The following is a 115,343-nucleotide window of genomic DNA, read 5'->3' on the forward strand; positions in this document are numbered from 1 at the left end:
GGATTATTTGGAAATTAAATATGTGTTGCTGGCTGGTTTAGAGAATAGATAAGGATTGTATCATCGAGTTTTATGAGAGGAAAAATATTAAATTTTCCTCTCAGTGCTATTCAGGTCTTGATGGGAGGTAGGGACGGTATGGTTTTAACTTGCCAGAGTAGGGCAATGGGAACAATACAAAAGAAAGCACCACGCCAACCAATCATTGAACTCAAAAAAACTGCCTAATGGTGCTGCAATTGTGGTGGCTAAGGCATTGCCGCCGTTTAAAAGTCCCAATGCTTTTGGTACATCATTGAAAGGCACCAGTCGTATCACAATGGCTGTGGACATTGACCAAAAACCACCAATCACAATGCCTAGAATTGCCCGTCCCAACATAAATAAAATGGAGCTGTGGGCAAAAGTGATAATGATTCCAGATAGTATCATCAGAAACGTTAGTCCCAACATCACGGAACGGCGATCCCATTTACGAGTTAATTTGCTAATGGTCAAACTGGTCATGACGGCAAAAATCCCTGAAATTGCAATCGCTTGTCCGACCTGCCCCTCAGTCATCTTGAGGTCAAATGCAATCGGTGTCAGCAAACTCACGGGCATAAACTCAGAGGCGATTAGAACCGCGCAACATAGCGACATCACGATCACTGCACTCCATGTAGGCGTACTCGGCCTTAGATCGGTTGTAGATTGTTTCTCAATAGAAAAAGACATACATATCCTGCTTTAAAAAGCATTTAGAATTTGGAGCTAGAAAGCAGGACACACTAGCAAATCATCAGGTTATGAGTTAGGTGTCTTTATTGAATAGAGTCATGAATTATCTGCATGAATAGATCAAGAAAGTTGTCATTGATAGGAAATAAATTTAATATATGGAATTGCATATATGTGTTAAAACATATATAAAGATGTAAATAGATCGAATCTAGTATTTATACAATACGTCTATTTATTAAAAGATTGACCATTCATATAAAAGTGGCGATCAAAAAATTTAGTGGTTTATCTTATATATATGCTTATCTATATATGCAAATAAATGGGAGTGAATATGGATCAGGTAACTTTCTTTAAATGCTTGTCAGATGAAACCCGTCTTAACATTGTGACTTTAGTTGCTGAAAATAAAGAGCTGTGTGTATGTGACCTCACGGAAAAATTACAGTTAAGCCAACCCAAGATTTCAAGGCATCTTGCCTTGTTGCGTGCTTCAGGATTGTTGCAGGATAGGCGACAAAGCCAATGGGTGTATTACAGCATCAATTCACAGTTGCCAGCGTGGTGCCATGACATTTTAACGATCTTGGTTGCTCATCCACCAAAAAACCTCTCTACATTAGCAGCATGTCATACCCCAAATTATTGTGAGTAATCCATCATGAAATTTCTTTTTTTATGCACTGGAAACAGTTGTCGTAGCATTTTGTCTGAAGTGCTGTTTAACAGTCGCGCACCTGAAAGCTGGCAAGCGTACAGTGCAGGTAGCAAACCCTCTGGACAGGTACATCCATTGACCATTGAAACTTTGCAGAATCTCGGGCTTTCGACCAATGGCTTGTGGAGCAAAACCATTGCTGACTGTGAACAATATCAGCCTGATGTGGTGATCACTGTTTGTGATTCAGCAGCGCAGGAAGCTTGTCCGCTTTATTTAGGTGGAGCGATCAAGGCACATTGGGGATTGGCTGACCCATCGCATTTAGATTTACCGAAAGAGCAAAAGTTACAGGCATTTCAGCTAACAGTAAACCACATCAATCGCCGTTTAGATGTTTTATTTGCATTAGATACGGCAAATATGACCCGTCCTGAATTGATTGCTGCAATCAATCAAATCTCAAACATCGAATGAGAATGTCATGGTTCAGCAAAGACTGTCATTTTTAGATCGTAACCTGACGCTATGGATTTTTATTGCGATGGGGGTGGGGATTGCGATCGGTGTGTTTTTACCTCAAGCTTCCATTACTTTAGACAAAATGAGTGTGGATTCTGTCAATATTCCAATTGCGATTGGCTTGATTCTGATGATGTATCCACCTCTAGCCAAGGTGGACTATGCCGCTCTGCCACAAGTGTTTAAAGATAAGAAAACCTTAACTTTATCGCTGGTACAGAACTGGCTGATTGCACCTGTATTGATGTTTGTGCTGGCAATCGTATTTTTGCATGATTATCCAGAATATATGACAGGGCTTATCCTGATCGGTTTGGCCCGCTGTATTGCTATGGTGCTGGTCTGGAATGGCTTGGCCTGTGGTGATAACCAATATGTAGCTGCGCTGGTGGCATTTAACAGTATTTTCCAGATTCTATTCTTTAGCAGTTACGCATGGTTGTTCCTTACATTCTTGCCACCTTTTTTTGGAATTACAGGGCAAGTCATCCATGTTGATTTTTGGACCATTACCCATGCAGTATTGGTGTACTTGGGGATTCCATTTTTCCTTGGTTTTATGACTCGATTCAGTCTCGTGAAAGCTAAAGGTTTGGATTGGTATCAAAATGTCTTTTTACCCAAGATCAGCCCACTCAGTTTGCTTGCACTTCTATTTACCATTGTGGCAATGTTCAGCCTAAAAGGTGGTGATGTCGTGAGTTTACCGCTAGATGTGATCCGTATTGCCATTCCATTGACTATTTATTTTGTACTGATGTTTTTCATCAGTTTCTTTATGAGCAGGGCAATGGGAAATAATTATCCACGTACAACCGCAATTTCATTTACCGCAGCAGGCAATAATTTTGAATTGGCTTTGGCGGTTGCAATTGCGACTTTTGGCTTGGCTTCACCTGTTGCATTTACAACAGTCATTGGGCCTTTGGTGGAAGTACCAGTATTAATTTCATTGGTAACGGTTTCACTGTGGTTGAAAAAGCAGTATTTTTAAAAATGACATGTCTGCTGATTTAGCAAGCAGCATTTTTTATTCGTAGATGCCATTCTTATAACAGATCGGTTTGTTTGAACTGGTCTGTTATATTTTTTTAAATGGATTTTGTGTCTATTCTTGTTTTGTATATTCATCCAGAATCTAGCTTAGATAAGATTTGGGAGCTGAATATGAGTTTTTTAAAAAAGAAAAATAATGCCGCTTTTGTATTCTTTATCATCACACTTTACGCATTTCTAGGCTTTGGAATCGGCTTTATCATTTGGGAATATGTTTTATAAGACAGGGCATGATCTAGCTAGGCTGATCGCTATGGATTGATTAGTGATATAGGCAAGCTAATCGTCAAATCTTAATCGTACAGAACTGATCGTTATCGTTGAGTTAGTGCAATAGGCCATAACTCTCCATGATTTTTGAATATTGTTCCCGATTAAAGCCCAGATTCCTTAAACCACCACTTCCCAGACCACAGTCATAACTGCTCATGATATTGGTCGGAGTTTTTTTGGTGGCATTGGGTGAACAAACATGATTTAAGCCAAATGCATGACCCATTTCATGTGGTGTAGCGGCCTGAGTTTGATAATTTAGTCGCTCCCAGTCAATCAGGATAAAAGGTCGTCCCTGATTGCGAAAACCCCAACTGGTAATATCATTGTATTTCAGCTTCTCAGTGTAGGAATCATAAATAATAAACAGCACTTCCTTAGACTTCCTACGAGGGAAACACTGCTTTACTGCCGCAGGAATACGATCTGTCGCAATGGGTTGAGGCTGGTTGAGGAGATTGGCCAAATCGCAGTGACGCTTACTGAAATTTTGATAGGAATAGTAGCGATAAGGCTTGAACCTAAAGATTTTATTATTATTTTCATCAACAAAATATTGATTCAGGATTTGAATCTCTTTCATCATCTGTGCTGTATGATCAAATTCTCTCGCCTTTGGGTTGTTTGTTGTAAAAACAAAGCTTACATGCACAACAGGTAGGTTTAGATTTTCTTCTGGGCGTGGGGGAGCAGAGTATCTTTCAAGCTCAGTATAGTTTTTATTTGAAGTGCTACAGGAAATACAGAGTAAGGCGGCAAGAGAAAAAGGAATAATATTCTTATTCAACATGATGTATCCTCTGATTTTATCTCATTGTTCTTTTTTATTTTGCTCAATGGGATTGATCATAGCAGAGTTTTGGACTTTCTTTTATGTCAGATACCAATGAACTACATCGACAAATTCTGCAAGTGATTGCCCTGATTCCTGATGGAAAGGTGGCAAGTTATGGACAAATTGCCAAACTCGCAGGATTGCCTAAACATGCACGTTTAGTGGGTTATGTTTTAAAGCATTTAGATAAGGAAAGTCAGATTCCGTGGTATCGGGTGATTAACTCGCAGGGAAAGATCAGTGTCACCCGTATGGATGAGAAAGGAAATAATGTCCAACAGGATTTACTGGAAGCAGAGGGTGTTTACTTGCTGAATGGTAAAGTCAGTCTAAAAAAATTTGGTTGGCAGCCTTAATATTGAGTCATCTATAATGATTAACACACAAATGAAAATTGAGTTTGTACAGCATGATTTTGAAAATGAAATAGATCATGTGATCTATTCCTTAGCTGTTAATGATTGTTATTATGATAGTGAGCAGATTGTTTTTAAAAATTGTTTATCTGAACCTATTTTGCAAGAAATGATGGAGCTGAAACTCTTAACTCGACATAAAAAACAAGATTTTTTAGGTATTTTTCTGATTTGTCATCAGGAAAGTAGAAATCAGTTAATTAGCGATCACCTATATTTTTCTTTTGATTTTGCTTATAAAGAAAATAATCTTATTATTTATAATGATAAAGAAGAATCACAAGAACTTTATAGCGATCAGGAATATTCTGATTTAGATTGTTTTTTTAAAAGAAAAGAGTTGATTTTTAAATATTTAAACCACGAATGTGGTGAAAAATATTGGTTTAATTTAAATCTATTTGAGAAAACGTGTTGGTTACATATTGCTTTCTTGCTTACTAGATTAGAAAATGATGAGTCTGAAAAAGTCAAAGAAATTATATTGGATGGGTTTTACATTCAATCTAGGTTGGATTTATATTGTTATATCGGTGAAGAAGTCTGTGGTGTGTTGGGTTATATGGGAGCTAACTTTTCAGCAATGAGGGATTGTTTAGATGGAAGTTTTAGACCAATTCAATATCCTTTACGCATCGTATGGAAAAATTTTGATTATTCAAAAGAAAAATTTGACCAAAATGATGATATTCAATATGTAATTGATCTATTATCTCAATATGCTGATTTGCAAGTTTGTTAATTGTACAACTTAACGAACAATCAGCACTGGAATATGGCTTTCACCCAATACCTTTTGCGCCACACTTCCCAGAATAAATTTTTTAAAACCTGTTCTACCATGTGAACCCATAATAATCAAATCCGCACCCAGATTTTGAGCAGCATTGATGATCTCTTGAGGTACAGAAAAACCCTCCAGAATCTGTGTAGCAACCGTTAAGCCCAGCTCTTCAAATTTCTGCTCGGCTTTTGCCAGATTTTCTTCCACATAACCACGAACACGCTCAATTAAATCATTGCTTTGACCAAATCGAACATAGGTATCGGCTAAATATGGGTCCAATGCCATCACCTCAACCACAGTAATTTCACTGTTGAGCGCTTTGGCAAGTTGAGCTGCTTGCTGAATGACATTGACCGAAATTTCTGAGTCATCAATCGCAACGAGGATTTTTTGATAAGTCATGTTTATTACTCCTTATTATTCCATTTTAAGATTCAGCAGGTTTATAAATATTTGTATAAAATAAGATCTATATTTTTATGGTAACCCTATTCTTGAAAGAATAAAACCTAGTATTTTTATAGGGATAGAGAATTTACTTATCTGTATTTAGGAAAAATGGCTAAAATAAAATTATGTGAAATTTCTATGAATATGAGAAGTACAGGATATCAATAAGTTATCTTCATCATTTATAAGTTTTCTTGAAGAAAACTCTTTAGATAATCAATATTATCTGTTTGTAACAGTTCACGTATTTTTAAAAATTGCCTTTCATCTAAATCATAAAGTTTGAGTGCAAGCAGTTTTTCTATATCTTGTGGAGAAAAGCGGTACTTCATTACTTTGGCGGGAACACCAGCAACAATCGCATAGGGTGGTACATCCTGGGTAACCACAGCACCTGTTGCGACCACTGCTCCTTCACCAAGTTTTACTCCCTGCATAATCATGGCGCGACTGCCAATCCAGCAACCATCTTCAATGATGGTATCTCCAGCAGGCAAAAAACTACGTGTATCAAAGGGAAAGGTTGAAATCCAGTCTGGTCGGTGCAACTGATTACCGCCCATCATGATCACACATTCGGCCCCAAAGCAGACAAAGTTGCCAATATAAAGCTGGTCAATCGGTTTATCAGGTGTGGAGGCTTTGTCATGTAGATAACGCACCACACAACGCTCAAAACCCTGATCCCAATAGGCTGAATAATAAGAATAATTACCCTTGATATGAATATTGGGATTCTTCACTGTTTTAGAAATAAATTCGAATTCACACCAGTGTTTGACAGGAGAATTAATTGTGTTGGGCATAGAGCATTAGAAAAATGAAAGGGCTGGATGCTGATCATTAAAATTTTAGGCCTAGATTCAAAAATAATGAAAGCAGGGACAAAATTTACCTGATTCAGGTTTGAATAGGGTTATGAAAAAAACGATAAAGTTTAGCATTAATATTCCGTAAAAGTGTTAACTCTTTTACAGACTGCTTCCTCTGCATTAAAACATACTTGGCTGGTGATTTTATTTCATAAAAATATTTATTTGAATTTATCTCCATAGAGGAAATAACGATATGAGCCAGTTAGACATTACCAGCCAGAAAAAGCCGAAATATGAATATCAGCATATTCAGGTAAAACCTGTCACAGGAAGAATCGGTGCGGAAATTTCGGGTGTGGCACTCAGCGCAGCGTTAGATCAGGACGTTGTAAGCGAAATCAATCAGGCATTGCTGGATTATAAAGTGGTGTTTTTTCGTGGGCAGCAGCATCTGGACGATTTAGGGCAGGAAGCCTTTGCCCGATTGTTGGGGGAACCACTTAACCATCCAAGTGTGCCAATCAAGGGCGGTACTGAACACACCCTGGCGATTGATTCTCGTGATGGGCGTGCCTCCTCATGGCATACCGACATTACCTTTCTGCCAAACTACCCGAAATACACCATTTTAAAAAACGTGGTCGCACCTGATGTTGGTGGGGATACCGTTTGGGCAAATACCACCGCAGCTTATGAAGACCTGACACCAGAACTGAAAACGCTGGCGGAAAGCCTGCGTGCAGTTCATACCAATGTTTATGATTATGCCAATAAGGCAGCTTCTGCCGCAGAGTCGGAGGGACGTAAACTGTTTACCACTGCCGTTGAAATTGAAACTGAGCACCCATTGGTGCGTGTACATCCTGAAACGGGTGAAAAAACCTTAGTGCTGGGGCATTTCTTTAAACAGTTTAGTGGCCTGAACAATGAAAATTCACGTCTACTGTTTACTTTATTCCAGAACCATATTGTACGCTGGGAAAATGTCGTGCGCTGGCGCTGGGCAGTGGGTGATGTGGCAATTTGGGATAACCGCGCCACACAACACCGCGCAATTGATGACTATGGCAGTGAGCTGAGAATTGCTTCCCGCGTTACCTTGGAGGGTGATATTCCTGTTGGAGTGGATGGTTGTCCAAGTAAAATCATTAAAAATGTGGTCAATCAGGATATTAGTGAACTAAGAAAAGATGAGGGACGGATTTATAAAAAAGTCTCTTGAGCATAAGCCAGTCTTGCCTTGGGGAATCCATAAAAACGGATAAAATTAGTGAAAAATAATCGTTTGTTTGTATAAGCAATGGGCCTAGTATTTTGTAGATATTAGGTCTTTTTTGAATAAATATGCTTGCCATTGGTCATGTCTCCAACACTAGACAAAGGTTGGAATTGATTCTGGAGCAGGATGATGTCTTTAAGGCATTTGCTTCTGATACCCAACAATTACTATTGCAGCAGGTCTCTTTTCGCCGTTTCCGATCTGGACAGTTGATTTTGAGTCATCAGCAGACAGTGGCGGATATCTATGTCTTGCTAAATGGTTCTTTACAGGTGGGCTGGTTACAGAATAATGGACAGCTTAAGGTAGTGAATTATACAGCTAATTATTCAGCTTTTAATCTGGTGTCATTTTTGCAGAAAAAACCTATTAATTATGATTTTTTTGCAGTGGGACAGGTCGATATTGCGGTCTTGTCGGGACAGGTTTTTTTAGAACAGTTACAACAGCAGCCACAGGCAATGTGGCAGATTCTACAACTGCTCAGCCAGCGTATGTATAGCCTGTTTGAGCAGTCCAGATATACCCATACCGCCAATTCCACCCAGCATATTGCCTATTATCTTGAGCAGCTTGCCAGACAATATGGTAAGGAAAGTAACAATCGCTGTTCCATTCGCCTACGGATGACGCAACAGGATTTTGCTGAGTTATTTGGTATTTCACGACAGACCTTGGCAAAAAAACTACAACCATTTTTAAGGCAGGGCATCCTGGAATGGAATTATAGCCAGATCCATATTCTGGATATTCAGCAACTCAGACAGTTATGCAGGTTGGAATAAGATTTTATAATTAAAGCGATATTTGTAAAATATAAAAAACAAAACCCCTCAGATTGAGGGGTTAAGATCATGTAGGAATATTACAGGTATTCCACACTGATAATTTCGTATTCAACTTCACCCTGCGGTGTCTGAATTTTTGCCTCATCACCCTCGTTTTTGCCTAACAGGCCACGGGCGATTGGGGAGTTAACGGAGATTTTATTAATTTTAAAATCTGCTTCGTCATCACCTACGATCTTGTAGGTTTTACGCTCTTCCGTGTCCAGGTTCCCGATGGTAACCGTCACACCAAAAACCACACGGCCTGTTTGCTCAAGTTCCTTAACATCAATCACCTGACAAGCACCAAGCTTTCCTTCGATGTCCTGGATACGCCCTTCACAGAAACCCTGCTGTTCACGGGCTGCATGGTATTCAGCATTTTCCTTGAGGTCACCGTGTTCACGGGCCTCAGCAATCGCCTGTGTGATGCGAGGGCGGTCCACTGTTTTTAACTGTTGTAATTCTTTCTCTAAGGCAGCCTTGCCTTCAGGAGTCATTGGATAACGTTGCATTTTAGTCCCCTCTAAATTGGTTGGGAAAATACAGGATTAAAAAAAGAAAAAGCCCGCCACCGATAAGGTGGCGGGGCTTATCGGTACAGAATTAACCTACAGTTTGTAAATCTTGCAAGCGGTAAACATCCATTGGCAATTTCACGGCAAATGCTTGGCAAACTGCCTCTGCGCCATTGATGGTCGTGGTGTAGTACACTTTGCCTTGTAGGGCAGCACGACGAATCATTGCAGAATCATATTGAGCCTGTTTGCCTTCAGTGGTGTTGACAATAAGATGAATTTCACCATTTTTCAAGCGGTCAACAATATGTGGACGGCCTTCGGTGACTTTATTCACAGATTCACATTCCAAACCTGCTTCTTTAAGCACGCGATAGGTACCACCTGTTGCAACCAGTTTAAAGCCATACTGGATTAACTGCTTGGCAATGTTTGCAATGTATTTCTTGTCCGATTCACGAACTGACAGGAATGCATGCTTCACTTCACCTTCAGTCGGCAAGCCTGGTAAACGTTCATTTGAGCCAAGTACAGCTTTATAGAAAGCTTCACCAAATGTTGTACCAACACCCATCACTTCACCTGTAGACTTCATCTCAGGCCCAAGCATTGGGTCAACACCCTGGAATTTAGCAAACGGGAACACCGCTTCTTTCACTGCAAAGTGAGTTGGAATGATTTCCTTGGTGAAACCTTGTGACTCAAGCGATTGGCCCGCCATACAGCGTGCCGCTACTTTCGCCAAAGACTCACCAATACATTTCGATACGAATGGAACAGTACGGGATGCACGTGGGTTCACTTCAAGGATGTAAATATCATCACCCTTTACGGCAAACTGAACGTTCATCAAACCGACAACGCCAAGCTCTTTTGCCATGGCAACAGTCTGACGGCGCATTTCGTCCTGAACTTCCTGTGAAAGCGAGTACGGTGGAATCGAACATGCTGAGTCACCAGAGTGAATCCCCGCCTGTTCAATGTGCTGCATAATCCCGCCGATCACAACATCTTTACCGTCAGATACGCAGTCCACATCAACTTCAGTTGCATCATCAAGGAAACGGTCAAGCAGGACAGGGGCTTCATTCGATGCCTGAACTGCTTCACGAAGATAACGTTTTAACTCATCTTCGTTATACACGATTTCCATTGCACGGCCACCCAATACATAAGATGGACGAACAACCAGTGGATAGCCCACTTTAGCCGCTTCTGAAATACCTTCTTCAGCAGATTTGACAATGCTGTTGTTTGGTTGGCGAAGCTGTAGACGTTGAATCATTTGCTGGAAACGTTCACGGTCTTCTGCACGGTCAATCGCATCAGGTGAAGTTCCAATAATTGGTGTACCTGCTTCTTCCAAGGCACGCGCCAATTTCAAAGGAGTTTGACCACCGTACTGTACGATTACACCTTTCGGCTTCTCGGTACGTACGATTTCAAGTACATCTTCAAGTGTTACAGGCTCGAAGTACAAACGGTCAGATGTGTCGTAGTCAGTTGAAACCGTTTCAGGGTTACAGTTGACCATGATGGTTTCATAACCATCTTCACGCATTGCAAGGGCAGCGTGTACACAGCAGTAGTCAAACTCAATCCCTTGACCAATACGGTTAGGACCACCACCAATCACCATGATCTTGTCACGGCTGGATGGATTGGCTTCACATTCCTCATCGTAAGTTGAGTACATATATGCTGTACCAGATTCAAACTCGGCAGCACAGGTATCAACACGTTTGTAAACTGGATATACACCCAGATTCCAGCGATGCTTACGGAATTGCTTTTGTGAAATGCCCATCAAATCGGCAATACGCAGGTCAGATAAACCTTTGCGTTTAAACGCACGAATATTATCGACATTTAAATCGCCAAAACCTAAAGTTTTGATTTGATTTTCAGTTTTTACGATGTCTTCGATCTGGATCAGGAACCAGCGGTCAATCTTGGTTGCTTCAAATACGTCATCTAAAGAGAAACCGTGGCGGAATGCATCAGCCACATACCAGATACGCTCTGGACCTGGCACTTTAAGTTCTTTTAAGATAACGTCTTTGGCATTGGCTGTACCCGCTTCAACTTTTTCATCAAAGCCACTTACGCCGACTTCTAGACCACGAAGTGCTTTTTGAACCGATTCCTGGAAGTTACGACCAATTGCCATGACTTCACCCACAGATTTCATCTGAGTGGTCAATACAGGCTCAGCTTGTGGGAATTTCTCGAAGTTAAAACGAGGGATTTTTGTTACAACATAGTCGATTGATGGTTCAAATGACGCTGGGGTAATACCGCCAGTGATGTCATTTTTCAATTCATCCAGCGTATAACCGACTGCAAGTTTCGCAGCAATTTTGGCAATTGGGAAACCCGTTGCTTTAGAGGCAAGCGCAGATGAACGAGAAACACGCGGGTTCATCTCGATCACGACCATACGGCCATCTTTCGGGTTGATACCGAACTGAACGTTTGAACCACCTGTTTCCACACCGATTTCACGAAGAACCGCAACCGATGCATTACGCATGATCTGGTATTCTTTGTCGGTCAATGTTTGTGCAGGCGCAACCGTGATAGAGTCACCTGTGTGTACACCCATTGGGTCGAAGTTTTCAATCGCACAGACGATGATACAGTTGTCGTTTTTGTCACGAACAACTTCCATCTCGTATTCTTTCCAGCCAATTAAAGATTCATCAATCAATAATTGTTTGGTTGGCGAAAGATCAAAACCACGTTCACAGATTTCAATAAATTCTTCTTTATTGTATGCGATACCGCCACCAGAACCACCCATGGTGAATGATGGACGGATGATCACTGGAAAACCGAAACGTGACTGGATTTCCAGCGCATGTTCCATGCTTTCAGCAACATCAGCACGTGGACATTCCAGACCGATCTTACGCATGGCGATATCAAACAGTTTACGATCTTCTGCTTTTTCAATGGCTTCTTTAGATGCGCCAATCAATTCAACATTGTATTTTTCTAAAATACCGTTGGCATCGAGTGCAAGTGCGCAGTTTAATGCTGTTTGACCGCCCATGGTTGGCAGAACCGCATCTGGACGCTCTTTTTCAATGATCTGTGCAACCGTCTGCCAGGTGATTGGCTCGATATAGGTTGCATCCGCCATTGAAGGGTCAGTCATGATGGTCGCTGGATTCGAGTTGACCAAAATAACACGGTAGCCTTCTTCACGAAGCGCTTTACATGCTTGCGCACCTGAGTAGTCAAACTCACACGCCTGACCAATGACAATCGGACCTGCACCAATAATTAAGATGCTTTTAATATCCGTACGTTTAGGCATTATTCGCTCCTTAATTACTTCTTAGCTGCTTCAATCAGTTCGATGAAATGATCGAACAATGGTGCACAGTCATGTGGACCAGGGCTGGCTTCAGGGTGACCCTGGAAGCTGAATGCTGGTTTGTCAGTACGATGAATACCTTGGTTTGTACCATCAAACAGTGAACGGTGTGTCACCTTTAAGTTTGTAGGTAAAGTGCTTTCATCGACAGCAAAGCCGTGGTTTTGTGAGGTGATCATCACTGTACCATTCTCAAGGTTTTGTACAGGATGGTTCGCACCATGATGTCCATGATTCATTTTCATGGTCTTTGCGCCAGAAGCGAGTGCCAAAATCTGGTGACCCAAACAAATGCCAAATACTGGCAGGTTTGTGGTTTCAACAAGGGTTTTCACCGCTTCAATTGCATAGTCACATGCCGCTGGATCACCAGGACCATTTGACAGGAATACGCCATCTGGATTCAAGGCAAGTACTTTTTCAGCAGGGGTTTGTGCAGGAACAACAGTCAATTTACAACCACGGTCTGTCAGCATACGTAAGATGTTGGTTTTGACACCATAATCGTATGCCACAACATGATATTTTAATTCAGGTTGGGTAAAGCCCTGACCTAAAGCCCAGGAACCCTCGGTCCATTCAAAACCTTCAGGATCACAGCATTCTTTTGCGAGGTCCAGGCCATTTAAGCCGCCGAATGCACGCGCTTTTGCAATGGCTTCTTCTTCTGTAATATTTTCGCCAGCAAGGATACAGCCATTTTGCGCGCCCTTGTCACGTAAGATACGGGTCAATTTACGTGTATCAATATCAGCGATGGCAACAACATTGTGTTGCTCCAGATATTCGCTCAGCGATTGTTCAGAACGGAAGTTGCTGTGTAATAAAGGGAGATCACGAATAATCAAACCATTCGCCCATACCTTATGGATGCGACCTGATTCAACGTCTTCACTATTACAGCCAGTATTTCCAATATGAGGATAAGTCAGCGTCACAAGTTGTTGTGCGTAACTTGGATCAGTCAAAATTTCCTGATAACCAGTCATGGCGGTATTAAAAACGACTTCACCAGTCGTACTACCCGATGCACCGATAGACGTTCCTTTAAAGACCGTTCCATCTGCGAGGGCTAAAATGGCGGGGGTGCTCAAACCAAAGCTCCTGAACTAAAACCACAAAAATAGGGCTGTAAAAAAGCGAGTAGACATAAAAAAAGGCAGGCTGTCTTAAAAAAACATGCCCTCCTTCTGGTCTGCTCGCTTGTAACTTAACAGCGCATTATACGCATGAGTAGGTGAAAAGTCTATGTGTTTTGTCTATTAAAGTCAGGAATTGGTGTTTTTCTTTTATAAGTTTAAATGGACAGGTGTCTATTGCAAAATCAGTCATTCTTATAAATATATCATGAGATATTATGCAAATTGTCTAACAATTTTTTAGGGCTTTAGGTAGAAAGGGCTTTATCTTATATATAGCCAAAAAAGCAACAATCAATATAGAGGGGAATCAAAATGGCTGAAAATCAAACTGCAACAACTGTAACTGAAGAAGTGAAAGGAACAGTCGTGGCAAAAACTGCGAAAGCTAAAGAAGTTGTAGCAGAAAAAACGGCTGAGGTAAAAGAGGCTGTTGCTGAGAAAACGGCAAAGGCGAAAGAAGTCGTTGCTGAAAAAACCGCTGAAGTGAAAGAAGTGGTTGCAGAGCAGACAGCAAAAGCGAAAGAGGTGATTGCTGAGACTCAGGAACAGGCGAAAGAAGTCATTGCTGAAACTCAGGAAAAAATTGAAGCTGAAGCAAAAGAACTCAATGATGCTGTTCAAAATCAGTTTGCACAAATCAAGCAAGACATTTTACAGCGTATTGAAGTGATCAAGGCCCAGTTTAACTTGTCTCAAGAAGACCTGGTTGAATTCAAGAATGCCTTGAAAACTGAGTTAAATGCTTTGGTTGAAGACTTAAGCAAAGTCAGCAAAGAACTGAAAGATGACATTAGCCAGATTTCAGTAAAACACAAAGACACTTTGACTGAGAGCTTTAAACGTACCAAAGAACAAGCAGTTGAAGCTTGGAACAAGGTGCGTGCAAGCTAAGTCATCGCTTGCCAATAAAAAAGCGAGAATTGAGTTCTCGCTTTTTTGTTTTTAGACTTATTAAAAAAAGTTAAAACTGATGCAGCCAATCCCGTTTGTTATGGAAATCGGCCTGAGGGCTGCTATGCTGCATTGCAAAGTAATGTATGCCTTGAGTGGTATTTAACACTGCGGTTAAACCAAGATACAGGTCAGCCCATTTCAATTTATTTTGCTGCATAAACTGGGATAAATCCAGACTGACATTTAAGCCATAGTGGGTACGCTGTAAATGGTTCAACTCAATATCATAGGCAGCTACGGGCGGCATATTTTCTGGAAAGCGATATTCTTCAAATTGATAGGCCTGCCATGCCTGAGAGGGGGAGAGATTGATTTCACGATAGAAATCCTCATCTTTCACACCAATAAAAATCTCAAAGCAGGTCTGTTCCCATAAAAAGTCACGGCGGGGGTGTGCCGAAACCTGATCGGGATAAATCAGAAACTGATTTGGGTCACGCACCCAGAAACCAACATTCACAGTTGCTGGTGTTTGCTGCTCAATCGCCCCAACCACCGTAATGGCGTTAAAGCGATCAAAAGCCGACAATTCATAACTTGCCATTGCTTACTTATTACTGAGGTGAGCAAAACGAACGAGGTTGGAAAGATGCTGGTTTTGTTTGGCTGCCTTTTTATAAAGCAAAACAATTTTACCAATTTTCTGTACCGATTCCGCACCAGTCGCCTCAACAAGGGCATCAATCACTGCCGCACGCGCATCACGGTCTTCACCCGCAACTTTCACCTTAATCAGTTCATGGTCATTTAGCGCACGATTCGTTTCTTCAATGACGTTTTCTGTAAGACCTTGGCTACCAACCATTACAACTGGGTTAAGTGCATGACCAATTTGACGTAAACGCTTACGTTCATGGATAGATAAAGCCGCCATTAAAAATACCTGATTTGAAAAACGACCTAGTATAGCCTGCATCCCAAACCTAAGATAGATTCAGTAGGCAGACTGATCATAAATATTCAAGAAACTGTTGAAATAACCAATGATGTTGATCGAAAAAAATCTGTAAAAGTTCGTGTGATTACGCTACATCCGTACTGTAATGAGAGTAATTTTCACGTACAATGACCAATCAGAAGTGTTTTGAAATTTAGTGAGTTATGGCGACACGCATTACCAATCAAAAATTGTCTAAAAGCAGTCGTGCGTGGATGAGAGAGCATCTGGATGATCCTTTTGTTAAAAAGGCGCAGAAAGAGGGGTATCGCGCACGCGCAGCATATAAGTTACTCGAAATCCAAGAAAAATATAAACTGATTAAACCTGGCATGACAGTTGTCGATTTGGGCGCGGCGCCTGGTAGCTGGTCACAGATCGCAGGTAAGCTGGTCGGTGCCAATGGTTTGGTGATTGCATCCGATATCCTGCCAATGGATGCGCTTCCCGATGTGACCTTTTTACAGGGTGATTTTAGGGAAGAGGAAGTCTTCGAAAAATTGTTAAATATTTTAAATGGTCGTCAGGTAGACATTGTAATTTCTGATATGGCCCCCAATACATCAGGTAATAGGGCTGTCGACCAGCCACGCCAAATTTATTTGTGTGAGTTGGCACTGGATTTTGCTCAGAAAGTTTTAGGACCAAATGGACAGTTCGTGGTTAAGGTGTTTCAGGGTTCAGGATTTGATGAGTTTAGAAAACAGGTGGTTGATGGTTTTGATGTATTAAAAACAGCCAAACCTGCGGCGTCACGCGCTCGGTCAAAAGAGGTTTTTTTGATTGGACAGGGTCGTAAAAAGGCATTGCAATAAAAAGTGTACTTGCCAAGATGTTAAAAATTGTGCATTTTGTACCTTTTAAGTTTTTTGCAACGCAAATTCATTGCTGTTTTTGTGAAGGTCAGCCAAGATTAGGTATGATCAAATTAGATTGATATGGGAATAAAGCCTTGAGCGATTACTTCAAGAATGCCGTATTGTGGCTCATCATACTCGGTGTTCTGATTTTGATTTTTAGCAACGTCAGTGACCGCAATAAGCCTGCAGCGATGAAATATTCAGATTTCGTTGCAGCGGTGAATGCTGGGCAAATTAAACAGGTCACCATTGATGGCTTGAATATTAGTGGTGAGAAAACCAATGGTTCTTCATTTGAGACGGTTCGCCCACAAGTAGAAGACACTGAGTTGCTACCAAGCTTGAACAAACAAAATGTAGTGGTTGAGGGCACAGCGCCACAACGCCAGGGCATTTTGATGCAACTTCTCATTGCGAGTTTCCCTGTATTGCTGATCATCCTGTTGTTCATGTTCTTCATGCGTAATATGGGCGGTGGTGCTGGTGGTAAAAACGGTCCGATGAGCTTTGGCAAGTCAAAGGCAAAAATGCTTTCTGAAGACCAGATCAAGGTCACATTTACTGATGTTGCTGGCTGTGACGAAGCAAAACAGGAAGTGGTTGAAATTGTAGATTTCCTGAAAGACCCTGCTAAATTTAAACGTCTTGGTGCGACCATTCCTCGTGGTGTATTGATGGTGGGTCCTCCAGGTACAGGTAAAACATTATTGGCAAAAGCCATTGCGGGTGAAGCCAAGGTTCCTTTCTTCAGTATCTCTGGTTCTGACTTTGTTGAGATGTTTGTTGGTGTGGGTGCATCACGTGTCCGTGATATGTTCGAACAGGCAAAACGTCATGCGCCATGTATCATCTTTATTGATGAGATTGATGCGGTGGGTCGTCACCGTGGTTCAGGTACAGGGGGTGGTCATGATGAGCGTGAACAAACCCTGAACCAGATGCTTGTTGAGATGGACGGTTTTGAGGGTAATGAGGGAGTGATTGTCATTGCTGCAACCAACCGTGTTGATGTGCTTGATAAAGCCTTGCTTCGTCCAGGTCGTTTTGACCGTCAGGTGATGGTTGGTTTGCCAGACATCCGTGGTCGTGAGCAAATCCTGAATGTTCACTTGAAGAAACTTCCTTCAGTGACTGGTGTCGATGTTAAGGTCCTTGCTCGTGGTACGCCTGGTTTCTCTGGTGCGCAACTTGCGAACCTAGTCAATGAAGCTGCTTTGTTTGCTGCCCGTCGTAATAAAAATACGGTTGACATGCATGACTTTGAAGATGCAAAAGACAAGATTTACATGGGTCCTGAGCGTAAGTCAATGGTGATCCGTGAAGAAGAGCGTCGTGCAACGGCTTACCATGAAGCTGGACATGCGATTGTTGCTGAAATCCTACCAGGTACAGATCCTGTGCATAAGGTAACGATCATGCCGCGTGGTTGGGCATTGGGCGTGACTTGGCAGCTTCCTGAACAAGACCAGACCAGCCATTATAAAGACAAGATGTTGAATGAACTTTCAATCCTGTTTGGTGGTCGTATTGCGGAAGAAATTTTCATCAACCGCATGTCAACTGGTGCATCCAATGACTTTGAACGTGCAACCAAAATGGCACGTGCAATGGTCACCAAATATGGTATGTCAGATGCACTTGGTGTCATGGTGTATGAGGACGAAAACCAGAGTGGTTTCTTCGGTAATGTCGGTAGCCGTACTATTTCAGAAGCGACTCAACAAAAAGTAGACGAAGAAGTACGTCGTATTTTGGATGAGCAATATACCGTTGCACGTAATATCTTGGAAAATAATAAAGATATCGCTCATGCAATGGTGAAAGCACTGATGGATTGGGAAACGATTGATCGTGATCAAATCCGTGACATTATGGAAGGTCGTGAACCACAACCACCTAAGGTCTATATTCCTGAAAATCCAGTGGCTGCATTTGAACCACCGAAAGATGGTCCATCTACACCACCACCATTACCAGCAATGGGCTAATGGTTAAAATCAAGGAGAGTCGCTAAAAGCGGCTCTTTTTTTGTCCTTATTTTAGCCAAGCTGAAAATAAATCAACAATGTTCTCAGGAGAGTCTTGTTAAACTAAAGTGATTCGTAAAGTGTTAAGAGTTTTTTGATAATGCAGTTGATGCCATTACCACAGTGCCAGTTACACTGTGGTCGTTTTACACTGGATTTATCCCAACCCCAGATTATGGGTATTCTCAATGTCACCCCTGATTCATTTAGTGATGGCGGTCAGCATCATCATAAGGAGCAGGCGGTTGAACGTGCCTTACAGATGATGGGAGAGGGCGCAAGTATCATTGATATTGGTGGAGAATCCACACGCCCCAATGCGTCACCTGTTGAGCTTGAGGAGGAAATTCAGCGTGTGATTCCTGTGGTTGAAGCATTGGCAAAATATGATGTGGTCATTTCAATAGATACCAGCCAGCCAGAAGTGATTCGTGCTGCTGTAAAAGCGGGCGCACATATCTGGAATGATGTTCGTGCCTTAACCCGTCCGCAAGCATTGGAAACGGCTGCTGAGTTGAATATTCCTGTGATCCTGATGCATATGCGTGGTGAACCAACCAATATGAACCAGCTTGATCAATATACAAATGTCACAGAAGATGTGATGTATGAGTTACAGCAACGCTTGGATCAGGCACTCGAAATGGGAATCAAAAAGCACAATATTATCCTTGATCCTGGTTTTGGTTTTGCTAAAAATGCTCAACAGAATTTTCAATTATTGAATGAATTCTGGAAGCTGAACCAGATGGGCTATCCAATCTTGTCAGGTTTGTCACGTAAGCGTTTTATTGGTGAAGCCTTAAATGGTGTACCTGCACAAGAACGTGCGGTGGGCAGTGTTGTAGGACATCTAATGAGTATTCAGCAGGGTGCCAGTATTGTCCGTGCGCACGATGTCAAAGCGACCAGTGATGCCATTAACGTCTGGAAAATGATGTTAAATCAATAATAGTTTAGGGTATTGATAGAACCTTAAGGTTCTATTGGCTTGCTCCATAAGATTAAATAGAATGAGTGATATTGAAAAATGGAAAATAAAACAATTACATATAAAAGCTTGTGGGTGTTTGCACTCATTCTCAGTCTAGGATTTATTGTTTCGGCTGCGGTGATTGGCTATGCCGTGAAGCAGTTTAATAACAGCAGTAATTCAATTACCGTCAAGGGATTGGCAGAAAAACCAATTCAGGCAGATTCGGCCCGTTGGGAAATTAACCTGCAAACCAGCCATACTTCAGACAGTATTCCACAGGCCTACCAGTTACTTGATCAGCAAATGAAAACCTTGCAGGATTTCTTTGTTGAGCATGGGTTTAAAGCCGCTGATATGCAATTGGGCAATAAGAGTTCCCAGTCTTATTATGAAGAGGTGGAGACGGATGAGGGGCGAACCCGACGTGAGTTTAAAGGCTATATTGCAATGCAGTCTTTGGTGATCAACAGTCGTGATATTCAAAAGATTGAAAAGGCAGCCAAAGATGCGTATTTGCTGGATGAAAAGGGCATTGCAATTGCCCAAAAACCTGATTATCTGGTGTCTAATTTAGAAGAAATTAAAATGTCATTGATTGCCAATGCCACCAAGAATGCCTATAGCCGTGCCAATGAATTTGCCAAGGTGGGAGGTGCGAAAGTGGGGAGCATGCGTTCAGCCAGTCAGGGTGCATTTTATATTTTGCCTGAAAGTGGTTCGGATGAAGATAGTGATTATGGTGGAGCCTATGATAAAGCCACCATTAATAAAATTGCCCGTGTGGTGGTCACCATTAATTATGCGATTGAATAGTGAGGATTATTTTTTAATCACTATAAAATATTAAAAGAAATTATGAAGATCAAGATACATTCAAATACGGTGTATCTTTCTTTTTTTGCATACAATGATTTTGATCTAGCCATACATTTGAAAAGATAAATAAAATTGGGGAAATTGAAAATGCATCATCTTGCAAAAATATTTGCTTTAACCGTACTTGGCAGTATGATTGCCGCCTGTCAATCAGTTGAACCACAACATCGCCAAATTGCAATGGAAGCGCATGATCAGGCCATGTCTGCAAGTATGAAAGCGATGGCGACACCACGTCCTGTATTGGCAATTGCAGCCATGCCCGCACCTGCAATGGAACGCCAGCGTTTAGAGCAAAACACTGAAAAATATCAGAAAAATGATGTGAATCCTGTACATCGGGTTGCAGATCAGGCAGTTTCAACCTTTAGCATTGATGTTGATACAGGCAGTTATAGCAATACTCGCCGTTTCCTGAATGATGGACGTTTACCGCCAGTCGATGCGGTTCGTACTGAAGAAATGATTAATTATTTTGATTATCAATATCCACAGCCCAACAATATTCATCCTTTTTCAGTCACCACTGAAACGGTAGATTCACCGTGGAAAGAAAATGCCAAGTTAATCAAAATTGGTATTCAAGCCAAAGACTTGGCAACCAAACAGTTACCACCAGCCAATCTGGTTTTCCTTGTTGATGTCTCAGGAAGTATGGATGCCCCAGATAAATTGCCCTTGGTTAAGCAAACTCTACGTTTATTGACTGAGCAACTACGTCCGCAAGATAAGGTAACGATTATTACCTATGCTAGTGGTGAAAAACTGGTTTTGGAACCTACTTCGGGCGATCAAAAAGACAAGATTTTGCGTGTGATTGATGCCTTGCAGGCGAGTGGTGCAACCGCAGGCGAGCAGGCAATTCAACTGGCCTATCAACAGGCTGAAAAAGCCATGCTGAAAAATGGCATCAATCGGATTTTGCTGGCAACGGATGGTGACTTTAATGTCGGGATCACCGATTTTAGTACCCTAAAAGGCATGGTGGCGGAAAAGCGCAAAAGTGGTATTTCGCTCACGACATTGGGCTTTGGAACAGGCAACTATAATGAACAGTTGATGGAGCAGCTTGCCGATGCAGGCGATGGTAATTACAGTTATATCGACAATAAGAATGAAGCCAAAAAAGTGGTGCAGCGTCAGCTTTCATCCACACTTGCGACAGTGGCGCAGGATGTCAAGATTCAGGTCGAGTTTAATCCAGTGACTGTAAAAGAATACCGTTTGGTTGGCTATGAAAATCGGATGTTGAAACAGGAAGATTTTAATAACGACAAGGTTGATGCAGGTGATATTGGGGCGGGGCATAATGTCACTGCCATTTATGAGATCATTCCAGTCGGGCAGCAAGGCTGGCTCAATGATTCACGCTACCAAACCCCGACAAAAACCAATGCAGGAAATACCTCGGAATATGCTTTTGTCAATGTGCGTTATAAATTACCGAATCAGGATAAAAGTATTTTATTGAATCAGCCTGTGCCAGTAGGTCGTAAATCTTTATCCCAAGCCAGTAATGATACCCGTTTTGCGATTGCGGTGGCTTCCTATGCCCAGCAGTTAAAAGGTGGAGAATATAATGGTGCAATGGGCTGGGATCAGATTATTCAACTGGCTCAGCAGTCAGCCAAACCTGATCCTTATTTAATGCGAGAGGAATTTATTGAGCTGGCAAAAATCGCAAAAAATCTCAGTGCTAAAAAGGACTAGAGATTAAATTGATGAAAAGCGGTCGGAAAAACCGCTTTTTTAATGCCTAAATCTCGTGATTTGCAGCAGATTATGCTATAAGCATGGCGTTTTATTGACATCTTATTGTGTATGTTTGAAGATTTACTCCTCCCCATGTTTGATGATGAATATTATCCCGATATTCTGGTTGCCGAAGTCAAACAGCATATTCAGCAGTTCTCAAAAAAAGTAGCTGATTCAGGCATATCTGAATCGGATATTTATCGTTTCGCCCATCAAACCCTGATTGAAATTAACGAAATGAAACCGCAGTTTGATGATCTAGATTCAAGCCTGGACGATACGGCTGCAGATTATATTGCTGAAGCCATGATGATGATTGTGCAGGAGGCGGGATATTTGGAGATTGAAATGGAAGAGTTGATTGCCAATCGGGAGTGGTAAGCTGCACTCCCAAACTAAAATTCCTCTTTAAAAAATGATTATTGCGCTGTTTCACTCCAAAGTTTGGGTAAAACAATTTGCCCTGAAATCCCTGCCTCAATTTTAGGCTGTCTGATTTTTTGATAATAGATACTTTCACTATTGATCAATAAACCCAAAGTATCATTTTTATGCAATTTTGCATTGACACTTGGAAGTTCAATATTTTGACCTTCTCCATCTTGCTGTGATGAACCTTGTATCACCTGATCATAAAGGCGTTTTTTTGCTGGATTCAATGGCGTAGTCTGTTCATTTAGAATCTGGTATTTGCCCGTCCTGGCTGATTTTACTGCAACGGAAATAAACAGGGTTGGAGCGATTTGCCCAGACTTTGACTCAATGTTGAGTGTCAACTGTAGTGAACCCGTCATATAAGTGGTTTGGGTTGCGCTATGAATGGGAATAAACACTGCCTGTTTCGGTGTTGCTGCAATCCACGTTTTGGCAATGCTGTAGTGTGTGCTAGGTGTTAAATCACTCAGATGATTTACAGGGCTATGGTCAATACATAATTCAGGCAATGTTATAGGTGCTTGATCTTTAAGTTTCTGGTTAAACCACGCCATAATCGTATCTTGCAAATTATAGTGTTGTTTATTGCCACAACTGACTGACTTGCCAATATACCAAAATGGTGTATTGCCCAACGGTGAATGTTGGGCAAAAGGCTGTAAATGACCACCTTGAACACCGATTAAATGTACCTCATGCTGGGCATGCTGAATACATTGTGCAGCCTTGACTCCTTCATTAAATGGAAACAATACATCCCGAAATCCCTGAATAATCAGGGCATCTGCTTTTGGTGCCTGGGCATGTTCACAAAACCAGCTGGCCTGATGGGTTTTAAGGAAGTTATAGGTAGAATCCTTTAATTGACCTTGCTGGGTATCGACATAGGCCTGTTTCAATTCAGGATCAAACTTGTTCCAGTTCCACCAGTCACCAATCAGGTTGAGGAATGTAATCCAGTCACTTTTGGGAATCCCATTCGGGGCAAGGCTATTCACAATGTCATACCATGTTGTGATCGGTACAATCGCCTGTAGACGGGGATCTAAAGCGGAAACCAAATACTGTATGCCGCCTGCATAGGACTCACCAATCATACCTGCACGGACACCGTTCTGATTTTTTGCCAATTGAGGAAGATGTTGTTCAGCCCAGTTCATGATGCTGATCACGTCCTGAGCTTCCTTTTCAGGATCGGCAAGGCGAATTTTACCCTGACTATTGCCATGCCCACGCTGGTCATAACTAATCACCCAATAACCATTTTGCCAGGCTGTTTTTGCCACTTGTCCAGTCGGTAGCAGAAAACCATACAGGCTCAGGCTAGGGCGTTTCATACGGGACAAGCCAAAACCATGCGTATGCAATAACAAAGGCGCAGTTTGCCCGACCTTTAAATGTGGCTGATAAACAGTAAAAGCCAGTATCGTGCCATCGGGAGCGATGGTTTTTGCCTGATAATAGCGCTGTTTTAATTCACTGGTCTTGACTTGGGTAGAGATAGGTTGAACGGCGGCATGCATACAACCCTGTAATGCCAGAACTAAGCCAAACCATAGCCATAAAAGGTAGGTACGCATCGATTTTTTCATCCTTGATCAAATCTTTGGGAGCTCACAATGTGAGTGGCTATAGTTTACTGTGGCTCGTCAATGGATACCATCCACTGATAGATCATTTTGGCTGACCTATCAGTTTTAATCGTTACAACACACGGGCTTTGTTGCGATAGGCATATAAAGACAGGCCTAAGCATAGGAAAATTAAACCTATAATCAAGTGTGAGCTAAGGGGCTCATGGTTAAAAAATACACCCCAAAAGGTGGCCAATACAGGTGTAAGGATCGTGATCAGCATCACCGTGGTTGGATTCAACTTCTGGATGAGGTGAAAATAAAAAATCATTGCGAGTATGGAAGAAAAAAACGCACTATAAAGTATAGCCAGACTTGCCTGTAAACTCGGCAATTGCGTTGGCATCTCATTCAGAAAAAAGGGCAGCAGGCATACATAGCCCAACCATGACACCAGAGTTGAACCTGTGGTCTGAATGATTGGATGGATGTCAGCACCAACTTTCGCCACAGCAAACATTGAAATGACATAAAGAAATACGGCCAGCATCACATAGCCAACGCCCAGCATATCCATCTGAATATGATCAGCGCCAATTCCCATCGTGAGCGCTAAACCGAATATGGCAAGACTCAGTCCATACCATTGACGTTTTAAAAAATGTTCGCGCTTTAAAATAAACACCGCAATCAAGCCTGACCATAATGGGGCGGTGCCAAAAATAATCGAGATCATGCCAGATGAAATTCGGGTTGCGCCGATATAGCAAAAGGTCATTGAACCAAACAACCCCAATGCTCCTGCGGCATAACTCATCAGGGATTTTTTATTGATGATGAGTTTTAGTCGAAAATAAAACAGACAGATCAAGGCCAGAGGAATGGCAATGCTGAATCGTAGAAACAAGCCCCACGCCCAATGAATTTCATGCACTGTCCAGACGGCTGCCAATGGGGTCAATGACCAGATCAGCACCACAGCAATGAATTGACCGACTGTAGCAAGGCGAGGGTTGGCAGGGACTACAGTCGGTTGCACCTGTGTGGTCTGTATAAAATTCTTTTGCTGAAACTGTGACATGAGAAATCTCCTGTTATTGTTGCAATCGCAACAATGTGTTTTTTTAGATTTAAAAAAATAGGGCAATAAAAAAGGTCGCTACTGAGGCGACCTTGCTGTTCAAATGATGCTTTTAAATTGTCATCGGCTGAATATTTGCAAAGTCCCCCGCATTAAAATGCAGACACGTCGCCATGCCGCACTGGCGGGAATGCTGTGCGGAATCATAATCAGGCGTGTAGAGGAAACTTGCTTTGCCAACATGAGCATGATTTAAAAATAAACGATAGATTTTTATAACATAAGCTTGGGTTGAAAAATAGTTATAATCTCAAATCATGATAAAAATATCAGTGAATAAAATAAAGAATTTGTGATTGCTTAAAATGAGAATCTTTCCATAATGATGTCATCCAGTTTTTATAAGAAGTTTTCTATTGTCTCCTCTAGAAATAATAGCCGTCATTATTAGTGTGATTGGGGTTGCCTTAACCATTCAACGCAATATGTGGTGCTGGTGGTTTAACTTTCTGGCTTTCATTTTATATGCCTATCTTTTCTTTACTTTTAAGCTGTATGGCGAAACCATTCTGCAATTTTTCTTTATGGTGATTAATTTCTATGGTTTCTATTATTGGCTAAAAGGCAAGCGTCAGGATCATGAGATTCGGATTGAACCGATCGCTAGCAAAATGGTTTTGCTACAAATGTGTCTGGCTGCAATCGGTGGCTTGTTGTTTGGCTTGATCCTAAAGCATTTTACTGATGCCGCCGTACCAATGCTGGATTCACAACTGGCTGCATTTAGCCTGCTGGCGACCTACTGGACCAGCCGTAAGCATATTGCGACCTGGGTGTTGTGGGTGTTTGTGGATATTGTCTATGTGGGTATGTTTATCTACAAGGAACTGTTCCTGACCGCAGGTTTATATGCTGCATTTGTGTTGCTGGCAGCCTATGGCTGGTGGCAATGGCAACAGGTTAAACGCAAGCAACTGGCTCATCCATAAAATAGGGGCAGGTGATCTGCCCTTATTTATTCACCTGAGTTTGACTTAAATATTTCTTTAACTTATGAAAGACAATAAGATGATAATTTTATGAAAAGGCTGAAGAATTAAAAATATGAAGAATAGATTTTTAATTATTGGTTTAGTTAAGTTTGGTTGCTGTTTTTTTTGTACAAAAAATCCTATAAAAATCATGTTATTGCATATCATTAAAAAATATAGCGTTACAAAATGAGTGAATAATTCCTTAAGTTATTAATTTTTTTATATAAAAATTAAAGGTGCATTTAAAAGGATTTTTATGGGGCCAAAGCGTATGCAACAACTGGAGAATCATATTATTGGGATGATTTATGATGCTGCCTTGGATCATCAGCTTTGGACACAGGTTTTACAGTCCATTGTTGAATATACACAGAGTAATACTGCTATTTTTACTGCGGTTGATCAGCTGAATCCCAGTTTTGATTTTGTCTATACCTACAACATTCCTGAATCAGCTTTAGAAGCCTATCAGGATGAATGTATCAATGTGATTGATATGAAACTGCATGTCCCTTTATGGCAGCAGGCTGGCATTGGCGGGGTGGTGCATGCAGATTTGAGTCATTATGCAGATATGCCTGAATATTCAGATGAATATATTTTTCATGACCGATGTTTAAGAACTGCTGGGATTAGCCGTTTTGGTGCTGTTCTGCTTGAACAGGGGAAATATCAATGGTCGGTATTTGCAGTACACCGTACCCCAAAAGCACCGCCCTACACTGTGGAGGAACTGCAACTGTTGGCCCGATTAGGCAAGCATTTGCGTCGTGCCCTACAAATTCATCGGCAGTTAAGTATTGTAAGGCAGGAAAACAGTGAACTGTATCAGTTGATTGATGGGCTAAGGACAGGCGTAATCATTTTAGATGAACAGATGAATATTGCCTACAGTAATCTTCAGGCCAAACATATTTTAGAACATTCTGCCTTATTGAGCATTGATCAATATAACCATTTATATGCTCCTGCCCAGTTTCATGCACAGTTGCACCGTTTGATTCAAAGTGCACTGTTTAAGGACAATACCGTTAATGCAGAAGATGTTGGCGGTGTTCTGGGAATTTATGGGCAACAGGGAGAACATCCGATTATGCTGACAGTCACGCCATTATCTGACCAGTCACATATCTTCCAGATTGATCAGCGACAACGGGTTGCGCTGTTTATTACAGAAGTTCATGAAAAGTGCCAGTTGGCGGAACAGTTTGTGCAGCAGTTGTATGGGCTGTCACATCGTGAAGTACAAATCTGTGTGCTATTTTTTAAGGGGTTGAAGACTGAGGAAATCTCAACACATCTAGGTCTGACTTATCACTCAGTACGGACTTATTTTAAAACGATTTATGCGAAAACGCAGTGTAATTCACAAGCTGAATTATTAAAATTGCTGGCAGGGTTTACACTGGATTTTGAGCATATCGTTTAGTTTGGGCCCTTTCATCGGTTTGAATGAAAGGGCATGTGTTGGATTATTTTATTCGTTTGAAAATTGCGGGTTCTTCATTTTCATATTGAACTGCAAGTGAGTCATTTTGCTTAATGGTGAATGTGTAGCTGTCTAGATCATATTGTCCAGGAACCAGCTCTGGATGATAGGAATCAACTAAACCAGCACAGCCTGTGGTGTCATAATAAATCTCAGAAACTTTCAGCGTGTTATTGGTGGCACTGTATTTACCATATTCTAAGCCATTGAATGCACAATCTTCTTCTGTAGTGTGCAGTAGGAAATAGCTATTATCGCTAAAGAACGTAAAGATGTGGTTCGGCATCTGCCATGAACCGACCAAACTGTTTTCCTGATTTGGAACTTTAGTCAGGGTATAACGGGCATTGTTGTCACTCGGTTCCCGTATCAGCAAGCTGTCTTTTTGCTCACCATAGGAAAGATAAATATCGGTGTCGGAACCAGCAAAGCCCCATTCACCATTTTTATCAAGACTTGCAGTTGCTTTTATATGTGAAGTAATTGGGTCGATATTAAAATTACCAATCTCAATGCCAGCTTGTCCATATGCATCTTTAGCAGAGGCCTGTCCCATCACATAGTTGCCATTTGCATCCACATAAACCAGGGTTTTTTCTTTGGCCTTGGTTGAGGATAGTTGCCATACGCCTGCAATATCACTATAAAATGCCTTTCTTAAATTGACCTTGGCTGTTTCAGAATCCACTAGGGTTGTTCCTGATTCTGCTATCGTCTTTTTAACATTGCTGTCCTGTACAAACGCTGTTGAAGCTTGATCAAAATTGATGGGTGTCCCCGCTAAAACATTTTTGGTTTGATCACTGACCTGAATACCTGCTAATGCTGTATTACTGTCCAGAGACTGAATAAATGCAACCAGATTTTCCTTAACATTGGTTTTTTCAGATAGATCTACAGGAGTGAGGACTGCTTTGGCACTCACCTCATCCCCCAGTTGGACATTGCCTAAACTAAAACGAATGTTTTCTCCAGTTTTGTAATTAAATTCGCCCTTGTCATTGGTATCACCCTGTGTGCCGCCACTGGTTTGATAGTGAACACCTGAAACAATCTCGCCATTTCTAAATACCCCGACCTTTGACTCATTTGGTTGGGTAGGGGGATTAGGATTGTCTGGCGTTGCAGAGTCATGATCATTGTCAGAACCGCCACATGCTGTTAAAAGACTCGCTAAGGTAATGACTAAAAAAGTTTTTTTCATAGCATTTTTCTCTCTATGTTGCTTTATATTCAGCATAGAGAGATTTTATTTAACTGCATATCCGCAAATGTGGAGTATCGTAAGACTCAGGATTCGTTCTTAACTTTGAATATCAGGATGGCCTGTGTTTCCAATAAGGCCAATTTTCCTCAGGACTAAACTGATAATTGCCATCCAGCCAGTATGTCCGTTTTGGCGCTGACTTTTCCTTAAGTCCCATGATATGCATCAGGTTGTCATCAAGTTCTGCCGTGTTCAGTGTCCTGGTTTTATCCACACCAGTTGAGGGGATATGGTCATACCACATGATCACGGGAACCTGATAACCCGCCTTGGTATTTGGGCTGTGGCCTGCATAATCGATTTCATGCCCGACTTCATTGCCATGATCCGATACCACCATGAATGACCTGAAGTCTGGTACATGATCGGCCTGTAACTCATCCAGAAATTTGGCCAACAAGGAATCTTCATATAACACGGCGTTGTCATAATCATTGCGTAGCGAACGAATCCACGGGTCAATATCCCTGTTTTTAAGGTCAGTTTCCACCGCATCATTACTGGTGCTGGTAAAGCGGTTAAATGCTGCTGGATAACGTTCCTGATAGTTGGGATGGGCACCGATCAAATGCAGGATAATCAATTTTTTCGGTTCAGGGTCAGCTAGTGCCTGCTGATAATCAGGGAGCAGGTTTTCATCCAGAGAACTGCTGCTACGTCCTGAACGCCTGTTTTTATAAATGGCTTTATCCGTATAGGAACCAAAAAGGGAGGAGAGATAAACATCGTCCTGATTGCTGATCCAGTAAATTTTATAGCCTGCCGCTCGGGCATAGGCCAGCACACTTTCAGGGGAATATTTATCATGTTCCGATGCAGGGCTTTCCGTCAATAAAACTCGTAAGGCATTGATGGTGGATGGAGCAGGTGAAAAGGCGTTACAAAACACTTTAAGCTGATTCAATCGTTTACTGAGTTCTGGTGTGGTATCTCGTGGATAGCCACATACACCATAATTCAGGCTGGTGATACTTTCTGAAAGTACCAGAACATGGGTTTGTTTGCCTTTTGCCTGCTCAGTTAAGACCAGATTCTGTTTTGCGCTGAGATCCCATTGCTGATGTACAGCTTTATGTTGCTTGATCCTGTTTTTAAAATTCTGAATTTTGGCATGATAGTCTTGCCAAAATACCACAGGGTGAACTTTGCGCGAGGGCTTCATTAAATAGCTGGTGATCGTTAATAATATTAAAAAAATGATAAAAAAACGATAAAAACGTTGATTCCAGACTTGCAAAAGGTCATTTGCACTTAAATATTTAAATACTGCATAGCTATAGCTCACTGTAAGAAAAGCTAAGCCTGATAAGACCAGAATAAGAGAGGCGAGATGTAATTCAAAAAATTCCAGAATTTCCTGCTGATTGGTATTGGCAACCGCCTCGATAATAAAATAGGCCTCATTGTCACTGTTAAATAGAAACCATGTGCTGGAACGTAACAGTGCATCAAGCCAGAAAATAAACCACCATATGATGGTGAGAACATGCCAATATTTTTTCTGTTTAATGATGGCGAGAATAAGAAAAATTGTTCCAGGCAAGGATAGGAAGCCCAGTCGTAAACCATCGGTTAAATTTCCAGCAGAAATCAACAGACCGCCCGTGATTAACGCAGGCAGCACAATAAGCAGCAAAATATTAAAATTTTTTAAGCTGGCTTTCATATGGTTCTAATACAGTGGGAGAGAGTAATAAGCGTGCTAATATCGGTTTAAGTGGAGGATGTGTCAATTCAAAATTGGGAAGTATTTGATTGCACAGCAAATTAAATTGTTTAGCAAAGCTTTAATTTCTCATGCAAATGAACATTGAAATTATTTCCCTTAAATCTCCAAAATCCATTATTTCTCCGCAATTTCCGCTTTTTGCAATGATATGTTAATAGAGATGGTGTTTGCTGGAAAGCTCGGTAATGATCATATGCTGAAAGTCACCATATTGGTTTATGTTTTTGAAAAATTGACTGTTTCAACCATGGAATGAACAGCCGTGCTATCTAAGTTTTTTATTGAGCGACCCATTTTTGCAGGTGTACTTGCCATTATCGTCATGGCTTTAGGGATACTCGCGATTCTCAACTTACCTGTGGAACGCTATCCTGATATTGCACCGCCTAAAATTACTGTCTCAACAAATTATAGTGGGGCAGATGCCAAAACTGTTGAGCAGAGTGTTACTCAGGTATTGGAGCAGCAAATCCAGGGGCTTGACCATTTACTGTATTTTAGTTCAACCAGTGATGCCTCAGGCCGTAGCCGTATTACCATCAGTTTTGAAAATGGCACCAATCCAGATACCGCACAGGTTCAGGTACAAAATAAAATCAGTGGTGTGATTCGGCGTTTGCCCGATGCGGTACAGCGTCAGGGTGTCAATGTCAGTAAGTCACTTGGTGATACCTTTATGGTGGTGGGGTTATATGACAGTACAGGAAAATCAACTAACATCACCTTATCCGATTATCTTTCAACCCATGTACTGGATAATTTAAATCGTATTGATGGGGTGGGTGAAACCGATGTGTTTGGTTCACAGTATGCCATGCGAATTTGGCTGGACCCCAATAAACTGATCCAGTACCACCTGATCCCCAATGATATTGTTGCAGCGATTAGTACCCAAAATACGCAGGTTGCCGCGGGTGCAATTGGTGACTTGCCTGTGGTGGATGGTCAATATCTCAATGCCAAAGTGACTTCAGGTTCCCGATTAAAAACCATTCAGGACTTTGAGCAAATCGTGGTTAAATCCAATGTCTCAGGCAGTTTTGTTTTACTCAAGGACATTGCCCGTATTGAACTTGGTGCAGAAAATTACCAGTCTTTTAACACCATTAATGGTTATCCAGCGGCAGGTTTGGGAATTTCACTTTCTTCGGGTGCCAATGCCATCCAGACCTCTAAACTGATTCACCAGACGCTGGATGAGTTATCCAGCAAATTGCCTGCTGGCTATAAAATCGTTTATCCACGTGACAACACACCTTTTGTTCAGGAATCCATCAAGGAAGTAATCAAGACATTGGTTGAGGCCATTGGTTTGGTGATTCTGGTGATGTTCCTGTTCCTGCAAAGCTGGCGTGCCACGCTGATTCCAAGTATTACTGTACCGATTGTGATTCTCGGTACTTTTGCTGTGCTGGAGTTGCTTGGGTTTAGTATCAATACTTTAACCTTATTTGCTTTGGTCCTTGCCATTGGTCTGTTGGTGGATGATGCCATTGTGGTGGTGGAAAACGTGGAAAGATTGATGCATGAGCAGCATCTCTCTCCCAAACAGGCTGCCACTGAATCAATGCAGGAAATTAGTGGCGCACTGATTGGGATTACGCTGGTGCTGACTGCGGTCTTTATTCCAATGTCTTTCTTTGCAGGATCAATTGGTGTGATCTATCGCCAGTTCTCCATTACCCTGGTTGCTGCCATGATATTGTCACTGTTGGTGGCTTTGGTACTGACGCCTGCATTGTGTGCCTTGATTCTAAAACCGAACCATCAACCTAAAAAATGGGCTGTTCACTTCAATAACGGGATTGAACGCTTAAAAACCAAATACCTGAATTTAGTCCAGACCACATTGCGCTATAAAGCCCCTGTTCTGGTGATATTTATTGCATTGATTGCGGTATTTGCCCTGTTCTATAAAGGCTTGCAAAGCAGTTTCCTGCCGAAAGAGGATCAAGGAATCTTAAGTGTGCAATTTAGGCTGGTGGATAGCGCACCACTGTCCAAAAGTCAGGAAGTGGGTGAGTCGATTCGACAATATTTTCTCCAGAATGAACAACACAATGTCAAGCTGGTACTGATTCGTTATGGACGCAATAACTCAGGTACAGGGCAGAACTTAGGACAGGGTTTTATTGCACTGAATCATTGGGATGAACGTACAGGACAGAAAAACTCTGCCGAAGCCATTCGTAAACGGGCGCTTAAATATTTTAGCCAATTTCCCAATGCCCAGATTAACGTGACCTTACCCGCTTCGGTAAATGGTCTGGGTTCAACCGATGGACTTGATTTCTGGATTCAGGACTTGAATGGTCAGGGCGACCAATTCCTTGATCAAAGCTTTAAGCAGCTACAGCAGCTCGGTCAGAAATTTTCGAGCTTTGAGAATCTTGATAAGCAGTCAACCGACAGTAAAGCGACCCTGAATGTGAAGATTGACTATAAACAGGCGTTGGCAAATGGCCTAAACCTGAATGATATCAATAGCACCTTGTCAACGGCATGGGGTGGAACCTATGTAAATGACTTTATTGATCGGGGACGGATTAAGCAGGTGATTCTACAGGGTGATGCACCGTTTCGTTCCAAACCAGAAGATTTATATCAATGGTCAGTCCGCAACAGTCAAAACCAGATGGTGCCATTCAGCTCATTCTCAAATACGTCCTGGGCAGGGAATCCAAGTATTGTGCAGCGTTATATGGGCTATAGCGCCCTGCAACTACAGGCCAATGTGGGCAGTGGCCAATCCTCTGGACAGGCCATGAAGGATATTGAGCAGTTGGTGGGCCAGCAACAGGGACTGGGATTATTGTGGACAGGACTTTCCTATCAGGAAAAGCAGTCAACCAATCAGGCAATCTGGCTATATTTAATCTCCATTGCATTTATTTTCCTATGTTTGGCCGCCCTATATGAGAGCTTGCGTATCCCAATGGCGGTGATGACTGCAATTCCCTTGGGGATTGGAGGCAGTATTATCTTTGCGCATAGTTTTGGTTTGCCGAATGATGTGTATTTCCAGATTGCCTTGCTGACCACCATTGGTTTGTCCTGTAAAAATGCGATTCTGATTGTTGAGTTTGCGGCAATGGCACAGGCTCAGGGGAAAAATGCCATTCAGGCCGCATTGCAGGGTGCAGGCTTGCGTTTACGCCCGATTCTGATGACATCCTTTGCTTTTGGCGCGGGGGTGATTCCCTTGGTTTTTGCTTTTGGTGCGGGTGCGGTCAGTCGTCAGGAAATCGGGATCAGTGTTTTGGGTGGAGTGGTCTTTGGAACGGTCTTGGTGCTGATCTTTATTCCATTTATGTTTGTACTGGTTGCCAATATGTTTAGGCCTAAACATAGACTGGAAACCATTGAATAAGACAGTCTTTAAAATTCAATGCAAATGAATGATCAGGTTTATGGGCCAAGTCCATAGACCTGAATTGTTCATTTTTGTTAGCTCATTTGAGAATGAAAAAAATTATTTGTAGTATTGCCGTGCCGTATAAACGGCTCAATGAGGATTAATTGCCTAAATGGACACGCAGAGTTGTCGTTTTTCAAGAATTAAACATTTTTATATTGACCAAGTTCTGAATGAAGCGCTGATCCGCCAGTAAAATAATAGGCTGATTGACTCTTCATGACAGATCATTGGTGAAGAGGTGGATATGAGCTCCAACAATTTCTTATATTTATTAAATGATGCACTAAAGAATAATCAGATTGAACTTGCACTTGATTCGGTAAAAACATTCCGTGCCGTTGACATTGCGGATGTGTTGACCCAGTTACCTGTAGAACAGGGGCAATTGCTGTTAACACATTTGCCCAAACGGGCCTATGTGTTTTCTTATCTTCCCCCCATTGAACAGGTCAATCTGGCGAAAGTCATGCCAAGAAATATTCTGGCTGAAATTATTGGCGAGATGTCATCGGATAAACGGGCTGATGTATTTAAATGTCTGGACCAAGAACAGCAAAATGCGCTGCTGCCTGCATTAGCTCAGGCAGAAAGGGAGGATATTCGCCAACTTTCCTCCTATGTTGAGGGAACCGCTGGAGCGATCATGAGTTCCGAGTATGCGACCTTAAAACCCAACATGATGGTAAAAGATGCGATTAAGATGTTGCGTCTGGAAGCGCCTGATACCGAGACAATTTACTTTGCCTATGTGTTGGATCAGGCACGAAAGATTTTGGGTGTTCTATCCTTAAAGCAACTGATACTTGCGCCTGAGGAGCAGAACATTAATGAGCTGATGGAAACTGATATTCTGAAAGCCTATGTCGATACAGATCAGGATGAGGTCGCGAAAACTATTGCCCGTTATGACCTATTGGCCCTGCCGATCATTGACCATCAGGACATGATGGTGGGAATAGTCACTTATGATGATGCAATGGATGTTGCCAGTGAGGAGGCGACGGAGGACTTCCTGAAAGTGGGGGCGGTGAATGCCTCATCTAAACTCAGTATCAAGTCGGCACCGATTTTGCTGCTCTATCAGAAACGGGTGTTTTGGCTGGTTTTCTTGGTTTTTGGCAGTTTGCTTTCGGGTATTGGGATTGCCCATTATGAAGATGTGATTTCGCAAAATCTGGTGCTGGTGTTCTTCTTGCCATTGCTGGTCGGAAGTGGGGGAAATGCGGGTTCCCAGTCTTCAACCCTCATGGTACGTGCCTTGGCTACGGGGGATGTGCAGTTTAGGGACTGGTTTCATTTATTGGGACGGGAAAGTCTGGTGGCTTTGTGCCTTGGTGGGACTATGGCCGTTGCAGTGTCGTTGTTGGGCTATTTCCGTGGTGACGAAATGATCGCCTTGGTCTTGGCAATCAGTATGATGGGTATTGTGTTGATGGGGTGTCTGATTGGGATGAGCTTGCCCTTTATCTTGAATAAGGCAGGACTTGATCCAGCAAGTGCTTCGGCACCTTTGGTCACTTCAATCTGTGATGCCACAGGTGTAATCGTGTATTTGTTTATTGCTTCAATGATTTTATTCTGAACTGTTATAATAATTGTACCGACAAAGCCTAAAAAGTACTTTATTCTCAGGCATAAACAACGTTTTTAGGTTGAGTGAATGACTGATCCAACACAAAAAAAATTAACCCAGCAGCAGGCGATTGCGGTGGAACGTGATCTGGCAAAATTTGCCAATACCATGGATAGTTTGGTCAGGATTCCATTTACTAGGCAGGGCGTGGGAGCCGATGCTGCGCTCAGTACCATTCCCTTTGCGGGTGATGTTGCAGGTTTTGTCCTGACGCTCTACGCTTTTAAAAAGGCAAGGGAAGTGGGTGTTCCACAACATAAACTGAATGGTGTGGTCAGACTGGCGATTATGGATATGCTGGTGGGTTTTGTACCGATTGTTGGTACCCTGTTTGATGTGTTTATTCGTCCGAGCCGCAAGACACTGGACATTGTGCATGAGCATATCCGTGAGGAATATCAGGTATACAGTGACATCCATGTGGTGCATCCATTCCTGCATGAATCCCTTGAGCAAAAGCAGAAAACCTCTGCATTTTGGCGTAATCCAATTGTTAGCTGGATTTGGTTAAGAATTCCTGACTTGCTGGGTATTGCGGTACTTATTCTATTGGTGATTGCCATGTGGGCTGGTTTTAGCTATTTATGGGATCTGTATCAGTCTTTCAAGGCTGGTTAAATTAAGTAAGTAAAAATAAAGCCTCCATTTTGGAGGCTTTATCGTTTATCTGGTCTGGGTTATTGAACATTTAATTGCTGTAAGGCGGCAACACGTTGTTCAATGGTTGGGTGGGTTTGAAATAAAGCAGCTAAGCTAAAGCCTTGTTCCTTACCTTCCGCAATCGCAAATGCCTTCATTTCTTTCGGCATTTGGTCTGGCATTTCAGACTCCGCCTGTAAACGAAGCAGGGCAGAAATCATCGCCTGTTTACCAGCCAAACGTGCTCCAGCCTCGTCTGCACGGTATTCACGTTGACGGGAGAACCACATCACAATGGCAGAGGCCAGAATACCGAACACAATGTCAAGTACAATGGTAATGGCAAAATAGGCCAGGCCTGGGGCTTCACCATCTTCACGACCAAACACGTTACGGTCAATAAAGTCACCTGCGACACGTGCAAAGAACATTACGAAAGCGTTGACCACACCTTGAATCAAGGCCAGTGTCACCATGTCACCATTGGCAACGTGTCCGATTTCATGGGCCAGCACAGCACGAAGTTCATCTTTGTTCATACGCTCAAGTAGACCTGTGGAAACGGCAACCAGCGCATCGTTTTTATTCCAACCTGTTGCAAACGCATTGGATTGGTAAGACGGGAAAATACCAACCTCAGGCATGTTGATTCCTGCACGTTGGGCTAACTGAGCAACTTCCTGCAATAACCATGCTTCCGCCTGGTTACGAGGTGCATTTGGGTCGATTAATTCAGTCCCAGTGGTTTTTTTAGCCATCCACTTTGACATGAACAGGGAAATAAAAGAACCCACCATACCAAAGACAAAACAGATGACCATCAGGTTGCCTAGATTTAAGCCACCCGCACCACGGTAACTACCGACACCGAAGAGTGACAAAATAATGCCAGCTACAACCAGTACCGCGAGGTTGGTTAGCAAGAACAAACCAATCCGCATCATTGAGAAAACCCTCTTATAAAGAAAAAGTGATCTGATTTATAAATTATAAACCATACCGATAATATGCAGGGTGAACCCCAAAAATTCAAGATTTATATACAAAATTAATCAACAAGTTGTCGGTGCACTTCTTGAACTTCTGCTTCACATTTATAAATATATTTGCGATTTAATTGCTTAGGAAAAACGATATCTTGACGCAGTTTGGCCTTATAATATTTTTTAAATATCGTTATATTTTCTTGCTTTTCACTTATACAATCATCAAAAGTGGAGTATGAAATTCCTAAATCGTGTGTATTAGTATCTAAAAGAGCTTCACCACTCCAAAGAGTTTCTATAACAATTGGAGAAAATCCAATTTCTTTTGTTATTTTAAATGGTTTTAATGGGGGCGGCCCAATTTTACCTGCACCTTCCCATTCAATATATATTTGTTTATAGCGAGTTACTGCATCCAAAGAATTGGACTCAAGTGCTTTAATCTTTTCATCTGTGGCTTTAATTTCTTTTAGTGTATATTTTTTCCCACAATATGGAGCTATGTATGGTTCGTTAGTTGGACAATTTTTTAATATAGATGAGAAATGACCATTAGAACCATTACGATAATAATATATATTGGGACTATATTTATAATATTCTCTTTTTTTTGGGTCTGAGTGATCTCTAATCAAAATAGAAATAAAATTATCAGGGTATACGATTGTATTTTTTAATTCGAAATTATTTGATTCTCTTTCCCTATTACTTAGGATGGTACTGCCTTTTTCATCTTTATAAGTATAGATAGTTTGAGCAAAACAAATGCTTTGCAGATGCATCCAGCAAGCAAAAGAAAAGATTGTATACTTTATATGCATTGTATATGTGCTAGAGTTCATGCTGTTAATTGTTGGTTAAAATTGTTGCGGAAGCGATAGCATTTTCAGTTGAGTAAGTTCCTGGAGCATCACTAAAACTATTTCCATCTTTGATAATTCTGCGAACATAATTAGGATTTTTTGGCATAGGTGTTGGTTCAGGAGCAACATTTGCTGAAGAGGTATAATTTGCTGACTGAGCAATAATTTGTTCATTGTTGTTATTAGTTGAGATGCTGCCTAGGCCAGAAGCATATAAATTTTGGTAACGGCTGGTGACACGTCGAACGTAATCCTGAGTTTCACGGAACGGGGGAATACCACCATATTTGTCCACATTGCCTTCACCTGCATTATAGGCGGCAATCGCAAGACGGGTATCGCCGTTAAAACGTTTTAATAGCCAGCTTAGATATTTTACCCCACCAAAAATATTCTGCTGTGGGTCGTATGCATTACTGACATTAAAGCGACGGGCCGTTGCAGGCATGAGTTGCATCAGACCCTGTGCCCCTACAGGTGAGCGTGCACTAATGTTAAAGCCCGATTCGGTGTGCATGATGGCCTTAACCAAACCTTCGGAAACCCCATGTTGCTGGGCAGCCTGCCGAATCAGCTGGTCAAATGCATTTTTATTACGGCTATAGCTTGGTAGAACAGAGGCTTCGCTTGAACCCCAGTTACTATAGCTGTGAATATTACTGTCTGGGTAGTAGGTTGCTTTAATCACTTTTAAACGGCTATATTCGGCTTTTTTAACATTCGTCAATAAAGTTGTGCCATTATTTTGTTTTAAATTATAAATAGTCTGCCCAGCATGCGTAGTTGATACTGTGCTATGAAAAAAACCGATTGACCCCAAACAAAGAGCAAAAAAATAAGTTGTTTTGTCCATCGTTATAATATTCACAAAAGATGAGCTTAAGTTCTTCACAGCAGTTTAACAAAAAAAAGCATAAAAAGTACTTTGGCTACAATTTTTTTATTTTTCACTGTCTGACAAAAATCAAGTCATTTTGTGCGAATGTTCAGCAAAAAAAATTAAAAAATTTTTTTTAAAATCGAAGTATTGACTTATATAACCTATTGATTTTATTTTGATAAAAACATTGGTTAAAAAATGATCAATTTAATCGAACGCCTTATTTTAAGATAAAAACAGTTTGTCAATAGCGTAGAAATCCACAATTTTATCCACAGGTTTTGTGGAAAACTGTGGAAAAGTTTGAAATATAAGCAATCCAGACAATTTTTACTTATTTTGGTCAGAATTTTACCAGTATGAAACTCTAATATGACGATTCAAAGAAATTGAAAAATTCTTTAGGTGCGCATTTTTTCGGAATCAGATAAAATCTTGCGGTATTTTTGTTTATGGGTAAATCACGTCTATGTACGCGCCAGTCGAGTCCAACCAAGGATTTAATTTCAAGCCTGAACTTCCGACCAGTTCGGCATATTATCGCCTGTTGAAAAAGCTGCGTCGTCAAGTTGGACATGCGATTCGTGATTACAACATGATCGAGGATGGCGACAAGGTCATGGTCTGTGTTTCGGGCGGTAAGGACAGCTACACCTTGCTGGATATCCTGTTGCAGTTCAAGCGTATTGCACCCATCAATTTTGATATTGTTGCGGTGAACCTGGACCAGAAACAGCCTGGCTTCCCAGAAGACGTTTTGCCACGTTATATGGAAGAGAACAACATTCCCTACTACATCCTTGAAAAAGACACCTATACCATCACCAAGCGTTTAACGCCTGAGGGCAAGACCTATTGCGCCGTGTGTTCACGCCTGCGCCGTGGTTCCCTCTATGGCTTTGCCCAGGAGATTGGTGCGACCAAGGTCGCGTTGGGACACCATCGTGATGACATCATGGCCACGTTTTTCCTGAACCTGTTCCATGGCGGTAGTCTAAAGGCAATGCCACCGAAATTACTGTCTTCAGATAAAAAGAATATCCTGATTCGTCCTTTGGCCTATGTCGAGGAAAAAGACATTATCAAGTATGCAGAATTGCGTAAGTTTCCCATCATTCCTTGTAACCTGTGTGGTTCACAGGAAAACTTACAGCGTGCCATCATCAATGACATGCTGCGTGAGTGGGATAGACAATATCCGAAACGCCTGCACAGCATCTTTGGCGCATTGCAGAACGTTTCTCCATCGCAGTTGGCTGACCGTGAGCTATTCGACTTTGAGGCGTTGGATGGGCAACGTGAGTTTGACATGAAAGATCCTGAAGAAATGAAGAAGCGTCTTGATGTGGTGAACCTCAGCTTTGCCGCGGAATAATTCCTCCATTCATAAATAAGACAAATAATGCCACCGCAATATATGATGAATATCTGTATTGCGGTTTTTATGTTTTTATTGGAAATGGATTTGCACTCAAACAATTCAAATTTTGACCAATAAGCGATAAAGGTAGCAATAAGCATCTAAAAAATTCAGTTCGAGGTACAAAAAAGCATAGCCTAAACTAAAAATTACATGCTATAACAGGGCACAAGCAAATTGCTTCATGTGATGTCGTCTGGATAGATGGCACAAGAAATTGAACAAATACATTTGAGGAAGAATCATGGCTGCATTTTTAACTGATGATTGGTTTGCAACTGTTGAAAAACTTACTGCTGAGGCGGGTGATTTAAACTTACCACCAGCACTTGCGAATTTAGCGATTAACTTGGTTGTTACAGATGCGGCTGGTAATACAGAGTTGGCTTTAGATGCGGGTAAAATCCAAAAGGGTTTATCTCCAAACGCTAAAACCACTTTGAACATGGATGCGGAAACTTTACGTAAAGTATTCCTTGAGTTTGATATGGCTGCTGCGATGCAGGCATTCATGACAGGTAAAATCAAGGTTCAAGGCGATATGTCTCAGCTTATGGCTTTACAGACGGCTAAACCAAGCCAGGAACAAAAAGACCTATTCAAGAAAGTGCTTGAGCAAACTGCTTAATTGTTTTCTGAACAAAAAAAGCTTACCCAAAGGTAAGCTTTTTTTATGCCTGTCTGGATTCAGACATCGATGCGGTTACTGGTTTTGATGTGCTCTAGATAGGTGCGGATACGGGTGACGTATTGAACCGCTTGCTTATAGCGACCATTTCTAGCTTGATTGCGCTGTAAATAGTCATATAGGTTCACCCACTGATTTGGGTCCTTGCCCTGAGCCTTGATCCGTTTCTGAATCTGGTTCACTGCACCAGGTCCCATGTTGTATGCCACCAGCGCATACCAGTTACGGTCTGGGTAGGCTACATTGGCATATTGATCCAGCATCAGGTCATAATACTTCGCACCACCCTGAATACTCTGTATTGGATCAGATCGGTTACTGACACCCATTGCCTGCGCTGTACTGTTGGTCAGCATCATTAAGCCGCGGACACCCGTGGGAGACACCGAGCTAGGCTTTAGGTAAGACTCCTGATAGCCAATTGCTGCCAACAGGTGCCAATCCAGATTGTATTTTGCGGCACTTTGCTTAAAGCTCGCCTTATAAATCGGTAAACGTTGATTCAGGTCTTTCTGAATAGTTGACCAGGATTCAGGTTTGACCACATTCCGATTATAGAAAGAAGCGAGTTGTTGAGTGGTGCCTGATTGCTTGCTCTGACAGACAAAACCACTGGCTGTCAGGGTAAGGGGATCATCAGCCTGTTTAAACACCCAGTTAAGCTGGGGATTTAGTCCGTTACGACTCAAACTTGCTTGATCACCACAGCTTGCCGAGAAAGAAACCAGTTGTTTGCTCTCAATTGCCGCCAGTGCTGCCGTGGTCATGGCCAGGTTTGCCTTACCTTGGGCAACCCATTTCAATGCGGTTGCATTGTCTGGAACAGTTTTAAAGTCAAGTTTTACGTTGAGGCTTTGTGCATAGTTGCGGGCTAAATCATAGCCGAAACCATGCAGGAACTGACCGTCTTTAAAAACAGTGGTTGGATTTTCAACTGCAACCACTGTTAAAACATTGGTTGTCACAACCGTGTTGTATTGATGTGATTTTTCTGCATTCAAGCTATTGAATGGCATAATGACGATGCCTAAAGCAAGGGCCTGGAATGGTAGCTTGGAAGATAAAGAGTTAAGGCTAGGCCTAGACCCAGAACTTGAATTACTGTGCATGTTGTCTCCGCTACAGGTAATTTATGCCCTAAAAATTGAGGCAAAACTTCACCACAACTTCTAAAAGTTGATAAATTAAATCGGGGTGGGCAAGTCATGAACGTCATTCAAAATGACATTGGGTTAATGGAAAAATGATGAAATGTTTCACATCATTTACAAAGTGTATAAAAAGTAAACAAAAAACTAACTTAGGGGCGCATCTTAAGCGTCAAAAAGGAGCTTGTCAAATTTTGATCAGTAAAAATATGAGAAATACATCACAAACACATGATTTGAAAAAGAATAAAATTTATACACTTTAGTCGTGTTGAAATAAGGAATACAATGCAAAAACTTGTAAATGGATTGTTGTTGTAGCGTTTTTAAATATGAAATCGAACTTGATCACACGTAATGGACATGACTTGCTGGTTGCTGAATTAAAAAAACTATGGCATGACGAACGTCCAGAAATCACCAAAAAGGTAAACTGGGCCGCAAGTTTGGGAGACCGTTCAGAAAATGCAGATTTAAGATTATAACCCTATGATTTGTAATATTTTATTTTTAAAATAACAAAAACATAACCTTAGAGATAGTACATATACTATAAAAAGATTTAACGATTAAAACGAACAACTAGAACTACTCAATCCAAACATTAGGGTGATCCTTATGAGACCTGAGTCTTTTGAAATAAAATTATTGAGCAACTTACATGGCGAAGATCTTCAAATAGTTAAAGATTATTGGTTACAAACTTACACAACGACTGGTGATCTGAAATTTGCAATTAGTGCTAAAACAATTACAGAACAATATAAATTTACAAATACAAAAGAATTATCAAATTTTATTGAATTACATAGCTGCCTAGAACTTATAGATACCAATTTTGAATGTAGAAAATGTCACTCAAGAGTAGGTTTTAAGAATAGGAGTGTTTATAAAGAGTTTTTTAAGAAAGGTTATTTATGTGTAAATTGTGAGTTAAAAAAGAATAATAAAAAAGCTAAGGATTTTATTGATGAATATAAAAATATATTGCAGAAAAAAACCTTTTCTGAATTCGATTTTAGCTATCTTGAAATGATATACATTTTTCTATTCCTATCTCTTGACACAATGGGAGAAGAAAGATTTATCAATAAGAAAGTGTGGGATAGTTTTTATGAAGAAGAAAGAGGTGGGGCAAATATTGTGCTTCAATCCTTGTTTGATAAAAGAGCCATAATTGATAAGTACAAAGATTTAAATAATTTAAAAGAGCAAATAAGTTTATTTTTGCAAGAAAATAGCTCTACTCTTAGTGACGAACAATATGATTCATTAGTAAGAGTTCTTCAAATTAAAGTGCAAGATGGCATTTATTTGGCTATAGATGAGGATGTTAGTAATTACGAGTTGAAAATATTTTTTGGCGGTTTTATTGATATGTTTAAATTAGACATGGTTGATATCCAGCAAATAGAAAATTTTGTTAAAAATATTAGATTACAAGAAATATATAATTTAATTCCAGAGGTCTTCTCGAAATTTCCAGTTCCCTATGAGAAAAATTTAAATTTAGAAACTAATTTAATCCAACTTTCAGAATACTTTGATCTAGAACATTCATATAGCCTTTTGTTTTATCAGGCAAAACTGCTAGCAGGAGAATTGTTTATAGAAAAAATTAAAGATGAAATTGATCATGAAAAGCATAAGAACAAATACTCGAACAAAATTGCTTCTTATATTAAATATTTAGTCGATTCGAAAAAGAAGCCAAACTATCCCAAAAAACTACCTGATAATTGGCAATTTTCCAAAATTGAGCAATTTATAAGCTTAAATTTCTTTGATAATCAACATAATTGGGCTGGGATGAATACAAAGGAAATCATTTCTACATGGTTGAGTAAAGTATCAATAAAATCAGAGTGATCAAATGTTCCATGTTTTCTGTAGTAGAGGTAGGATATTACGAAGAGGTTTGGAGAATCTAAATGAATGTAGAGCGACGTGTATATACAGATGAAGAAGCTGTAGAGCTCCGTACAGCCTATATGTTAGCAAAAAGTATCTTGGGTCATTCTTACCCTCAAAATGTCATAGAGGCTGCAGAAAAGCGATCTGAGGAAGACTTCGAGAGAATCGTTAGTGGAGAGGTTACACGAGCAGAGGTGGAAGCTGAGTTATTACTTCAATGGAACAGAAAAATGGCACTTCAACAGCGAATTAGTGAACTAGAAGAAGAACTCAAAGTTGGTCAAGAAATTCTTAATAACTGGAAAAATATAGAAGATCCATTGTTTGAGCGGCATAAAAGCTGTGTAGAGGGTATATCATCTAGACTTGTAAATATTCAGAGAAAATTAATAGAAGAAAGGTAATCATTGGGAAAAACTTTGAAGTTTTACTAAAAACAAGATTATAAAAATATGAATTTTTATGTAAATTTCAGTTGTCTTTATTGTGTATTTTGTAAACTATAGTAATATAACTTAAAAGTGAATGTGTGCGAAATAAATCATTAAGAGATTGATATGACTTTAGCTACTCAATTAAAAAATGCAGATGATATCAAAAACATTCTTAAAAATATTCCTATAGATTTTGAATTAGAAGATGGACGAAAGGTTAACTCCTTACTTGTGTACTTACCTTGTCATACTGATAATCAATCATCTCATGAAGAGTTTTTTGAATGTGTAAGAGAAGGTATTCTTTATAATTATGTTTTTAGTTGTACAGAGATTGAAAAAAAACTTGGTGTTGATAGTAATGAGGCAAAAAAGGAAGCATTATTTCAAAAAGCATTAAGAAAAATTAGTCAGCAGACTGCAAAAGGTGAGCTGGGTGAAATGATACTTTTCACAATATTAGATGTTTATTTATATGCTCCGAAATTACTAAGTAAAGTTGCAATGAAAACAAATGCAAGAATGCCTGTTTATGGTGCAGATGCTGTTCATGGACAATTTATTGATGGAGAATTAAGATTATATCTAGGAGAATCTAAATTACACGCAAGTTATAGTAGTGCTTCAACAGATGCCGTAAATTCTATTTTAAATGCAAGAGGTGATTATCAAACAGAGTTAGATCTAATCGATAGTCATCTAGATTTTCCTAATTTAAGTGAGGATCTAGTAGATAAAATTCTTAAAATTCTGAACCCTTATGAAGCAACAAATATAATAGATAAAATTCATTCACCATGTTTTATTGGTTTTACAAAACCTGAAATATTGTTAAGCATAGAAAGTGAATATCATAAAAAATATTTAGAAGTTGCTGATTCATATATAAAAAGCTTTTATTCCAAAGCGGAGAAAAAAGGCTTAGATATTAACTCACTTACTCTTTTGTTATTACCTTTTAAGTGTGTCCAAGAGTTAACTAAGGAGTTTATTAGTTATTTGGGGATTAGCGAATGACAAGTATTATAGATAAATTAAATAAGAATATAATACATAATGAGAAATTTTTAATTGATAGAAATATAATTTTTGAAAAATATATTTCTTATCTTACTGGTGGGGATTTTGATATAGATAGAAATCTTGTAAAAAAAATATCTACAGTAATTCAATATTTTTATAAATCTGAAGATGTAAGCGTAAAAAGAGAAGGGGCAATATTATTGGCTATACTTTTAGATATAGCTGCAAGTAATAATCCAGATTTGGCAATTATAGCAAAAAAAATATTTTTTGATGTTGGTGATTTCCCAAATATTAAGTTGTTAAATAAAAAATATTCAAACTTTGAAATGAATTTTGGTTTTTATACAAATGCAAAATTTGATTTTAAAGAAAACTTGAACAGTGTTCCTGAGTTAGACTATGCATTAACTGACTTTCAAAGAGTTTTATGGAAAGACTTAATGGAGGAGGAAGATGTAATAACAATAGCACCTACTTCAGCAGGAAAAACACATATTATTCTTACATATTTAGTTAATAAAATTATTGAATCTTCAGGAGCATTTGCTGTAATAGTAGTTCCAACTAGAGCATTAATAGCTGAAGTTTCAAATAAAGTCTTTGAAATTTCTAAATCTTTTAACCAAGAGAAAGAAATAGAAATATGCACTATACCAAAAGATACTAATTTTAAAGATAAAACTATATTTGTTATGACTCAAGAGAGGCTTTATGAAGTTCTACAAAGTGGTGATTTGACCTTTAACTACTTATTTATTGATGAAGCTCATAATATTTCTGATCCCAGTAGAGGGGTTTTACTTCATCTTACTGTAGAAAAACTATTGGAAAATAGTTTTCCTCAAATTATATTAAGTATGCCGTCGGATAGCTATAAAGATACTTTTAAATCTATTTTTAAGGAAATTGATTTTAAGAGTAAAATTACTCAACATTCACCGGTTGCTAAAATATTAATGTCAGTTAAATTAATAGGTAGAAATATTGAGATATCTAGATATAATCATGATTATAGTATTAAAATACCCAAAAAATTTACGGGTACTAGCTTGTCAGATATTGTTTTTAGATTAGGGCAGGGACAAAGTAATATAATTTATAGAAATAGAACAGATTATTGTGAAGATATAGCTGATGATATAGCAGCTCTTATGATTGATTTTGTTGCATCTCCTGAACTTGAAGAGGCTGCTGATTATATCGAAAAATTTGTACATGAAGATTTTAGCTTAGCATCAAATTTGAGAAAAGGGGTTGCATTTCATTATGGTCCTCTTCCAAGTTCTGTAAGAGTGATGATTGAAAGGCTAGCTAAAGAAGATTTAATAAAATATATAGCTTGTACAAGTACTTTAGCTGAAGGCGTTAATTTGCCAGCAAAAAATCTTTTCTTAAAGAATCCATTACACCAAAATATTGGTAGGGAATCTGAAAGATTGGAAGATGTAAAAATTAATAATATAACTGGTCGTGCTGGAAGAATGATTGAACATTTTTCTGGAAATATTTTTTTAATTGAACCTGAAGAATGGAAGTTTCAAGATTATTTTGAGGAAGATAGAGAAGAAAGTTATAAAATACCAACTTATTACCGAACTTTAAATGAAAGTTTTCAGGATGTAATAATCGCTATCTCTGGTGGCTATTCACATTCAAATGAAGATCAATATAGTTTATATACAATTGCCAATAAACTTATTAAGGACTACACAAATGATAATTTGTCCTCAACTCTAAATTCAAATGATCTTAAATTATCAAAATCAGAATTGGATAATCTCATTTATTCAATTAAGGAAGCCAGTGATAATCTTAATGTTGCTCCTTATCTTTTACAGGCTAATCCAACAATTGGTTATATTCAACAAAATAAACTATATGACTTTTTGAAAGGGCTGGAAAGTTTAGATGAGTGGTTATTACCCCATCCAAAATCTCCTAACCTATATGAAAAGTTAGTATCTATTATTTATAAGTTAGAGGAACTTGGTGTATATGTAATAAATGATGGTTATCATGTTGAATTTATTGTTACTATTGCATATAAATGGATATCTGGAAAAAGCTTAAAAGAAATAATATCAGAGCAAATTAGATGGGGTAATGATAATTTAGATGAAAAGCCAAGTATTAATACTTCAGTAAGAAATGTAATTAAAGTTATTAATAATAATATTAGATTTAGATTGGCTAATGCACTAAGTTGTTATCATTTATTGTTATCTAATCAATTGGAATTGAGAGAAATTGATAAACAAAGTATTAAAATTCATACTTATCTTGAGATAGGTGCTTGTGATGAAAGGATGATGAGTTTAATTAAAATTGGCTTGTCAAGAGAAGCAGCGAAAGAAGTTGATGATAAACTAGAAGCGAATGTTGCAGTAAATAATATTTATGATTTAATTGAACTATTAGATAGTGGGAAGTTAAATAATGTTCATCCTATAACAAAAAAAGAAATCAAATATATATCTAGTTGATATCATCTGCAATTTCTAGTGCAGCATTTAAGACATTAGATGCTGTGCTTTCATCAATATAATTATTTCTAGTTGAGATTTCTGTTTTGTAATTTATAAATGCATTACCAAAATCTAGATTAACTTTTTTACCATCTTTATTTATACCTTTAACTTTTAAAACTGAACATGTTTCACTATCTGAAAGATAGTTTACAATTTCAATTAAACTTTCTTGGGTTAATATACTTTCAGGATCTTCACTGCATTCTAAATCTAAAGAAAGTTGGATATTATTTTCTATGTAAGGCGCTGCCCCTAAATTTTTAATTAGCTGAGGTGCATCTTCTGTTAAATCTACTAAGGATGAAGAGTTAATTTTGAAATGAAGACTGTTAAAATTGGTTAATTCAAGTAGTTGGGAAAATTCTTTTTCTTTAGGAATCAATGATAAATTTAATTTCGTCAACCTATCTGAATTGAATTGTTCCAAAGCAAATTTGGCAACACTTTTTAAACTACCGATTGGCCCAGTTGTGAAGCCAAATATTATTTTTTTATCAGGCACTACACAAAAATAGTACGGATCTCCGATCATTCCTTGATTTAATGAAAGACTAGAAATTGTTCCATCACGTGTAGCTTTGGCTTGCCATGTATTTCGCTCTTTCACTACCGTTAAAAAAAATTTTTTGCTATCACTCGATACTGTTTTTACTAAATGTTTAGTATGTTTAATAGTAAAAATTCTTGAGTTCAGGTCACTTTTGTAACTAACTAAATAGTTAGCAATAAAATTCTTAAAGAAGGAGTGAGAGGTATCAATGGAAAAAAAACGCACAGTTACATTTTTTTTAATTTTATTCACTTGCTCTACCACCATAAATTAAGATTTTAAACTTCTATTCGTTACTTAAGAGTATTCCTACTGTTTTGTTTTAACAACAAAATTTTGAGTTCTTAAGCAGAAGGCTCATAATATTACACCAATTCTAAAACATTTGTATATTCCACTTGTTTTAACTTAAACATGAAATAACTTATATTTTATAGATGAAAAATGTTTTTGTAAGTAATTGATTAATAATTAATGTTAATAATGTACCAGTTTTTTGGCCCTGTAGGTGTGAGTACGCGAACCTCGTCATCTACAGACTTACCTAAACAGGCTTTAGCAATAGGTGATTGGAGAGAAATATAGTCTTTACGACCATAAATTTCTTCATCTCCAACAATACGAAACTTAATAGTTTCACCTTCGTCATTTTCTAACTCAACCCATGCTCCAAAGTATGCTTTCCCATCTTGTTCAGAGCTATATTCAACCTTATGCGCGACTTCAAATAGTTTGGTTAGGTATCTGATTCTTCTGTCTATTTCTCTTAATTTTCTTTTGTTGTAGTGGTATTATAACCCCACCTTAAAACATACTATTTCTAGTATTCTGTATTGACAATAGATCAAATAATGATAAGTTTAAATTGAGAAAACCTCATACTTCATACTAAATAGTATATGGCTTACGTTAAGAAAATTTATGTAAATTACAAAGATTGTTCTACTCAAACCACCTTAGTCTTGCCTTGCCTCTTGACTGAGAAAGGAATCATCATTTCTCATTTGCGCTATTTGGCTTGGTTTAATTCAAAAAGTGAATCATGGAAAGAAAGATCTTGTTATGCACTTAAACTTTTATTGAAGTATATAAATTCAGTTCCACAAATTGAGAATGCTACTAAATTACTGAAAGCTTTCACCGAGGCATTAATCACAGGCACAATTGACCCAACAACCCGTACAGATTCTCTTAATCTTTATTGGCGACCACGCACAGTCAGAGATACCAATAATCTATTATTTCATATTACCCATTACACTGATTTTCTGACTTCACAGGATGAACATTCAACAATTCGTATAAATCCATTTCGCAAAGCCACAAGTTATGAAGAGCGTCTAAATTGGTGCGCTTATTATCATAAACAAGCAAATGTCTTTCTAAATCATTTAACTAAAAGAGATTTATCACAGCAGCAAGTTCGTTTGGTTGGATCGTTCAATGAAGACCTGATTGATTTTGAATATGCAGTTCGTTTCCCTGAAGATCAAATTGAAAGATTGATTTACTTAGGGTTCGAAAAAAATGGTAAATATGACTATAAATCGCAAGCGATTACGATGTTGATGAATTACGGTGGGCTTAGGAAAAGTGAAATTTTTCATATTTACACTTCAGATATCACATTAAACCCAAACCGTCCTCAAGAAGCTCTTGTTCGTGTTTATCATCCTGAATTAGGTCTAGCTCCAGACCCTCATTTCAAAAATAGACGTGAATTTCTTTTATCCAAAACATCATTGAAGCCTAGAAATAACTATCCATTTACCGAACGTTTATATGCAGGATGGAAGTCCCCATTACTTACATCTAAACAAGGTTACTTTGAGGTTGTATTTAACCCTCCTGAAAAAGCTAAAGATTTCTTATTAATTTGGGCAAACTATCTCAAATATCAGCGTGTAGAGCCGCTGAAAAGTAATCCACATCCTTTTGCATTTACAAATAATTTAGGTCAGCCTGAAACTATAAAAAACTTTCAACGCCTGCATAAACGTGCAGTAGAGCGTATCGGGCTAATTTGCAAAAAATCTCTTGGTACGACTGAGCATGGTCATCGTCATGCATATGGATTTCGTGCGCGTCAGGCTGGTTTAAATCAAGTCGAAATTCAAAAAGCTATGCATCATAAAAGCCCAACATCATGTCTTGTTTATATCAAACCAACAATTGAAGAAGTCCAAGAAAAGTTGAGAGCGATTAAATGATTAAACCTCAAGCAATCAGACGAATTGAAAGTAAACGATTTAATAAAGAGTTTTCGACTTTTCCTAGCTTAGATTCTTTAAAACAATTTTGTAAAAATGAAGGTATTACAAACTCAGTACTCTATAAACAGAAATATAGAGAATATGGGCTACCTGCTCATCCCGAAAGAATTTATGACGAATGGATTAGCTATAAAGATTTTTTTGAAATAGCTGATTTTATTTCATATGTCGAACTAAAAAATTTGATTGAAAACAAAAATCTTAAAAATGCGAAAGAGTACAAAGCTTTTATTTTAAAATTAAATGATCTAAGTCTTCCACTTGATCCACAAACTGCATATCCAAATGAATGGGAAAACTGGTATAAATTTTTAGGTAAAACAGAACCATTTAAGCCAGATTTTATTTCTTCTGACTATGTCACTTGGGCAATAAAAATTAAAGAATTTATGACTAAAGCTCGTGGTGGAGGTACTAAAGAAACTCAGCTTTGTCGTTTCGTTCGTCTTTATATTGAACAATTTGATAAAAGCAAAACACCACATGCTTTTCTTATACAGGAAAAATTCGATGTAAAACCCTTTCGAGATATTCTTGAAAATATAGAATCTGAACCTATGAGGAGGAAACTCGTTGTTTATGTCAATGAATTCTTAGATTACATTATTGACAATGATTTAACGATTGAAGATGAAGAAACAGGCGAAATAGTACGAGTCGATAATGCTAGAAATCCGTTCAGCCTTTTACTCAATCAACAAAATATATCATCTAGCTCAATCCGCTCTGAAACAACAAAGCCATGCTTACAATACCATTTTGTTAAAAAAGCTCAAGAATGGATTATTCCAACCAATGCAAAAAACTTTCAAGATTTAGAGCACCTTCATAAATTCGATGCAGATTGGGTAAAAGTAAGCTTTGATCAATTAGATTTACATGATTTAGATTGTGTATACCGTGTAATTGATAATCAAGCATATTTATGGTGCCCAACTGACTGGATTCATACTTATACACTCACTAAAGTTCCCTTAAGAGGACGACAAATCGCCTATAATGATTCTGGTGAAGCCGATGAGTATATTGCAGATTTAGATCAACAAAACAAAATCATTTGGCTAAAAAATAATTCCCCACTTTCACGATTAACCAAAGAACAATCGTTCATCAAAAGAATGCCTGATGGTCAAACAGGTATGTTTACCACTACAAATAAAACAAATAACAATGGGCAAGGCTACACAATTCCGTGGATACCCGAAGACTTAGCATATTGGCTTATTAGGCTAAGGAAATGGCAACAAAAATATAATTCTATCTCATACCCCAGTGCTTGGATTAATTGCCAAAGAACAAATTTAAATGAGGTACAAAGAAAAGCCAAAGGATTGAATTGTTTTCTTTTTAGGCGCTTTAATGATTTTGAACCAGCAAATGTCGGAAATGCTTTAACCCCAAGATTAGCGGCTGCTCTTTATAATATACAGCCCTCAAATCTTTGCTTAGCTACACTTGAAGGAAATAGAGCAATTTTAGGTGCATATAAGTCTAAATATACACCTCATAGCATGCGTGTTAGCCTCATTACAGCCTATGTTCTTGAAATGGGTATGCCTATTGAAATCGTGATGAAGATCGTTGGCCATAGCTCCGTGATCATGTCGATTTATTATTGCAAAGTTTCCAATCATGATATTAGAACTCGATTAGAAGAAGGTGAAAAAATAGCCTTAAAATCTGAAGTTGAATCAATTCAAAGGACAATTGAGCAAAATAAAATTGAAAGTGTTAAAAACCAATTAATTGGTAATAATTTGGAGTTACTGCAAGCTTTATCTAATGAGGTTCCTGCAGGAAATTTTATTTTTAGAGATTACGGTATTTGCCCTTTTGCAGCTTCAAGATGTGAGGATGGTGGTGAGTTAATAAAAAGTAGTTCATTCTATACCCCTACACCCCAAGGTTATTTAGGAACTCAGAATTGTATCCGTTGTAGACATTTTATAACTGGGCCTGCCTTTATTGGTGGTTTATTGGCAATTACAAATGAGATCTTACTCCAATCCAATGATCAATCTGAAATATGTTCGAAACTACAAATTAAAATCAATCAGATTAATCAAGATATTGATAATATTGAAAAAGAAGAATATATAGCCAATTTGAAGAAAGAAAAATTTGAAGGCACAGCAAACAGATCCAAGCTTGAGACTGAACTTCGAAATTTCGAATCTGAATATGAAACAGCCGCTAAAAAATTGGATATGCTTTTATGCGATATCCAATCGGCTTATAGTCATATTACGAAATGCCACAAGCTCATCAACAACAATCCCCTTATAGAGAGCGATGAAAAACTTTCCTTAATTACAGCCCCTAATGCTGAATTGATATTAGAAATGGAAGAAGTGAGCCATTATCAACAATTACAAGAAGTCTGTGAAAATGCAGCCATTTATAAATCTTGTAATGCAGATCAAGCTATTTATCCAAGAACTCAGCTCATTGATAAAATGGCAATGTTTAATGAAATTATGCCCGCTTTATTCATGTTATCTAAAGAACAGCAACTTTCAGCAGGCAATCAAATTTTCAAGTTATTGATGAGTCGTCTCAAATCTTGGGATAAAGTGCAAAGTGTTATAGATGGAAAGCTTAAACTAATAGAACTTTCTGAAACTGAACAAATTTCAAAATCAGAGATTGAACTCATTCTACATAATTCACCAAATTTAATTGAGGTAAGTCGTGAATCCTGAAGAGTTATTACATAAGTTAAAACATGGATCATCACTTAAAATCCAACAGTCACTCGATGCAATCTATGAAGTATGTATGGAGCAACAGGAACGTGGAATTCAGGATTTTTCTGTAAGTACGATTGCTAATTTAGGATTTAACAGAGGTGTTCCTAAAGCGCAAAGCATCAGAAATAAGACAGGTGAAAAATATAGAGCACTGATTCAATGTTTTGCAGATTCATCCCAGACGACTAAATTAACAAAACCATCTCCAACAGACAATGCGTGGATTGAAGAAATTCAAAACCCCAAACATCAGTTGCTTGTCCGTATTATGGCATCTGAGTTAAAGGAAGCTCAACAAATGATCCGTGAAATCATTCCACCTAAACAAAGGATTGATATTTATGATCATAAGAATATGATACCCGATGAATCTTTTAAGCTTTCTGATCAAGAAGTACGGGCATTACAATATTTATTGTCTACAGATTTCCAAAAAAAATGGAATTTAAAGCCTACACATTATGGTGAGCTTGTAGATGAGTCAAATAAGCCTGTTTTTAAAGTGTCAACATTGGATGCCTTACGCAAGGCTTTGGAGTATTTGTCTTGAATCGTAAATTATTAACGGTTGAAGGTTATCAACGTTTACAAGATGAGTTAAATGATTTAGTTCGTAAAGAACGTCCTGAAATTACTAAAATTGTGTCTTGGGCAGCCAGTCTAGGCGATCGATCGGAAAACGCTGATTACATCTATAATAAAAGAAAGTTACGTGAAATTGATCGTAGAATTAGATACTTAACCAAGCTTTTTGAGGTGGCACATAAAGTTGAATATAGCCCTGAACAAGATGGAAAAGCGTATTTTGGTGCTTGGGTTGAATTAGAGAATGACGACGGTGAAACCATTAAATTTCGCATAGTGGGTGACGAGGAGATTTATGGTAATAAAGACTATATTTCCCTCCAATCACCTATGGCTAAAGCTTGCTTAGGTAAGTCTGTAGATGATGAAGTCCAAGTACAAACACCTACTGGTAAGAAAATTTGGTATATTACAAACATTGTTTATAAAAAAGTCACTTAATAGTTTGTTTTTTCAAAATAAATCTAGTATAAAAAAACATACTTATAACATTTAAATAATTTGCTATGTCTGATTCAGATAGAAGTGCTGTTGACACACTAAAGGGTTATTTTTATCAATTTGATCAATCCATTCTTAAATTATTGAGTCTTGAATCACCTGAGGATAGCGTGGCTATAGAATGTCTTGAGGATATAGATATAAAAACAGCTACTGAGGTCTCAGCTATACAGTGTAAATATTATGCTAAGACAGAATACAATCATTCAGTGATTAAAGATGCTGTAAAGCACATGCTTAATCATTATAAAAAAGTAACTAAAGGAGAAAAACAAAAAATAAATTATCAAATCAATGGACATTATAAATCTGGTCATGAGAAGTTGCCTAATGAGTTAGACATAGATTTCCTAAAAAAACATTTTTTAACTTATACTGTAGAAAAAGTTAAACATGAACATCATATTGAACTTGGATTATCAGATACTGAGCTTGAAGATTTTTTATCATGCTTAAATATTAATATTAACTCCCCAGAATATACAATACAATACAATCAATTAATAGATTCACTGTGCACACACTTTAATTCAACAAGATATTCAGCAGAATCATTTTATTACAATAATTCCTTGCGAATTATTAAAGATTTATCAATTAATTCAATTAAGAAAGATAGGATGATTACTAAAAAAACATTCTTAGAAAAAGTAAATAATTCCAATATTCTTTTTAATGAATGGTTTATAAAAATAAAGGGAAAGAAATCACATTTTAAAAACCTTAAACAAGAATACTTTACATTCTTGAATATTGAACCATTTGAAAGATTCTTTTTAATAGAAATAGATCAAAGTACTTATTTTCGAAATGAACTCAAAGAATTAATTTTTATCATTTCTAAAAAGTGGTCAAAAATTTCAAAATATGGAACAATTTCTTTTTGTCCGTACATCTTAATTCATGGAATAGATTATTCTGAATTAATCGAGATTAAAACAGAGTTATTCAGAGAAAGATATAAATTTATTGATGGTCATGATTTCCAAGGAGCTGAATTTAATCCAACTTCAATTGTACAAGCAGCAACTTACCAAAATCAAATTAAGATTAAAATATTAAATATGTTGACAAATTTGGAACTGACCCTTAATTCTATTCCTACTAAAACTAAGAAAGTTTATCAATTTTTTATCACGTCTCCTTACTTTGAATGCTCAAACCCTTCAATTGGAATACACAACATTCAAATTGAACATATTACAGATATTAAGGAAATCATATGATTGTTTCGAATCCAGATGAAAAAATAAATGCTCAAGTCATAGCTGTATTCCCCGATAAAGTAAAAATCGTTGTCGAAGATTTAGAGAATTTTAAAATTGCTGAAGAGTCATTAAAAGTTGGTTCATATTTAAAAATTGCAGATAATGAAAATGCAGTTTTAATAGCTGTAATTGAAAATTTTCAAATTTCTGTAGGCGAAGGTGTACAAAACTATATCATTGAAGCATTTCCTTTAGGGGTGCTTAGAAATGGAAAATTTGAACGTGGAGGTGATTCATTAGCTATTCCTCCAAAAGAAGTAGTTCCAGCAACTATAGAAGACATAAAAAAGATATATGAGGATACAGTTAATTCAGCAGAAAGCTTTACTTTTTCAAATCTTTCTTCAAATACAGAGGTCGCTGTACCAATTAATGGGAACAAGTTTTTTAATAAACATATTGCTATAGTTGGTTCAACTGGTTCAGGAAAATCTCATACTCTAGCAAAAATTATCCAAAAGGCGACCTCTGAGAAAAATGAGAATTTTCATTTAAATAATTCTCACGTTATCGTCTTTGATATTCATTCTGAATATAAAATGGCTTTTCCTAATGCAAGTTACATTGATATTTCGAATTTAACTCTTCCATATTGGATGTTAAATAGTGAAGAATTAGAAGAATTTTTCCTAGATACAGAAGCTAATGATCATAATCAACGTAATATTTTCAAAGAATCTATAATATTAGATAGAAAACAAAAGTTTACTGGTGAAGAGCAAGATAAACAAAGAATTCATCTTGATTCTCCAATACCATTTGATATTAATGAGGTTTTAAATTTTGCTAAATTTAAAAATACTGAACAAATTGATACTGGCGATACTTATGCTTCAGGTGAGAAAAAAGGACAACCTAAACTTAATCAAGGTAGTCTGTATGGCAAATTAACAAATTTTATTAATCGACTCGAAAATAAAATTAATGATAAAAGACTAGATTTTTTCCTTGGGGATAAATCTAAAAATATTACATTTGAAGAAACCTTACAATCTCTTTTAGGTTTCACCCCAAATAAAGAATCAAATATCACTGTTATTGACCTTAGTGGTGTTCCTTTTGAAGTATTGAGTATAACAGTATCTCTAATATCAAGATTAGTCTTTGAATATGGTTATATATACAAAAAATTACGTTGCTTAGATAATCCTGATGAAAAAATTAATAATGATGCACCTATTCTACTAGTATATGAGGAGGCACATAAATATGTGCCTAATAGTGATTTATCAAAATATAGATCTTCAAAAATGTCAATTGAAAGAATCGCCAAAGAAGGACGAAAATATGGTGTCACTCTGCTGTTAGCGAGTCAGCGACCTTCTGAAATTTCTGAAACTATTTTTGCACAATGCAATAACTTCATAGCGATGAGACTTACTAATCCTGTCGATCAAGCCTATGTCAGAAAACTATTACCAGACTCTTTAGGTTCATTAATTGATAAAATGACTTCATTTAAACAAGGTGAGGCTCTCTTAGTTGGTGAATCTATAATTCTTCCATCTATTGTTCAGATCGAACCATGCTCTATTGCTCCATCATCAAATGATATCCCGTATTGGGAACTATGGAAAAATAAATGGAAAGATATAGATTTATCTAAAATAAAAGCTGAATGGCACAAATAATTTAGATTATCTTGACTAAGAGTGAATAAATTATTTTCTCTTAGTCAATTAAAAATAATTTTTTAATTTCAAAGCAAAACTGTATTAATCTGCTCGTCCAAACTACGTCCAAATTCATCTTGCTTTTTCGCCATCAAGAAGAGACGGTTACCATTGCTGTCTTTAGCCCATTGCTTACCAATAGCATTTTTCACACGAGCATCATCAGCCGTATCTAAATGCCCACCTTTGTATTCCAAAACAAAAATCGAACCATCCACTAATTCGGCAACGAAGTCAGGATAAAAATAATCTTTCTCTGTTGGTAACCAAAATGAAGTATGTGGCTGTTTAGGAATATTACGCACCCAATATTTAACTTTAGGGTGTAGATCTAATAGCTGGGCGCATTGAAATTCTTCTGAAATCTTGCCTGAATCGGTCTTTTCTCTTAAATCATCGATTGCAACATAAAAATGCTTTTTAAATTTATAGCTTCCACGATAAGGCATTCGGACTGGATAAACACCTCGTTTAAACTCAAAATTATTTTCAAGTTTAGAGTCATGGCTGACTTGTAACTGACTGAATAAATCACCTTGGAATGCTTTTTTACGTGCAAGCTCAAATAAACGATCTAATTCATTGGACACAGCTAAAGCCAACTGGAACTGTGCACGATGCAATTGAGTCAAAGTAAAATTACGCACATTCAATAAATAGCTGATCAGCTTAGTCAAATAAGCTCGCAATTGAATTTGCGTAACACCCTGTCGTCTTGTTTTACGATCAAGCCAATTGAGCAAATCATTTTCAGTAATTGGTGTTGGCATATCTGCAAATTGGATTTGCTGACTGTTTAGATGTTCGTAACTTAATTGTTGATCTTGAAGATTAAGGTCAATCTCAAAGCTATTTACAGTTTCTTTGATATTAAAACCGTCCAATTGAACAGGATAATCCAGCAAGTCCCATTCAACAGAATCTTCAATCGTTTCTTTATCTGCAACTTGCCACACACCATCAACAAATAAACCGAGCTGTGGAATTAAGGCAAATGTCGCATCCCAGTTTTCAGGTGCTTGATAGGCTTGTCGTTCAGCACGAGCATCTTTAAATACTTCTTGCACATGCGTTTTTTGTTTAGGCGTAGCTTGCTCAATAATGGCTTGTTCAATTCGATCAAATTCTTCGTCTGACGTACCTTTATTGATAATTAAAGCCGTACCTTGACTGGTTTCTCTCGCTTGAACTGCTGCTTTCACGTCATTGGGTAAATCGTCTTGTTTCAATGCAAATGGCACAGAAATCAGCACTTCAGGTGTTTTGGGCTTTGTTATTTCCCCACCCGTTTGTTCTAAATCAAATTGCTGCTGTGGATTTGCTACAATTGCGGTGTCAGCTTCCCATTTGTTAAAGCCCATATTTGCAACCATACGGTCTTTTAGGGTGGCTGTGGCTTGTGCAATAGAACTAGAAATCACATGGGCATAGGCTTTGTTGAGTTCGTCATTTTGGCGTAATTTAGCATAAGGCATCCGCAATACACGACCCAGCAATTGTTCAACATCTGTTGCCGAATTAATGTTTTGTAGACTCGCCAAAACATAGGCAAATGAACAATCCCAACCCTCTTTTAACGCTTCAACGGTTATCACAATCTTGATTTTACAATCAGGACTAAACAAATTCTGATCATCCAATTCTTTGGTCTGACCTGTCGAAATTGCGATCCAATCTTCGGAGATATTTTCATAGTCATTTAGCAAATGTTGCTTTACCACTTCAACATTGGCTTCACCATTTTTATCTTGTGCCTGTATGAGCAAAATCGGTCGAATGTACTCATGTTCTTTCTGTGCAAGCAACTCCAATTTTTCACGCTGGATCAGTGCATCTCGAACACAATCTTGCCAACTATGCGGGTGCTCTGTCAGTACCACAGGCAATTTAATCATTTCAGCTGCTTTTAATTCCGCTGCGGAAACGGAATACAGTACATTATTGTCTTTTGGGGTTGCTGTCAGCTCTACTAAACAACTTGGATTCAAGCGTTGTAGCGTTGGAAAAAAGGTTTTGCCGCCTCTGTTTTTATGTGCCTCATCCACAATAATAATCGGTCGATGCAAATGAAAAAAATTGACCAGTGAATGTTTTACACGACCAATGTCTTTTTCAGTCAAAAACTTTTGGTATTGCAATGTGTCTGCTGTGACCCTATCCATATTTTCAATTTTTGCAGGGTTCAGTTTGGTAAAATGTTCACTTAATGATTCATCAAACGCATAGGCATTGCGCTGGAAAGTTTTTTCTTTATCAATGTTAAAAATTTGAATCGTAGTCACAATCACAATGCACGATTGACCCACATCATGTTTGTTTAGTGTTTGCAGGCTTTCAATATCACAAACTTTTAATCGGTCGCCATAATGACTTTGCAAGGCTTGGCGATACGGATGTTGCACATTCGAGAGTGCAGCCAAAGTTTGCTGACGGATCATGTCTGTTGGCACAAGCCATAACACAATTGGGCTATCTGTATTCACATAGTTCTGTGCTGCAATAGGGATACTATGCGCTGCAAGCAAGGTTTTACCGCCACCAGTTGGCACACGCAAACAAACACTTGGAATACCATCTAATCGGTCGCTATAAGCAATATGCTCACCAACACACCGCTTAAAAGCTCTTTCTGCCCCAAATGATGCAGCTAAGGTAAAAAATTGCTCTAAAGCTTGTAAAGACTGATGTTGATAATTTTTTAATTGAAGTGACATGAATAATCCTTACTTAGCCTTATTGCCATAGAGTGAATATGGAATTTGTTTAAACTCGATATTCAATGCTTCCAATCGAGCAGGACTTAAACGGGAGGCTTCGCCAATCACGATTCGTTTACCATCATGGGCATGACATTCATTCAAATGATTCAATACAGATGACGTAAGGACATTTCCACCATTTGGTCGTCGATCACCTAAAATACCGTTATACAGCAAATAGTAGGCTGTACCTTCATGAATACCTAAGAATGGATTATCAAAATTTTCAGTTTGGTTTAATGCAAATTTTGTTTCTAACCACCATACATAACTAGCAAGGTCTTTAAACTTCACATCGGCATTTAAGAAACCGTTATCATCGAAAACAGGGCTACCTAAAGTATAGAAGCTAAAACCACCACCACCTTGCCAATTAACAGCTTTGGAAATACCACCTTGTTCACCGTCAATGACTTTTTCAAGACGTGGGATCACATGGGTTTTTGCATGCTCACCCATTTCGATACCGATATAATGTCTTCCCATCTTGTGGGCTACAGCTACAGTTGTTGCCGAACCAAGGAAAGAGTCAAGAACAATATCACCTTGATTTGATGCAATATGAATAACTTTTTCCATCAATCGTTCTGGTTTAGGGCTAGAAAAAGTTTCATCCTTTCCAAATAAAAATTGGCTCTCTTTTTTTGCTTCATCAGTATGACCATGGTCATCATGATTCCACCAAGTCCATGGAACTACACCCTTAACCTCAGATAAATAACGAATAATATTTGGCTGAGAATCACTATTTTTACCAAAATATATTCGTCCCTCTTCTAATAATCTATCGAATGTAGCTCTTGAAACCCCCCAACAACGCCCTTCAGGAGGTGTAAATGTCTTTCCAGATGGACTTACAACTTCATAAAATTGTTCAGGTGTAGCATGACCAGCTTGAGCCGTCATTGGAATACCACGCCATCTACCTTTTGGATCATTATTTGGATTTTTATATACTTTTGCTTGTGTTTCATTCATTGGAACGAGATTTCGAACTTGCTTAAAGCTCATTATATTTTTTGCATAGACAAGCAAATGATCATGTGCGTCACCGATTGCTTCGCGATTTTCTCTAGAATATCTTTTCTGCCAAACTATATTTGCTACAAAATTTTTACGACCAAAAATCTCATCACATAAAACTTTTAAATAATGAGCTTCATTATCATCAAGTGTAATCCAAATCGAACCATCTTCAGTCAAAAGCTCTTTTAATAGTTGTAAGCGTGGATACATCATCGAAAGCCATTGGGCATGCTCTAACTTATCGTCATAATGCTCAAAAGCGGTTTGTGTATTGTATGGTGGATCAATAAAAATACATTTCACCCGACCACCATAAAGTGGTAACAAGGCTTTCAATGCCTGTAAATTATCACCTTGAATAATCAGGTTTTCTTTTGCTTGTTCGACATCACCATATGATTTTTCGAATTTTAAAAGGTGATATGGAACTTGGGTTGCTGTTTCTTCAGCTTGGTTTCGATTGACCCAATCAAGTAAAGGCATGACATCACTGAATGTAAGATAAAAATTGACTTTATTTTATCAAAAACTAGCCTTTAAATGTTGATTAGATTTTTTACTGCTAAAAATTAAAAATCAGGTTTTATCGTTACTTTATCACTATTTAACCACTTATGTATTAACTCATCACCACTAAAAGTAGTCCAAGAGAGTCCATCATTTATTATACTTTTACAAACAAAGTACTCTAAGCAAGTATAACTCCAATTAAATCCAATATTTCGTGTATGAGATGGAACTTTATTATTTAACTTACAATGTTCTAAGTAAGATGTGATCCTCGCGATAAACATCTTATTCACAGAATAATATCTATCTTTTCTTTCTCCATGCTCTAAGCTATACAAATTTGAAGCAACTTTATCCGCATGATAACTTAACATACTATTTACAACTAAGAGATTATACTTTTCAACTAACTCAATAATTACGTGATCCAATTCAATAGATTTTTCAATTGGGATGGGTTTATATTTTTGTATATTTAAAATTAACTCATATGCATCAATTTTCTTTTGCTCGATAACAAACTCTCTAATTTCTTTAACATCTAAATAATCCAGTTCATAATAGTCTAATTCTATACTTAATTCTTCCAACATTTGGTTAAAACTTCCACTAATTAGATCTAAATTTAAAAAGGTGTTCCCATCAAAAAAAATATACTTGTATTTTTTATATCTACTGACTAGTTCAGCACGTATTAAATGTGAGTTTTTATAAAAAAATTTATTTGTATCATTAAATACCCCAATAATTTCATCTGTTTTTTTACTATTAAAAATGACTCTTTTTTTATACAATGACTTAATTAAGAAGTTCTGATTAGCTCTTTCAGTAATAAACATATCTTTCCAAATTTCTTTATCCAATTTACCATACTGATTTACTTGGCATTTAAGAGCAATTAGATACAAATAAATTTTTTCTAAATAAGTTAAATTAAATGAATTTTTCATAAATAAAAATGAATAGTCATCTTTTATAACTGATTCAATTTTTTCTATAATTACTTCAGCTTGGTTATTTATATCTTTACTTAAACAATTTTGGCAACTTAATTCATCTTGAAAAAGCTTTTTTAACTCCATACGTGATCTAGCCTTAATTTTTTGATTACAACTAAGACAATTTGAATTTTCAATAGTAGATGTAACAAAACTAAATTTAGCAATGATAGCTTCTAAGTTAGAAATATTATTGAATCCATGTTTTTTTACAAGATTTTTTAATGAATATTCAAAATCATGTGTTTCCCAACTTAATGCCCAATAATCCTTAATAAGTAAATCATAAGTTTTTGATTCATCATCTATAACGTGTATTAAGATATTTTGTTTAGTCATTGTGGAAAATTTTATCAATAATTTCTTAAAGTATTCTATTTTTCAACTAGTTAAACTCTAGATCCATTATTGAATTGTAACTGAAGTATAATAGTACAACTAAATAGTATACATACTATTTATAAGTTTTTGTTTTTTATTAACAATTAATATTTTAGTATGAAATATAGGGTTATTTTTCCGAATCTGCATTCTCCGACCGATCGCCTAAACTTGCTGCCCAGGATACAATTTTTGTAATCTCAGGGCGTTCCTTACGAACCAAGTCATTAAGTTCATCTTGTAAACGTTGATATCCTTCAGCAGTTAATAATTTGCGGTTCATGATAAATATTCCAAAGCCTTACGCAATGCATCTAGAGTTGCTACCTTAAATACAGGCAGGTTCTTTTCATCTACTAAAGCTCCGTATTCAGTAGTTTTCAAGTTCCACTTTTTTGGAAGTCAGATGATAGTAAATATTGCAAAGCTCGTACTTCTTGATCTGTTAATTTAAATGATTGGTCTGATATCATATGCTTATGGTCATAAATATCAATTCTTTGTTTTGGGGGAATAATTTCTCGGAGCATCTGTTGTGCTTCTTTTAGCTCTGAGGCCATGATCCTAATCAATAATTGATGCTTAGGATTGTCAATTTCGGAAATCCAATCAGTTTCTTGTTTAGAAAATTTTTTAAGCTTCTTCTTGCTGGATGTAGAATCAGCAAATGCTTGGATCAAAGCTCGGTATTTTTCACCTGTTTTATTGCGAATACTTTGTGCTTGGGGAACTCCACGTTTGCATCCTAATTTTGCAATTGTAGAAATAGAAAAGTCATATATTCCTCGTTCTTGTTGTTCCATGCAAATATCATAAATAGCTGTCAATGATTGCTGTATTTTGCTTGAAGCATCGCTTTTTAAATGTTCAAGTAGTTTTTCAGGACTCATATTTTTAGCCCTCAATAAGATTCTTTGAATTCGTCATGATAAGTTCAATATCTGACTTCGAAATTTGTTCAGTGTCTGCTAATTCTGTGAATTTGATACGGCAGTCTATTACCTGTTGGACTTTATCCCAAGTTTTTAATCTGTTCATTAATAATTTGAAAATTTGATTTCCTGCCATGAGTTGCTGTTCTTTAGTGAGAGTGAAAAGGCTAGGCATAATTTCATTAAACATAGCCATTCTATCAATCAATTGCGTTCTAGGATAAATTGCCTGATCAGCATTACATGATTTATAGATTACTGCATTCTCACAGACTTCCTGAAGTTGTTGATAATGATTGACCTCCTCCATTTCAATAATGAGTTCTGCATCTCGCATCGTAATGAGAGTTAGCACATTTGTACTTGTATCTGAGGGGGTACTATTTATTAAGTTATGACAACGAGTTATATGCCCATATGTTGCTTGGATATCACATAGCAACATATCTAATTTCTTCGCTGTTAACTCATATTCTGATTCAAAATTACGTAATTCAGTTTCGAGTTTAGGACGTTGTGTTTTACCTAAGAACTCTTGTTGTTTTAGATTTGCTATATATTCTTCTTGCTCTAATTTATTAATTTCATGATTTAGTAGAGTAATTTTCTTTTGTAATTGGCTACATGCATCTGATTGAGTATTTGCTTGTAGTAAAATTTCATTTGCAATCGCTAGAAGTCCACCTAAAAATGCTGGTCCAGTAATAAAATGTCTGCATCTAATACAATTTTGAATACCCAAATAACCTTGAGGAGTAGGGGTATAGAATGAGCTACTTTGAATTAATTCTCCACCATCTTGGCATCTTGATGCTGCAAAAGGGCAAATACCATAGTCTCTAAAAATATAATTCCCAGCAGGTATATCATTATTTAATGCTTGTAATAGTTCAGCGTTACTACCAACTAGTTGATTTTTGATATCTTCAATTTTGTTCTGTTCAATTGTATGTTGAATTGCTTCAGCTTCATTCTTTAATATAATTTTTTCACTTTCTTCTAGCTTCGTCCTTATGTCCTGTTGAGAAACTTTGCAGTAATAAATGGACATAATTACTGAACTATGCCCAACAATTTTCATAACTATCTCGATAGGCATGCCCATCTCTATGACATATGCTGTTATGAGGCTTACACGCATACTATGTGGGGTATATTTTGATTTATATGCACCTATTGTTGCTGGATTACCTTCAAGATTTGATAAGTTAAGATTAGTAGGTTGTATATAGTAAAGAGCGGTTGCTAATCGAGGTGTTAATGCATTAGACACCGCTGCCGGTTCAAAATCCCCAAATCTTCTAAATAAAAAACAATTTATACCTTTAGATTTTCTTTGTAACTCATTTAAGTTAGTTCTTTGGCAATCTAACCAAGTGCTAGGAGCCTTAATAGCATTATACTTTTGCTGCCATTTTCTTAATTTTATTAACCAATATGCAAGATCTTCTGGAATCCAGGGAACGGTATAACCTAATCCATTATTATTGGTTTTATTGGTAGTAGTGAACATACCCAATTGCCCATCTGGCATACGTTTAATAAAGGATTGCTCTTTGGTCAAGCCTGCAAATAACGACGGATTTTCTATCCAGATAATTTGATTATGTTCATCAATATCAGCAATGTACTTATCGGCTTCACCAGAGTCGTTATAAGCAATTTGTCTACCCCTCAATGGCACCTTTGTTAAAGCATATGTATGTATCCAATCAATTGGACACCACAAATAGTATTGATCATCTATTTTTTTGTAGATGCAATCCTTATCATTAGGGTCAATCAAATTGGAATTAATCTTAACCCAGTCAACATCAAATTTTTGTAAGTGAGTAAGATCTCTGAAATTCTTTGCTGTTACGGGAATAATCCAATTTTGCACTTTTTTAACAAAATGATACTGTAAGCAAGGTTTGGTTGTTTCAGAGCGTAAAGAGGAAGATGAAATATTCTGTTGAGCTAATAATAGAGTAAAGGGATTACGCGCATTATCAACGCGTACAATTTCTCCTGTATCTTCATCTTCAATAGTCAAGTCATTATTAATGATATAATCAAGAAACTCGTTTACCGCAATCACAAGTTTTCTTCTCATATGATCAGATTCGAAATTTTCAAGAATATTTCGAAAGGGTTTAACGTCGAATTTTTCCTGAACTAGAAAAATATGTGGAGATTTACTTTTATCAAATCTTTCTATGTATAGACGTACAAATCGACATAAATGACTTTCTTTTGTACCACCACCTCGAGCTACTTTCATAAATTCAATTATTTTAGTAGCCCAGTCATGATATTCATAAGAAATAAATTCGGGTTTAAAGGGCTCCTCTTTTCCTAAGAATTTAAACCAATTCTCCCATTCATCTCCGTAGCTACCTTGTGGATCAAGTGGTATTGATGAATCATTTTGTTTGTTAACAAAGTCTTTATATTCTTTTGCATTCTTTAGGTTTTGTGCATGAATAATTCTCTTTAAATCTAGATAAGTAATAATTTCTGGAATATCAAAAAAGTCCTTATAGCTTATCCATTCATCATAAATACGTTCAGGATGTGCTGGTAAATTATGCTGACGATAGCTTTTCTTATAAATAACAGAATTTGTAATCCCTAATTGCTTACAAGTTTTTTTCAAGTCTTCAAAATTTGGAAAAGGTGAATAAGAGGTTGCAAGTCCTGGCTCACTAATATTTCTTAGATTGAAGTGTTTTATCATTTTATGCCTCTTAATTTTTCTTTAACTTCTTCTAGCGTTGGTTTGATATAGACCAAACAGGAGATAGGACTTTTATGATGCATTGCTTTTTGAATTGCTACTTGATCTAGACCCGCTGTTCTAGCCCTGAAGCCATAAGCATGCCTATGGCCATGCTCACTTGTACCAAGTTCTTTTTTACATTCTAGGCCGATTCGTTCTACTGCATTTTTATGAAGTCTTTGGAAGTTTTTAATTGTTTCTGGTGCTCCTAAGCTATTAGTAAATGCAAAAGGGTGGGGATTGCTTTTTGGCGGCTCAACACGTTGATATTTTAAGTAGTTTATCCAAACTGCTAGAAATTCTCGTGCTTTTTCGGGTGGGTTAAAAAGTACTTCAAAGTAGCCATCTTTAGAAGTTAATAACGGTGTCTTCCAGCCGGAGTATAATCGTTCAGAAAATGAGTAAGTATTTCTTGGCTTATATAATGTTTTGGAAAGAAGATACTCTTGCCTATTTCTATAATTAGGATCAGGTGAACTTCCTATAATTGGATGATAAACACGAACCAAAGCTTCTTTCGAATGATTCGGGTGTAAAGTAATATCTGAAATGAAAAGGTGAAAAACCTCGCTTTTTCTTAACCCTCCATAATTCATAAGCATTGTAATAGCTTGTGATTTATAGTCGAATAGCCCATTTTTCTCAAAACCTAAATAGAGAAGCTTTTCGATTTGGTTTTCAGGGAAACGGATTGCATATTCCGTATCATATTGATTTTCTTGTAATGAACCAACTAAACGTACTTGTTGTTGGGTAATATTTACTTTGTCTTTATTTGTTAAATGGTTTAGGAATACATTTGCTTGTTTGTGGTAATAGGCACACCAATTAAGGCGTTCCTCATAGCTGGTTGCTTTACGAAAAGGGTTAACTCTTGGAGAGTTATATTCATCTTGTAGAGCTAAGAAGTCAGTATAGTGTGTGATGTGAAATAATAAGTTATTAGTGTCAGTGATAGTTCTAGGTCGCCAATAAAGATCGAGAGGATCAGTAAGGGTTTTATAATTGATTGTCCCTGTAGCTAGAGATTCTGTAAATGATTTGAGTAGTATCGTAGCACTTTCAATATTCGGAACGGCATTGATATATTTCAGCAAAAGCTGCAAAGCGAAACTTGAGCGTTCTTTCCAAGCCTCACTTTTTGAGTTGAACCAAGCCAAATACCTTAAGTGAGAAATCACCACACCTTTTTCAGTAAGAATCGATGGTAAAGTTAATACTCGTTTTGTAGTACAGTCAGTGTAATTTACATAAATCTTTCGAACGTAAGGCATATAATTTTTAGTACATATTATTGGGTGTTTAATTATTAGGCTAACAATATTTGATCAATTGTCAATTTGATTGGGTTGTAAATAGTATGTTTAGTCATGGGGTTATAATATCAATATAATAAACAATTACTTAGAAAAATAGATCGTCGTGTTCGCTATTTGGGTAAGCGTTTAGAGGAGTTGAAAATTGTTGACTTTGTGCCTGAGCAGGAGGGAAAAGTCTATTTTGGTGCCTGGGTTGAAATCGAGAATGATGATGGTGAACAGAAAACCTTGCGTATCGTGGGGGTGGATGAAATCTACGACCATCATCCTCAGCATATCTCAATTGAATCTCCTATGGCGCGGGCACTGTTGAGCAAACAGGTGGATGATGAGGTTGAGGTACATACCCCATTAGGTAAAAAAGTCTGGTATATCAACTCAATTCGATATGAAAAACCTGAAAGTGCTTAAAATAACAGGGTTTTGCTTTTATTTTGAGCACTTGGTGTAGGCTTTTAAATAAAATATTTGCCAAGTTGAGCTTTTATTTATATGATAGCCGCCATTGGAAGCGTGGCAGAGCGGTTTAATGCACCGGTCTTGAAAACCGACGAGGGTGTGAGTCCTCCGTGAGTTCGAATCTCACCGCTTCCGCCAAATTTTGAAATAAGCCCTTGTTTTTACAGGGGCTTATTTTTTGTCTGTAGATTTACCCCTCAACTTACCCCCACATAAAAATTTTACTGATTATAGAATTCAAGCCATTCAGAATTTTTAGGAATTATTGAAGTCAAAATTGATATAGCAGAGAAATTAAATAATCTTCCCAGTGATTGATATGACGTTTTTATGCAGTGAATGTTTGTTTTATGCTTAAAACTGACAGTATTCGTCTAGGTCATTTTTTTGTGTTGAAAGACATAAAAATATTTGCTTTTATTGTGATAGCGTTCTCCTAAATTTTTATTTGATTCCATATCTAATAATAAATAATGTGCTTGTAGTCTCTGATTTGAAAATAAATGTTGCTGAATTTATTATTTTTAATAAAAATAACTATTATTTTACATTTTTCTGTTAAAAGTTGGTTTTTTGTAGTATTCTGGTTGAAAAATCGTCAATATAATTTTTTATTTTTTTAGTGGGTTGTTGGATATGATAGGTCGGTTCAAGAAAAGTGCTATCTCACAAATTTCGTTTACCTCTTTTCTTGGTTTATTTATCTTTTCTTGTAGCTCTATTGCTTTTGCTCAGCCTAAGGCAGGTAGCAGTATCACCAATATTGCGAGTGGTGATTTTTATGATGAACAGGGCAACCTACAAACAATTAATTCCAACCCTGTTATCCTGACAGTTCAGCCCATTTACTCATTGAGTCTACAAAGTAATCAGCAAAATATTGGTACAATTGGCAGTAAACTCAATTTCCCTCATGTACTAACCAATACAGGAAATATCGCAGATAACTATAAGGTTGCTCTGACACAACTCACAAATGATCAATTTGATCTGGAAAATATCGCAGTTTATGTGGATCGGGATCAAAATGGTGAACCTGATGACAATAATAATTTACTCAATAATGCAATCTTGCACTTAGAGGCAGACGAGTCAGTTGCTTTGGTGGTGGTCGGAAGTATTCCTAAAAATGTTGTCGCAGGTAATGTGGCAAACTTTAGTTTAACTTCAACCAGTCAACTTGATCCAGGTAATGTGTCTGCCACTGTCTCAGATATTGCAAAAGTGGTTGATGATGCGGTCATTCAGGTCACAAAATCTCAAAATATCAGTACAGGTAAAACAGGCACAGAAGTTACCTATACATTTACCTATAGCAATACAGGGACTGCATCAGGTCAGTTGCTGGTGCATGATACCTTGCCGAGTAATGTTGCATATCAGGCGGGAACTGCGATTTGGAGTAATGGCACGGCTACACTGACAGATATAGATAATGACAATGAAGCAGGAAGTACTGCTGAATCAGTCATGAACTATAAATATGTAAATGGTGAGGTGGAGTTTAAACTGACAGGGATTGCCGCATTAAGCAAGGGCACGGTGAGCTTTAAGGTGAAAGTTAATCCGAATGCAGTGGAAAAGATCAATAACACTGCGAACTATAAACAGTATAAAAACAATACAACTACTTTATTGAAAGACACCAACACCAACACCGTTATTTTTAATGTAGAGCAAACCTTAGGGGTGATACTGAATAACTCTTCTGCTGGAAATACTGATGGAGGCACGAATGACTTGCTCACCAAAGCAAACACATTTACTGGTGCCGCCAAAGAAGTTCAGTTTGAAAATTATGTCTGGAATACGGGGCAGGCAACAGATAGCTATAATCTTACAATTGATAAAAGTGTAAATGTGCCAAGTTGTGCGATAACACGTTTATATCACTCTGATGGAAAAACTTTGCTCACCGATAGTAATGCTGACGGTGTAGTAGATACAGGTTCGATGGCAGCAGGCGCATCGAAAAAAATTGTGCTTGGTGTTTATTTTCCTGCCAATTGTGTCACTACAGAGACTTTGAATTTTGACATCACAGCAATTTCTACCACAGATACAGCAATTAAGAATGCGACTCGTGATCAACTAACCAATACTAATTCTGTCGGTTCTAGTGACTTGTACAATAATGATGGTTCAGGAACTGGCATAGGAATTGTCACAGCAGCTGGTGGACAGGCATTATTCAAGCAAGTTGCAATTAAGGGCGGAAATGCAGTATTTCCCTTAATGGTTAAGAATTATAATAGTGTCGCCAATAATTATAATTTATATGCTTCAGCCAATGAGATTGATGTGAATAACATCAGCACCAATTTGCCTCCACAATGGATCGTAAAATTTTATGATACCAATGATAGTTGCCAGACATTAACAAGTGAAATTAGCAATACAGGGGTTGTTGCTGCTGGTGCAATCAAACAATATTGTGCGGTAGTCACTGTTCCACCTAATACCAACTTGACCAATTTGCCAATTTGGTTTGCGATAAAATCCCCAATGAATGCTCAGGCAGATAGCATTAAAGATCAAGTCGATCTTATTCAACGACAAATGACATTGGCAAATGATCAACAGGGACGAGTGAATGTTGGTGGAACAGTTGTTTATCTACATACTTTGAAAAACATGGGTACGATTGTTGAGGGGAGTACCACGGGTCAGGTTAGCCTAAGTGTTGTATCGCAGAAACCAGCCGATAATTTTATTTATACCTTGTACTATGATGCCAATAACAATGGTGTGATTGATGCAACTGATCCACTCATTAATGACTTATCTACGGTTACGGGTGGTTTAGCGCCGCAAGCTTCAATTCAACTTCTCTTAAAAGTTCAGGCACCGACAACCGCAACCAATGGTATGTCCAGTGCAGCCAATATTATTGTAAAAACAAACAATGTTATTCAGGGTTTGGCTTTGGCTGATTTACAAAACACTGACTTGACCACGGTAGATCCAACCCAGTTACGTTTGACCAAAGAGCAGACCAAGGATGAAAATTGTGCCTTAACTTTGGCTACGGTAACCAATGCAACTTACGGAAGTACACCGCTTCAGATAAAACCAAATCAATGTGTGACTTACCGTTTAACCATTAAAAATGAGGGAATAACCTCGGCCAGTAATGTCGTGATCAATGACGTTGTACCTGTTTACAGTCAATTGCGTGTTGGTTTACCACCGTCAATTAGTCAGGGTTCAGTTGCAGTCAATGCGGGGCAGATTTCAGGAAATGTTGGCACCCTTGCGCCACAGGATCAGGCTGCCATGTACTTTTCTATTCGGGTAAGCCCATAAACAGAGCGGATATTAGAGCATGAAGATGATCAATACATTAAATAATAACCGCCCAAAACTGTTTAATTGGGTCCTGACCTTGCTGTGCGTGTTGATGGTCCAGCAATCGGCTTGGGCTGCAACCAACTCGATCATCAGTAATATGGCAGTTGGTGAATATAGTGAAGAGGGTTCAACTGTTGTACAAATGACACGTTCAAATCTTGTTCAAACCACGATTTTGCCTGTGTATTCATTAAATTTGGTGGCAGCCAATAACAAAACAGTAGTGGCAGGACAGACTGTTTATTTTAACCATATCTTAACCAATACCAGTAACGATACAGATCAATATACTTTTGCTGTAAGCAATAATCTTACTGGCGATGATTTTGATTTTGTGAATAGTAGCCTGACGGTTTATCTGGATGCCAATAATGATGGTGTCCCAGATGGATCAGCGATTACAGGTTATACATTGGGTGCAGGTCAGTCAGTTGGACTAATTGTTGCAGCAAGCATACCGAATACGATTACCACAGGAAAAGTTGCAAACTTGACTTTAGCTGTAACATCAATAAATGGTGCAACTGGAACAAACACTAATGTTGACAAGGCAACTGTAACTGATCAGTCCACGTTGATGGTACGTAAAAAATTCTCCCAAACTACTGCTGCAAATGGAGACATTGTCACAATACGTTTGGATTATCAAAATCCAAGTAATGTTGCTACAGGTAATATCACTTTAACGGATACTCTGGATTCAACCTTAACGTATCAATCCAATAGTGGTGAAAACTGGAATGGCACAACCGTCGACCCTGCAACAGGAGCAAATGATCCTACTGGTATTAATTATTATGTAAGTTCTAATGTTGTGACTGCTGTATTGACCAGTATTCCTGCAAATTCGATTGGTTATATTGAATTTAAGGTAAAAATTAATAAAAGTATTGCAGGAAAGATTGAGAATTTTGTCAATGTGACAGGAACAACGACCGACAAAACAAATACAGCAGTTGTAAATGTTGCTCCAGTCTATGCTGTCAAAATGAATGGCAGTGCAAGCAATGTCAATGATAATACTAATACCATTACTGCCAGTGCGGTATCACAGGGCGGTGAACTTAAATTTACCAACTATGTCTGGAATACAGGGAATACCACAGACCGTTTTAACCTCACTTTAACTGGCAGTACATTTCCAGCAGGCAGTCAAATTGAGTTGTATCGTGCGGATGGTGTGACTCCGTTATTGGACAGTAATGGTGATGGCATTCCTGATACAGGATTATTGGCTGCCAATACCAGTGTTCCTGTTGTGGTCAAAGTTCGTTTCCCAAGTAGTTATGCGGTAACCACAAATACAGTTTTTGAAGTTACACCACAAGCACAGTCTGTGAGTGACGGTAGTAAAACCAGTACAATTAAAGATCAGGGTACTTTGACCCTTACTCTTGTTTCACAACTAGTAGATTTAACCAATGCGGATAATACGGGGCAGGGTAATGGTGTGGTTGATAATAATGGTGCTGCTTGGAAAACCTTAACAGTAAAATCCAGTAATAACCCTGTGACTGGTGGGCAGGCAATTTTTCCATTAAGGGTGAAACATACAGGCGTTGGAACAGAGTATTTGCTCAATGCAAATGCCAGCAGTGATTTTTCCAGCCTAACTTTACCCGCAGGTGTAAACCGTGTGCGTTTTTATACATCCACAAATGGTACAAACTGTAGTGGGTTGGGTAATGAAATTGGTAAGACGATTTATTTAAATGATGGAGAAACCCAACTGGTCTGTGCGGTTGTTGAGGTCGATAAAGTTAATAATGACGTCACCGTACCGATTTATTTCCGTGTCATCTCAACCAGCTTTGTCGCTACAGGTAACCCTGCTCAGGACATTATTAAAGATGCCATAACCATTCAAAGTGTAAACTCCAAGCCTCAATTGGAATTTATGCCAGATTTATATGGTCAGGTCGCACCATTAGGCACTGTGGTATATAGCCATCTATTGGTCAATCATAGCGATACAGCTTTTTCTGGCAGTTATGATTTTGTTCTAAGCAATGATCAGTCTGAATTTAATGCCAAACTTTATTATGACGCCAATAATAATGGACAGTTTGATGGTGGTGATACCTTAATTAATCATTTATCAGATTTACCGAGTGGTGGATTGGCATCACGGTCACAAGTCAGGTTGTTTGTTCAGGTGAATAATACTGCTTCAAATAATGTTACCCAATCCAACACAACCATTGTGAATTTAAAAGACTCAGCGAATCAAGTTGTAGCATCTGTTAAGGATGTGACCACCGTGAATAAATCACAGTTAAGTTTAACCAAATTGCAGGCACGTGATTTCAATTGTGATGGTACTGCTGACGAGGCTTATAGTTTAAATAAGCTAAATATTGGCAAACAGGGCAATGGTCAGGGACAGTGTGTCCTCTACAAAGTAACCTTAAATAATTCAGGTCCCACAATCAATAATGTATTTACCTTTAGGGATATGACACCTGCTTATACGGTGTTATCGAAAGTTCCAACCTGTACATCATGTAGTGGCACGACAGCCCCTGCTTTAAATAATGCAGGTGAGCTGACAGGAACATTAAACAGTGTGGTTGGTGGTCAAAGTTACGAATTCAGTTTCGGGGTGCGCTATGTGGGGCAGTAATTCAATGGAAAAATTCAAGATGATGAAACTGGCTAATCATGCTGTTCTAAAACTTTTGATTTTGTTTTTTTCACTGGTCAGTAGCATCAGTATTGCTCAGGCTGCTTATCAGCGTAGTTTTATTAACCTGAGTTTTGAAATTCCTAAAATTGCAAATACTGGTAATGCCTGTCGTGTATATATTGACAGTACTAAGGTTCCTGGTTGGTTAACCACACATCCCTATTACCAAGAAGAGGCTGTAGATTCTTGTACGTATGTCCCAAGTGGAAATGGACAGGTTATGGAACTGTGGTCAGGACCTCGGGGTATTGGGGGGGGAGGCACAGGCAACATGGTTGCTAAAGAAGGAACGCAGTTCGCTGAATTAAATGCCCAATATATTTCAGAAATATCCCAAAATATTTGTTTGGTCAATGGCGAGCAAGTCAATTGGAGATTTAGCCATAATGGACGAAATACCAATCCTGATACCATGAATTTTCGTGCAGGTACGCAACCAGTAGTATCAGTCGCAACTGGTACAACAGGGACGGGTAATATAACGTCATGTAGTGCTGGTACATGTAATCCTGTGCAAAGTAATACTGTACCTGTGGGAAGTACAACTCGATGGGCCGATTATAGCGGAAGCTTTATTTATACTGGTGCAACAGGGCAAACGACCATTGGTTTTCAGTCTACTTCAGGCTCAGGAACTTCAGGGAATTTTTTGGATGGCATTCAGATTGAGGTTAAGCCGATTATTGAATTTACATCTGCTAATTATTCTGTACCCGAAAATGGCGGTGGTGTTCAGCCTGTTCAGGTCATTGTGGTTGGAACTGTGCCACCAGCAGGCATTCCACTGACCTTTACAGTTACTGATGGTACAGCACAGCTAGGTACAGACTATAAAATTAATGGTGGGGTGGCCAATACTTTTACCATTACAATACCCGCTGGTAACTATGGAAGTGGCACACCTTATATCCTGAATGTCCCTGTAGAAATTATCAATGATACAGTCCCTGAACCTGATGAAACTTTTACCGTCACAATTAATCAAAGCAATGCATACCATGTCATGTCTTCAAGTGGTTGTGGTGCATCAGGTAATGGCACGGCAACCTATACAATTATTGATGATGATGCCCCTCAGGATGTGGATGTAAAAATTGAAAAAACTCAGCGTAAAGGAACGGGTGGATCATTTCAATCACAACCTCTAATGGTAAAAACTAATGATATAGTTCAGTATCAGTTAGTGATTACCAATAAAGGAGAACGTGCAATTAGTTCTACAGGGGTGGCTAATTTTCAGGATATCGTTCCAAATAATTTTAATTCAGTTTCTATTGCTGTAGCGGCCACTAAAGGTGGAACAGCAACTGCTTCAGATAAATGTACAGCAAGTTTATCTGGAAACACCTTGTCAGGTACTTTTAGTGGTCCTAAAGGAGCGACTTGTAGCGTTACTATCTCTGCAACAGCAGTGTCAGGCGTTGCCACAAACACGGCAACAGTGAATGCTACTGCAAATAATGATATTTTTCCTAGTGACAACACCAGTAGTGTACAAACAACCATTGCAAGAGCATTGATTTATATAACCAAGTCAAGTATTGGTGGAACAGGTTCATTTGATTTTTCTTTAACAGGTACAAATAAAACCAGTGCGACCGTGATAACGCAAACACCAATTGATCAATATCAGGTTGACGGTGGAACAATATTTTCTGGTCAGCCTTTTGCAGTCACCTCGTCATCAGGGAGTGTAAACATTTCAGAAACAAATGTGGCTGGCTGGTCATTACTGGGTGCAACTTGCCGTGTTCGAAATACTGATGGCACGTCTGGCGCACTTGTTGGCACTGCACCAACATCAGGAACGGGTACAAAAACTTATGCCTTTACCTCCACTGAAATTAACAATAACCCAAATATAAACTGCAATTTTTCCAATATTAAAGTGCCAATTGTCAAAATTGCAAAAGAGTCACGTGGTGGTACAGGCACATTTGCTTTCGTCAACAGTAATTTATCCAGTACATCGACAAATGTGGCAACAACCCCCTCAAGTTCTTCTACCAATATTGGTAAAGGTACCTCTGCTGCTTTAACGGTGAATGACACCTTTTCAAATGTGACGATTAGTGAGCCAACTCTTTTGACGGGTTATGTATTAAAGGATGCGAAATGTACTGATGCCAATAGTTTTATTACAGGAAATATTGGTGAGTTTGGTGATTTAAGCGGGTCAACGCTGACCATTTCATCTGGTCGACTAATTACTGGTGGAGCAGATATTACCTGTACATTTGTTAATAGTACGCCAAGTTTAACAATTAAAAAAATTAGCCGTGGTGGGGTTGGAAAATTTGATTTTACTGCCAGTGCAAATAGCGGAATCTTAAACCATTCCATTACGACAACAGTTGCAGAAACTGAAACATCAGGCATAACCCAATATTTTTCTCCGAGTCTGTCATTAACAAATGTCGTCTTAACTGAATCGGGTATGCCGACAGGATATCGGTTGACCGATGCTGTATGTACGGGTATAGGAGCAAGTTCAGTCACTGTTAATAAAACAAATGGGACAGTCACCTTAGCCAGAACGGGAATTGCAGCAGGGGCAGATATTGTTTGTACCTTAACGAATACACTTACTACGCTCACTTTAATCAAAAAATGGGAAAATGCCTTAGCTGGTGATAGTGCAACCGTGAACAGTGTTGGCTTTACCACAAATGCAACAACAGGACTCTCAGTTGCGGACGCCACGGGAGCAAACTCTACAGCAGGTACACCAATTATTGTTCCGCTGGCCATGCTTGGAACAACAGGAAGTATCATTGAGGCATTTAGCAAAGGCGATGAAAATGAGTATGTGGGAAATCTCGTCTGTACTGGCAACACTACGCCTTTAAATGGCAATAAATTAACGATTAATACAAACGATGCAGCAATTATTTGTACCTTAACCAATAGCCGTAAAGATTTAGTTTTAATATCAGGCAAAGTCTTTAATGATAATGGCGGCAACGTCAGCAATATTGTGGCAAATGCCTATAATGGAATCATTGATGCAAATGAGCAGGGCATTGCTGGCAGTTCGCTTAAACTTGCCAATTGTTCAGGTGTTGACCTCAATGTTGTATCAATAAGCAATGACAATGGGGATTATCGTTTTAAAGTTGAGAAAAGTGTTCTAAGTAACCCATTCTGCATTGTGCAAACCAATTTACCAGAATACACCTCAGTTAGCGGGGTAAGTCCAACAGGAACGTACAGTCGCAATACAGATACGATTACGGTGCCAAAAACCACAGCCACAAGTTATCCAAACAATAATTTTGGTGATGCCAATCTCAATGTGGTTTTAACAGAAGATGGACAACATACTATTACGGTAGGTGAAGTCACCGATTATCCACATCGCTTGACTACACAAGCACCTGTACAACTAACTCAACTTATCCGAAGTTCTTCAAACTCAAATAATGATCAGCCTTGGCAGGCACTGGTTTACCGAGACAGCAACTGTAATGGTGCTGTTGATGCTGGTGAGACAGTATTTGATCCAACGCCATCTGGTACTGTTTTATTACAACCCAATACCGATATCTGTCTTGTGCAACGAGTACTTTCACCCACCAATATTTTTGCTGGTGCCCAGCATATTGGAACGTTACAGGCAAGCTATCAGGTCAGTTCACTTAACATTTCCAGGCAGACCCAACAACGTCAAGACGTGACACTTATTGGCAGTGCAGGGTTGACATTGACAAAAAAAGTACGCGCAGTGACCAGTTGTTCGTCAACTCCATCTGATTCTTTAGGCTTTTTAGTAAATAACCAAGCCACAAAACAACAAAATTTAGAGTATGAGATCACCTATAAAAACAATAGTGTGAAGAACCTACAGAATGTCAAGGTGAAAGATAGTTTACCAACTGGTACTAATTTTGGTGATGTGAGCTGCAGGGTAACACCGAGTGGAAATACTTGTAATGCAACACATTCTGGAGAAGTTCTTGAATGGTCGCTAACAGGTTTGCTAAAACCATCAGCAACAGGAACTCTAAGGTTCTGTGTGATTCAATAAGCAGAAAGTCTGATTAAAAATTAGGTCGAAAAATATGCAGAGATATTGTGGTGAAAAAGATGGTATGGAAGTTGCTTTAGTTTGAAGTAATAGAATATTTTTTTGTAAAAGTATGAAATAATTCAAACAAATTTATTGATTATTGATATACTTTTGTAAAAATGAGTAACGGTTTTTTGAATGGTAAAAAAGCTTACTGTTCAAAAAATAAAAAAGAAGACTAGGAATAATTGAATGGCGTATTTAAACAATATGTACAAGAAATGTTTGCTTGGTACTGCGGTTCTTGTTTTGGCTGGAAGTGTATTCGCCGAGGCTAAAACGACAAAAGAGCCCGTTTCAGTAGAACTCAAAACTTTCCTGATCAGTGCAGGCACTGATGGGAAATCAACTTCAAAGCTGGTGACTAAGGTAAAACCAAATGATGTGATTGAGTATCGGGCAACCTATACCAATAACACCGCTGGGAAAATCAAGAATCTGGCCGCGACTTTACCGATACCTGTAGAAACTCAATTTCTGGCGAAGTCTCAGCCAGAGAATGCTGAAGCAAGTACCGACGGTACACATTTTGCCCCAATGCCTTTAAAACGCAAAGAGGGTAATCAAATGGTGAATGTACCACTGAAAGATTATCGTGCATTGCGTTGGACCATTGCAGAACTTCCAGCTGGAAAGTCTGTGACGGTTTCTGCTCAAACACGCGTAAATAGTGAAAAAACAAGTAATTAATTGGCATTTTACGTATAAGGGGTAAAATAATGTCAAATCGTCTACAACTTACACAGCTAGCAGCTTCCATTGCATTGGTCGCTGGTAGTGCTGCTTTCGTTTCATCTGCACATGCCGCTGCACCAGCCGCTGGTACAAATATCAGTAACATTGCATCTGCAAGCTATACTGATAGCACAGGAAACACTAAAACTGTATCTTCAAATATTGTGACCACCACAGTATTGCCAGTTGCAAGTTTCACGTTGATTGCTGACCGAACAGCAAATGCCAATGCGAACAACCAGGTTTCTTTATCACACACCTTAACCAACACGGGTAACGGTAGTGATACGTTCACGGTAAATGTGGCGGATGTTACCTCTGGTGACCAATATGACTTCAGTAATTTAAAAGTTTATCTTGATGCCAATAAGGATGGTGTTCCTGATAGCCAGACTCCTGTAACAAGTGTTACCTTGGCAGCAGGTGAGTCGGTGAACTTAATTGTTCAGGCAACCACTCCAACAACTCGTGCAGGTGGTGTTGCACTTTCTGCTGGTGATTTGGGTAAATTAACCATCACTGCACAAAGTACTTTAGACAATACACTCACAGCAACAAATACAGACACCGTTAAAATTACCAACGGTGCAGTGATTAGTGTGATTAAATCTGCCAGCGTAACGGCAATTGATGCGACCCAAGCTAGTCCAACCGCTCGTGAAGTTGAATATAAGTTGGTTTACCAAAACACAGGTAACACAACAGCAACTGATGTTACAGTTACGGACTTGTTACCTGCTGGTTTAACTTATGTTGCTAATTCTGCAAAACTTGCTGGCGTGACACAAACTGATGGTGTTGATGCTGATGGTTATAAGTTTGTTGAAACCACTCCAGGATCAGGTAAAGGTACTGTAACCTTAACGATTCCAACTCTAGCACCGAACACTACAGGTACATTAACCTTTAAGGTTCGCGTAGATCAAAATACACCAGCGGGCGTGATCACGAACATTGCAAATGTTGACCCAGATGGTCCATCAGGCCCAGAAGGAAATACGCCATCTAACCCGAATGACGTAAATATCTTAAGCATCAAAAAAGGCACAATCAATGATAGCCAAACTGATGCCTACGCAGATGCGGAGAAAACCTCTGCAACCGCAAAAGATAACCAAATTGTCATTGCTTCAATCAAGCAGGGTGAAGTTGCTGAATTTAGCACTTCAGGTCAAGGTGGCGAGCCAATCGTTATCCATAACACGGGTAATGTGAGTGAAGAGTTTAATATTGCGATTGATAAAGGCACATTACCAGCAGGTAGTATTGTTACCTTGTATCAAGCTGACGGTGTAACGCCATTTGTTTCAACAGGTTCTATCCCAAGTGGTGGTACATACAACCTTGTTGCAAAGGTAACGCTACCAGCAAACTATTCAACATCAACGGCTATTAAGGCGACTTTGACCACAAGTCCTAAGTCTGATGCAACTAAGACAGATACGTTAGATTTGGTGATTAGCCAAGTAACGCCTGCAACAGTTGACTTACATAATGGTGATGCTTCAGATACTACTGGTTCAGTGGCTGGCGCATCTGGTAAGGATACTGGCTTAGATATTGATGTTCGTAGTACCAAACCAAATCAGGCTGTGAATTTCCCACTTCAAATTGATAATGCTGGTGTAACAGGCGATAACTTCAATCTAGGTATTGATCCTGCACATGCATTACCAACAGGTTGGGATGTTAAATTCTATGTGGCTGATGGTAGTGGTAACCCAACAGGCGCACCATTAACCAATACTGGTAATATTAATGGTGGCAGTAACATTAAACTTGTTGCTGTGGTAACGCCTCCTGCGAATGCACCAGCAGGTGACCAACAAGTTTACTTCAAGGTATCTTCACCAGCGACAAACCTAAGTGATGTGATGGTGGACAAGGTTACTGTTCAGGCGGATCGTAAGTTAAGCCTGCAAAATGACCGCATTGGTCAAGTTGCACCAGGTGGTACAGTTGTTTATAAACACACCTTAACCAACACAGGTAACATTGCTGAAGGTGCAACACCAGGTAGCTTACCATTTACCTTGACCAATGACCAATCTGGTAATGGTTGGGTAACCAGCTTGTTTATCGATGTGAATAACGACGGTAACATTGATGCAGGTGATACCCTAGTTACAGGTAGTGATTTGGCAGCGGTAACAGGCGCGATTGCACGTAACGCTTCTGTGAACTTACTCATCAAGGTTCAAGCGCCAAGCAATGCAACCCCTGGAACACCAAGTTCAGTTATCTTCACCATTAACCCAACAACTGTGACTGGTATTGCACACGCAAGTATCTCTAATACTGACTTAACCACAGTGACTGAAGGTCAGGTACGTTTGGTTAAGGATCAGGCTTTGGTTGATTGTACAACAGGCACAGGCGCAACTTATACACAGAACACTGTGAGTGCCAAACCAGGCGAATGTGTGAAATACCGTATTGTTGCGACCAATGAAGGTAATGCAACCGTAACGAATGTGGTGATTAGCGATAATACGCCGTCATACACTACCTTGAAAGCAATCTCAGGTGTGTCTCCACTTGCAACAAGCGCAACATTACAAAACACAGCAAGTTATGTTGATGGCTATACAGGTACTGTTTCAGCAGAACAGTCGCCTTTAGCACCAAATGCAAGTGCAACATTAGAGTTTGTGATTAAAGTGAATCCACTTACACCATAAGCTTTATTCATTCACTTGAAATGAAAACAAATAACTAGAGATGTGAACATTTGCCTAGGCAGGTGTTCATCTCAAATAATTTTTTAAATTTTTTAGACTATTTAGTTGAAGGGTAAGCGCTGTGCTACAACAGAAGCAATCTAACGCATTCCATAACATGACATTCATGTTATCAACGTTGACAGTATCAATATTGTCAGCGCAGTATGGTTATGCAGCGAATATGCCTGAAGTGGGTAGCTCTATCCAAAATATTGCCTATGCAACTTATGTTGCACCCGATGGTAAATCCCAACAATCAGTTTCAAATACCGTCGAAATCAATATTTCTGCTCTTTACGCAATTGCTTTAACTACTCCACCAGTTCAGGAAATTGAACCAAGTACACGTGTTATTTGGGCAAATACCTTAGTCAACAATAGTAATGCTCCTGTCAATGTACAGCTAGAAGCGTTAACAATAAATGAACTAAGCAATGTTAAAATTTATGTAGATACCAATAAAAACGGTCAATTCGACACCGATGATCAACAACTGACAACCACTGTTGCCTTGGCGGTAGGCCAGAGCGTTCATTTGTGGGTCGTTGCAACAGCGAGTGCGACCCTGACCGAGAGTCAGCAGTTAAATTTACCGTTAAAAGCAACACTTGTTGAAGACAACAGTGTAATAGCAACGGCTACAGATAGTGCCATCAGCTATGGACCACAACTGGTTGCAACCAAAGAGGTTGCCCAGAAAACTTTTGAGCCATCAGCCAATGCCAGCTATGACCTTAACTATACCTTGGCCATAACCAATCAGGGTAAAAAAGCGGCAAGACCAGTGGATGTGATGATCGATGGTCAGGCACAGAAAATGGTGCTTTTAGTTGATGATCTGCCTGCCAATACAACATTTAAGTCTGCACAGTTAAAAAATACGCAGGCCAAGGTTTTGTATAAGCAAACAGGCAATAACTATACAACGACCTTGCCAGGTGACTTAAGCAAGGTTGATCAATTGGTGGTTGGCTTTCCACAAATAGACGCCAATACAACTGAACAAGTCGATCTTACGGTTACAATGAACCGTAACATTGCCAAAACAACGGTTAAAAATACCTATAAAGTTTCGTATGCAACCACAAATAGCCAAAAAGAGGTATTGTCTAATCCTGCTTTAACCGTGGTAGGTGGTCTCGCAGCGATTAATAATAAATCTGGTGATTTCCAAAATGTCTTGACTACAGGCAGCGTGAATAAACCACTTTATCTTGAAGCGCAAAATGCCAGCTGTAATGCGGACCGTTATACTGCGGACAAGGTAAAGATTAAAATTAAATCAGTCAAAACAGGTGATCTTGAAGAGGTCATTGGTGTAGAAACTGGCCCGAATACAGGCGTATTCCATTACACGCTACCAACCGCATTTGCAGATGTAGGTGTTGCTTATGATTCATTATTACAAACAGTCAAACGCGATCAAGTACAAGTTAGCCTGACGGACTGTCTGGATGCGCAGGGTAATTCAACCCAGACATTTACCGATATTAGTACTCAGGTACTTATGGATCCATATGGAACAGTGTTTGATGCCAAGACAGGTTTACCTGTGGCAGGGGCAACCATAACCTTATTAGACCAGAATGGCCAGCCAATTGCGGACAATGTTGCATACAAACTTGATGAGCAGACTGGAGAACTGGTTACAATTCCAGCCAAGCAGGTCACCAATAGCGAGGGTGAATTTATTTATCCCCTTGTTAAAGCAGGAACCTACAGTTTTGTTGTGGATACAACCACAATTCCTGGAAATACACGTTATAGCTTTGTCAGTGATAAATCGGTTTATCCAAGTTTCCCTGCGGATAAGGCTGTTGATCTGGAATGGTCTTATGCTGGCAAATTTACCTTAAATAATGGTGATCCAGCACTAAATATCGATATTCCAATTGATCCTGATTTGGCTGTGCCAACCTCGCCGTTATTTGTACAAAAAGTTGCGACCAATAAAAATTCGGAAATTGGTGAGTTTGAAGAATATACCGTGACGGTTGCCAATCGTGGCACGGTGGATTCCAAAGATGTTTCGATTACCGATACCCTGCCTAGAGGCTTTATCTATGTTCAGGGTTCTATGCGTGTCGATGGCACCAAGGTTGCTGATCCATTGGGTGGAAAAGGTCCTTATTTGAAACTGGGTTTAGGTACACTAACGCCAAGTAAGGAAGTTAAGGTTCAGTATCGCGTCTATATTGGTCCAAATGCCTTGAATGGTGATGGCATTAACCGTGTTCGGGCAAAAGATGGTCAGGGAGTCGAATCAAACGAAGCATCTGCAAAAGTAGAAGTAACGCCTGGCGCAATGATCTCTGATGGTTTTATTGTCGGTAAGATTTTTACTGACTGTAACCGTAACGGGGTACAGGATGCAGGTGAAGTCGGTGTGCCAGGTGTGCGTATTTACCTTGAAGATGGTAGCTATGTGGTGACTGACAGTGAAGGTAAATATGATTTTTATGGGATCAGTGCCAAAACCCACGTCTTAAAGGTTGATCGTACCAGTTTGCCAGTTGATTCTGAGTTGGTGTTAATTGGCAATCGTCAGGCAGGTGATCCGAATAGCCGTTTTGTGGATTTAAAACGTGGTGAACTACATCGTGCCGATTTTGCAATTGCCAATGGTACAGGACAATGTTCGCAAGCCTTATTGCAGCAGATAGCAGAACGTAAAAAACGCATTGAACAGGACAACACCAATTTAGAACAGGTGTTACGTTCAGACCTTACAATTGATCCAGTTTTTTCCAAAATTACCGATGTTAAAGGTCAGCCAGCAAGTGGTTGTATCTCGGCACAGGGAATCAGGGCCAATTGTAACCTTGATTTTTCCAAGGAACAGGTTAAGGAACTGAAAGAGGTTACTTTTGAACCAGAAAAATCTGGCGTTGCTTCTTCAGTTGCCTTGCCACTGAATGAAACATTGGCAGCAACTGAGAGTGTGCCAGCCGAATCCACTCAAGCTGCGAAAATGCTTAGTCTGGAAACAGTGCTGGAAAATGCTGCCAATAATCAGCTAGAAATTATCAACTTAAAAGATGGGCAGCTTCTTGGTTATGCCCAAACAGCGGTTCAGGTTAAGGGTGCTGCTGGCACACAACTACAACTGTGGGTAAATGGCACACAGGTTTCTGAGAAACGAATTGGTAAGCGCGCAATATTGCCTGACCTACAGGTTGCAGGTCTGGATTTTATCGGTGTCGATCTTGCTGTGGGTAAAAACAGTATTGAAGTTCGTCAAGTCGACATGATGGGCAATGTTCGGGATAGCAAACAGGTCAATGTGATTGTCCCTGACCAAATGGATAAGCTGTTACTTGAGTCAGCCAAAGTACAACCGCAAGCCAACGGCCGTGATTATTTTAACGTGACCATGAAAATTGTTGACCGTAATGGCACATTGGTTTCTAGCCGTACGCCTGTTACGCTCGACAGCTCGATTGGTAAAATTGAGTTGACTGACCTGGACCCAAAACAACCTGGTATTCAGGTCTTTGTTGAGGGCGGTACGCTTGTTGTACCAATACAGGCGCCAATCGAGGCAGGGGAAGGAACGCTGTCGGTTGAAAGTGGTATTTTCCATAGCAGTACACCAATACGTTTCTTACCTGATCTACGTCCGATTATCGCAGTTGGTTTGGTGGAAGGATCAATTAACTTTAAGAAATTTGATCCGAAACAGTTAAGTAATGTCCGTTCGCAGGATGGATTTGAGGAAGAACTGCAAGAGATTTCATCATCGGACAATGGCAAAAGCAATGTGACAGGGCGTGCAGCCATGTTCCTGAAAGGTAAAGTCAAGGGTGAATATCTACTGACTCTTGCCTATGATTCTGACAAGGATAAAAATCAGCGTCTGTTCCGTGATATTCGTCCAGATGAATATTATCCAGTTTATGGTGACTCGGCAGCGAAAGGTTTTGATGCACAAACAACCAGTAAGCTCTACGTGCGTGTGGATAAAGGCCGTTCTTATGCCATGTACGGTGATTATGTTACACGTACCGAAAATGATGAGGGCCTGGCTTTAGGTCAATATAGCCGTTCATTAACAGGTGTTCGTGGAGCTGTCGAAACAGACCGCTATAAAGTAACGGCCTTTGCTGCGCAGACCAATACGCAACAGGTGACCAATGAACAACGTGCCATGGGGATTTCGGGTCCTTATAGCATGGGCAATGTCAATACCGATGATGTGCTTGCCAATAGTGAAAAAGTTGAGGTGGTTACCCGTGACCGCAATAATCCAGGCCTGATCATTTCGCGTAGCACTTTGGCACGTTTTACTGATTATGAAGTGGATACCTTTAGCAACAGCATTTACTTAAAAGATCCTGTACCAAGTGTCGATGCTGACCTGAATCCAGTCTATCTGCGTATTACAGTGGAATCTGATCAGGGTGGGGATGAATACACGGTTGGTGGTGTTACAGGCTCGGTGAAGCTGCTTGATCAGGTGAAAGTGGGTGGGGCGTATGTAAAAAGCAATAATCCACTGACGCAGGACCAGTTGGCCAGTGTCAATACCGTGGTGAAATTTGCCGACAAGGGTAAATTGATTGCTGAGTTTGCCCGTTCTGAAAATATTAATGACGGTTTAAACTCTTTAACACAGATTAACACCACACCAGATGCAACAGGTAAATTGTCGGGGAATGCGGCTCGCGTTGAACTGAACTATGCCTATAAGAATATGGAGCTGAAAACCTACCATAATCAGGCAGATACAGGATTCTATAACACTGCGGCACCAATCACTGCTGGACGTAAGGAAAGTGGTATAAAAGGGCGTGCGCAACTGGGTAAGATCGGTTTGGCAAAACTGGAGGCTATCCGTACTGAAGATTTGCAAAGTGGTGTCAATCAAGGTGTTTCTGCCAGTATTGAACGTGCGATCAGCCGTATTGTGGCAGTTGAGCTGGGCCTGAAATATTATGATGAGTCTGAGAATCCAGCACTGTTGGGGGCTTCACAAACAGCGCCGTATCATGGTTTAACCGCACGTACAAAAATCACCACACAGCTTCCTTGGCAGGGTTCAAATGTCTTTGCTGAATATGAGCAGGATGTTTCCGAAGCTGAGCGCCGTATTTTTGCCTTGGGTGCGAATTACCAGATTAATTCAAAACTACGTGCCTATGGTCGCCATGAGTTGGTGTCCAGTATTCAGGGACTGTATGACCTAAATAACAATCAGCGTCGTAATGTCACAGTGTTTGGTCTGGATAGCAAATATAACAATAATGGCACAGCGTTTAGTGAATATCGTGTTCGTGATGGTATCAGCGCTCGTGAAGCTGAAGCTGCAATCGGTTTACGTAACCGTTGGGAACTGGAAAAAGGCTTCTATGCAACCACCAGTTTTGAACAGGTGAAGTCATTGTCAAAAGCAGATACCGATAACCAAAATTCAGATAACACTGCTGCATCTTTAGGTGTGGAATATCTGGCCAATCCAAACTGGAAAGCTGTTGCGAGAATTGAAGCACGTTGGGCTGACCAGTCTGACACCATCCTGAATAATCTGGGGATTGCCTACAAATATTCTGATGACGTGACTTTATTGGCGAAAAATGTAGTTAGCCTGACTGACAGTAAGAATGAAAACAGTGGTGATCGCCTGGTTGATCGTTTCCAGGTGGGTGCTGCCTACCGTGACACTGAGCACAATCGTTTTGATGCGCTGACCAAGGTGGAATACCGCTATGACAGTAACAAGTCAGATTTAAATAATCCATACCTAAAGCATGTCTATATTTTCTCAAATCACTTGAATTATCATCCAGGTCGCGATATTACCCTTTCAGGCCAATATGCGGTTAAAAATGTGGACACCACGTTCTCTGGTTTGGAGTCAAGTGGTATGACACATATGCTCAGTGGTCGGGCAATGTATGACATCAATGAACGTTGGGATGCGGGTGTTCATACAGGTGTGTTATGGTCGAATATGAGTTCGGGCCGCCGTATTTTGGTTGGGGGTGAGGTGGGCTATTTGCTGGCTGCAAACCTCTGGTTATCAGGTGGTTATAACTTCTCTGGCTATAAAGATGATGATCTGGTGGATAGTGACACAACTATTCAGGGCGCATATGTACGCTTTAGATTCAAGTTTGATGAGAACCTGTTTTCTCGCAACAATTCTACCGTGAACGCTTCAAGAGAACCATAAAGATGAAATATGTCACACCTGCCTTGCGTCAATTTTATCGTGGTGCTGCAACTGTTGCGGTTTGCTGGAGCGTAATGGTTTGGGCAGAAAATCCTGATCAGTTGGCTGCACCTGTTATGGCACAAGATTCTCCAGATACTACAGCCCAGTCAGGTATTTATAATCCAAAAGATCAACAGGTTGCTGCCTTGCAGACACGTCTCGTTCCTTTTTTGAATGAACAGGGAATTGAACGTTATCATGCTGCCAAAGCAGCCGCATGGTTGACTTATGCAGCCCATGAGGGAAGTGAAAAAAGTGCAACGGTTGCGCGAAAGGAGGCCCTTGCTCAGGCGGAAATGATTATAGCGGCATTGGAGCAGGGTCAGGCTAAGCAGTTAAGTTTAACCACACCGATTCTGTCTACCTCAAGTGTAATGCGTCGGGATTTATGGGCAAATGCTGAATTATTGAAACAGCATGCAGGTTTTTCCTGTGCCCAGTCTCAGATTGCACAGGCAGAGGTGATGCTAGTCTGGGCAGCCGCTGAACATTGTGAGTTGGGCTGGCGACATTCACGGGAACTGTTTTTATCAGCACAGCGCTTAATTGATCAGGCAAATAGTCGGGCGTTTAGTTGCAGTGCAGATGTTCCTCAACAGCTTCCGAAAATTAGTTATCCATCTTTACAGGAACTGAATGGCAGTGAGCAGGGATGTCATGGTGTTGCAGGGCCTTGGCCGATTTGGTCGCCGCAACAAAAAACAGTAATCTCTGAAAATAGGCAGGTTGCTGATCAACCTGTGCCGAACGTTGTGCATTTTGCTTTGGATCAGGCGGTTTTATCGCAAGATTCCATCAATGTACTCAATCAGATTGTAAACTTCCTAACAGCACATCCAGCTTACACCTTGACACTGTATGGATTTACCGATCAGCAGGCAAATGAACAATATAATTTAAAACTGTCCTTGCGTCGTGCGCAGGCAGTATCTCAATATCTAACTCAGCAAGGTGTTGCCCTAAATCGTATTGCGACAGAGGCAAAAGGTAAGACCCAGCTGATTGAAAATGAAAACCCGAAAATGGGGCGTGCCCTAAGTCGTCGGGTGGAATTGGTTTATGTTGATCCTGAGGGTAAGGAAATTCAAACCATTCGACAAAATCAGGATATTCAGCTAGAGCGCTAAAGTTTTTAAGCTTGCGGTAATAGTTGCTATTGCTAATAATTCTTCTAACTAATTTGGTATAAATATTGCTGACTTAAAACGATTTAAGTTGGCTGAATAACAATTTTGTTTGGGTCAAAAAAGTATTCATGATGATCGCTTTTGATTAAGGTATTCTGTATAACTGTATTATTCGCTATATTTGTGGAAATATAGCGAAGCTTGAAGATAAAGCAGTCTGGATTAGCTATGCTAGCTGATGTAATGAGGAATGTTTTAGTGGAAAAAATTTGAATTTATAAAATTCTCCAAGTTTTTGGAAAATGGACAGATCGAATCGTCTTTAGAAAATATGGCTAGCGTATTGTAATAAATGGTAATGTTTACTCCTGAAGAGTTGGAAGTACTGAAACTGTCATGCAAAGTGGCAGCAAGTTGTCTTATTTTTAGTTTGGTTCCTGCGACCTTGATTGCATGGATATTGGCGAGAAAGGAATTCTGGGGTAAATCCCTGTTTGAAACTTTGGTGTTTCTGCCTTTGGTTTTACCACCTGTAGTGCCTGGTTATTTGCTGCTACAGGTATTTGGCAATCGGGGTATTTTAGGTCAATATCTTGCGCCGTTGGGGTTGGAATTTGCCTTTAACTGGAAAGGCGCGGTATTGGCATCCGCAGTGATGGGATTTACTTTATTGGTGCAATCCGTACGTCTAGCGATTGAACTGGTTGATCAACGTCTGGAAATGGCAGCCAAAACGTTGGGTGCATCTTCCTTTGGGGCGTTTATACAGGTGACATTGCCGCTTGCAAGTAGTGGGATTTTAGTTGGCAGTATTTTATGTTTTTGCCGTAGCTTAGGCGAGTTTGGTGCAACCATCACTTTTGTTGGCAATATTGCTGGTGAAACCCGTACTTTGCCGTTGGCCATGTATAGCTTGATGCAGCAGCCTGATACCGAAACGGCAGTATGGCGATTGATTATCCTGTCTTTATCGGTAGCATTTTTTGCCTTATGGTTTGCACAGTGGTTCAATCGCTACCAGAAAAATAAGCGTGGGTATTCAGCATGATTGATTGTTATATACAGCTACAACAAGGGCAATTCTCTTTGGATCAACGCTTTCAATCTGATCAATCGGTGATTGGTTTATTTGGGGCTTCTGGTTCGGGGAAAACCACCATATTACACAGCATAGCAGGTTTAATCCGACCACAATCGGGGTGGATTAAAATCCAGAACCAGACTTGGTTCGATCAAGGTCAGAACATTTATCTCAGTACGCAACAGCGTCGCGTAGGTTTGGTCTTTCAGGACGCTCAGCTATTCCCACATAAAAATGTCAAACAGAATTTACTGTTTGGTTTTAAGCATATTGCACCGCAGCAACGAAAATTTGAGCTGGACTATATAATTGAATTGCTCAAGCTGGAGCATCTGGTTGAGCGGATGCCGATTAAGCTCTCTGGAGGCGAAAAACAGCGAGTGGCTTTAGGTCGAGCGTTGCTGTACTCGCCACAATTGCTGCTTCTCGATGAGCCACTATCTGCACTAGATACGGCGCATAAAGCCGAGATCATTCCTTTTTTTCAACGCGTCAAACAAGATATTAAAATTCCGATGCTCTATGTCAGTCATGATCAATCTGAAATAAAACAACTGAGTGACACAATCTGGTACTTATAATTGCTTAAGTTGTGTATACATGTTTAACCACTCATATAGAGGATTAAACCACAAAAGGCCGAAGCAAAAATCACATACACCACATTGAGCTGAAATTTGAATAGTGCAATAAATGCAGCCAAAGTAATAAATGCCGCTTCATAATTAAAAGGGTGATGAAAGCCGTTTGGCCAGAGCACATGATAACTAAAGAACAAGGCAAGATTGAGAATGACACCGACCACAGCAGCAGTAATGGCGGCAAGTGGCGCAGTAAATTTCAACTCATTATGAGTGGATTCAATAATTGGCGCACCCACCAGTATAAACACAAAGGAAAACAGGAATGTAAACCAAGTGACAATAACTGCCCCAATTGTCCCAGCTAAAAATAAATGATCAGCACCCAATAATGCATGGTTATATGCGCCCAGAAAGCCAACAAAAGCCACCACCATGATTAGTGGGCCTGGGGTACTTTCACCCAGTGCCAGACCATCAATCATCTGGGTTGGACCCAGCCATGCATAATGATTGACCGCACCTTGATAGACATAGGGTAAAACCGCATACGCACCGCCAAAAGTCAGCAAGGCAGCTTTGGTAAAGAACCATGCCATTTGGGTATAGGCATGTTGCCATCCCAGTCCCAGAGTCAAAACCAGCATTGGAGCAAACCAAAGCAATGCTGCAATGCTCAGGATTTTGGCGAGTCTGGCCCAATGGAAAATTGTATGTGCAGGCGTGGGGGTATCATCATCAATCAGGGCTGCCCCATAACTTTTATGATCATTTTGATGGGAAGCCTGAGCGTTAAATAAATCTGGTTTTTGCTTACTCAGCACATAGCCAGCAATCGCAGCCGCTAAAATGATTAAGGGAAAAGGGGTGTTGAACACAAAGATGGCAATAAACGCAGCCACAGCAATCAACCAAAGATAAGCATTTTTTAGTGAGCGGCTGCCAATGCGATAAGTTGCATGGAATACAATTGCGGTTACGGCAGGTTTAATTCCGTAAAACAGGCCTGCAATAATCGGTAGATCACCAAACTGCACATAAATCCATGACAGGGCAATCAGGATAAACAGGGAGGGTAAAACAAACAGGGTCCCTGCAACGAGACCGCCTGTGGTTCGATGCATTAACCAGCCAATATAGGTGGCGAGTTGTTGTGCTTCAGGACCAGGCAACAACATGCAATAGTTGAGTGCGTGCAAAAATCTTTTTTCAGAAATCCAGCGTTTATTTTCCACAAGTTCCTGATGCATTACCGCTATTTGGCCAGCAGGTCCGCCAAAGCTGATAAACCCCAATTTAAGCCAGAAGCGAAAAGCATCCCAGAAAGAGACAGATTGAATCGGAGGTGTGGTATCTGATGGTTGCATGGAAATTTCCAAAGAATTTATTTTTATAGCGAATGATGAATAGCTGGACTGATTTAACCTCGATATTTTAAGGAGTGAATCATTCAAAATGATGAAATGGCAGAGTTGTTAAAGATATTTTCATCACTTTGAATGTTCTTGTTAAACCATAAGTTCTTTCAAAAAGGCCCACGGAAAAATGCCTTTGTCATGTCCATCATCAAAGCAGATTTGAATGCCGTAGCCTTGTGAGTAAATCGCTGAAATGGCAACATTTTCAGGATACTGAATCTCTTTCTGGCATAAACGAGTGGAACGGCAAAATCCACATGGGCAATGTTTCCTGAGTTGGGTATGGCTAAAATCCTTATGCTCACCATCTTCCCAACTTAGCAATAAACGTTGCTGCTCTACATTGACCTTGATCTCAGTCGGTTCAAGCTGCATTAAGTTTCTCCTAAATCAGAGCTAGTCCGATACGAATAGATTTACGCACTTCTGGGTCAGGGTCTTCTGCATGGGCAAGTAAAATATCCTGTGCCTGTTCGCCACCAATTTCACCCAATGCAATGGCGACTTCCTTACGCAAGTTGCTAATGTCATGCTGGAAATTTTCCTGTAATTTTGCAAGGGCAGATTTGGCTTTCAGTAAGCCCAGACTACGCGTCACTGCAATACGCACTTGCCAATAGCTGTCATCCAGTTGTTGCAACAGGATATTTTCCAGTTCGACTGCTTTCAGCTTACCAATAGTCAATGCTGCTTCGACACGCAATTGCCATTCTTCGGCTATGAGTGAACTCTGCAAAGCTGCCAGTATTTCAGGGCTGAGATTTTGGCTTGCACCTAAGCCACCTGTAGCAATGCGCCGAATTTCGGCATCATGATCATTTTTAGCAATTTCAGCCAAAGCCACCAAACCTTGTTGTTTTTGCAGCCAGCTTAAGGTACTGACCGCTTCCTTACGCACCAAAGGGTTGGCATGCTGAACATGCTGTAAAATATCATCAAATAACTGTTCAGCACGTAATTCCCTGATGGCTCGCAAGATCGAGGCAATGACAAAATCATCCTGATGTTGTAAATAAGCCGCTAAATGCTCAGCAGATTCAGGCTTTTTAATCTCACTGAGACTTTGTGCCGCAGCTAAACGCACATTTTCATGCGCATCTGTGAGTGCTTGCGCTAAAGTGTGTAACGAAGTGGCATCTTCCCAACCCTCTAAACGGGCGGCGGCAAGTTCACGGACTTTGGATGCAGGGTCTTGCAGTACTGAATAATGCAGCCAAGCCAATAATTCAGGCTGTTCTTCATCAGCAATATTCATAATCGCCACAAAGCGAATATTTTCATCGTCCTGATTGAGCTGCAATAAATAGTCCGCATAATCTTCATCAAGATCAGGCAGTGTTGGATAATTTATACTCATTTTTAATCTTCCTAAACGGCTACTTTCTGATTCAGACCCAACGGATTCAGTCGGCTCAGTTCAGCTTGTGTGGCGTGTTTTAATACTTGAATACAATGTTTTTTAATCTGGGTAAATTCAGGCGAAGTGACTAAATCAACATGACGAGGACGGGCAAAATCCAGTTTGATTTCTTCAATAATTCGTCCAGGTCGATGGCTCATGATCAAGACCCGATCTGCCAAAAATAAGGCTTCATCAATATCATGGGTGATAAATAGCACCGAAGTTTGAATGTTCTGCCAAATCTCCAGTAACAGTTCCTGCATCTTTAATCGGGTTTGAGCATCCAATGCACCAAATGGCTCATCCATCAGCAACACACGAGGTTGATTGATTAACACTCTGGCAATCTCGACTCGTTGTTGCATACCGCCTGAAAGTTCGGCAGGGTATTTATGTTCAAAACCTTTGAGCCCGACCAGTTCAATCATGTTTTTGGCTTGTTGTAAGCGTTCTGCTTTGGCAACGCCTTTCATTTTTAAACCAAAGCAGACATTTTCCAGCACGCTTTTCCAAGGGAATAGGGTGTGTTGCTGAAATACCAAACCACGATCAGGAGATGGTTCAGCAATCGGTTGTTGGTCTAGCAACATGGTGCCTGAGCTAATTGGTAAATGTCCCGCCAATGCACCGAGCAAGGTGGATTTACCGCAACCCGATGGCCCCAACAAACATACAAATTCACCTGCCTGAATATCAAAGGACACATGGTCAAGCGCCTGAAAGCGTTGTTTATCTTGTCCTAAATGCAGGTTAATATTTTTTAAATGGATATGTCCGACTGAACCATTTTCAGAGATTGTGCTCATGTTATGCTTTCCTTAACTGATACCACGGAGTGAGTTTCTTGCCGAGATAGCGCAGTAAGGCACTGCTGAGCATCCCTAAAGCCCCGATCAATAACATACCCACGATAATGTCAGCGTAGTTTTGTAGGGTAAAAGATTCCCACGTGAAATAGCCGATGCCCAATTGTCCTGAAATCATTTCCGCTGTGACCAGACAGAACCAACAAGTGCCCATACCAATCGCTAGGCCTGTGGTGATACTCGGCAATGAACCTGGAATAATCACTTCACGTAAAATGGCAAATTGACCTGCACCGAGACTTTTTGCCGATGCAATCAAACGTCGATCAACTGCTTCCACACCATGAATGGTATTGAGCAAAATCGGAAATAACGCCCCTAAAAAGGTAATAAAAATCATCGATGCTTCGGAAGAGGGAAACATTAAAATCGCCAATGGAATCCATGCCACCGCAGGAATCGGGCGTAAAATTTCCAGTGGCGGCATAAAAATCGCTGCAATGGTTTTGGAATAACCAATCAATAACCCTAAAACCACGCCAACAAACGCAGCCAAAACAAAGCCTATTAATACTCGTCCAATACTGGCTTTGACATGGGCAAGGGCAGTATCCAGTTCTGCAAAGGCGATAAATGAACGCACGACATCTAGGGGCGAGGGGACATTGGCAAAATTCACGATGCCCAGATTGATATGGTAATGGGAAAGCAATTGCCACAACACCACGCTTAAAATAATCGAAATCGCACTCAAGCCATAAGAAATCGTCTGTTGTCTGGAAAATTTAAACACAGGGCGGATTGCCTTAGACTGAATCGGTTGGGTGTCCGCTAAACTATTCATATCATTTCACCAATTTCTGTGCATTATTAAAGTCATAGACTTTACCGCCATGTGCTTTAGCCCAATTATTCGCATTGCCACGTAATAAGAAAGCACTGATCTGACCATTTTTATCGGTGGCATACCATGCTAGATTTGCCAGTACTTTAATTTTTAAATCACGGTCTTGGTTGTACACCACACGGATGGTTTTGCCCTGTTTCTGCAAATTCTTTAAATCTTTAAAGGCATTTTCAGGGGTGACATAACTACGCACTTTGGTTTCACCTTTGACCCAGATTTGCGAGACACGCTCAAAGCTCTGGATAGGTTTTTGTGTCAGGGCATCTTTCGCCACCAATGGCGATTGAGCATAATTTTTAAGTTGTTGGTTGTAATTTAAACCTGCTGCCTGAAAGGCTTTTTGGATATATTGATCATCAATAAACTGATTCACATCAATATCCACATCATCACGACCTAAATATTTCAGTGTTTCGACTGCGGTTTGGGTGGCTTTCTTATATTCAGGTTTCCAAGTCAGATCACGGGTTTGCAAGCCTAAAGGACCGTGAAATAGGTATACGACTTCGGCAGGAATCCCTGTTTTGGCGGCAATCAGTTCACTGTATTTTTCAGGCTCTTTACGAATTAGTTGATCCGCTTCAATCGTCGCTCTTAAATAGGCCTGAATAATTTCTGGATATTGCTGAGCATAAGACTTACTGGCTAAAGAACCATGAAAGGTTGGGGTTTTAGCCTGTGCACCATCATAAATTTTGCGGGCAATGCCTTGATAGGAAAATAATTCTGCAAATGGGACAAAATCAGCATGCGCATCAATTTTATTACTTTTTAGGGCAGGGCCAGCGACTTCGGGTGCTTGGGCGATAATTTTTACATCAGTTTTAGGATCCCAACCTTGAGCTGCAATGGCACGTAACAACAAGCCATGTGCAGTAGAGGCAAACGGCACAGAAATAGTTTTACCTTTGAGTTCCTGAATCGAGGTCACGTCTGAATCGACAGGTACGACAATCCCGTTACCACTGCCAGTCGTGCTGCCTGATAGAACACTCAGGAAAATACTTTCCTTGCCCGTCTTTTTAAAGGCAACATTGTTATTGACCGCAGGGAAGTCTGCCATTGCGCCAATATCCAGACGACCTGCCACCATTTCACTGGTCAAGGGTGCGCCAGAGGTAAAATTTTTCCAGACGATGTCATATTTGGCATCTTTATATTTACCTGTTTTGGGCAGATATTTAGGCAATAAATTTAATTCACGAATTAATAAGCCACCTGTGGCACAGTTAATGGTTGTATCTTGTGTCCCGATAGCAATGCGAATGTCTTCGGCCTGTGCTGTGCTGAAAATAGACAGTAACGTTGTGCTTAAAATAATACTTTTCGCTAATTTGTTCAGTTGCATTGTGTTCCCCCTCATTTAAGTAAATATGGAATGTTGACCTGAATAGCATCGGTCGGGCAGTCTTTCTCGCATGGCATGCAATACCAACATTCATCAAACTGCATATAGGCTTTTTTAGTGTCAGGATTGATCGCCAATAAATCCATTGGGCAGACATCGACACAGACAGTACAGCCTTTATCGGCAATACATTTATCTTCATCCACCAACACGGGCGCTGCAGTGCGGTGAGCAATTTCCTTAAAAATAAACGCCATAATCGTGACCTCGTTTAGGCTTCCTCAGCCAATATTTTTTTCTTAATGCGTAATAAGTTATAGGAATTAGCTTCCTGTTCATCAATTGGAATCAGGTATGGTTCGACAGGCTTTTTAAAGCTAACCATATTGCCGTGTTCATCCTTTTTCAGATGTGCATGGCAGAACCAGTCCTGATCATTCTTGGCAGGAAAATCAGCCCGATAATGATATAAACCCCAACGGCTTTCAGTACGGAACAGGGACGCCCGTGCTGCCATCTCCGCACAGTCCCGAATCACTGAAACCTCTGCGGCACGCATCAACTCATGTGGATGAGTGGCATTAATCTGGGCAATATCTGCCTTGATTTCCTCAAAACGCTTGAGGGCAATTTCAATCTTTTGGCGGGTTTTTGGTGGTTGTAAATAATCATTGACCATACGACGCAACTTATATTCCACCTGTTCCGCAGACAGCCCTTGTGGACGCTGTAATGGCGCAAAGATGCGGGCTTTTTCTGCCTCAATCTCCTCCTGATTTAGTTCTGAATCGGCAACAGTGGCGATATATTCCGCTGAATTGGTGCCTGCAAACCAGCCATAGACAAACGCACCCAACATATAATTATGTGGTACGGCTGCCATATCACCTGCGCTATATAAGCCTTTAACCGAAGTTTCAGCTTTTTCATTGACCCACACACCAGAGGCACTGTGTCCACTACAAAAACCAATTTCAGAAATCTGCATTTCCACCATGTCCTGACGGTAATTGGTACCTCGTCCCTCATGGAAGCGTCCCCGACTTGGACGCTCATTGGTATGTAAAATTTCTTCAATGGTCTGGATGGTTTCTTCAGCTAAATGGTCAATTTTCAGGAACACAGGGCCATTGCCACTTTGCAATTCCTGATAAAATTCCCACATCATTTGACCAGACCAATAATCACACTCAATAAAGCGTTCGCCCTTACTGTTGGCGGTATAGCCACCCAATGGGCCAGTCACATAAGCACAGGCAGGGCCGTTATAATCCTTAATTAAGGGATTGATCTGGAAACATTCCAGATTAGACAGTTCCGCACCAGCGTGATACGCCATTGCATAACCATCACCTGCATTGGTTGGGTTTTCATAAGTTCCCATGAGATAACCCGAAGCAGGCAAGCCCAAACGTCCAGCCGCACCACAGCATAAAATCGCTGCTTTGGTTTTAATCACATAAAAATCACCAGTACGGCAATCAAAACCCAATACGCCATTGATTGCACCATCGGCATTCTTAAGTAGTTTGGTGGTGACAATACGGTTATTGATCTTGACCTGCGCCCGTTTTAACTGACGATACAACACCTTTTTAATATCGTGACCCTCAGGCATCGGTAACACGTATGCGCCCATGTGATGCACTTTCTTAACCGCATATTCACCTGTTTCATCCTTTTCAAATTTCACGCCCCATTGATCCAGTTGCTGAATGGTCGCAAAACTCTGCTTGGCATAAGCGTAAACAGTGGCTTGATTGACAATACCATCATTGGCGATAGTGATTTCTTTGGTGTATTGCTCAGGTGTGGCATAGCCAGGAATGACGGCATTGTTTAAGCCATCCATGCCCATTGAAATTGCGCCACTGCGTTTGACGTTGGCTTTTTCAATCAATAAAACTTTTAGGGTAGGGTTGGCTGTTTTGGCTTTGATGGCTGCCATTGGGCCAGCCGTCCCCCCACCAATGACCACAAGGTCATAGTCTAAATAAATGGTATTCATGTTTTGCCTCGATAACGGGTCTTGTCAGGGCTTATTGCATAAGTCCCTTAAAATTTATTTGGATTTCTTTCGGTCTACCCTTAAACGGTATTGAAAGCTCTCTCCTGAGAAATATAGGTATTCAAAATCAATCGGGTGTCCCTCATGGTTATGGGTCAACCGTTCTACCCGCAGCAACGGTGCATTGATGTCCACTTGTAGCAACTCACTCAGAGTTTCATCGGCAAGGGTGGCATCAATGTTTAAATCGGCATGACCAAGCGGAATCGATAAATCTTCCTCAATAGCAAGGAAAACGTCACGAGTCGCAAGATTAATCTGTTGTAACGCCACGCCAATCGCTTCGGGTAAATAAGTCAATTCAAATGAAACAGGCTTCCGATCCACCAGACGAATCCGCTGAATTTCCACCACGGTACTATTGACTGAAAGCTTGAGCTTCGATGCAATTTGCGGTGTGGCTGGAATAAAGCGAAATTCTTTCACTACGTTAAACACTTCATGTCCCATATTGCGCATGGCTTCGGCAAAGCCCTGTAACTGGGAAATATTCTGGAATGTTTTTGGTGCGCTGACAAAAGTGCCTTTACCCTGAATCTTGTAAACCAGATGCTCAAGCTGGAGTTGATTCAATGCCTGACGAATGGTGATACGACTGACATTAAATAATTCGCTCAATTCCTTTTCAGAGGGCAATTTGTGTTGAACTGGATAAGTCCCATCACCGATCTGTTGTAATAAGGTTTGGTAAACCTGATCATACAAAGGGCGTTCGCTATCTACTTTATTCAGTAATGCCTGATTCATTCGTCAGCAACTTGTTATAACAACTTGAGGCTAGATTAATCGCAATTTTTAAATAAGAAAAATAAGCAATAACGCAAAAAATATCTGAATTTCTGCTTTGCAAAAAAGATGGGATAAATATGAAAAATAGAATCAAAATTTGATAAATCGCATGAGCAAGCTAAAGGTCATGCGATTTTTGAAAGTGTTTTGGAGGATTTATTGCTGTTGTTCTTTCAGGATTTGTTCAATTCCTTGTCGATAAGTCGTCACCTTAAACTGAGGAAAACGCTGTTTAAACCTATCTGAAATAAACAGATTGTCTTTTGCATAACGTGGCAGTAATTCTTGTACTTCCTTGGCTTGCGGGCTAAAAAACTTAGCTATGGTTAATGCCCATTTAGGAATCACGCTATAGGAAAGCGGCTTACCATAAATTTCCGAAGTCAGTGCAATAAACTGTTTATAGGTCAGTCGGTGATCATCGGTTGGTAAATGCCAAGTCTGACCATAAGCATCAGGAGTGTTACCAATCAATGCCATGGCTTTACTGGCATCAGGTGTCCAGATCAGGCTCCTTAATGTCTTGTCGCTTAAAAACACCTTGAGTTTTTTGCCCTGTTTAATATTGTCAAAAATCAGCGAGTTGGTAATACTTTGGGTATTGCCTGTACCATAAAACTCAGGCGCACGACAAATCACGGCTGTGATGGTTTTTGCCTGCATCTCTTTCAACAGCATGTTGGCGATTTCTGCCCGAACCCTGCCTTTTCGTCCTACAGGTGCAAATTGGGTTTGTTCAGTCAGCGGTTGATTGTTTTGTGGGTACATATAGGTATTGTCAAAGAATACCAGTTTGGCCTGATATTTTTTACAGGCATCAATGACATTACGCATCATGACTGGAAATTGCTGTTCCCACATATCCGTGTCCATTGGTAAACCTACCGCAAAGTAAACAATATCACTGCCTTCTATAGCTTTTTCTGCCTGTGCTTGATCCAGCAAGTTGGCAGGGAAAAGCTGATCAGTCTCATTGACTTTTTTAGGATTTCTACTGACCAGTCGCAGATCAGGCGTATAGTTGCGTTTTAGCTCTTTTGCCAATTCCTGGGCGATTTGTCCATTTGCACCGAGTATGGTTTGCATCTTGATCTGACCTCTGTAATGTGCGGAAATTGTCTATTTCTACCAGAATGATAAAATTAAAGTTAACTTTAAGGTCAAGCATTTTTTAAATTGATAAGCAGCTTAATCTTGTAAAAATAGGGGATGCAAGTACAGAAGTTATTTGTATAGATTGTTGTTGCGAAAACAAAAAAGCCACCAATGGCAGCTTCCTTGTAGCATTAAAACATTAAACTGTACGTTTATTTCTTGATAACTGATGCAACACCGACACCAGTAAATCAATTTCCTCAGTGGTATTATAAAATGCCAGAGAGGGGCGAACAGTTTGTTCCACACCAAAACGACGCAAGATCGGCTGGGCGCAGTGATGGCCTGATCGGACCGCAATACCATGTTGATTTAAAGCTTTACCGACTTGCTCAGTTGAATAGCCATCCAGCACAAAAGACATCACGCTGGCTTTGTTTTTGGCTGTGCCAATCGGGCGCAAGCCCTTGACACCACTCAGCGCATGTTGACCATATTCCAGCAAGTCATGTTCATAACGGGCAATATTATGAATCCCAATGTGTTCCACATATTCCAGTGCTGCTCCTAGACCCACCGCATCGGCAATATTGCCTGTGCCTGCCTCAAATTTGTTTGGTGCTGGCTGGTAAATGACTTGCTCAAAGGTGACATCCTCGATCATGTTGCCACCGCCTTCCCATACAGGCATGCTTTCGAGTAGTTCAGGTTTGGCATAAACCGCACCAATCCCTGTTGGGCCAAATACCTTGTGACCAGAAAATACGAAAAAGTCAGTATCCAGCGCCTGCACATCGGTGGGCATATGCGAAACAGACTGAGCACCATCCACCAACACCCGTACACCTTTGGCATGGGCAATCTGGATTACTTCGGGAACAGGTGTCACCGTACCTAAAGCATTGGAAACCTGGGTAATGGAAATCAGCTTGGTACGTTCATTAATCAACTTGGGCAATTCTGCCAAAATGATCTGTCCTGTATCATCCACAGGAATCACACGCAGTTTTGCCCCGACTTTTTTAGTCAACTGGAACCACGGCACAATGTTGGCGTGATGCTCCAAATTCGACACAATAATTTCATCACCTTCACCAATATTCTGCTCGCCCCAAGTTTTGGCGATCAGGTTAATGCCCTCGGTGGTGCCCCGAACAAAAATGATTTCCTTGGATGATTTCGCTCCAATAAATCGTGCCGTGACATTACGGGCATGTTCGTAGGCATCGGTGGCACGGGCTGCCAGTTCATGCGCTGCACGATGAATATTGGAGTTTTCATGCTGGTAGAAATAGGCAATCCGATCAATCACACTTTGTGGTTTCTGGGTGGTGGCAGCATTGTCAAACCAGACCAGAGGACGACCATTGACCCGCTCCTGTAAAATCGGAAAGTCCCGACGGATGGCATGCACATCCAATGGCTGTGCTGAACTGGCAACAAACTGCGGTTGTGACGGTTGGTAATTGCCATAGGCCTGATGCGTTGATGGAATATCCAGAAAGTAAAAGCCAGAAGATGCGTTATGGGCAGGCTGAGATTGGATTTTAGGTTCATCCTGCAACAAGCTTTTTAATCCGTCACCTTGAGGAAGTTGAAATGATTGTGCGGTGGCAAACTGTGCCGCATCAAATTCAGAATTTGACACGGAGGGCGCAGCAAAATCATTTAAAAAATAAAAAGGTGAAGCATCACGGGCTGAGGGATGTGTTGGTTCAACCAAAGGCACATTGGGTGCGCTATGAATTGCCTGTGGAAAATTTGGCTCAAGGGGCGGTTTAGGCAGGTTTGCACCACCGACCACAGGCGCAGATGCAATCGCCCGACGCTCAGGATAATCGGGATAATTCGGAATATGCTCAGGATATTCAGGGTTTAAACTTTTTTCATAGGCAATATTGGGCGCACGACCACTCAATGCTGCCAATGGTTCGGCAGGCTGTGGAGGATGCGGTGGCGTGCCGACATTCGGCAAGTCCAGATTCAGGCCAGATGGATGACCATTCCCAGAACTGGGCAATGCCGCAAAAAATTCAGAGGCAAGCCGTGAAAGTGTTGCTTCATCTGGGAAGTTGGACGGTGGCTGAACACCGACCACTTCAGAACCCGTTGGACTACTGTTTAGATTACTTGTAGTTAACTGGGTAGTCATGATACTTGTCCACCTCCACATCTTCGAGTACCGCAAGGGCATCATCAGTTAAAACGGCGAGTGAGCAATACAGTGAGATCAGGTAAGACGCAATGGCATTGCGGTTAATGCCCATAAAACGTACCGAAAGCCCAGGAGATTGTTCACCTGCCAGACCTGGCTGGAACAGGCCGACCACGCCCTGACGTTTTTCCCCAACACGCAGTAACAGTATCTTGGTTTTGCCATCTTCCACAGGGATTTTATTGGATGGAATCAAAGATACGCCACGCCATGTGATGAACTGTGAACCAAACAGGCTTACGGTTGGTGGCGGCACACCACGGCGGGTACATTCACGGCCAAATGCGGCAATCGCATCTGGATGGGCAAGGAAGAAGCCTGGCTCTTTCCAGACTTTACGCAACAAATCATCAAAATCATCTGGAGTTGGTGGGCCACTCAGGGTTGAAAGACGTTGCTCATCTGCCACACTGGCCAATAAACCATATTCAGGGTTATTGATCAGTTCACTTTCCTGACGTTCCTTAATGGTTTCAATGGTCAGGCGTAACTGTTCCTTAATCTGATCATGTGGACTGCTATATAAATCCGCCACACGGGTATGAATATCCAGAACGGTTGAAACGCCGTTGAGGAAATATTCACGTGGCTGAGGGTCATAATCCACAAAGGTCTGTGGCAGGGTCGCCTCGTCACGTTGCGTGCAGGCTACCTGAATGTCATCGGTATTATTGACACGGTTGACGCGATAAATACCCGCTTCTACAGGTAACCATTGTAATAAATGAGTCAGCCAGCGTGGGGTGATGGTCGAAAGTTGTGGAACAGTCTTGGTGGCATTGGCAAGCTGTCTGGCTGCATGGTCCCCAAGCGCAAGTTGGACTTTATCTGTGGTTTTTGCCATGAATAAATTTTCCTGTAAGACTTTGGCTTTGTTAATAAAGAGTGTTGATTTTTAAAATGTATTGAATCATTTGTTTAATTAGACTAGAGCTTAATAATCATTTTTAAAAATATTATTATGAGATAAATAACAATGAATTATTATCTTATTACTCATAAGAATATATTTATGAAAAATAAATATAAATACTGAATATGCATGATTTATGGGTTGAATCCATTCATTATTCAGGTGGCTTATATTGATTTTCCTGCATGATTAAACCTTGCTGTTATGCAGGGATTCGCTCGGTGACTGTAAAATCTGGCTGCCTGCCGCAACACTGTGGGTTAGCCAGACATTTCCGCCAATAATTGAACCTCTGCCAATGGTGATGCGGCCGAGAATGGTTGCTCCTGCATAAATCACCACATGATCTTCCACAATTGGGTGACGGGCATAATCTTTTTTCAATGCACCATCATCATTCAGCTCAAAACGCTTGGCACCGAGAGTAACCGCCTGATAAATGCGGACATATTCCCCAATTACAGAGGTTTCCCCAATCACCACACCTGTGCCGTGGTCGATAAAGAAGCCTTTGCCAATTTGTGCGCCAGGATGAATATCAATCCCTGTGGCAGAATGAGCCAGTTCGGAAATAATGCGGGAGAGCAGGGGAACACTATGATAAAGCTGGTGTGCAACCCGATGATAAATAATGGCAAAAATACCTGGATAGCATAGCAGCACCTCATCCACGCTATGTGCCGCTGGATCACCCTCATAGGCAGCACAGACATCAGCATCCAGCAAACGGCGAATGTCAGGCAGGGTATTGGCAAAATCCTGCACAATGGTCTGGGCCAAAGCAATTTGCTGCTCGTAGAGCAAATGGTCATTACTGGAGACAGGAACTTGCTTTACCCGACTTTTGGTCTCGTAATTCAGGGCCAGCTTAACCTGTGAGAACAGCTCATTCAGCACACGGTCAAGTGTATAGGCAATGTAATAGTCCTCCGTTTCCTGACGCAGGTCACTTGGCCCCAGTCGCATTGGAAATAAAATACCGCACAAGTCATCCAGTATGGACTTAAGCGATTCCTTTGAAGGCAGTTCACGTCCGCCAAACTCCTTGATGCGGTGTTGACGCTCACGCCATTCATGACGTGCTTGCTGTAAGCCCTCAACAACAGGCTGGATTTTCCATTTGCTCACGCTGATTCCTTGCAAAACCAAGTATTAAATTAATCCTAAAATCGCTGGGTCAAAAAGCAGCACTAATCTTGTAACCACGGTAACTGATGTGTACGCCAGCCATTGCTTTGATTACGTTGTTGTTGCTCGTTTAAATCACCTTCAAAGCCTTCCAGCACGTTATAAACTTGGGCAAAACCCGCACTAAATGCCGCCGTTGCAGCTAAAGCAGAGCGTTTACCACTACGGCAGAGCAACAGAATGGTTTTGTCTTTGCCAACTTTGCTATCCAGTTCTTTTAGAAAGCGCGGATTGCGGTTAAACGATGTGCCAGTTGCCCACGCGACATGAATACTTTCAGGCACATAGCCGACAAATTTACGTTCTTCATTGGTACGTACATCGACCAAGATGGCATGACCTTGTTGAACTAGAAACCATGCTTCAGCAGGTGGAATACTGCCTGTGAAATCGAGTTCATTTTCTTCCGCGTAGTGTTGTGCGCGCTGTAAAATATCTTGTGGGTTTGCAGATAAACCGTGAGTTGTAGTAATGGATTCTATGGCTTGGGTAGAATCAAATTGAGCATTCATTCTTATAACCTTTCATACATCAGCGGGATGATGTTTTTATCTTATGACTGTTTTTATATTCAGGAAAATAATCAAAATTTATTTATATATCTATTTTTGATAAATAATAGGGTTTTATTAAATGATTGTGAATATGGATTTTAAAAACTAAAAATCTTATTTTTAATGGATTGTATGATTAGGGATTTATTTATCACAATTAGATATTTTACATTTACATGAAACCCTCACTTATATAAGTTAACTTTAAATCGAATTCAGGGTTAGTCGATATCATGATAAATCAAAAAAACAGAAAAATTCATCACTATTTATCTTTTAAATGAATAAGTAACTCATTTTTTCTTATTTTTAATCATAAGGTGTGGCCCATACCATAAGCAGATATTGTTGAAAGATCATCTAATTATGGGCATCAAGAACTCTAAGCCGCTAATTGTTACAGCGATCGTCCTTGTGGCGATTGTTACTTTTATTGTCTATCAAAATCAAAAAGATGCTGCACCTGTTCAGCCTAAAAACAACAAGGCAGTGGTGATAGCCTATCAGACTGGTGTGGATCCAACCAAGGTTGCACAAGCCAATGGTGATTATGAACGTGATAGTAATCAAGCAATTCAATGGCGTAAGTTTGATGCAGGTTCAGATGTGGTCAATGCATTGGCTTCGGGTGATGTAGTGATCGGCAATATCGGTTCTAGCCCTCTGGCTGCTGCTGCAAGTCGTGATTTACCAATTGAGGTATTTCTGGTGACGGCTAAATTAGGCGGTTCAGAGGCATTGGTGGTGAGTAACAAATCAGGCATTAAAAACCCTCAAGATTTGATTGGAAAAACCATTGCCGTGCCATTCGTTTCAACCACGCATTACAGCTTATTGTCAGCGCTCAAGCATTGGAATATTGCGGATAACCAAGTCAAGATTATTAACTTACGTCCACCTGAAATCACAGCAGCTTGGGAACGTGGTGATATCGATGCAACTTATGTTTGGGAACCTGCATTAAGTAAAGTCAAAGCCAGTGGTCATGTATTAACAGACTCGAAACAAGTCGGCGAGTGGGGCGCACCAACCTATGATTTATGGGTGGTTCGTAAAGATTTTGCTGAAAAAAATCCAGAGTTCTTAAAAGCTTTCGTAAAAACCAGCTTGAAACAAGTTGAAGCGTATCAGCAAGATCCAAAAGCATTTGAACAAAATGCGGACAATATCCAGAAAATTGCTCAGCTGACAGGCTCTGATGTGAAAGATATTCCATTGCTTCTTTCTGGAAATATTTACCTTGATCGTCAGCAGCAGCAAGCCACTTTATCAGGTGAATTTGCCAAAAATATTTTCGATACAGCAACATTCCTCAAAAGCCAAGGCAAGGTGGATCAAGTAAAACCTGATTATCAAGCTAATGTCACCACCCAATTCTTACAGCCATAGGAGATCTAAATGAGCGTATTAGCTGCCGAGCATCTTCATTTAACTTTTCCAAAGCAGACTGTGCCAGTACTTCAAGATATTAATTTAAAAATAGAAGAAAGTACTTTAACGGTGATTTTGGGGGAGTCAGGCTGTGGTAAAACAACATTACTGAATATTTTGGCAGGTTTCCAAAAGCCAAGCTCAGGTCAGATTAAACTAGATCATGAAGTCGTCACTGCGCCAGATGCACGTCGTGCGGTGGTATTTCAGGATCATGCTTTATTGCCTTGGTTAAATGTCTCTGAAAATATCGGTTTTGCTTTACAGCTCAAAGGCTTGAAAGCCCAGGAAATTCAACAGCAAGTCGATGCAATTCTTAAAATTGTTGGCTTGAGTCATGTGGCTCAAGCCAATATCTGGGAACTGTCAGGTGGCATGAAACAACGGGTTGGGATCGCACGTGCCTTGATCAGCCATGCGGCATTCATTTTATTGGATGAGCCTTTTGCTGCGCTTGATGCATTTACCCGTGAAACCATGCAGGAGTTGGTGCTGGATTTATGGATTGAACAAAATAAATCCTTTTTCCTGATCACACATGACATTGAGGAAGCACTATTGCTGAGTAATCAATTGGTGTTGATGACGGCTCGTCCAGGCAAGATTGTCGAAACTTTAAAACTGGATTTTGCAGGACGTTATAAGCAGGGCGAATCGATCCGTGCGATTAAATCGGATCCTAAATTTATTCAATTACGCGAGCAATTGTTTGAACGCCTACGTGTGCAGAAACAGGCAGGTCATGAGGTGGCTGTATGACGAGTCAAGCAAAAAATACAGCCTATGAGCTGAGTAAGGCTGAGGAATTGCAATCGACTAACCAAGCACAGTCTGGTTCTGTTTTTAGTCCAATTGGGGCTTTTTTTTCTCGTCATCGTAGTTTAGCGCTCAGTCTTTCCAGTGTACTTAGTGTATTGGTGATCTGGTATTTGATCACGGCATTAAAAATTGTCCCGAGTTTATTTTTGCCGAGTCCCCAAGCGGTATGGCAAAAATTTCTAGAAGTCAGCCAACAAGGTTTCATGAAAGCCACCTTATGGCAGCATTTGGCCGCAAGTATCTCACGCGTCTTATTAGCTTTAGTTGCTGCGATTGCGATCGGTGTGCCTTTAGGTTTATGGATGGGTTTGAACAAATGGGTGCGTGCAGTGCTGGATCCTTTGGTTGAGTTATTACGCCCAATTCCACCTTTGGCTTATTTACCCTTATTGGTGATCTGGTTCGGGATTGGTGAAACCACCAAAGTGCTTTTGATTTTCTTTTCGATCCTTGCACCAGTCATTATCAGTAGCACTCATGGCGTAATCAGTCATCAGCTCAATCGTGAGCGTGCAGCCTTATCTTTAGGCGCAAGCCAGTCGCAGGTATTTTGGCATGTGATTCTGCCGACGGCCTTACCGCATATCTTAACGGGTATTCGTATTGGTTTAGGTGTGGGGTGGTCGACTCTAGTGGCTTCGGAATTAGTTGCAGCAGATCGTGGTATTGGTTTTATGGTGCAGTCAGCAGCTCAATTCTTGATTACCGATACTGTGGTTCTCGGCATTATTGTTATTGCGATCGTTGCAGTGAGTTTTGAGTTGTTTTTGCGTTGGTTACAGAAGCAACTCTCTCCTTGGTATGGCCAACAGTTATAAGTGTACATTGTAGAGATGAGAGAGCTAGAAGATGACGTTAAATATTGAAGTTATTAAACCAACCATTGGTGCAATTATTCACGATGTTGATTTAAATACGGTTGATGAAAATACCACACAACAAATTCAACAGGCTTTGCTGGATCATCATGTAATTTTCTTCCGCAACCAGCAACTTGCACCACAAGCACAAGCTGAGTTGGCACGTGGTTTTGGTTCTTTGCATATCCATCCGATTTTCCCAACGGTAGAAAATGTACCTGAGATCATTGTATTGGACAGCTGGAAACAGGATTTACGTGACAATGAGCTTTGGCATACGGATGTGACCTTTAGCAAGAATCCTCCACTGGGTTGTGTATTACAAGCGATTAAGATACCTCCTGTAGGCGGTGATACGCTATGGTCGAGTGGGGCGGCAGCATTTGCTGCACTGGATCAAGGCTTGCAGCAAAAGTTAAAAGGCTTAACTGCAACACATGACATTCGTCAGTCTTTCCCGATTGAACGTTTTGCGCATAATGATGTTGAGCGTCAAAAACTGGAAGAAACTTTTAAGCGTAATCCACCCGTTGTTCATCCTGTAGTAAGAACGCATCCTGTGACAGGTCAGCCGATTTTATTTGTTAGTGAAGGCTTTACCACACGCATTAACGAATTGGATGAAATGGAAAGTTCAGAACTTTTGGCATTCTTATTTGAACATTCAACCAACGAGCAGTTCCATTTGCGTTGGCAGTGGCAAGCGGGTGACGTGGCGATTTGGGATAATCGTTGTACGCAGCATAAGGCTTTGTTTGATTATGGTGATGAGCATCGGATTATGCATCGTGCCACCATTAATGGTGATGTGCCGTTTTATCAGGTGGCTAATTAGGTTTTGTGCTTGTTGGTTTTTAAATTTTTGGAAAGATTTATTCCAATTTTTGCTAATCGTTTTCGGTTTTATCTCTCTAGTGAGATACTGAAACTTACCTTAATTAAATTGGTTCTTTAGCTTGCCTATAAGTAGAAGGAGCTTGCCCAGTCCAGCGTTTAAAGGCACGTCGGAATTCGCGTAATTCACTAAACCCCAGTTGTAGGCTAATTTCACTGATTAACAGGTTTTGTCCGAGCAGTTGTTTTGCTTTACGTTCCAGTACATTTTGTCGAATGTGTTGAAAACTTAAGCCCTCCAATAACAGTTGCCGTCTTAAATGACGTTCACTGATTTGTAGATGTTCAGCTGCCTGCTCCATCTCAAAACGTTCAGGTAAATGCTGTTCAATCAAGTGATCGAGTAGATCGGCATAACCCACCTGATTGAGTTGGTCAATTTCCTTTAAGGTCTGCTCACAAATCAGTATCGCGGTGGCATAGTTGGCGGGACTATAATTTTTTAAGCTACGTGCTAACATGCTGGTTTTAAAACGCATGACATTTTTATCACTATTAAACTGGATTGGGCAGCCAAAGACACGTTGATATTCTTCGAAATACTCGCTAGGTAAATAACTCAGTTCAAGGCTGATCACATCATCATGATCACCCAGCATGGCGTTTAAACAGGTGATGATACTGCTAAACAATTCATCATGGAAAAAGGCTTGGAGGTCAAAAGTTGGGTTTGTTTCAGTCACTTCAAGTTGACAGTTATCTCCCTGAATTGAAAACTCGATATTCAGCACACTGCCTGAAATAGGATGATAGCGAAGTGCAATCTGTAAGGCATCAGCAACGGTTTTACAGGATTGCATGGCAAAACCCAGAATCCCCATTGAAATCAGTCCCTCGCTACTGCCAATTTTTAAACCTAAATCGGACTGTTGCTGAGCTGAGATGGCTTTTCTAATGACATCACACATTTGGGTAAAACGAACGACGCCATGTGTTTGCTGGATTTGCCCTATATCCAGACCTGAATCCTTAAACCATGCTGCATAGTCCCACTGTTGTTGTTCTGCATAGTGAATCAGGCTTGCCAGAATGGTCGGTGGAATAAACTGCTGTACAGTATTTGTATGGATGATTCGTTTAGGCATAAGTCCGTTTTGCCCCCCAAAATAAACTCTTTTTAACCCTTTTGGGTATCGCATAATTTTGTTTAACTTTCAACATGCTTTATAACAGACAGCTAGAAAAAGAACTTAAAAGGAAAATACCAATGTATCAGGTTGGTTGGGATAAACAGGAAATTCAAATTACACCAAAAGGTTATGCCATGTTTGGCTATGGGCAATGGTCACATCGTGCCTATGAAAAACGTACGGCGTTATATGCACGCAGCTTTAGTATTGTTGATCAGCAACAGCATCGACTCATTATCTGCTGTCTGGATTTGGGTTGTATTACCCATGCCATGCGCAGTCAATCGGTGCAGCGACTACAGCAAATATTGGGTTCCCAGTTTGATGAAAATCAATTGGTGCTGATGGCAACCCATACCCATTCAGGGCCAGGTGGCTGTGCGCATGAAGCCTTATATAACATGCCAACCCCAGGTTTTGTACCCGAACATTTAAATGCAATTGTGGATGCCATTGTACTGAGTATCCAAACTTCCATTCATACTGAACGGGACACTGAGATTTTTTTCACCACACAGCATTTCGCCGCAGATACACCTGTGGCATGGAATCGTTCGATTAAGGCTTATAACCGTAATCCAGAGGTGAAGCCATATTCAGAGCGTGAAACCCATTTGGCTTTAAACCGTGAAATGCAACTGATTGGTTTTTATCGGGAAAAAAAGTTACAGGCATTTATTTCATTGTTTGGCGTACATGCCACCTGTCTTGGTAATAAATTAAACGCTTATGACGGGGATAATAAAGGTTATGCTGCCGCATTTTCTGAACAAGCCCTGAGTCAGCAAGGCATTCAAAACCCTGTCACCATGTTTGCCCAAGCCACCGCAGGCGATGTCTCTCCGCATTTTCATGGCAAGAACCAGCTTAAGATTCGCAATAAAATTAAGGGCGAGCAGGAATACCAATACGCACAACAAAATGGACGCTATCAAAGTGAACTGGCTTTGGCTGCATTTCAACAGCCTTTGCAACAGGTTCAGGGAAAGATTGATGCGGTATTGTCCTATGTAGATTTAAGCAATATTGAGATTCCGCCTGAATTTGCACAAGGGCAGATTGGTGCAAAAACCAGTCAACCCTGTCATGGCACCGCCTTTTTTGCTGGGACACCTGTCGATGGTTTGGGCGCGCCAAAGCTATTAATTAAAGGCATGCAGTTTTTGGCAGATCAATTGCGTAAACAAAAGAGCAAAAATCCCAAGGCAGCAGATTTTGTCAACTATCAACAACTCTATGCTTCACAGGGGCCGAAACAGATTTTATTGGAAGCGGGTGCCAAAAAGATTTTGGGTCAGCCGATTGGTTTTCCGCCCAGTATTCTTGATCCTCTCATTGCAGAGATGAACCGACAGGTCAAGGCAGGCGCGATTCAGCAGAGTCCATTGGTGCCAAACGTTGTGCCCTTACAGATGATTCGATTGGGGAATTTGGCAATAGTCTGTTGTCCAGGAGAATTTACGACGATTGCAGGTCAGCGTGTTATTCATACTGTCAAACAAGTCTTGGCTAATCAGTCTGATATAGAACAAGTTTGGTTAGCCTCCTACTGCAATGATTATATGGGTTATGTCACTACCTACGAGGAATATCAGGAACAGGCCTATGAGGGCGGACATACCCTGTTTGGGCAATGGACACTGGCGGCCTGCCAGAGCAAATTCAAGCGATTGGCGGAACAATTGTTGCGGGATAAAAATCAGCGTCATTACGATCAAATGACACGCCCAAAACCGATTCCAGAACAGGAACTCGCAAAACGAAGCAATCATGGCAATTTAAAAACTGCCACAAGCCAGGGAGAGGCAGTATGAGTGATTTAACCCAAACGACATGGACGAACTGGTCAGGCTTTCAGAAATCCAATCCACAACAGATTCTACAGCCTGCCAATACTCAGGAATTGCAGAGTATCGTTCGGGATCATGCAAAAATACGGGTGGTCGGGGCAGGACATTCATTTACACCGTTGGTGTGTACCGATGCAACTTTACTATCGCTGGATCGCATGGTGGGTGTAACCAATCTGGATGTGGAACGCTGCCGATGCGATATTTATGCAGGCACCCGTTTATATGATCTGGAACAATATTTACAGCCCATCAATCAGGCTTTGATGAATCAGGGTGATATTGACCAGCAGAGTCTGGCTGGCGCCGTTTCAACGGGAACGCATGGGACAGGAGCAGATTTGCATTGTATTTCGGCTTATGTGGAGGGGTTTGAATTACTTACCGCTTCGGGTGAAATTTTAAAATGTAGTCGAACCGAAAACCCTGAAATCTTTGCCGCAGGGCGTGTTTCTCTGGGGAGTCTGGGAATATTGACCAAGATCACCATGCAAAATCGTCCACGCTATAAACTGAGGGAACACATTGAGCTTTGTCCTGTTGAGGACATGATGCAACACATCCAGCAATGGAAACATCAGCATCGGCATATTGAATGTTTTGTATTCTCTTATGAAAAACAGTTGATGCTGAAAACTCTGGATGAAACCGATGAGGAGATTTTGCCACGCAAGGAAAATTTCCCCTCAGATGATACCTTGCTGACCATGTGTTCTGAACTGACCAAAAGCTTTCCCTCACTGAATCCGTATTTACAGAAATTGTTGGGTATTTTTGTCAAACCAACCACCTATATTGATTGGTCGAGCAAGATATTTCCAACGCCACGCAATACCAGGTTTAATGAAATGGAATACCAGATTCCCGTTGATCAGGGCATTGCATGTCTGGATGAGGTGTTGCATGCCTTGAGAAAGCATAAGGTTGCCACGTTTTTCCCACTGGAGTTTCGCTTTGTCAAAGGCGATGATATTTGGCTAAGTCCTTTTTATCAGCAGGACTCAATTTCCATTTCTGTGCATCAATATCATAAACAAGACCCACGTTTAATTTTTGATGTGGTTGAGCCAATTTTACAGAAATATAAGGGACGACCACATTGGGGTAAAATGCATAGTATGACGACAAAGCAACTTCAAGCTTTATATCCAAAATGGGATGATTTTATGGCCTTGCGTCAGCAGCTTGATCCACAGGCCAAGTTTTTAAATCCATATCTGGAAAAGTTATTTTTGGAAAAAGATTAAAACAATAAGGACATCAGTATGCTGGATTATTTTTTTAAACAACTCAATCTTGATCTAAAAAAGCAGGGGATAGCGACACCACAACTCATCCTGGATGAGGCTGCCTTAAAACAAAATATCCAGCATATTCAGATAAGGCTTGCGCATGCCCAACATTTAAAACCACGTCTGGTGGTGAAATCGCTGGCTTGTCTGGACTTGCTCAAATTGTTATCAGAGCAGATCAATACCCAGCGATTTATGGTGTTCCATCAACCACATATTATTTCCATATTAGAAAACTTTGCCGAAGCGGATATTTTGCTGGGCAAGCCGATGCCAGCCCAAGTGGTACACCATTTCTATCAACAACACTCGCAATGGTCTGATGCAAAAATTCAATGGCTGGTGGATACCACACAACGCTTACAGCAATATCTGGAGATTGCCCAGAGTTATTCGATTTGCCTGCAAGTGAATATTGAAATTGATGTCGGCTTGCATCGTGGTGGGGTACAGTCCAGCCAGCAACTCGCTGAAATATTAAAGCTGATTCAGCACTATCCGCAGTATCTAAAACTATCGGGTTTAATGGGTTATGATGCGCATGTCACCAAGATTCCAGCCATCATTAAAAAACCAGAACTGGCCTATCAGCAATCTCAACACATCTATTCCGAATATCAAAAGCTGATTCAAAAACAGTTTCCTGGGTTGTGGAATGATGAACTTTGCTTTAATGGCGGGGGCAGTCCTACTTTCAGTTTTCATACCACAGAAAGTGTCTGTAATGACCTGTCTTTTGGCTCGATGCTGCTGAAACCGAGTGATTTTGACAGTGATTTTTTAAGGGCTTTGCAGCCT

At 39.8% G+C, this 115,343-nt stretch carries 86 protein-coding genes, 1 tRNA gene and 6 pseudogenes (2 of these 93 cut by a window edge); 52 read left to right on the forward strand and 41 right to left on the reverse strand.

The features are described 5' to 3' along the window. Nucleotides 1–52 carry the 3' end of an NAD-dependent succinate-semialdehyde dehydrogenase gene (locus N5J47_RS08970; protein ID WP_279959625.1) on the forward strand. The gene continues 1,412 nt to the left of window position 1, outside the view, so 52 of the gene's 1,464 nt are visible here — the last part of the coding sequence; the start codon falls outside the window, past its left edge; the stop codon is at nt 50–52. Between the two features lie 67 nt (nt 53–119). On the opposite strand, the pseudogene N5J47_RS08975 reads toward N5J47_RS08970, so the two are convergent. Further along, a pseudogene (locus N5J47_RS08975) lies at nt 120–717 on the reverse strand (MFS transporter); the annotation flags it as partial. Nucleotides 718–1,057: 340 nt separating this feature from the next. Between N5J47_RS08975 and N5J47_RS08980 the strand changes: the two are divergent. The 4 genes from N5J47_RS08980 to N5J47_RS08995 all read left to right on the forward strand — a co-directional run bounded on the left by N5J47_RS08980 (nt 1,058) and on the right by N5J47_RS08995 (nt 3,181). Next, entirely contained in the window at nt 1,058–1,378 is a 321-nt protein-coding gene (locus N5J47_RS08980) for a metalloregulator ArsR/SmtB family transcription factor (protein WP_279959626.1), read from the forward strand. A 6-nt stretch (nt 1,379–1,384) separates the two neighbouring features. Beyond that, the gene (locus N5J47_RS08985; protein ID WP_279959627.1) at nt 1,385–1,858 is read left to right on the forward strand and encodes an arsenate reductase ArsC; all 474 of its coding nucleotides are present in this window, start codon (nt 1,385–1,387) and stop codon (nt 1,856–1,858) included. A 7-nt stretch (nt 1,859–1,865) separates the two neighbouring features. Then, a complete protein-coding gene (arsB, locus tag N5J47_RS08990; protein WP_279959628.1) occupies nt 1,866–2,897 on the forward strand; it encodes an ACR3 family arsenite efflux transporter in 1,032 nt (343 codons plus the stop codon). 173 nt (nt 2,898–3,070) lie between these two features. After that, nucleotides 3,071–3,181 carry a hypothetical protein gene (locus N5J47_RS08995; protein WP_279959629.1) on the forward strand — a complete coding sequence of 37 codons (111 nt, stop codon included), beginning with the start codon at nt 3,071–3,073 and terminating at the stop codon, nt 3,179–3,181. 103 nt (nt 3,182–3,284) lie between these two features. Here the strand turns inward: N5J47_RS08995 and N5J47_RS09000 are convergent, their stop codons facing one another. Further along, on the reverse strand, nt 3,285–4,022 hold the full coding sequence (locus tag N5J47_RS09000; protein ID WP_279959630.1) for a metalloprotease: 738 nt from the start codon (nt 4,020–4,022) through the stop codon (nt 3,285–3,287). An 83-nt stretch (nt 4,023–4,105) separates the two neighbouring features. On the opposite strand from N5J47_RS09000, the gene N5J47_RS09005 reads away from it, so the two are divergent. Next, nucleotides 4,106–4,423: an MGMT family protein gene (locus N5J47_RS09005; protein ID WP_279959631.1), complete on the forward strand. Its 318-nt coding sequence runs from the start codon at nt 4,106–4,108 to the stop codon at nt 4,421–4,423. Nucleotides 4,424–4,454: 31 nt separating this feature from the next. Continuing rightward, nucleotides 4,455–5,225: a barstar gene (locus N5J47_RS09010; RefSeq protein WP_267980344.1), complete on the forward strand. Its 771-nt coding sequence runs from the start codon at nt 4,455–4,457 to the stop codon at nt 5,223–5,225. Nucleotides 5,226–5,234: 9 nt separating this feature from the next. On the opposite strand, the gene N5J47_RS09015 is transcribed toward N5J47_RS09010, so the two are convergent. Beyond that, nucleotides 5,235–5,672, reverse strand: a complete 438-nt coding sequence (locus N5J47_RS09015; RefSeq protein ID WP_279959632.1) for a universal stress protein — start codon at nt 5,670–5,672, stop codon at nt 5,235–5,237. 230 nt (nt 5,673–5,902) lie between these two features. Then, nucleotides 5,903–6,526 carry a CatB-related O-acetyltransferase gene (locus N5J47_RS09020; RefSeq protein ID WP_279959633.1) on the reverse strand — a complete coding sequence of 208 codons (624 nt, stop codon included), beginning with the start codon at nt 6,524–6,526 and terminating at the stop codon, nt 5,903–5,905. 262 nt (nt 6,527–6,788) lie between these two features. Between N5J47_RS09020 and N5J47_RS09025 the strand changes: the two genes are divergently transcribed. After that, nucleotides 6,789–7,757 (forward strand): TauD/TfdA family dioxygenase, encoded by a 969-nt coding sequence (locus tag N5J47_RS09025; protein WP_279959634.1) that lies wholly within the window; start codon nt 6,789–6,791, stop codon nt 7,755–7,757. Between the two features lie 122 nt (nt 7,758–7,879). Beyond that, nucleotides 7,880–8,599 carry a Crp/Fnr family transcriptional regulator gene (locus tag N5J47_RS09030; protein ID WP_279959635.1) on the forward strand — a complete coding sequence of 240 codons (720 nt, stop codon included), beginning with the start codon at nt 7,880–7,882 and terminating at the stop codon, nt 8,597–8,599. Between the two features lie 80 nt (nt 8,600–8,679). Here the strand turns inward: N5J47_RS09030 and greA are convergent, their stop codons facing one another. The 3 genes from greA to carA all read right to left on the reverse strand — a co-directional run bounded on the left by greA (nt 8,680) and on the right by carA (nt 13,635). Next, a complete protein-coding gene (greA, locus tag N5J47_RS09035; RefSeq protein ID WP_279959636.1) occupies nt 8,680–9,156 on the reverse strand; it encodes a transcription elongation factor GreA in 477 nt (158 codons plus the stop codon). Nucleotides 9,157–9,247: 91 nt separating this feature from the next. Then, nucleotides 9,248–12,481 carry a carbamoyl-phosphate synthase large subunit gene (gene carB, locus N5J47_RS09040; protein ID WP_279959637.1) on the reverse strand — a complete coding sequence of 1,078 codons (3,234 nt, stop codon included), beginning with the start codon at nt 12,479–12,481 and terminating at the stop codon, nt 9,248–9,250. A gap of 14 nt (nt 12,482–12,495) precedes the next feature. Then, nucleotides 12,496–13,635, reverse strand: a complete 1,140-nt coding sequence (gene carA, locus N5J47_RS09045; RefSeq protein ID WP_279959638.1) for a glutamine-hydrolyzing carbamoyl-phosphate synthase small subunit — start codon at nt 13,633–13,635, stop codon at nt 12,496–12,498. Nucleotides 13,636–13,995: 360 nt separating this feature from the next. Between carA and N5J47_RS09050 the strand changes: the two genes are divergently transcribed. After that, nucleotides 13,996–14,574: a hypothetical protein gene (locus N5J47_RS09050; protein ID WP_267980352.1), complete on the forward strand. Its 579-nt coding sequence runs from the start codon at nt 13,996–13,998 to the stop codon at nt 14,572–14,574. A 70-nt stretch (nt 14,575–14,644) separates the two neighbouring features. Here N5J47_RS09050 and N5J47_RS09055 read toward each other — a convergent pair whose 3' ends face one another. Both N5J47_RS09055 and yhbY read right to left on the reverse strand, forming a co-directional pair. Further along, nucleotides 14,645–15,181 carry a DOMON-like domain-containing protein gene (locus N5J47_RS09055; RefSeq protein WP_279959639.1) on the reverse strand — a complete coding sequence of 179 codons (537 nt, stop codon included), beginning with the start codon at nt 15,179–15,181 and terminating at the stop codon, nt 14,645–14,647. 3 nt (nt 15,182–15,184) lie between these two features. After that, the gene (yhbY, locus tag N5J47_RS09060) at nt 15,185–15,511 is read right to left on the reverse strand and encodes a ribosome assembly RNA-binding protein YhbY (protein ID WP_034423105.1); all 327 of its coding nucleotides are present in this window, start codon (nt 15,509–15,511) and stop codon (nt 15,185–15,187) included. A gap of 227 nt (nt 15,512–15,738) precedes the next feature. Between yhbY and rlmE the strand changes: the two genes are divergently transcribed. The 6 genes from rlmE (at nt 15,739) to N5J47_RS09090 (ending at nt 22,449) form a co-directional block, all read left to right on the forward strand. Then, nucleotides 15,739–16,389, forward strand: coding sequence for a 23S rRNA (uridine(2552)-2'-O)-methyltransferase RlmE (gene rlmE, locus N5J47_RS09065; RefSeq protein ID WP_004676658.1), 651 nt, complete (start codon nt 15,739–15,741; stop codon nt 16,387–16,389). Nucleotides 16,390–16,526: 137 nt separating this feature from the next. After that, nucleotides 16,527–18,422 carry an ATP-dependent zinc metalloprotease FtsH gene (gene ftsH / locus N5J47_RS09070; RefSeq protein ID WP_249570579.1) on the forward strand — a complete coding sequence of 632 codons (1,896 nt, stop codon included), beginning with the start codon at nt 16,527–16,529 and terminating at the stop codon, nt 18,420–18,422. 139 nt (nt 18,423–18,561) lie between these two features. Next, complete coding sequence (gene folP / locus N5J47_RS09075) at nt 18,562–19,413, forward strand: dihydropteroate synthase (protein ID WP_279959640.1); 852 nt, start codon at nt 18,562–18,564, stop codon at nt 19,411–19,413. 78 nt (nt 19,414–19,491) lie between these two features. Beyond that, nucleotides 19,492–20,250 carry an SIMPL domain-containing protein gene (locus tag N5J47_RS09080; protein ID WP_004676664.1) on the forward strand — a complete coding sequence of 253 codons (759 nt, stop codon included), beginning with the start codon at nt 19,492–19,494 and terminating at the stop codon, nt 20,248–20,250. 150 nt (nt 20,251–20,400) lie between these two features. Then, entirely contained in the window at nt 20,401–22,023 is a 1,623-nt protein-coding gene (locus N5J47_RS09085; RefSeq protein WP_279959641.1) for a VWA domain-containing protein, read from the forward strand. 111 nt (nt 22,024–22,134) lie between these two features. Beyond that, nucleotides 22,135–22,449 carry a DUF5713 family protein gene (locus tag N5J47_RS09090; RefSeq protein ID WP_279959642.1) on the forward strand — a complete coding sequence of 105 codons (315 nt, stop codon included), beginning with the start codon at nt 22,135–22,137 and terminating at the stop codon, nt 22,447–22,449. Between the two features lie 38 nt (nt 22,450–22,487). Here the strand turns inward: N5J47_RS09090 and N5J47_RS09095 are convergent, their stop codons facing one another. Both N5J47_RS09095 and N5J47_RS09100 read right to left on the reverse strand, forming a co-directional pair. Next, nucleotides 22,488–24,083 (reverse strand): CocE/NonD family hydrolase, encoded by a 1,596-nt coding sequence (locus tag N5J47_RS09095; protein WP_279959644.1) that lies wholly within the window; start codon nt 24,081–24,083, stop codon nt 22,488–22,490. Between the two features lie 124 nt (nt 24,084–24,207). After that, complete coding sequence (locus N5J47_RS09100) at nt 24,208–25,158, reverse strand: DMT family transporter (RefSeq protein WP_279959645.1); 951 nt, start codon at nt 25,156–25,158, stop codon at nt 24,208–24,210. Between the two features lie 416 nt (nt 25,159–25,574). Here N5J47_RS09100 and pnuC point away from each other — a divergent pair, with 416 nt between their 5' ends. Next, a complete protein-coding gene (gene pnuC, locus N5J47_RS09105; RefSeq protein ID WP_279959646.1) occupies nt 25,575–26,147 on the forward strand; it encodes a nicotinamide riboside transporter PnuC in 573 nt (190 codons plus the stop codon). Nucleotides 26,148–26,448: 301 nt separating this feature from the next. Beyond that, nucleotides 26,449–27,621, forward strand: coding sequence for a helix-turn-helix transcriptional regulator (locus N5J47_RS09110; RefSeq protein WP_279959647.1), 1,173 nt, complete (start codon nt 26,449–26,451; stop codon nt 27,619–27,621). A 43-nt stretch (nt 27,622–27,664) separates the two neighbouring features. Here the strand turns inward: N5J47_RS09110 and N5J47_RS09115 are convergent, their stop codons facing one another. Further along, nucleotides 27,665–28,885: a hypothetical protein gene (locus N5J47_RS09115; RefSeq protein WP_279959648.1), complete on the reverse strand. Its 1,221-nt coding sequence runs from the start codon at nt 28,883–28,885 to the stop codon at nt 27,665–27,667. 112 nt (nt 28,886–28,997) lie between these two features. Next, complete coding sequence (locus tag N5J47_RS09120) at nt 28,998–30,614, reverse strand: phosphoethanolamine transferase (protein WP_279959649.1); 1,617 nt, start codon at nt 30,612–30,614, stop codon at nt 28,998–29,000. A 325-nt stretch (nt 30,615–30,939) separates the two neighbouring features. On the opposite strand from N5J47_RS09120, the gene N5J47_RS09125 reads away from it, so the two are divergent. The 3 genes from N5J47_RS09125 (at nt 30,940) to N5J47_RS09135 (ending at nt 36,346) form a co-directional block, all read left to right on the forward strand. After that, nucleotides 30,940–34,047, forward strand: a complete 3,108-nt coding sequence (locus N5J47_RS09125) for a multidrug efflux RND transporter permease subunit (RefSeq protein WP_279959650.1) — start codon at nt 30,940–30,942, stop codon at nt 34,045–34,047. A 292-nt stretch (nt 34,048–34,339) separates the two neighbouring features. Continuing rightward, nucleotides 34,340–35,677 (forward strand): magnesium transporter, encoded by a 1,338-nt coding sequence (gene mgtE / locus N5J47_RS09130; protein WP_279959651.1) that lies wholly within the window; start codon nt 34,340–34,342, stop codon nt 35,675–35,677. Between the two features lie 78 nt (nt 35,678–35,755). Beyond that, complete coding sequence (locus N5J47_RS09135; RefSeq protein WP_279959652.1) at nt 35,756–36,346, forward strand: DUF4112 domain-containing protein; 591 nt, start codon at nt 35,756–35,758, stop codon at nt 36,344–36,346. Nucleotides 36,347–36,405: 59 nt separating this feature from the next. Here the strand turns inward: N5J47_RS09135 and htpX are convergent, their stop codons facing one another. From htpX to N5J47_RS09150, 3 genes are all read right to left on the reverse strand, one after another. Then, nucleotides 36,406–37,311 (reverse strand): protease HtpX, encoded by a 906-nt coding sequence (gene htpX, locus N5J47_RS09140; RefSeq protein WP_267980366.1) that lies wholly within the window; start codon nt 37,309–37,311, stop codon nt 36,406–36,408. Between the two features lie 104 nt (nt 37,312–37,415). After that, nucleotides 37,416–38,174 carry a hypothetical protein gene (locus N5J47_RS09145; protein ID WP_279959653.1) on the reverse strand — a complete coding sequence of 253 codons (759 nt, stop codon included), beginning with the start codon at nt 38,172–38,174 and terminating at the stop codon, nt 37,416–37,418. 25 nt (nt 38,175–38,199) lie between these two features. Continuing rightward, nucleotides 38,200–39,069: a lytic transglycosylase domain-containing protein gene (locus N5J47_RS09150; protein ID WP_279959654.1), complete on the reverse strand. Its 870-nt coding sequence runs from the start codon at nt 39,067–39,069 to the stop codon at nt 38,200–38,202. Between the two features lie 496 nt (nt 39,070–39,565). Between N5J47_RS09150 and ttcA the strand changes: the two genes are divergently transcribed. Both ttcA and N5J47_RS09160 read left to right on the forward strand, forming a co-directional pair. Further along, nucleotides 39,566–40,471: a tRNA 2-thiocytidine(32) synthetase TtcA gene (gene ttcA, locus N5J47_RS09155; protein ID WP_004676692.1), complete on the forward strand. Its 906-nt coding sequence runs from the start codon at nt 39,566–39,568 to the stop codon at nt 40,469–40,471. A 289-nt stretch (nt 40,472–40,760) separates the two neighbouring features. After that, nucleotides 40,761–41,144, forward strand: a complete 384-nt coding sequence (locus N5J47_RS09160) for an SCP2 sterol-binding domain-containing protein (protein ID WP_004676693.1) — start codon at nt 40,761–40,763, stop codon at nt 41,142–41,144. Between the two features lie 59 nt (nt 41,145–41,203). On the opposite strand, the gene N5J47_RS09165 is transcribed toward N5J47_RS09160, so the two are convergent. Beyond that, complete coding sequence (locus N5J47_RS09165) at nt 41,204–42,313, reverse strand: transglycosylase SLT domain-containing protein (RefSeq protein WP_279959655.1); 1,110 nt, start codon at nt 42,311–42,313, stop codon at nt 41,204–41,206. Nucleotides 42,314–42,684: 371 nt separating this feature from the next. Between N5J47_RS09165 and N5J47_RS09170 the strand changes: the two are divergent. The 5 genes and pseudogenes from N5J47_RS09170 to N5J47_RS09190 all read left to right on the forward strand — a co-directional run. Continuing rightward, nucleotides 42,685–42,825: pseudogene (locus N5J47_RS09170) on the forward strand (transcription elongation factor GreB); the annotation flags it as partial. 145 nt (nt 42,826–42,970) lie between these two features. After that, nucleotides 42,971–44,221, forward strand: coding sequence for a hypothetical protein (locus tag N5J47_RS09175; RefSeq protein WP_279959656.1), 1,251 nt, complete (start codon nt 42,971–42,973; stop codon nt 44,219–44,221). Between the two features lie 62 nt (nt 44,222–44,283). Further along, nucleotides 44,284–44,670 carry a hypothetical protein gene (locus N5J47_RS09180; protein ID WP_279959657.1) on the forward strand — a complete coding sequence of 129 codons (387 nt, stop codon included), beginning with the start codon at nt 44,284–44,286 and terminating at the stop codon, nt 44,668–44,670. A 153-nt stretch (nt 44,671–44,823) separates the two neighbouring features. Continuing rightward, entirely contained in the window at nt 44,824–45,717 is an 894-nt protein-coding gene (locus N5J47_RS09185; RefSeq protein WP_279959658.1) for a DUF1837 domain-containing protein, read from the forward strand. Then, on the forward strand, nt 45,714–48,209 hold the full coding sequence (locus N5J47_RS09190) for a DEAD/DEAH box helicase (protein ID WP_279959659.1): 2,496 nt from the start codon (nt 45,714–45,716) through the stop codon (nt 48,207–48,209). Before N5J47_RS09185 ends, N5J47_RS09190 begins: the two co-directional genes overlap by 4 nt. Here the strand turns inward: N5J47_RS09190 and N5J47_RS09195 are convergent. Together N5J47_RS09195 and N5J47_RS09200 are read right to left on the reverse strand one after the other, a co-directional pair. After that, nucleotides 48,202–49,056: a hypothetical protein gene (locus N5J47_RS09195; protein ID WP_279959660.1), complete on the reverse strand. Its 855-nt coding sequence runs from the start codon at nt 49,054–49,056 to the stop codon at nt 48,202–48,204. The two genes, N5J47_RS09190 and N5J47_RS09195, sit on opposite strands and share 8 nt — an antisense overlap. A 212-nt stretch (nt 49,057–49,268) precedes the next feature. Further along, nucleotides 49,269–49,595: pseudogene (locus tag N5J47_RS09200) on the reverse strand (GreA/GreB family elongation factor); the annotation flags it as partial. 108 nt (nt 49,596–49,703) lie between these two features. On the opposite strand from N5J47_RS09200, the gene gmtY (N5J47_RS09205) reads away from it, so the two are divergent. The 6 genes from gmtY (N5J47_RS09205) (at nt 49,704) to N5J47_RS09230 (ending at nt 57,812) form a co-directional block, all read left to right on the forward strand. Beyond that, complete coding sequence (gmtY, locus tag N5J47_RS09205; protein WP_004660863.1) at nt 49,704–51,014, forward strand: gamma-mobile-trio recombinase GmtY; 1,311 nt, start codon at nt 49,704–49,706, stop codon at nt 51,012–51,014. Next, entirely contained in the window at nt 51,011–53,779 is a 2,769-nt protein-coding gene (locus tag N5J47_RS09210; RefSeq protein WP_004660861.1) for a VPA1269 family protein, read from the forward strand. The genes gmtY (N5J47_RS09205) and N5J47_RS09210 overlap by 4 nt, the downstream gene beginning before the upstream one ends. Then, complete coding sequence (gmtX, locus tag N5J47_RS09215) at nt 53,769–54,377, forward strand: gamma-mobile-trio protein GmtX (RefSeq protein WP_004660860.1); 609 nt, start codon at nt 53,769–53,771, stop codon at nt 54,375–54,377. Before N5J47_RS09210 ends, gmtX (N5J47_RS09215) begins: the two co-directional genes overlap by 11 nt. After that, nucleotides 54,374–54,853: a transcription elongation factor GreB gene (gene greB / locus N5J47_RS09220; protein WP_004660857.1), complete on the forward strand. Its 480-nt coding sequence runs from the start codon at nt 54,374–54,376 to the stop codon at nt 54,851–54,853. The genes gmtX (N5J47_RS09215) and greB overlap by 4 nt, the downstream gene beginning before the upstream one ends. 65 nt (nt 54,854–54,918) lie before the next feature. Next, nucleotides 54,919–56,139: a DUF4297 family anti-phage-associated protein gene (locus tag N5J47_RS09225; protein WP_004660856.1), complete on the forward strand. Its 1,221-nt coding sequence runs from the start codon at nt 54,919–54,921 to the stop codon at nt 56,137–56,139. Further along, nucleotides 56,136–57,812, forward strand: a complete 1,677-nt coding sequence (locus N5J47_RS09230) for an ATP-binding protein (RefSeq protein ID WP_004660854.1) — start codon at nt 56,136–56,138, stop codon at nt 57,810–57,812. The genes N5J47_RS09225 and N5J47_RS09230 overlap by 4 nt, the downstream gene beginning before the upstream one ends. A gap of 68 nt (nt 57,813–57,880) precedes the next feature. On the opposite strand, the gene N5J47_RS09235 is transcribed toward N5J47_RS09230, so the two are convergent. From N5J47_RS09235 to gmtY (N5J47_RS09265), 7 genes and pseudogenes are all read right to left on the reverse strand, one after another. Next, nucleotides 57,881–60,568 (reverse strand): DEAD/DEAH box helicase family protein, encoded by a 2,688-nt coding sequence (locus N5J47_RS09235; protein ID WP_004660852.1) that lies wholly within the window; start codon nt 60,566–60,568, stop codon nt 57,881–57,883. A 9-nt stretch (nt 60,569–60,577) separates the two neighbouring features. Beyond that, nucleotides 60,578–62,122, reverse strand: coding sequence for a site-specific DNA-methyltransferase (locus N5J47_RS09240; protein ID WP_004660851.1), 1,545 nt, complete (start codon nt 62,120–62,122; stop codon nt 60,578–60,580). An 86-nt stretch (nt 62,123–62,208) separates the two neighbouring features. Further along, nucleotides 62,209–63,486 (reverse strand): hypothetical protein, encoded by a 1,278-nt coding sequence (locus tag N5J47_RS09245; protein WP_279959661.1) that lies wholly within the window; start codon nt 63,484–63,486, stop codon nt 62,209–62,211. A gap of 184 nt (nt 63,487–63,670) precedes the next feature. Further along, nucleotides 63,671–63,811, reverse strand: a pseudogene (locus N5J47_RS09250) (transcription elongation factor GreAB); the annotation flags it as partial. Continuing rightward, nucleotides 63,808–64,418 (reverse strand): annotated as a pseudogene (gene gmtX / locus N5J47_RS09255) (gamma-mobile-trio protein GmtX). The pseudogenes gmtX (N5J47_RS09255) and N5J47_RS09250, both read right to left, overlap by 4 nt. A gap of 4 nt (nt 64,419–64,422) precedes the next feature. Then, nucleotides 64,423–67,179 (reverse strand): VPA1269 family protein, encoded by a 2,757-nt coding sequence (locus N5J47_RS09260; protein WP_279959663.1) that lies wholly within the window; start codon nt 67,177–67,179, stop codon nt 64,423–64,425. Then, entirely contained in the window at nt 67,176–68,495 is a 1,320-nt protein-coding gene (gene gmtY, locus N5J47_RS09265; protein ID WP_108563996.1) for a gamma-mobile-trio recombinase GmtY, read from the reverse strand. Before gmtY (N5J47_RS09265) ends, N5J47_RS09260 begins: the two co-directional genes overlap by 4 nt. Before the next feature lie 108 nt (nt 68,496–68,603). Here gmtY (N5J47_RS09265) and N5J47_RS09270 point away from each other — a divergent pair. The 11 genes and pseudogenes from N5J47_RS09270 to N5J47_RS09320 form a co-directional block, all read left to right on the forward strand. Next, nucleotides 68,604–68,951: pseudogene (locus N5J47_RS09270) on the forward strand (GreA/GreB family elongation factor); the annotation flags it as partial. A 96-nt stretch (nt 68,952–69,047) separates the two neighbouring features. Beyond that, nucleotides 69,048–69,137, forward strand: a tRNA-Ser gene (locus tag N5J47_RS09275). A 498-nt stretch (nt 69,138–69,635) separates the two neighbouring features. After that, nucleotides 69,636–72,305, forward strand: a complete 2,670-nt coding sequence (locus tag N5J47_RS09280; RefSeq protein WP_279959664.1) for a hypothetical protein — start codon at nt 69,636–69,638, stop codon at nt 72,303–72,305. 19 nt (nt 72,306–72,324) lie between these two features. Further along, a complete protein-coding gene (locus N5J47_RS09285) occupies nt 72,325–74,973 on the forward strand; it encodes a hypothetical protein (RefSeq protein WP_279959665.1) in 2,649 nt (882 codons plus the stop codon). A gap of 19 nt (nt 74,974–74,992) precedes the next feature. Next, nucleotides 74,993–79,063, forward strand: a complete 4,071-nt coding sequence (locus N5J47_RS09290; RefSeq protein WP_279959666.1) for a hypothetical protein — start codon at nt 74,993–74,995, stop codon at nt 79,061–79,063. Between the two features lie 234 nt (nt 79,064–79,297). Next, the gene (locus N5J47_RS09295) at nt 79,298–79,795 is read left to right on the forward strand and encodes a hypothetical protein (RefSeq protein ID WP_279959667.1); all 498 of its coding nucleotides are present in this window, start codon (nt 79,298–79,300) and stop codon (nt 79,793–79,795) included. A gap of 29 nt (nt 79,796–79,824) precedes the next feature. Continuing rightward, entirely contained in the window at nt 79,825–82,521 is a 2,697-nt protein-coding gene (locus tag N5J47_RS09300) for a hypothetical protein (RefSeq protein WP_279959668.1), read from the forward strand. A 121-nt stretch (nt 82,522–82,642) separates the two neighbouring features. Next, on the forward strand, nt 82,643–88,735 hold the full coding sequence (locus N5J47_RS09305; RefSeq protein ID WP_279959669.1) for an SdrD B-like domain-containing protein: 6,093 nt from the start codon (nt 82,643–82,645) through the stop codon (nt 88,733–88,735). A gap of 2 nt (nt 88,736–88,737) precedes the next feature. Beyond that, the gene (locus N5J47_RS09310; protein ID WP_279959670.1) at nt 88,738–89,904 is read left to right on the forward strand and encodes an OmpA family protein; all 1,167 of its coding nucleotides are present in this window, start codon (nt 88,738–88,740) and stop codon (nt 89,902–89,904) included. Nucleotides 89,905–90,256: 352 nt separating this feature from the next. After that, a complete protein-coding gene (gene modB, locus N5J47_RS09315) occupies nt 90,257–90,952 on the forward strand; it encodes a molybdate ABC transporter permease subunit (protein WP_279959671.1) in 696 nt (231 codons plus the stop codon). Further along, entirely contained in the window at nt 90,949–91,566 is a 618-nt protein-coding gene (locus N5J47_RS09320; protein WP_279959673.1) for an ATP-binding cassette domain-containing protein, read from the forward strand. Before modB ends, N5J47_RS09320 begins: the two co-directional genes overlap by 4 nt. Before the next feature lie 23 nt (nt 91,567–91,589). On the opposite strand, the gene chrA is transcribed toward N5J47_RS09320, so the two are convergent. From chrA to N5J47_RS09390, 14 genes are all read right to left on the reverse strand, one after another. Further along, complete coding sequence (gene chrA, locus N5J47_RS09325) at nt 91,590–92,933, reverse strand: chromate efflux transporter (RefSeq protein WP_279959674.1); 1,344 nt, start codon at nt 92,931–92,933, stop codon at nt 91,590–91,592. 141 nt (nt 92,934–93,074) lie between these two features. Further along, entirely contained in the window at nt 93,075–93,359 is a 285-nt protein-coding gene (locus N5J47_RS09330; protein WP_279959675.1) for a gamma-butyrobetaine hydroxylase-like domain-containing protein, read from the reverse strand. A gap of 10 nt (nt 93,360–93,369) precedes the next feature. Beyond that, nucleotides 93,370–94,341 carry a HEAT repeat domain-containing protein gene (locus tag N5J47_RS09335; protein WP_279959676.1) on the reverse strand — a complete coding sequence of 324 codons (972 nt, stop codon included), beginning with the start codon at nt 94,339–94,341 and terminating at the stop codon, nt 93,370–93,372. A gap of 11 nt (nt 94,342–94,352) precedes the next feature. After that, on the reverse strand, nt 94,353–95,192 hold the full coding sequence (locus N5J47_RS09340) for an ABC transporter ATP-binding protein (RefSeq protein ID WP_279959677.1): 840 nt from the start codon (nt 95,190–95,192) through the stop codon (nt 94,353–94,355). A gap of 1 nt (nt 95,193) precedes the next feature. Further along, complete coding sequence (locus N5J47_RS09345) at nt 95,194–96,036, reverse strand: ABC transporter permease (protein ID WP_279959678.1); 843 nt, start codon at nt 96,034–96,036, stop codon at nt 95,194–95,196. A gap of 1 nt (nt 96,037) precedes the next feature. Then, the gene (locus tag N5J47_RS09350; protein ID WP_279959679.1) at nt 96,038–97,447 is read right to left on the reverse strand and encodes an ABC transporter substrate-binding protein; all 1,410 of its coding nucleotides are present in this window, start codon (nt 97,445–97,447) and stop codon (nt 96,038–96,040) included. Between the two features lie 11 nt (nt 97,448–97,458). Next, the gene (locus N5J47_RS09355) at nt 97,459–97,704 is read right to left on the reverse strand and encodes a ferredoxin family protein (RefSeq protein WP_267980458.1); all 246 of its coding nucleotides are present in this window, start codon (nt 97,702–97,704) and stop codon (nt 97,459–97,461) included. Between the two features lie 14 nt (nt 97,705–97,718). Then, nucleotides 97,719–99,455 (reverse strand): fumarate reductase/succinate dehydrogenase flavoprotein subunit, encoded by a 1,737-nt coding sequence (locus N5J47_RS09360; RefSeq protein WP_279959680.1) that lies wholly within the window; start codon nt 99,453–99,455, stop codon nt 97,719–97,721. 54 nt (nt 99,456–99,509) lie between these two features. Further along, nucleotides 99,510–100,262, reverse strand: a complete 753-nt coding sequence (locus N5J47_RS09365; RefSeq protein ID WP_279959681.1) for a GntR family transcriptional regulator — start codon at nt 100,260–100,262, stop codon at nt 99,510–99,512. Between the two features lie 198 nt (nt 100,263–100,460). Next, nucleotides 100,461–101,390 (reverse strand): NAD-dependent epimerase/dehydratase family protein, encoded by a 930-nt coding sequence (locus N5J47_RS09370; RefSeq protein ID WP_279959682.1) that lies wholly within the window; start codon nt 101,388–101,390, stop codon nt 100,461–100,463. A 208-nt stretch (nt 101,391–101,598) separates the two neighbouring features. Then, the gene (locus N5J47_RS09375; RefSeq protein WP_279959683.1) at nt 101,599–103,551 is read right to left on the reverse strand and encodes a family 2A encapsulin nanocompartment cargo protein cysteine desulfurase; all 1,953 of its coding nucleotides are present in this window, start codon (nt 103,549–103,551) and stop codon (nt 101,599–101,601) included. Beyond that, nucleotides 103,526–104,458, reverse strand: coding sequence for a family 2A encapsulin nanocompartment shell protein (locus N5J47_RS09380; RefSeq protein ID WP_279959684.1), 933 nt, complete (start codon nt 104,456–104,458; stop codon nt 103,526–103,528). The genes N5J47_RS09375 and N5J47_RS09380 overlap by 26 nt, the downstream gene beginning before the upstream one ends. 258 nt (nt 104,459–104,716) lie before the next feature. Then, nucleotides 104,717–105,655, reverse strand: a complete 939-nt coding sequence (gene epsC / locus N5J47_RS09385; RefSeq protein WP_279959685.1) for a serine O-acetyltransferase EpsC — start codon at nt 105,653–105,655, stop codon at nt 104,717–104,719. A gap of 62 nt (nt 105,656–105,717) precedes the next feature. Next, nucleotides 105,718–106,227: a rhodanese-like domain-containing protein gene (locus tag N5J47_RS09390; RefSeq protein WP_279959686.1), complete on the reverse strand. Its 510-nt coding sequence runs from the start codon at nt 106,225–106,227 to the stop codon at nt 105,718–105,720. A gap of 390 nt (nt 106,228–106,617) precedes the next feature. On the opposite strand from N5J47_RS09390, the gene tauA reads away from it, so the two are divergent. From tauA to tauD, 4 genes are read left to right on the forward strand one after another with little or no spacing between them, the layout of a single operon-like run. Continuing rightward, entirely contained in the window at nt 106,618–107,658 is a 1,041-nt protein-coding gene (tauA, locus tag N5J47_RS09395; RefSeq protein ID WP_279959687.1) for a taurine ABC transporter substrate-binding protein, read from the forward strand. 9 nt (nt 107,659–107,667) lie between these two features. Further along, entirely contained in the window at nt 107,668–108,459 is a 792-nt protein-coding gene (locus tag N5J47_RS09400) for an ATP-binding cassette domain-containing protein (protein WP_279959688.1), read from the forward strand. Then, on the forward strand, nt 108,456–109,337 hold the full coding sequence (gene tauC / locus N5J47_RS09405) for a taurine ABC transporter permease TauC (protein ID WP_279959689.1): 882 nt from the start codon (nt 108,456–108,458) through the stop codon (nt 109,335–109,337). The genes N5J47_RS09400 and tauC overlap by 4 nt, the downstream gene beginning before the upstream one ends. Nucleotides 109,338–109,368: 31 nt before the next feature. Then, on the forward strand, nt 109,369–110,214 hold the full coding sequence (gene tauD, locus N5J47_RS09410) for a taurine dioxygenase (RefSeq protein WP_279959690.1): 846 nt from the start codon (nt 109,369–109,371) through the stop codon (nt 110,212–110,214). A gap of 103 nt (nt 110,215–110,317) precedes the next feature. Here the strand turns inward: tauD and N5J47_RS09415 are convergent, their stop codons facing one another. After that, on the reverse strand, nt 110,318–111,412 hold the full coding sequence (locus N5J47_RS09415; RefSeq protein WP_279959691.1) for an AraC family transcriptional regulator: 1,095 nt from the start codon (nt 111,410–111,412) through the stop codon (nt 110,318–110,320). Nucleotides 111,413–111,480: 68 nt separating this feature from the next. Between N5J47_RS09415 and N5J47_RS09420 the strand changes: the two genes are divergently transcribed. The 3 genes in view from N5J47_RS09420 to N5J47_RS09430 are tightly spaced (at most 18 nt apart) and all read left to right on the forward strand, a layout consistent with a single transcriptional unit that may run on beyond the window. Then, complete coding sequence (locus N5J47_RS09420) at nt 111,481–113,217, forward strand: neutral/alkaline non-lysosomal ceramidase N-terminal domain-containing protein (RefSeq protein WP_279959692.1); 1,737 nt, start codon at nt 111,481–111,483, stop codon at nt 113,215–113,217. Beyond that, the gene (locus N5J47_RS09425) at nt 113,214–114,500 is read left to right on the forward strand and encodes a D-arabinono-1,4-lactone oxidase (RefSeq protein WP_279959693.1); all 1,287 of its coding nucleotides are present in this window, start codon (nt 113,214–113,216) and stop codon (nt 114,498–114,500) included. The genes N5J47_RS09420 and N5J47_RS09425 overlap by 4 nt, the downstream gene beginning before the upstream one ends. An 18-nt stretch (nt 114,501–114,518) precedes the next feature. Further along, a protein-coding gene (locus N5J47_RS09430) for an alanine racemase (protein ID WP_279959694.1) crosses the window boundary here: on the forward strand, nt 114,519–115,343 show its 5' portion. The gene runs 339 nt beyond the window's last position; 825 of the gene's 1,164 nt are visible here — the first part of the coding sequence; its start codon is at nt 114,519–114,521; its stop codon lies beyond the right edge, outside the window.

It is taken from the genome of Acinetobacter sp. GD03645 (genome assembly GCF_029845285.1).
Taxonomy (GTDB): Bacteria; Pseudomonadota; Gammaproteobacteria; order Pseudomonadales; family Moraxellaceae; genus Acinetobacter; species Acinetobacter corruptisaponis.

Bases quoted from the DNA above. Each gene is read 5' to 3' on its own strand.
- mgtE (WP_279959651.1), top strand. From the start codon at position 34,340: ATGAGCTCCAACAATTTCTTATATTTATTAAATGATGCACTAAAGAAT.
- N5J47_RS09375 (WP_279959683.1), bottom strand. From the start codon at position 103,551: ATGACTACCCAGTTAACTACAAGTAATCTAAACAGTAGTCCAACGGGT.
- folP (WP_279959640.1), top strand. From the start codon at position 18,562: ATGCAGTTGATGCCATTACCACAGTGCCAGTTACACTGTGGTCGTTTT.
- N5J47_RS09055 (WP_279959639.1), bottom strand. From the start codon at position 15,181: ATGGCAAGTTATGAATTGTCGGCTTTTGATCGCTTTAACGCCATTACG.
- N5J47_RS09080 (WP_004676664.1), top strand. From the start codon at position 19,492: ATGGAAAATAAAACAATTACATATAAAAGCTTGTGGGTGTTTGCACTC.
- N5J47_RS09180 (WP_279959657.1), top strand. From the start codon at position 44,284: ATGAATGTAGAGCGACGTGTATATACAGATGAAGAAGCTGTAGAGCTC.
- N5J47_RS09235 (WP_004660852.1), bottom strand. From the start codon at position 60,568: ATGTCACTTCAATTAAAAAATTATCAACATCAGTCTTTACAAGCTTTA.
- N5J47_RS09010 (WP_267980344.1), top strand. From the start codon at position 4,455: ATGAAAATTGAGTTTGTACAGCATGATTTTGAAAATGAAATAGATCAT.
- N5J47_RS09260 (WP_279959663.1), bottom strand. From the start codon at position 67,179: ATGATAAAACACTTCAATCTAAGAAATATTAGTGAGCCAGGACTTGCA.
- yhbY (WP_034423105.1), bottom strand. From the start codon at position 15,511: ATGGCGGCTTTATCTATCCATGAACGTAAGCGTTTACGTCAAATTGGT.
- N5J47_RS09420 (WP_279959692.1), top strand. From the start codon at position 111,481: ATGTATCAGGTTGGTTGGGATAAACAGGAAATTCAAATTACACCAAAA.
- tauC (WP_279959689.1), top strand. From the start codon at position 108,456: ATGACGAGTCAAGCAAAAAATACAGCCTATGAGCTGAGTAAGGCTGAG.
- N5J47_RS09280 (WP_279959664.1), top strand. From the start codon at position 69,636: ATGATAGGTCGGTTCAAGAAAAGTGCTATCTCACAAATTTCGTTTACC.
- N5J47_RS09025 (WP_279959634.1), top strand. From the start codon at position 6,789: ATGAGCCAGTTAGACATTACCAGCCAGAAAAAGCCGAAATATGAATAT.
- N5J47_RS09030 (WP_279959635.1), top strand. From the start codon at position 7,880: ATGCTTGCCATTGGTCATGTCTCCAACACTAGACAAAGGTTGGAATTG.
- N5J47_RS09020 (WP_279959633.1), bottom strand. From the start codon at position 6,526: ATGCCCAACACAATTAATTCTCCTGTCAAACACTGGTGTGAATTCGAA.
- N5J47_RS09425 (WP_279959693.1), top strand. From the start codon at position 113,214: ATGAGTGATTTAACCCAAACGACATGGACGAACTGGTCAGGCTTTCAG.
- chrA (WP_279959674.1), bottom strand. From the start codon at position 92,933: ATGCAACCATCAGATACCACACCTCCGATTCAATCTGTCTCTTTCTGG.
- N5J47_RS09340 (WP_279959677.1), bottom strand. From the start codon at position 95,192: ATGAGCACAATCTCTGAAAATGGTTCAGTCGGACATATCCATTTAAAA.
- N5J47_RS09160 (WP_004676693.1), top strand. From the start codon at position 40,761: ATGGCTGCATTTTTAACTGATGATTGGTTTGCAACTGTTGAAAAACTT.
- gmtY (WP_004660863.1), top strand. From the start codon at position 49,704: ATGGCTTACGTTAAGAAAATTTATGTAAATTACAAAGATTGTTCTACT.
- N5J47_RS09380 (WP_279959684.1), bottom strand. From the start codon at position 104,458: ATGGCAAAAACCACAGATAAAGTCCAACTTGCGCTTGGGGACCATGCA.
- N5J47_RS09415 (WP_279959691.1), bottom strand. From the start codon at position 111,412: ATGCGATACCCAAAAGGGTTAAAAAGAGTTTATTTTGGGGGGCAAAAC.
- N5J47_RS09100 (WP_279959645.1), bottom strand. From the start codon at position 25,158: ATGTCACAGTTTCAGCAAAAGAATTTTATACAGACCACACAGGTGCAA.
- N5J47_RS09000 (WP_279959630.1), bottom strand. From the start codon at position 4,022: ATGTTGAATAAGAATATTATTCCTTTTTCTCTTGCCGCCTTACTCTGT.
- N5J47_RS09120 (WP_279959649.1), bottom strand. From the start codon at position 30,614: ATGAAAGCCAGCTTAAAAAATTTTAATATTTTGCTGCTTATTGTGCTG.
- N5J47_RS09145 (WP_279959653.1), bottom strand. From the start codon at position 38,174: ATGCATATAAAGTATACAATCTTTTCTTTTGCTTGCTGGATGCATCTG.
- N5J47_RS08980 (WP_279959626.1), top strand. From the start codon at position 1,058: ATGGATCAGGTAACTTTCTTTAAATGCTTGTCAGATGAAACCCGTCTT.
- modB (WP_279959671.1), top strand. From the start codon at position 90,257: ATGGTAATGTTTACTCCTGAAGAGTTGGAAGTACTGAAACTGTCATGC.
- N5J47_RS09115 (WP_279959648.1), bottom strand. From the start codon at position 28,885: ATGAAAAAAACTTTTTTAGTCATTACCTTAGCGAGTCTTTTAACAGCA.
- N5J47_RS09335 (WP_279959676.1), bottom strand. From the start codon at position 94,341: ATGAGTATAAATTATCCAACACTGCCTGATCTTGATGAAGATTATGCG.
- N5J47_RS09285 (WP_279959665.1), top strand. From the start codon at position 72,325: ATGAAGATGATCAATACATTAAATAATAACCGCCCAAAACTGTTTAAT.
- N5J47_RS09365 (WP_279959681.1), bottom strand. From the start codon at position 100,262: ATGAATCAGGCATTACTGAATAAAGTAGATAGCGAACGCCCTTTGTAT.
- N5J47_RS09135 (WP_279959652.1), top strand. From the start codon at position 35,756: ATGACTGATCCAACACAAAAAAAATTAACCCAGCAGCAGGCGATTGCG.
- N5J47_RS09370 (WP_279959682.1), bottom strand. From the start codon at position 101,390: ATGCAAACCATACTCGGTGCAAATGGACAAATCGCCCAGGAATTGGCA.
- N5J47_RS09005 (WP_279959631.1), top strand. From the start codon at position 4,106: ATGTCAGATACCAATGAACTACATCGACAAATTCTGCAAGTGATTGCC.
- N5J47_RS09400 (WP_279959688.1), top strand. From the start codon at position 107,668: ATGAGCGTATTAGCTGCCGAGCATCTTCATTTAACTTTTCCAAAGCAG.
- N5J47_RS09095 (WP_279959644.1), bottom strand. From the start codon at position 24,083: ATGCGTACCTACCTTTTATGGCTATGGTTTGGCTTAGTTCTGGCATTA.
- N5J47_RS09050 (WP_267980352.1), top strand. From the start codon at position 13,996: ATGGCTGAAAATCAAACTGCAACAACTGTAACTGAAGAAGTGAAAGGA.
- N5J47_RS09190 (WP_279959659.1), top strand. From the start codon at position 45,714: ATGACAAGTATTATAGATAAATTAAATAAGAATATAATACATAATGAG.
- N5J47_RS09150 (WP_279959654.1), bottom strand. From the start codon at position 39,069: ATGGACAAAACAACTTATTTTTTTGCTCTTTGTTTGGGGTCAATCGGT.
- N5J47_RS09350 (WP_279959679.1), bottom strand. From the start codon at position 97,447: ATGCAACTGAACAAATTAGCGAAAAGTATTATTTTAAGCACAACGTTA.
- N5J47_RS09360 (WP_279959680.1), bottom strand. From the start codon at position 99,455: ATGAATACCATTTATTTAGACTATGACCTTGTGGTCATTGGTGGGGGG.
- N5J47_RS09210 (WP_004660861.1), top strand. From the start codon at position 51,011: ATGATTAAACCTCAAGCAATCAGACGAATTGAAAGTAAACGATTTAAT.
- N5J47_RS09185 (WP_279959658.1), top strand. From the start codon at position 44,824: ATGACTTTAGCTACTCAATTAAAAAATGCAGATGATATCAAAAACATT.
- N5J47_RS09330 (WP_279959675.1), bottom strand. From the start codon at position 93,359: ATGCAGCTTGAACCGACTGAGATCAAGGTCAATGTAGAGCAGCAACGT.
- N5J47_RS09355 (WP_267980458.1), bottom strand. From the start codon at position 97,704: ATGGCGTTTATTTTTAAGGAAATTGCTCACCGCACTGCAGCGCCCGTG.
- N5J47_RS09310 (WP_279959670.1), top strand. From the start codon at position 88,738: ATGAAATATGTCACACCTGCCTTGCGTCAATTTTATCGTGGTGCTGCA.
- tauD (WP_279959690.1), top strand. From the start codon at position 109,369: ATGACGTTAAATATTGAAGTTATTAAACCAACCATTGGTGCAATTATT.
- N5J47_RS09085 (WP_279959641.1), top strand. From the start codon at position 20,401: ATGCATCATCTTGCAAAAATATTTGCTTTAACCGTACTTGGCAGTATG.
- N5J47_RS09165 (WP_279959655.1), bottom strand. From the start codon at position 42,313: ATGCACAGTAATTCAAGTTCTGGGTCTAGGCCTAGCCTTAACTCTTTA.
- N5J47_RS09175 (WP_279959656.1), top strand. From the start codon at position 42,971: ATGAGACCTGAGTCTTTTGAAATAAAATTATTGAGCAACTTACATGGC.
- N5J47_RS09225 (WP_004660856.1), top strand. From the start codon at position 54,919: ATGTCTGATTCAGATAGAAGTGCTGTTGACACACTAAAGGGTTATTTT.
- N5J47_RS09295 (WP_279959667.1), top strand. From the start codon at position 79,298: ATGGCGTATTTAAACAATATGTACAAGAAATGTTTGCTTGGTACTGCG.
- N5J47_RS09300 (WP_279959668.1), top strand. From the start codon at position 79,825: ATGTCAAATCGTCTACAACTTACACAGCTAGCAGCTTCCATTGCATTG.
- N5J47_RS09015 (WP_279959632.1), bottom strand. From the start codon at position 5,672: ATGACTTATCAAAAAATCCTCGTTGCGATTGATGACTCAGAAATTTCG.
- htpX (WP_267980366.1), bottom strand. From the start codon at position 37,311: ATGATGCGGATTGGTTTGTTCTTGCTAACCAACCTCGCGGTACTGGTT.
- greA (WP_279959636.1), bottom strand. From the start codon at position 9,156: ATGCAACGTTATCCAATGACTCCTGAAGGCAAGGCTGCCTTAGAGAAA.
- N5J47_RS09390 (WP_279959686.1), bottom strand. From the start codon at position 106,227: ATGAATGCTCAATTTGATTCTACCCAAGCCATAGAATCCATTACTACA.
- rlmE (WP_004676658.1), top strand. From the start codon at position 15,739: ATGGCGACACGCATTACCAATCAAAAATTGTCTAAAAGCAGTCGTGCG.
- N5J47_RS09090 (WP_279959642.1), top strand. From the start codon at position 22,135: ATGTTTGAAGATTTACTCCTCCCCATGTTTGATGATGAATATTATCCC.
- carB (WP_279959637.1), bottom strand. From the start codon at position 12,481: ATGCCTAAACGTACGGATATTAAAAGCATCTTAATTATTGGTGCAGGT.
- gmtY (WP_108563996.1), bottom strand. From the start codon at position 68,495: ATGCCTTACGTTCGAAAGATTTATGTAAATTACACTGACTGTACTACA.
- N5J47_RS09290 (WP_279959666.1), top strand. From the start codon at position 74,993: ATGATGAAACTGGCTAATCATGCTGTTCTAAAACTTTTGATTTTGTTT.
- arsB (WP_279959628.1), top strand. From the start codon at position 1,866: ATGGTTCAGCAAAGACTGTCATTTTTAGATCGTAACCTGACGCTATGG.
- ttcA (WP_004676692.1), top strand. From the start codon at position 39,566: ATGTACGCGCCAGTCGAGTCCAACCAAGGATTTAATTTCAAGCCTGAA.
- N5J47_RS09240 (WP_004660851.1), bottom strand. From the start codon at position 62,122: ATGCCTTTACTTGATTGGGTCAATCGAAACCAAGCTGAAGAAACAGCA.
- N5J47_RS09230 (WP_004660854.1), top strand. From the start codon at position 56,136: ATGATTGTTTCGAATCCAGATGAAAAAATAAATGCTCAAGTCATAGCT.
- N5J47_RS09320 (WP_279959673.1), top strand. From the start codon at position 90,949: ATGATTGATTGTTATATACAGCTACAACAAGGGCAATTCTCTTTGGAT.
- N5J47_RS09110 (WP_279959647.1), top strand. From the start codon at position 26,449: ATGGGGCCAAAGCGTATGCAACAACTGGAGAATCATATTATTGGGATG.
- N5J47_RS09245 (WP_279959661.1), bottom strand. From the start codon at position 63,486: ATGACTAAACAAAATATCTTAATACACGTTATAGATGATGAATCAAAA.
- N5J47_RS08985 (WP_279959627.1), top strand. From the start codon at position 1,385: ATGAAATTTCTTTTTTTATGCACTGGAAACAGTTGTCGTAGCATTTTG.
- N5J47_RS09345 (WP_279959678.1), bottom strand. From the start codon at position 96,036: ATGAATAGTTTAGCGGACACCCAACCGATTCAGTCTAAGGCAATCCGC.
- N5J47_RS08995 (WP_279959629.1), top strand. From the start codon at position 3,071: ATGAGTTTTTTAAAAAAGAAAAATAATGCCGCTTTTGTATTCTTTATC.